At 69.0% G+C, this 114,477-nt stretch carries 106 protein-coding genes, 3 tRNA genes and 3 pseudogenes (1 of these 112 cut by a window edge); 45 read left to right on the top strand and 67 right to left on the bottom strand.

The window, feature by feature from the left end:
* Positions 1-296: the 3' portion of a hypothetical protein gene (locus OG928_RS16065; protein ID WP_406284227.1), read on the top strand. It extends 52 nt beyond the left edge of the window; 296 of the gene's 348 nt are visible here — the last part of the coding sequence; the start codon falls outside the window, past its left edge; the stop codon is at positions 294-296.
* On the top strand, positions 281-1,153 hold the full coding sequence (locus OG928_RS16070) for a hypothetical protein (protein ID WP_406284229.1): 873 nt from the start codon (positions 281-283) through the stop codon (positions 1,151-1,153). Before OG928_RS16065 ends, OG928_RS16070 begins: the two co-directional genes overlap by 16 nt.
* A 75-nt stretch (positions 1,154-1,228) precedes the next feature.
* On the opposite strand, the gene purL is transcribed toward OG928_RS16070, so the two are convergent.
* From purL to purS, 3 genes are read right to left on the bottom strand one after another with little or no spacing between them, the layout of a single operon-like run.
* Positions 1,229-3,478: a phosphoribosylformylglycinamidine synthase subunit PurL gene (gene purL, locus OG928_RS16075; RefSeq protein WP_406284231.1), complete on the bottom strand. Its 2,250-nt coding sequence runs from the start codon at positions 3,476-3,478 to the stop codon at positions 1,229-1,231.
* Positions 3,478-4,155: a phosphoribosylformylglycinamidine synthase subunit PurQ gene (gene purQ, locus OG928_RS16080; RefSeq protein WP_406284233.1), complete on the bottom strand. Its 678-nt coding sequence runs from the start codon at positions 4,153-4,155 to the stop codon at positions 3,478-3,480. The genes purL and purQ overlap by 1 nt, the downstream gene beginning before the upstream one ends.
* Positions 4,152-4,409: a phosphoribosylformylglycinamidine synthase subunit PurS gene (gene purS, locus OG928_RS16085; RefSeq protein WP_020555628.1), complete on the bottom strand. Its 258-nt coding sequence runs from the start codon at positions 4,407-4,409 to the stop codon at positions 4,152-4,154. The genes purQ and purS overlap by 4 nt, the downstream gene beginning before the upstream one ends.
* Before the next feature lie 498 nt (positions 4,410-4,907).
* On the opposite strand from purS, the gene OG928_RS16090 reads away from it, so the two are divergent.
* The 3 genes from OG928_RS16090 to OG928_RS16100 all read left to right on the top strand — a co-directional run bounded on the left by OG928_RS16090 (position 4,908) and on the right by OG928_RS16100 (position 5,674).
* Entirely contained in the window at positions 4,908-5,234 is a 327-nt protein-coding gene (locus OG928_RS16090; RefSeq protein ID WP_406284235.1) for an Lsr2 family protein, read from the top strand.
* Between the two features lie 199 nt (positions 5,235-5,433).
* Positions 5,434-5,505: transfer RNA gene (locus OG928_RS16095), tRNA-Gly, on the top strand.
* A gap of 93 nt (positions 5,506-5,598) precedes the next feature.
* Positions 5,599-5,674 (top strand) — tRNA-Gly (locus OG928_RS16100).
* A 138-nt stretch (positions 5,675-5,812) separates the two neighbouring features.
* On the opposite strand, the gene OG928_RS16105 is transcribed toward OG928_RS16100, so the two are convergent.
* The 7 genes from OG928_RS16105 to OG928_RS16135 all read right to left on the bottom strand — a co-directional run bounded on the left by OG928_RS16105 (position 5,813) and on the right by OG928_RS16135 (position 14,474).
* Complete coding sequence (locus OG928_RS16105; RefSeq protein WP_406284237.1) at positions 5,813-6,715, bottom strand: phosphoribosylaminoimidazolesuccinocarboxamide synthase; 903 nt, start codon at positions 6,713-6,715, stop codon at positions 5,813-5,815.
* Between the two features lie 478 nt (positions 6,716-7,193).
* Positions 7,194-8,579 carry a hypothetical protein gene (locus tag OG928_RS16110; RefSeq protein WP_406284239.1) on the bottom strand — a complete coding sequence of 462 codons (1,386 nt, stop codon included), beginning with the start codon at positions 8,577-8,579 and terminating at the stop codon, positions 7,194-7,196.
* A gap of 183 nt (positions 8,580-8,762) precedes the next feature.
* Positions 8,763-10,031: a phosphoribosylamine--glycine ligase gene (purD, locus tag OG928_RS16115; RefSeq protein WP_406284240.1), complete on the bottom strand. Its 1,269-nt coding sequence runs from the start codon at positions 10,029-10,031 to the stop codon at positions 8,763-8,765.
* A gap of 37 nt (positions 10,032-10,068) precedes the next feature.
* Entirely contained in the window at positions 10,069-10,671 is a 603-nt protein-coding gene (locus OG928_RS16120; protein ID WP_406284241.1) for a hypothetical protein, read from the bottom strand.
* A gap of 74 nt (positions 10,672-10,745) precedes the next feature.
* A complete protein-coding gene (locus tag OG928_RS16125) occupies positions 10,746-11,468 on the bottom strand; it encodes a GntR family transcriptional regulator (protein WP_406284243.1) in 723 nt (240 codons plus the stop codon).
* A gap of 243 nt (positions 11,469-11,711) precedes the next feature.
* A complete protein-coding gene (locus tag OG928_RS16130) occupies positions 11,712-13,064 on the bottom strand; it encodes an aspartate aminotransferase family protein (RefSeq protein ID WP_406284245.1) in 1,353 nt (450 codons plus the stop codon).
* 117 nt (positions 13,065-13,181) lie between these two features.
* Positions 13,182-14,474 (bottom strand): adenylosuccinate synthase, encoded by a 1,293-nt coding sequence (locus OG928_RS16135; protein ID WP_406284247.1) that lies wholly within the window; start codon positions 14,472-14,474, stop codon positions 13,182-13,184.
* A gap of 124 nt (positions 14,475-14,598) precedes the next feature.
* Here OG928_RS16135 and OG928_RS16140 point away from each other — a divergent pair, with 124 nt between their 5' ends.
* A complete protein-coding gene (locus OG928_RS16140) occupies positions 14,599-15,528 on the top strand; it encodes a diacylglycerol kinase family protein (RefSeq protein WP_406284248.1) in 930 nt (309 codons plus the stop codon).
* 116 nt (positions 15,529-15,644) lie between these two features.
* On the opposite strand, the gene OG928_RS16145 is transcribed toward OG928_RS16140, so the two are convergent.
* Positions 15,645-16,061 carry a DUF3151 domain-containing protein gene (locus tag OG928_RS16145; RefSeq protein ID WP_406284250.1) on the bottom strand — a complete coding sequence of 139 codons (417 nt, stop codon included), beginning with the start codon at positions 16,059-16,061 and terminating at the stop codon, positions 15,645-15,647.
* 70 nt (positions 16,062-16,131) lie between these two features.
* The gene (gene fbaA / locus OG928_RS16150; protein ID WP_406284252.1) at positions 16,132-17,154 is read right to left on the bottom strand and encodes a class II fructose-bisphosphate aldolase; all 1,023 of its coding nucleotides are present in this window, start codon (positions 17,152-17,154) and stop codon (positions 16,132-16,134) included.
* Between the two features lie 324 nt (positions 17,155-17,478).
* Between fbaA and OG928_RS16155 the strand changes: the two genes are divergently transcribed.
* The 3 genes from OG928_RS16155 (at position 17,479) to OG928_RS16165 (ending at position 20,092) form a co-directional block, all read left to right on the top strand.
* Positions 17,479-18,447: a hypothetical protein gene (locus OG928_RS16155; protein ID WP_406284254.1), complete on the top strand. Its 969-nt coding sequence runs from the start codon at positions 17,479-17,481 to the stop codon at positions 18,445-18,447.
* Between the two features lie 125 nt (positions 18,448-18,572).
* A complete protein-coding gene (locus tag OG928_RS16160) occupies positions 18,573-19,169 on the top strand; it encodes a SigE family RNA polymerase sigma factor (RefSeq protein ID WP_406284255.1) in 597 nt (198 codons plus the stop codon).
* A complete protein-coding gene (locus tag OG928_RS16165) occupies positions 19,166-20,092 on the top strand; it encodes a hypothetical protein (RefSeq protein ID WP_406284257.1) in 927 nt (308 codons plus the stop codon). Before OG928_RS16160 ends, OG928_RS16165 begins: the two co-directional genes overlap by 4 nt.
* Before the next feature lie 7 nt (positions 20,093-20,099).
* On the opposite strand, the gene OG928_RS16170 is transcribed toward OG928_RS16165, so the two are convergent.
* Entirely contained in the window at positions 20,100-21,422 is a 1,323-nt protein-coding gene (locus OG928_RS16170; protein ID WP_406291013.1) for an FAD-dependent oxidoreductase, read from the bottom strand.
* Positions 21,423-21,653: 231 nt separating this feature from the next.
* Between OG928_RS16170 and OG928_RS16175 the strand changes: the two genes are divergently transcribed.
* Positions 21,654-22,316 carry a DedA family protein gene (locus OG928_RS16175; protein ID WP_406284259.1) on the top strand — a complete coding sequence of 221 codons (663 nt, stop codon included), beginning with the start codon at positions 21,654-21,656 and terminating at the stop codon, positions 22,314-22,316.
* A 520-nt stretch (positions 22,317-22,836) separates the two neighbouring features.
* On the opposite strand, the gene pyrE is transcribed toward OG928_RS16175, so the two are convergent.
* The 3 genes from pyrE to murJ form a co-directional block, all read right to left on the bottom strand.
* Positions 22,837-23,376 (bottom strand): orotate phosphoribosyltransferase, encoded by a 540-nt coding sequence (pyrE, locus tag OG928_RS16180; protein WP_406284261.1) that lies wholly within the window; start codon positions 23,374-23,376, stop codon positions 22,837-22,839.
* An 11-nt stretch (positions 23,377-23,387) separates the two neighbouring features.
* Positions 23,388-24,113, bottom strand: a complete 726-nt coding sequence (locus OG928_RS16185; RefSeq protein WP_406284263.1) for a CoxG family protein — start codon at positions 24,111-24,113, stop codon at positions 23,388-23,390.
* Between the two features lie 97 nt (positions 24,114-24,210).
* Positions 24,211-26,022 (bottom strand): murein biosynthesis integral membrane protein MurJ, encoded by a 1,812-nt coding sequence (gene murJ, locus OG928_RS16190; RefSeq protein WP_406284265.1) that lies wholly within the window; start codon positions 26,020-26,022, stop codon positions 24,211-24,213.
* Positions 26,023-26,195: 173 nt separating this feature from the next.
* On the opposite strand from murJ, the gene OG928_RS16195 reads away from it, so the two are divergent.
* Positions 26,196-27,374 (top strand): lipid II:glycine glycyltransferase FemX, encoded by a 1,179-nt coding sequence (locus tag OG928_RS16195; RefSeq protein WP_406284267.1) that lies wholly within the window; start codon positions 26,196-26,198, stop codon positions 27,372-27,374.
* 59 nt (positions 27,375-27,433) lie between these two features.
* Here OG928_RS16195 and OG928_RS16200 read toward each other — a convergent pair whose 3' ends face one another.
* The 3 genes from OG928_RS16200 to OG928_RS16210 all read right to left on the bottom strand — a co-directional run bounded on the left by OG928_RS16200 (position 27,434) and on the right by OG928_RS16210 (position 30,165).
* Entirely contained in the window at positions 27,434-28,981 is a 1,548-nt protein-coding gene (locus OG928_RS16200) for a polyamine aminopropyltransferase (protein WP_406284269.1), read from the bottom strand.
* Between the two features lie 180 nt (positions 28,982-29,161).
* Complete coding sequence (locus OG928_RS16205) at positions 29,162-29,587, bottom strand: DUF350 domain-containing protein (protein WP_406284271.1); 426 nt, start codon at positions 29,585-29,587, stop codon at positions 29,162-29,164.
* A 71-nt stretch (positions 29,588-29,658) separates the two neighbouring features.
* The gene (locus tag OG928_RS16210; protein WP_406284272.1) at positions 29,659-30,165 is read right to left on the bottom strand and encodes a DUF2617 family protein; all 507 of its coding nucleotides are present in this window, start codon (positions 30,163-30,165) and stop codon (positions 29,659-29,661) included.
* Between the two features lie 232 nt (positions 30,166-30,397).
* Between OG928_RS16210 and OG928_RS16215 the strand changes: the two genes are divergently transcribed.
* Entirely contained in the window at positions 30,398-31,555 is a 1,158-nt protein-coding gene (locus OG928_RS16215; RefSeq protein WP_406284273.1) for a pyridoxal phosphate-dependent aminotransferase, read from the top strand.
* A gap of 63 nt (positions 31,556-31,618) precedes the next feature.
* Here OG928_RS16215 and OG928_RS16220 read toward each other — a convergent pair whose 3' ends face one another.
* Positions 31,619-32,107 (bottom strand): YbjN domain-containing protein, encoded by a 489-nt coding sequence (locus OG928_RS16220; protein ID WP_406284275.1) that lies wholly within the window; start codon positions 32,105-32,107, stop codon positions 31,619-31,621.
* Between the two features lie 81 nt (positions 32,108-32,188).
* Positions 32,189-33,277: an RNA ligase (ATP) gene (locus tag OG928_RS16225; RefSeq protein ID WP_406284276.1), complete on the bottom strand. Its 1,089-nt coding sequence runs from the start codon at positions 33,275-33,277 to the stop codon at positions 32,189-32,191.
* 119 nt (positions 33,278-33,396) lie between these two features.
* On the opposite strand from OG928_RS16225, the gene OG928_RS16230 reads away from it, so the two are divergent.
* Entirely contained in the window at positions 33,397-33,759 is a 363-nt protein-coding gene (locus OG928_RS16230; RefSeq protein ID WP_406284278.1) for a cupin domain-containing protein, read from the top strand.
* Between the two features lie 93 nt (positions 33,760-33,852).
* Here the strand turns inward: OG928_RS16230 and OG928_RS16235 are convergent, their stop codons facing one another.
* From OG928_RS16235 to OG928_RS16250, 4 genes are all read right to left on the bottom strand, one after another.
* A complete protein-coding gene (locus tag OG928_RS16235; RefSeq protein WP_406284280.1) occupies positions 33,853-34,812 on the bottom strand; it encodes a hypothetical protein in 960 nt (319 codons plus the stop codon).
* A gap of 40 nt (positions 34,813-34,852) precedes the next feature.
* A complete protein-coding gene (locus OG928_RS16240) occupies positions 34,853-35,692 on the bottom strand; it encodes a hypothetical protein (protein ID WP_406284281.1) in 840 nt (279 codons plus the stop codon).
* Positions 35,693-35,783: 91 nt separating this feature from the next.
* On the bottom strand, positions 35,784-36,581 hold the full coding sequence (locus tag OG928_RS16245; RefSeq protein WP_406284283.1) for a hypothetical protein: 798 nt from the start codon (positions 36,579-36,581) through the stop codon (positions 35,784-35,786).
* A gap of 194 nt (positions 36,582-36,775) precedes the next feature.
* On the bottom strand, positions 36,776-37,825 hold the full coding sequence (locus OG928_RS16250) for a hypothetical protein (RefSeq protein ID WP_406284284.1): 1,050 nt from the start codon (positions 37,823-37,825) through the stop codon (positions 36,776-36,778).
* A 325-nt stretch (positions 37,826-38,150) separates the two neighbouring features.
* Here OG928_RS16250 and dnaK point away from each other — a divergent pair, with 325 nt between their 5' ends.
* The 5 genes from dnaK (at position 38,151) to OG928_RS16275 (ending at position 44,396) form a co-directional block, all read left to right on the top strand.
* Positions 38,151-40,001: a molecular chaperone DnaK gene (gene dnaK, locus OG928_RS16255; protein WP_406284286.1), complete on the top strand. Its 1,851-nt coding sequence runs from the start codon at positions 38,151-38,153 to the stop codon at positions 39,999-40,001.
* The gene (gene grpE, locus OG928_RS16260) at positions 39,998-40,597 is read left to right on the top strand and encodes a nucleotide exchange factor GrpE (protein ID WP_406284288.1); all 600 of its coding nucleotides are present in this window, start codon (positions 39,998-40,000) and stop codon (positions 40,595-40,597) included. The genes dnaK and grpE overlap by 4 nt, the downstream gene beginning before the upstream one ends.
* A gap of 121 nt (positions 40,598-40,718) precedes the next feature.
* The gene (gene dnaJ / locus OG928_RS16265; RefSeq protein WP_406284290.1) at positions 40,719-41,891 is read left to right on the top strand and encodes a molecular chaperone DnaJ; all 1,173 of its coding nucleotides are present in this window, start codon (positions 40,719-40,721) and stop codon (positions 41,889-41,891) included.
* A gap of 1 nt (position 41,892) precedes the next feature.
* On the top strand, positions 41,893-42,360 hold the full coding sequence (locus OG928_RS16270; protein WP_406284292.1) for a heat shock protein transcriptional repressor HspR: 468 nt from the start codon (positions 41,893-41,895) through the stop codon (positions 42,358-42,360).
* A 194-nt stretch (positions 42,361-42,554) separates the two neighbouring features.
* Entirely contained in the window at positions 42,555-44,396 is a 1,842-nt protein-coding gene (locus tag OG928_RS16275; protein WP_406284294.1) for a TIGR03767 family metallophosphoesterase, read from the top strand.
* A 93-nt stretch (positions 44,397-44,489) separates the two neighbouring features.
* Here the strand turns inward: OG928_RS16275 and OG928_RS16280 are convergent, their stop codons facing one another.
* A complete protein-coding gene (locus tag OG928_RS16280; RefSeq protein ID WP_406284295.1) occupies positions 44,490-45,155 on the bottom strand; it encodes a nucleoside/nucleotide kinase family protein in 666 nt (221 codons plus the stop codon).
* Between the two features lie 165 nt (positions 45,156-45,320).
* On the opposite strand from OG928_RS16280, the gene clpB reads away from it, so the two are divergent.
* The 4 genes from clpB (at position 45,321) to OG928_RS16300 (ending at position 52,613) form a co-directional block, all read left to right on the top strand.
* Positions 45,321-47,939, top strand: coding sequence for an ATP-dependent chaperone ClpB (gene clpB, locus OG928_RS16285; protein ID WP_406284297.1), 2,619 nt, complete (start codon positions 45,321-45,323; stop codon positions 47,937-47,939).
* 379 nt (positions 47,940-48,318) lie between these two features.
* Positions 48,319-50,547: a (Fe-S)-binding protein gene (locus OG928_RS16290; protein WP_406284299.1), complete on the top strand. Its 2,229-nt coding sequence runs from the start codon at positions 48,319-48,321 to the stop codon at positions 50,545-50,547.
* Between the two features lie 230 nt (positions 50,548-50,777).
* Positions 50,778-51,749: a Yip1 family protein gene (locus OG928_RS16295; protein WP_406284301.1), complete on the top strand. Its 972-nt coding sequence runs from the start codon at positions 50,778-50,780 to the stop codon at positions 51,747-51,749.
* A gap of 249 nt (positions 51,750-51,998) precedes the next feature.
* A complete protein-coding gene (locus tag OG928_RS16300; protein WP_406284303.1) occupies positions 51,999-52,613 on the top strand; it encodes a bifunctional DNA primase/polymerase in 615 nt (204 codons plus the stop codon).
* On the opposite strand, the gene OG928_RS16305 is transcribed toward OG928_RS16300, so the two are convergent.
* Both OG928_RS16305 and dcd read right to left on the bottom strand, forming a co-directional pair.
* Positions 52,589-53,086: a phosphoribosyltransferase gene (locus tag OG928_RS16305; protein WP_406284305.1), complete on the bottom strand. Its 498-nt coding sequence runs from the start codon at positions 53,084-53,086 to the stop codon at positions 52,589-52,591. The two genes, OG928_RS16300 and OG928_RS16305, sit on opposite strands and share 25 nt — an antisense overlap.
* A gap of 79 nt (positions 53,087-53,165) precedes the next feature.
* Positions 53,166-53,747, bottom strand: a complete 582-nt coding sequence (dcd, locus tag OG928_RS16310; RefSeq protein WP_406284307.1) for a dCTP deaminase — start codon at positions 53,745-53,747, stop codon at positions 53,166-53,168.
* Between the two features lie 117 nt (positions 53,748-53,864).
* On the opposite strand from dcd, the gene OG928_RS16315 reads away from it, so the two are divergent.
* Positions 53,865-53,938, top strand: a tRNA-Gly gene (locus tag OG928_RS16315).
* A 200-nt stretch (positions 53,939-54,138) separates the two neighbouring features.
* On the opposite strand, the gene OG928_RS16320 is transcribed toward OG928_RS16315, so the two are convergent.
* From OG928_RS16320 to OG928_RS16345, 6 genes and pseudogenes are all read right to left on the bottom strand, one after another.
* Entirely contained in the window at positions 54,139-54,657 is a 519-nt protein-coding gene (locus OG928_RS16320) for a helix-turn-helix domain-containing protein (protein ID WP_406284308.1), read from the bottom strand.
* Positions 54,658-54,723: 66 nt separating this feature from the next.
* A complete protein-coding gene (locus OG928_RS16325; protein ID WP_406284310.1) occupies positions 54,724-55,110 on the bottom strand; it encodes a type II toxin-antitoxin system RelE/ParE family toxin in 387 nt (128 codons plus the stop codon).
* A 37-nt stretch (positions 55,111-55,147) separates the two neighbouring features.
* Positions 55,148-55,255: pseudogene (locus OG928_RS16330) on the bottom strand (excisionase); the annotation flags it as partial.
* A gap of 216 nt (positions 55,256-55,471) precedes the next feature.
* The gene (locus OG928_RS16335; protein ID WP_406284312.1) at positions 55,472-55,777 is read right to left on the bottom strand and encodes a hypothetical protein; all 306 of its coding nucleotides are present in this window, start codon (positions 55,775-55,777) and stop codon (positions 55,472-55,474) included.
* Between the two features lie 14 nt (positions 55,778-55,791).
* On the bottom strand, positions 55,792-56,034 hold the full coding sequence (locus OG928_RS16340; protein WP_406284314.1) for a hypothetical protein: 243 nt from the start codon (positions 56,032-56,034) through the stop codon (positions 55,792-55,794).
* Positions 56,027-56,518 (bottom strand): hypothetical protein, encoded by a 492-nt coding sequence (locus tag OG928_RS16345; RefSeq protein WP_406284316.1) that lies wholly within the window; start codon positions 56,516-56,518, stop codon positions 56,027-56,029. The genes OG928_RS16340 and OG928_RS16345 overlap by 8 nt, the downstream gene beginning before the upstream one ends.
* Before the next feature lie 215 nt (positions 56,519-56,733).
* Between OG928_RS16345 and OG928_RS16350 the strand changes: the two genes are divergently transcribed.
* Complete coding sequence (locus tag OG928_RS16350; RefSeq protein WP_406284318.1) at positions 56,734-58,113, top strand: hypothetical protein; 1,380 nt, start codon at positions 56,734-56,736, stop codon at positions 58,111-58,113.
* A 7-nt stretch (positions 58,114-58,120) separates the two neighbouring features.
* On the opposite strand, the gene OG928_RS16355 is transcribed toward OG928_RS16350, so the two are convergent.
* Complete coding sequence (locus OG928_RS16355) at positions 58,121-59,038, bottom strand: phosphotransferase (RefSeq protein WP_406284320.1); 918 nt, start codon at positions 59,036-59,038, stop codon at positions 58,121-58,123.
* Between the two features lie 404 nt (positions 59,039-59,442).
* On the opposite strand from OG928_RS16355, the gene OG928_RS16360 reads away from it, so the two are divergent.
* Complete coding sequence (locus OG928_RS16360; RefSeq protein WP_406284322.1) at positions 59,443-61,899, top strand: hypothetical protein; 2,457 nt, start codon at positions 59,443-59,445, stop codon at positions 61,897-61,899.
* A 501-nt stretch (positions 61,900-62,400) separates the two neighbouring features.
* Here the strand turns inward: OG928_RS16360 and OG928_RS16365 are convergent.
* The 6 genes and pseudogenes from OG928_RS16365 to OG928_RS16390 all read right to left on the bottom strand — a co-directional run bounded on the left by OG928_RS16365 (position 62,401) and on the right by OG928_RS16390 (position 64,780).
* Entirely contained in the window at positions 62,401-62,919 is a 519-nt protein-coding gene (locus tag OG928_RS16365) for a helix-turn-helix domain-containing protein (RefSeq protein ID WP_406284308.1), read from the bottom strand.
* Between the two features lie 66 nt (positions 62,920-62,985).
* Positions 62,986-63,372: a type II toxin-antitoxin system RelE/ParE family toxin gene (locus OG928_RS16370; RefSeq protein ID WP_406284310.1), complete on the bottom strand. Its 387-nt coding sequence runs from the start codon at positions 63,370-63,372 to the stop codon at positions 62,986-62,988.
* Between the two features lie 37 nt (positions 63,373-63,409).
* Positions 63,410-63,517, bottom strand: a pseudogene (locus OG928_RS16375) (excisionase); the annotation flags it as partial.
* Between the two features lie 216 nt (positions 63,518-63,733).
* Positions 63,734-64,039, bottom strand: a complete 306-nt coding sequence (locus OG928_RS16380; RefSeq protein WP_406284312.1) for a hypothetical protein — start codon at positions 64,037-64,039, stop codon at positions 63,734-63,736.
* Positions 64,040-64,053: 14 nt separating this feature from the next.
* On the bottom strand, positions 64,054-64,296 hold the full coding sequence (locus OG928_RS16385) for a hypothetical protein (protein WP_406284314.1): 243 nt from the start codon (positions 64,294-64,296) through the stop codon (positions 64,054-64,056).
* On the bottom strand, positions 64,289-64,780 hold the full coding sequence (locus OG928_RS16390) for a hypothetical protein (RefSeq protein WP_406284316.1): 492 nt from the start codon (positions 64,778-64,780) through the stop codon (positions 64,289-64,291). The genes OG928_RS16385 and OG928_RS16390 overlap by 8 nt, the downstream gene beginning before the upstream one ends.
* Positions 64,781-64,995: 215 nt before the next feature.
* Between OG928_RS16390 and OG928_RS16395 the strand changes: the two genes are divergently transcribed.
* Entirely contained in the window at positions 64,996-66,375 is a 1,380-nt protein-coding gene (locus OG928_RS16395) for a hypothetical protein (protein WP_406284318.1), read from the top strand.
* 7 nt (positions 66,376-66,382) lie between these two features.
* On the opposite strand, the gene OG928_RS16400 is transcribed toward OG928_RS16395, so the two are convergent.
* Entirely contained in the window at positions 66,383-67,300 is a 918-nt protein-coding gene (locus OG928_RS16400; protein ID WP_406284320.1) for a phosphotransferase, read from the bottom strand.
* A gap of 402 nt (positions 67,301-67,702) precedes the next feature.
* Here OG928_RS16400 and OG928_RS16405 point away from each other — a divergent pair, with 402 nt between their 5' ends.
* Positions 67,703-70,159 (top strand): hypothetical protein, encoded by a 2,457-nt coding sequence (locus tag OG928_RS16405; protein ID WP_406284322.1) that lies wholly within the window; start codon positions 67,703-67,705, stop codon positions 70,157-70,159.
* 501 nt (positions 70,160-70,660) lie between these two features.
* On the opposite strand, the gene OG928_RS16410 is transcribed toward OG928_RS16405, so the two are convergent.
* From OG928_RS16410 to OG928_RS16435, 6 genes and pseudogenes are all read right to left on the bottom strand, one after another.
* Positions 70,661-71,179 (bottom strand): helix-turn-helix domain-containing protein, encoded by a 519-nt coding sequence (locus OG928_RS16410; protein WP_406284308.1) that lies wholly within the window; start codon positions 71,177-71,179, stop codon positions 70,661-70,663.
* A 66-nt stretch (positions 71,180-71,245) separates the two neighbouring features.
* Positions 71,246-71,632, bottom strand: coding sequence for a type II toxin-antitoxin system RelE/ParE family toxin (locus tag OG928_RS16415; RefSeq protein WP_406284310.1), 387 nt, complete (start codon positions 71,630-71,632; stop codon positions 71,246-71,248).
* 37 nt (positions 71,633-71,669) lie between these two features.
* Positions 71,670-71,777: pseudogene (locus OG928_RS16420) on the bottom strand (excisionase); the annotation flags it as partial.
* 216 nt (positions 71,778-71,993) lie between these two features.
* Complete coding sequence (locus OG928_RS16425; RefSeq protein WP_406284312.1) at positions 71,994-72,299, bottom strand: hypothetical protein; 306 nt, start codon at positions 72,297-72,299, stop codon at positions 71,994-71,996.
* Positions 72,300-72,313: 14 nt separating this feature from the next.
* Entirely contained in the window at positions 72,314-72,556 is a 243-nt protein-coding gene (locus tag OG928_RS16430; RefSeq protein WP_406284314.1) for a hypothetical protein, read from the bottom strand.
* Positions 72,549-73,040 carry a hypothetical protein gene (locus tag OG928_RS16435; protein ID WP_406284316.1) on the bottom strand — a complete coding sequence of 164 codons (492 nt, stop codon included), beginning with the start codon at positions 73,038-73,040 and terminating at the stop codon, positions 72,549-72,551. The genes OG928_RS16430 and OG928_RS16435 overlap by 8 nt, the downstream gene beginning before the upstream one ends.
* A 215-nt stretch (positions 73,041-73,255) precedes the next feature.
* Here OG928_RS16435 and OG928_RS16440 point away from each other — a divergent pair, with 215 nt between their 5' ends.
* Positions 73,256-74,635 carry a hypothetical protein gene (locus OG928_RS16440; RefSeq protein WP_406284318.1) on the top strand — a complete coding sequence of 460 codons (1,380 nt, stop codon included), beginning with the start codon at positions 73,256-73,258 and terminating at the stop codon, positions 74,633-74,635.
* 7 nt (positions 74,636-74,642) lie between these two features.
* Here OG928_RS16440 and OG928_RS16445 read toward each other — a convergent pair whose 3' ends face one another.
* Complete coding sequence (locus OG928_RS16445) at positions 74,643-75,560, bottom strand: phosphotransferase (RefSeq protein WP_406284320.1); 918 nt, start codon at positions 75,558-75,560, stop codon at positions 74,643-74,645.
* 404 nt (positions 75,561-75,964) lie between these two features.
* Between OG928_RS16445 and OG928_RS16450 the strand changes: the two genes are divergently transcribed.
* Positions 75,965-78,421 (top strand): hypothetical protein, encoded by a 2,457-nt coding sequence (locus OG928_RS16450; RefSeq protein WP_406284322.1) that lies wholly within the window; start codon positions 75,965-75,967, stop codon positions 78,419-78,421.
* 501 nt (positions 78,422-78,922) lie between these two features.
* Here the strand turns inward: OG928_RS16450 and OG928_RS16455 are convergent.
* Entirely contained in the window at positions 78,923-79,441 is a 519-nt protein-coding gene (locus tag OG928_RS16455) for a helix-turn-helix domain-containing protein (RefSeq protein ID WP_406284308.1), read from the bottom strand.
* A 66-nt stretch (positions 79,442-79,507) separates the two neighbouring features.
* Entirely contained in the window at positions 79,508-79,984 is a 477-nt protein-coding gene (locus tag OG928_RS16460) for a hypothetical protein (protein ID WP_406284324.1), read from the bottom strand.
* Between the two features lie 155 nt (positions 79,985-80,139).
* Here OG928_RS16460 and OG928_RS16465 point away from each other — a divergent pair, with 155 nt between their 5' ends.
* Positions 80,140-81,618, top strand: coding sequence for a metallophosphoesterase (locus OG928_RS16465; protein WP_406284325.1), 1,479 nt, complete (start codon positions 80,140-80,142; stop codon positions 81,616-81,618).
* Positions 81,619-81,801: 183 nt separating this feature from the next.
* Here the strand turns inward: OG928_RS16465 and OG928_RS16470 are convergent, their stop codons facing one another.
* The 5 genes from OG928_RS16470 to OG928_RS16490 form a co-directional block, all read right to left on the bottom strand.
* Complete coding sequence (locus OG928_RS16470; protein ID WP_406284327.1) at positions 81,802-82,248, bottom strand: hypothetical protein; 447 nt, start codon at positions 82,246-82,248, stop codon at positions 81,802-81,804.
* A 69-nt stretch (positions 82,249-82,317) separates the two neighbouring features.
* On the bottom strand, positions 82,318-82,800 hold the full coding sequence (locus tag OG928_RS16475; RefSeq protein ID WP_406291016.1) for an RrF2 family transcriptional regulator: 483 nt from the start codon (positions 82,798-82,800) through the stop codon (positions 82,318-82,320).
* Positions 82,801-82,860: 60 nt separating this feature from the next.
* Entirely contained in the window at positions 82,861-83,649 is a 789-nt protein-coding gene (locus OG928_RS16480; RefSeq protein ID WP_406284329.1) for a hypothetical protein, read from the bottom strand.
* A gap of 510 nt (positions 83,650-84,159) precedes the next feature.
* Positions 84,160-85,437 carry a hypothetical protein gene (locus OG928_RS16485; protein ID WP_406284331.1) on the bottom strand — a complete coding sequence of 426 codons (1,278 nt, stop codon included), beginning with the start codon at positions 85,435-85,437 and terminating at the stop codon, positions 84,160-84,162.
* 237 nt (positions 85,438-85,674) lie between these two features.
* Positions 85,675-86,190, bottom strand: coding sequence for a SigE family RNA polymerase sigma factor (locus OG928_RS16490; RefSeq protein WP_406284333.1), 516 nt, complete (start codon positions 86,188-86,190; stop codon positions 85,675-85,677).
* Between the two features lie 221 nt (positions 86,191-86,411).
* Between OG928_RS16490 and cspC the strand changes: the two genes are divergently transcribed.
* Positions 86,412-86,621, top strand: coding sequence for a cold shock-like protein CspC (cspC, locus tag OG928_RS16495; RefSeq protein WP_406291019.1), 210 nt, complete (start codon positions 86,412-86,414; stop codon positions 86,619-86,621).
* Positions 86,622-86,807: 186 nt separating this feature from the next.
* Here the strand turns inward: cspC and OG928_RS16500 are convergent, their stop codons facing one another.
* From OG928_RS16500 to OG928_RS16510, 3 genes are all read right to left on the bottom strand, one after another.
* The gene (locus tag OG928_RS16500; RefSeq protein ID WP_360323879.1) at positions 86,808-87,098 is read right to left on the bottom strand and encodes an MTH1187 family thiamine-binding protein; all 291 of its coding nucleotides are present in this window, start codon (positions 87,096-87,098) and stop codon (positions 86,808-86,810) included.
* 80 nt (positions 87,099-87,178) lie between these two features.
* On the bottom strand, positions 87,179-88,087 hold the full coding sequence (locus OG928_RS16505; RefSeq protein ID WP_406284335.1) for an alpha/beta hydrolase: 909 nt from the start codon (positions 88,085-88,087) through the stop codon (positions 87,179-87,181).
* A 46-nt stretch (positions 88,088-88,133) separates the two neighbouring features.
* A complete protein-coding gene (locus OG928_RS16510; RefSeq protein WP_406284337.1) occupies positions 88,134-89,615 on the bottom strand; it encodes an ATP-binding protein in 1,482 nt (493 codons plus the stop codon).
* Between the two features lie 118 nt (positions 89,616-89,733).
* Between OG928_RS16510 and OG928_RS16515 the strand changes: the two genes are divergently transcribed.
* Positions 89,734-90,084 carry a hypothetical protein gene (locus tag OG928_RS16515; RefSeq protein ID WP_406284339.1) on the top strand — a complete coding sequence of 117 codons (351 nt, stop codon included), beginning with the start codon at positions 89,734-89,736 and terminating at the stop codon, positions 90,082-90,084.
* Positions 90,085-90,204: 120 nt separating this feature from the next.
* Here the strand turns inward: OG928_RS16515 and OG928_RS16520 are convergent, their stop codons facing one another.
* The gene (locus OG928_RS16520) at positions 90,205-90,729 is read right to left on the bottom strand and encodes a PadR family transcriptional regulator (RefSeq protein WP_406284341.1); all 525 of its coding nucleotides are present in this window, start codon (positions 90,727-90,729) and stop codon (positions 90,205-90,207) included.
* A gap of 169 nt (positions 90,730-90,898) precedes the next feature.
* On the opposite strand from OG928_RS16520, the gene OG928_RS16525 reads away from it, so the two are divergent.
* Positions 90,899-91,441: a hypothetical protein gene (locus OG928_RS16525; protein WP_406284343.1), complete on the top strand. Its 543-nt coding sequence runs from the start codon at positions 90,899-90,901 to the stop codon at positions 91,439-91,441.
* A gap of 76 nt (positions 91,442-91,517) precedes the next feature.
* Here OG928_RS16525 and OG928_RS16530 read toward each other — a convergent pair whose 3' ends face one another.
* From OG928_RS16530 to OG928_RS16555, 6 genes are all read right to left on the bottom strand, one after another.
* Positions 91,518-92,300: an endonuclease/exonuclease/phosphatase family protein gene (locus OG928_RS16530; protein WP_406284345.1), complete on the bottom strand. Its 783-nt coding sequence runs from the start codon at positions 92,298-92,300 to the stop codon at positions 91,518-91,520.
* A 209-nt stretch (positions 92,301-92,509) separates the two neighbouring features.
* Positions 92,510-92,809 carry a hypothetical protein gene (locus OG928_RS16535; protein ID WP_406284346.1) on the bottom strand — a complete coding sequence of 100 codons (300 nt, stop codon included), beginning with the start codon at positions 92,807-92,809 and terminating at the stop codon, positions 92,510-92,512.
* Between the two features lie 95 nt (positions 92,810-92,904).
* Positions 92,905-93,954 (bottom strand): hypothetical protein, encoded by a 1,050-nt coding sequence (locus OG928_RS16540; protein WP_406284348.1) that lies wholly within the window; start codon positions 93,952-93,954, stop codon positions 92,905-92,907.
* Between the two features lie 3 nt (positions 93,955-93,957).
* Positions 93,958-94,230: a hypothetical protein gene (locus OG928_RS16545; RefSeq protein WP_406284349.1), complete on the bottom strand. Its 273-nt coding sequence runs from the start codon at positions 94,228-94,230 to the stop codon at positions 93,958-93,960.
* Positions 94,231-94,739: 509 nt separating this feature from the next.
* Complete coding sequence (locus OG928_RS16550; protein WP_406284351.1) at positions 94,740-95,696, bottom strand: pirin family protein; 957 nt, start codon at positions 95,694-95,696, stop codon at positions 94,740-94,742.
* 273 nt (positions 95,697-95,969) lie between these two features.
* Entirely contained in the window at positions 95,970-97,214 is a 1,245-nt protein-coding gene (locus OG928_RS16555) for an ROK family transcriptional regulator (RefSeq protein WP_406284353.1), read from the bottom strand.
* 174 nt (positions 97,215-97,388) lie between these two features.
* Between OG928_RS16555 and edd the strand changes: the two genes are divergently transcribed.
* From edd to OG928_RS16600, 9 genes are all read left to right on the top strand, one after another.
* Entirely contained in the window at positions 97,389-99,263 is a 1,875-nt protein-coding gene (edd, locus tag OG928_RS16560) for a phosphogluconate dehydratase (protein ID WP_406291022.1), read from the top strand.
* Positions 99,260-100,279, top strand: coding sequence for a glucokinase (gene glk / locus OG928_RS16565; protein WP_406284355.1), 1,020 nt, complete (start codon positions 99,260-99,262; stop codon positions 100,277-100,279). Before edd ends, glk begins: the two co-directional genes overlap by 4 nt.
* Positions 100,276-100,896: a bifunctional 4-hydroxy-2-oxoglutarate aldolase/2-dehydro-3-deoxy-phosphogluconate aldolase gene (gene eda, locus OG928_RS16570; RefSeq protein ID WP_406284357.1), complete on the top strand. Its 621-nt coding sequence runs from the start codon at positions 100,276-100,278 to the stop codon at positions 100,894-100,896. The genes glk and eda overlap by 4 nt, the downstream gene beginning before the upstream one ends.
* A gap of 397 nt (positions 100,897-101,293) precedes the next feature.
* A complete protein-coding gene (locus tag OG928_RS16575; protein ID WP_406284359.1) occupies positions 101,294-102,199 on the top strand; it encodes a metalloregulator ArsR/SmtB family transcription factor in 906 nt (301 codons plus the stop codon).
* A complete protein-coding gene (locus OG928_RS16580) occupies positions 102,196-102,795 on the top strand; it encodes a dihydrofolate reductase family protein (protein ID WP_406284361.1) in 600 nt (199 codons plus the stop codon). The genes OG928_RS16575 and OG928_RS16580 overlap by 4 nt, the downstream gene beginning before the upstream one ends.
* 992 nt (positions 102,796-103,787) lie before the next feature.
* Positions 103,788-104,162 (top strand): tetratricopeptide repeat protein, encoded by a 375-nt coding sequence (locus OG928_RS16585; RefSeq protein WP_406284363.1) that lies wholly within the window; start codon positions 103,788-103,790, stop codon positions 104,160-104,162.
* Positions 104,163-104,297: 135 nt separating this feature from the next.
* Positions 104,298-104,876 (top strand): RNA polymerase sigma factor, encoded by a 579-nt coding sequence (locus tag OG928_RS16590; RefSeq protein WP_406284364.1) that lies wholly within the window; start codon positions 104,298-104,300, stop codon positions 104,874-104,876.
* Complete coding sequence (locus OG928_RS16595; RefSeq protein WP_406284366.1) at positions 104,873-105,457, top strand: hypothetical protein; 585 nt, start codon at positions 104,873-104,875, stop codon at positions 105,455-105,457. The genes OG928_RS16590 and OG928_RS16595 overlap by 4 nt, the downstream gene beginning before the upstream one ends.
* A gap of 204 nt (positions 105,458-105,661) precedes the next feature.
* Complete coding sequence (locus OG928_RS16600; protein WP_406284368.1) at positions 105,662-108,460, top strand: tetratricopeptide repeat protein; 2,799 nt, start codon at positions 105,662-105,664, stop codon at positions 108,458-108,460.
* A 90-nt stretch (positions 108,461-108,550) separates the two neighbouring features.
* Here OG928_RS16600 and OG928_RS16605 read toward each other — a convergent pair whose 3' ends face one another.
* Complete coding sequence (locus OG928_RS16605) at positions 108,551-109,654, bottom strand: PP2C family protein-serine/threonine phosphatase (protein WP_406284370.1); 1,104 nt, start codon at positions 109,652-109,654, stop codon at positions 108,551-108,553.
* Positions 109,655-109,849: 195 nt separating this feature from the next.
* On the opposite strand from OG928_RS16605, the gene OG928_RS16610 reads away from it, so the two are divergent.
* From OG928_RS16610 to OG928_RS16620, 3 genes are all read left to right on the top strand, one after another.
* Entirely contained in the window at positions 109,850-110,476 is a 627-nt protein-coding gene (locus tag OG928_RS16610; RefSeq protein ID WP_406284372.1) for a TetR/AcrR family transcriptional regulator, read from the top strand.
* A 98-nt stretch (positions 110,477-110,574) separates the two neighbouring features.
* Positions 110,575-112,275, top strand: coding sequence for an amidohydrolase family protein (locus OG928_RS16615; RefSeq protein ID WP_406284374.1), 1,701 nt, complete (start codon positions 110,575-110,577; stop codon positions 112,273-112,275).
* A gap of 295 nt (positions 112,276-112,570) precedes the next feature.
* Positions 112,571-114,085, top strand: a complete 1,515-nt coding sequence (locus OG928_RS16620) for a peptidoglycan-binding protein (protein WP_406284376.1) — start codon at positions 112,571-112,573, stop codon at positions 114,083-114,085.
* Positions 114,086-114,477 lie beyond the last annotated feature (392 nt).

Raw genomic sequence — 114,477 nt, forward strand, 5'->3', positions numbered from 1 at the left:
CGGTGGCGGCCGAGCGGGTTCGGCCCGGGTCGGTCGGGGCCGATTGGCGCGGGGGCGCGGCGGAGGGCTTCGCGGCCCGGGCCCAGGCGTGGCGGCGGGAGTGCGCGGTGGCCGAGCAGGCGGTGGACGCGGTGGTGGAGGCGCTTCGGGCGCACGCGGTGGCGATACGGGCCGCGCTCGCCCGGATCGCGGCGAACGAGCGGGCCGCGCGGGCGGCGGGTGGGCCCGACCCGGATGGGCGATTTCCGGCCGGCGGGAGTGCGGCCTGGCTGGACGAGCGGTGGGCGACGCGATGACCGGCGGGTTCGTGGTGGCGCCGGCCGAGCTGGCCGGGTTGGCGATCCGGCTGCGGGCGGGCGCCCGCGAGGTGTGGCTGGTGCGCGAGCGGGTCGCGGCCGTGGACGTGGCGGCGAGTCGGCCGTTGTCGCCGCAGACGTTCGAGGTGGTGCGCACGCGGCTGCGCGAGGCGATGGAGGCGCTGGACCGGGCCGAGCGGAGCGCGGTCGACCTGGCCGATCGGTTGGCCGAGAACGCCCGGTCCTACGAGGCGGTCGACGCGGCCGCCGCGACCCGGCTGCTCGACGTCGCGCCGCCGGTCGCGGATCGCCCGCCGGCCGTCGTGGCCGCCCGGGGCGCCGAGCCGGCGTTCACGCTGCCGACCACCTACGTCGGCACCGTCACGGTCCGCCCCGTCGGCCGGGGCGCACGGATCGCCCCGGTCGCGCCCGTGATCCCGGTCACCCCGGTCCCCCGGGTCACCCGGGACGGGGACGGCATCGTCGCGCGCGCGAAACGCTGGGCCGATCTGCGGCTCGGCTACAGCATGAGCGGGCTCCACGAGGGCTACCGCACGGACTGCTCGGGCCTGGTCTCGATGGCGTGGGGGCTGCCGCCGCCGGGACTGACCACGGTGACCCTGCCGGAGGTGTCCCACCCGATCGCCAAGGACGACCTCCGCCCCGGCGACATCCTGCTGAACACCGCCCCGGGCGCGGCCGGCCACACGCTGATCTTCGCGGGCTGGGCGGACGAGTCGCATACGCGGTACTTCGCGTACGAGGAAAGCGGCTCCAAGGGCGCCCACCACGCCACGGTCCCTTACCCGTACTGGCCCGGTCACGGTACGTTCCGACCGTATCGGCTCGATGGCTAGGGCGTGTCGAGCGGGACGCAGACGTGCCCGTGCGGCGTGCGCGAGGCACGCCGCACGGGCACGGTGTGTCGCCGGTCAGCCGAACAGGCCCTTGAGGGTCTCCTCGGAGGCCGCGCGCAGTTCGGACAGGTTCACCGCGAAGTGGCCCTGGAGGTCCAGGGTGTCGCCGTCGACCACGCCGATCCGGGCGCACGGCAGGCCGCGCACCTTGCACATGTCGCTGAACCGCAGCTCCTCGCTGCGCGGCACCGCCACGATCGCGCGGCCGGCCGACTCGCTGAACAGCGCGACGGTCGGGTCGAGGTCCTCCGACAGCACGACGCGCGCGCCGTTGCCGCCGGCCAGGCACGCCTCGACCAGGGCCTGCGCGAGGCCGCCGTCGGCGAGGTCGTGGGCGGCGTCGATCATGCCGTCCCGCGAGCCCGCGATCAGGATCTCGGCGAGCAGGCGCTCGCGCTCCAGGTCGACCTTCGGCGGCAGGCCGCCGAGGTGGTCGTGGGCCACCTGCGCCCACGCCGAGCCGGACAGCTCCTCGTGCGTGTCGCCCAGGAGCAGGATGATCTGCCCCTCCTCGGCGAAGCCGATCGGCGTGCGCCGCTCGACGTCGTCGATCACGCCGAGCACACCGACGACGGGCGTCGGGTGGATCGCCGTCTCGCCGGTCTGGTTGTAGAACGACACGTTGCCGCCGGTGACCGGGGTACCCAGGATCAGGCACGCGTCGGCCAGCCCGCGCGTGGTCTCCGCGAACTGCCACATGACGGCCGGGTCCTCGGGCGAGCCGAAGTTCAGGCAATCGGTGACGGCGAGCGGCTTGGCGCCGGTGGTGGCCACGTTCCGGTACGCCTCGGCCAGCGCGAGCTGGGCACCCGCGTACGGGTCGAGCTTGCAGAAGCGGCCGTTGCCGTCCGTGGCGAGCGCCACGCCCAGGCCGGTCTCCTCGTCCACGCGGACCATGCCGGAGTCCTCCGGCTGGGCCAGCACGGTGTTGCCGAGCACGTACCGGTCGTACTGGTCGGTGACCCACGACTTGTCGGCGAGGTTCGGCGACGCGACCAGCTTGAGCAGGGTCGCCTTGAGCTCCTCGGCGGTGCCCGGACGGGGCAGCCGCTCGGCGGCGTCCGCCTGCAGCGCGTCCTGCCACGCGGGGCGCGCGAAAGGCCGCTCGTAGACCGGACCCTCGTGCGCGACCGTGCGCGGCGGCACGTCCACGATCTGCTCGCCGTGCCAGTAGATCTCCAGGCGGTCGCCGTCGGTGACCTCGCCGACGACGGTCGCGATGACGTCCCACTTGTCGCAGATCTCCATGAAGCGGGCCACGTGGGCCGGCTCCACGACCGCGCACATGCGCTCCTGCGACTCGCTCATGAGGATTTCCTCGGGCGAGAGCGTGTGGTCGCGCAGCGGAACGGTGTCCAGCTCGACCCGCATGCCGCCGGAACCGGCCGAGGCCAGCTCCGAGGTGGCGCAGGACAGGCCCGCGCCGCCGAGGTCCTGGATGCCCGCGACCAGGTGCTCGCGGAACAGCTCCAGGGTGCACTCGATCAGCAGCTTCTCCTGGAACGGGTCGCCCACCTGGACCGCCGGGCGCTTGGCCGGGCCGTCGGCGTCGAAGGTCTCCGAGGCGAGCACGGACACGCCGCCGATTCCGTCGCCGCCGGTACGGGCGCCGTACAGGATCACCAGGTTGCCGGCCCCGGACGCCTGCGCGAGGTGGATGTCCTCGTGCTTCATCACGCCCACGCACAGCGCGTTGACCAGCGGGTTCCCCTGATAGCAGGGGTCGAAGACGATCTCGCCGCCGATGTTCGGCAGGCCCAGGCAGTTGCCGTAGCCGCCGATGCCCGCGACCACGCCGGGCAGCACGCGCCGGGTGTCGGCGTGCTCGGCCGCGCCGAACCGCAGCGGGTCCATCACGGCGACCGGGCGCGCGCCCATCGCGAGGATGTCGCGCACGATGCCGCCGATGCCGGTCGCGGCGCCCTGGTAGGGCTCCACGTACGACGGGTGGTTGTGCGACTCGACCTTGAAGGTCACCGCGTAGCCCTGGCCGACGTCGACCACGCCCGCGTTCTCGCCGATGCCCACGAGCATCGCGTCGTTCTCGGGCATCTTGTCGCCGAACTGGCGCAGGTGCACCTTGCTCGACTTGTACGAGCAGTGCTCGGACCACATGACCGAGTACATCGCCAGCTCGGACGACGTGGGGCGGCGGCCGAGGATCTCGCGGATGCGCGCGTACTCGTCCGGCTTGAGGCCCAGCTCGGCGAAGGGCTGCTCGACCTCGGGGAAGTCGAGCGCGTTCTTGACGGTGTCGAGGCTCATCAGGCGTTCACCAGGCGCTTCAGGATCGACGTGAAGAAGGGGAGCCCCTCGGTCGTCGGACCGGTCAGCGGCTCGACCGCGTGCTCGGGGTGCGGCATCAGGCCGACGACGTTGCCGGCGGCGTTGCTGATGCCGGCGATGTCGCGGCGCGACCCGTTCGGGTTGACCTCCAGGTAGCGCGCGATCACGCGACCCTCGGCCTCCAGCATGTCCAGGGTGTGCTCGTCGGCGACGAAACCGCCCTCACCGTTCTTCAGCGGAACGGTGATCTCCTGCCCCTGCTCGAAGTCCGACGTCCACGGGGTGGACGTGTTCTCGATGCGCAGCTTTTGATCGCGGCAGATGAAGTGCAGGTGATCGTTGCGGGTGAGCGCACCCGGCAGCAGGTGCGATTCGCAAAGAATTTGGAAACCGTTGCAGATGCCCAATACCGGAAGACCGGCCTTGGCCTGCTCGATCACCGATTCCATGACCGGCGAGAAGCGCGAGATCGCGCCGCAACGCAGGTAGTCGCCGTACGAGAATCCGCCGGGCAGGACGACCGCGTCGACCTGCTGGAGGTTCTTGTCCTTGTGCCACAACGCGACCGGTTCGGCACCGGCGATACGTACCGCCCGCCGGGCGTCGTGGTCGTCGAGCGAGCCGGGAAAGGTGACGACGCCGACGCGGATCGTCACTTCTCCTCCTCCGTCTCGACGCGGACCACGAAGTCCTCGATCACGGTGTTGGCGAGGAACGACTCGGCGGCTTCGCGGATACGGGCGAGCGCGGCCTCGTCGACCGGTCCCTCCAGCTCCAGTTCGAAACGCTTGCCTTGGCGGACGTCGGTGATTCCGTCGAATCCGAGACGCGGCAGCGCACGCTGCACGGCCTGCCCCTGGGGATCGAGGATTTCCGGCTTGAGCATGACGTCGACGACGACGCGTGCCACAGGCACTCCCACTGTGATGGTTCGGGCCGGGCCGTATCCGGGATACGGGGGTTCGGACCCTGCTGCTGGATCGGGTCGGTCGACGCCGGCACCCGATGGATCGGCGGTATCAGGGTACCGGCCGCCTACCGGGCGCCCGCCCGGCGCCGAGTTATCCACAGCTTCGGGGTTGTCCACAGGCGTCTCCGCAAGGTCCTGATGTCAATATATCGCCCTCAAACGGGCATTGTGGCCGCGCGCACGCCCTCCGCCGGGCCGGCTCGACGTCACGTTGTCCACAGCCTGTGGATCGAGCGACGTCCGACATGCGGACACGCCCGTCGAGTCGGAGCGAGAGGAATATCTCCAGTATCGTGAAAACGAATCGACGACCGGTAAATTAGCGCTTACCGAACCGAAGAACAGCGGACGACACCGCGAGGGTTCGCGTTTAGCGCCTAGACTCGACAATGTAGTTTTGTTTTTCGCCTCGGTGCTATCACCCGAGAGGACACCGCCATGGCCCAGCGTGTAGTCGTCAGCCTGCACGACGACATCGACGGAAGCGAGGCCGCGGAAACCATCCGTTTCGGCCTCGACGGCAAGTCGTATGAAATCGACCTTTCGGAAGAGCACGTTCAGCAGATGCGGGATGCCCTGGCTCCTTATCTCGCGGTCGCGCGACGTACCGCGCGGACCGGAAAGCCGTTCCGCCAGACGACCGTCACCTCCGATCCCGCCGCGGTCCGGGCCTGGGCCCGAGCACGCGGCATGGACGTGCCCGCTCGCGGGCGCATCCCGGCGCGCGTATACGCGGAATTCGAGGCTGCCAACGCCGCCAACTGACGGCACCGACGGCTCCCGGCGCCGATTTCGGCCGGGGAGTGGCCCGACTCCGCGGCCCTCGCCCCGATGGGCGGGGGCCGCTCCGCAAGAACTTTCTCTGCCAAATCGGGACAACTGTAACGATCCGACTCCGGAGCGTACTTGACCCCTCCGGACGTCCTATAGAGTTCTCTTGCACCCGGGAAACCGGGGAACACCCGCAGGCGTAGCTCAGTGGTAGAGCGCCCCCTTTCCAAGGGGGAGACGCAGTGTTCGATCCCTGTCGCCTGCTCTGCTCGACTCATCCGAACCGAGGTCGGTGGAAACCACCTCCGGGCATCGGGTAGGGTTGGGAACACAACGCGGGGCCAACGCCCCGAGTCGTGCGGACGTGGCTCAGTTGGTAGAGCATCACCTTGCCAAGGTGAGGGTCGCGAGTTCGAATCTCGTCGTCCGCTCCATAAGAAGGCCGGATCACTCATGTGATCCGGCCTTCTTGCCATGCGTGGGCGCCTCGCGGGAGCACCGCGTCCCCGGGTGGTGGTGGGCCCGGCGGGACCACCACCACCCGGGGACTTTCGTCCGGGGCGGCTCGGGTCTCAGACCCAGCGCCGGCCGGTGAGCCGCTGGTAGGCCTCGGCGTATTTCTCGTGCGTGCGCTGGACCACCGCGTCGGGCAGCGCGGGCGGCGTGGTGTCCGACCTGGGGTCCCAGCCGGACTCGGACGACGCGAGCCAGTCGCGCACGTACTGCTTGTCGAAGGACGGCTGGGCGTGGCCCGGCTCCCATTCGTCGGCGGGCCAGAAGCGCGACGAGTCGGGCGTGAGCACCTCGTCGGCGAGCACGAGCCGGCGCTCGGCGTCGAAGCCGAATTCGAACTTGGTGTCGGCCAGGATGATCCCGCGCTCGCGGGCGATGTCGCGGGCCCGGCCGTACACGTCGAGCGTGGCCCGGCGCAGCGTCGCGGCCAGCTCCGCGCCGTGGTGCTCGGCGATGTACTCGTACGAGACGTTCTCGTCGTGGTCGCCGACCTCGGCCTTGGTGGCCGGCGTGAAGATCGGCGCGGGCAGCTCGGAGCCGTCGGTCAGGCCCTCGGGCAGCGCGACGCCGCACACGGTGCGCGACTGGCGGTACTCGACCAGCCCCGACCCGGCCAGGTAGCCGCGCGCGACGCACTCGACCGGCACCATGTCCAGGCGCCTGCACACGAGGACGCGCCCGGCCCAGTCGGCGGGGGCGCCGGCGGGCATCTCGGTGGAGATCACGTGGTTCGGGTACAGGTCGGCGAGCAGGTCGAACCACCACAGCGACAGGCTGGTGAGGATCCGGCCCTTCTCGGGAATCTCCGGGTCGAGCACCCAGTCGAAGGCGGACATCCGGTTGCTCGCGACCATGACGAGGTTGCCGTCGGCGTCCGTGTACAGGTCGCGGACCTTGCCGGTGTGGATGTGGGTCAGGCCGGGCACCTCGACGGGCTCGGGCTTGGTGACGAATCCGCTCACAGCGCTAACCAGCACTCTCTTGGGTCGTGAATCCCGCGGCTCGCGTCCGCGGCGGCCGGGAGGAGTCTTTCACGGTCCCCACATGTCCTCGGGGCCGGACGGGCCGGGGTCGGGTTTCGTTGCGCGTGACTGTGGCCGTGTTTGTCCTCAAGCGCCGGACGGGCTGGGGTTGGGTCGCCTTCACGGGGACGGGGGGGCCACCGGGCCCCGCGCGGCCCGCGGACAGGGTTGTCCTCAAACGCCGGACGGGCTGGGGTTGGGGCGCTTTCGGCGGGAGACGGGTGGCCGCCGGGGACGCTTCACCGCGCGAGCCCGCGGACGGGGCTTGTCCTCAAACGCCGGACGGGCTGGGGTTGGGTCGCCTTCACGGGGACGGGGGGCCACCGGGCCCCGCGCGGCCCGCGGACAGGCTTGTCCTCAAACGCCGGACGGGCTGGAGTTGGGGTGCCTTCGGGGGGGTCGGGGCGGTTGGGGTTTTCTAGGCTGCCGAGCCGCCCGGGTGGACCGGTTCTCGGGTTGGGATGCCGATGTGGGCGAGCCAGGTGCGCAAAGGGGTGTCGTTGCCCTCGTCTACGGCTCGGGTGATGAGCGTCGCGAGGTCGACCGCGTGGCCGCGGCCGTCGACCAGGACCGGGCCGTCGAGCCAGTCGACCGCCGGGTGCATCCGGCCGGTGTCCAGGGCCGCGCACGCGACCACCGCGAACAGGTGGTCGGCGGCCTCGCGGTGATCGTCGTCGGGGTCGCGACGCAGCACCGCGAGCGCGTCGTCGACGGGGGCCGCGAACGCCGCGGCCCGGGCCCGCCACACCGGCTCGATGACCGCCTCCGGGTAGTCGGTCCACGCGACCGGATCCGGCGTCGGCCCATCCGCGAAGATGCCCGCCGCCAACCGGGAGATCTCGCCGTCCATCGCGACCGCGTCGGCCAGCAGATCGCTCGCGGCCCGCTCGGCGAGCCGGGCGCCGAACGCGTCGGCGAGCTTGTCCCGCCGGGACAGCTCGGTGAGCGCGGACACCACGCCCGTCATGAGCGCGTCGGGTCGCCGCCCGATCGTCCACGCGGGCGCCGCGAGGCGGGTGAGCAGCCGGTCCCAGCCCGCGTAGGCGAGGCCGACCTGTTCGTGCGCGATCGCCCGCAGCTCGGGCTCCAGCGGGATGGCCAGCGCGGCGGCGCCGACGGCGATCTCGCGTTCCATCAGTTCGGCGTGCCCCTGGCACAGGCCGAGCAGCTGGCGCGCGAACGCACGGGAGACCCGACGGGCCGGCCGCAGCGGCACCGGCCCCAGGGAGCGCCGTACGTCCGCCACCGCGTCCAGGCGCCGCACCCAGCGCCGCGCGCCCGCGACGGCCGGTTCGGCGGACGCCTCGGTGCCGGCCACGACCGGGGCAAGGAGGGCGCGCAGCTCGCCGACCCGCAGCCACCACAAAAACGGCGCGCCGATCACGAGCACCGTGCTCCGGGCCCGCCGGGCGCCGGGTTCCAACCAGCTGTCGCATTCGGGGCACAACCGGATGCCGTCGGGCACCGGCACGTCGAGTTCCTCGGCCAGCCCGCGCACCATCTCGTGCAGCTCGCGCGCGTCCGCGGGGCTCAGCGTGATCGCCGGGATGCCGGGCCTGCGCACCAGCGCGAGATCGAGGGCGACCCAGGCCAGGACGACCACGATCGTCGCCGCGAGGCCCGCGAGCAGCGTTCCCGGGACGCTCTCGCCGAGGGTCCGCGACGCCCCGTACAGCAGCAGGCCGGCGGCCGTGAGCGCACCGAGCACCGCGCCGTTGCGCACCCACAGCACCGCGCGCGCCCGCGCGCGCGCTTCGGCCAGCGCCAGTGGTTCGGCCGACTCGCCCACGTGCATCGCCCCCATCCGATCCTGGATCCGGGGATCACTCGTCCGGGTCGTCGGTCACGACCCGCGGTGCTCGCACGATAATGCGACGAGTTCGGGTGTTCAGCCGCTTCGGGCCGAACACCATCCCTGCGAGTGAGATCCGGGGCCGGACGGCTGCGTGTGTTTGAGCCGGCCGACGATGCGACCGAACGGCCGAGTTCAGCCGTTCGCGACCGTGATCTCGCCCTTGATCGCCTTCGCCGCGATGTCGGTGCGGTGGTGCGAACCCGGCAGGCCGATCAGCGCGACGCCCTCGTAGGCACGCTCGCGCGCCTGCTCCAGGGAGTCGCCCGTGGCGGTCACCGAGAGCACTCTGCCGCCGGAGGACAACACGCTGTCGTCCTCGCCGCGCCGGGTGCCACCGTGCAGGACGTACGTACCGGGCACCTTCGCGGCCTCGGCGAGGCCCGCGATCGGGTCGCCGGTGCGCGGGGTCGACGGGTAGTTCTCGGCGGCCACGACCACCGTCACGGCCGCGCCCTCGTGCCACCGCAGCGGTTCCAGCTCGCCCAGTCGCCCGGTCGCGGACGCGTGCAGCACGCCGGCCAGCGGCGTGGCCAGGCTCGCGAGCACGACCTGCGTCTCGGGGTCGCCGAAGCGGCAGTTGAACTCGATCACGCGCGGCCCGCGCGAGGTCAGCGCGAGGCCGATGAACAGCACGCCCGAGAACGGGGTGCCGCGGCGGCGCATCTCGTCCACGGTCGGCTGGGCGACGGTGCGCACGAGGTCTTCGGTCAGGCCCTCGGGTGCCCACGGGAGCGGGGTGTACGCGCCCATGCCGCCGGTGTTGGGGCCGGCGTCGTCGTCGCCGACCCGCTTGAAGTCCTGCGCGGGCTGCAGGGCCACCACGTCGTTGCCGTCGCACAGCACGAACAGCGAGACCTCGGGGCCGTCCAGGAACTCCTCGATGACCACCCGGTCGCACGACGCGGCGTGCTCGCGGGCCGCCTCGAGGTCGTCGGTGACCACGACGCCCTTGCCCGCGGCCAGGCCGTCGTCCTTGACCACGTAGGGCGGGCCGAACGCGTCGAGCGCGCTGTCGGCCTGCTCCGGGGTCGTACACAGGTACGAACGCGCGGTGGGCACTCCCGCGGCGGCCATGACCTCCTTGGCGAACGCCTTGGAGCCTTCCAGGCGCGCCGCGGTGCCGGAGGGGCCGAAGCAGTCGATGCCCCGGGCGCGCACCGCGTCCGCGACCCCGGCGACCAGTGGTGCCTCCGGGCCGACGACGACGAGGTCGGCGTCGAGCTGTTGCGCGAGGTCGGCGACGGCCCCGGCGTTGAGGGCGTCGACCGGACGCAGTTCGGCCACCTGTGCGATGCCGGCGTTGCCGGGCGCGCAGTAGACGGCCGAGACCGCGGAGTCGAGGGAGAGCGAGCGGCACAGCGCGTGCTCACGGGCACCGCTGCCAATCACGAGGACCTTCACACGGGCAGCCTAGTGGTGTGCCCGACGAGGACCGAACTCAGGCGAACACGACCATCGCGCCCAACGCGACGCTTTCCTGCGCGGCGGCGTACAGCGTCGCCCATACGAACCGCTCGCGCGCGAACGGCGCGGCGTCGTAGGTCGGCGTCGGACGGGGCGGATCGAGCAGGTCCACGCCGATGTACGGGGCGAGGTCCTCCAGCTCGCGCAGCATGCCCAGGCTGGAGCCGAGCGGCCCGCCGTCCTCGGGCAGCGGCTCGTCCATCAGCGGCTGCGGGAAGTCGACCGGCAGGTACGCGCCGGCGTGGTCGTAGTGCCACACCAGGTGCGAGTGCTGCGCGGCCGCCTCGAACGTCTCCAGGAGCTTGTCGTAGTCCTCGCCGAGCCGCTCCACCGGCGTGACCGGGAATCCCGTGCGGTGCAGCAGGTAGGCGCGCCGCAGGTAGTGCAGCGACTCGTGGTCGAACGCCCCGGCCAGCCGCACCTCGGCCGTCCCGGACCGCCACTCGCGCACCGGCACGGCGGGCAGTCCGTGGCCGGTGAGCGTGGCGTCGTAGGCCGCCAGCTCGTCGCGGAACGGATTCTCCGGGTTGTGACACAGCGCGTCCACGAGCGGAACGAGCCAGACGTCGCAATCCACGGTGCAGCTCCCGATTTCGTCGATGGCACGGCAGGGTACGGGCGCCACCGTACCGCCCGCGACCGCGGTGATCGTCAGCCCGCGTCCGTGAGTTCGCGCGCGATCCGGCGCCCGGACGAGGTGTAGTCGCGCATCAGCTCCATCGCGCCCTCGGCGTCGCGCAGCGCCACCCGGTCGGCGAGTTCGCGATAGCGCCCCCAGCCGGACGAGGTCTCGGCCGCGTCGCGCAGGTAGGGAACGATGTACATCCAGCCCTGGACCCGCATCACCGCGAGCACGTCGGACAGTCGTCGATTGCCGCTCCAGCGGCCGAGTTCGCCGAAGAACCGGCGATCCAGCAGCGCGACGTCGGACACGTCCCCGTTCCAGCGCGCGCCGTCGAGGCGGTCGCCGAGCAGACGCAGGGTCGGCATCGCCTCGTCCGGCGCGGTGCGCGCGACCCGGCCGATCAGCGGGACGCCGAGCAGCCGCCGGGACTCGACGATCTCGGAGAAGTCGGTCCAGGTGAAGCTGCACACCTGGAAGCCGCGATGGTGGCCGCCGAGCAGCAGGCCGTGCGCGGCTAGTTGGATCAGCGCCTCGCGCACGGGCGTCGCCGACACCCCGAAGCGTTGCGCGGTCTCGTTGACGGTGAGCGAGGTGCCCGCCGGGAGCCGCCCGGTCACCAGGTCGTCGCTGAGCACGTCGGCGATCTCCTGCCGCAGGCTGATCCGCCGCAACGGGGCGTGCTCACCGGTGGGTCCGGCCGCACCGAAGAGCAACTCGCCGTCTAAAACACTGCCTTGTGCCGACTGCACGCGGTCTCTCTTCGCCGGCCGTCGGCACCGTCGCGCCGACGGGCACCCCGTCCGATCAAGTCGATCGAGTCGATCATATGAACGGATATCCGATTTGGGGAGCAACGTGCCCATCCGATTCAGCCCCGCGACGTCGGGAGTCTGCCGACGGATCGACAAAAGCCGTGCCGCGAACGCGAAAAAAGCCGTACCCGCACCAATGAAGGTGCGGGTACGGCTTCTTGACGGCAGGTCAGCCGGCGGTCACGCGCAGAACGCGTCCGCGACGGTCAGCGCCTCGTCCAGGATGGCCAGGCCCTCCTTGACCTCCGCCTCGGTGCTCGTGCACGGCGGGACCACGTGCGTGCGGTTCATGTTGACGAACGGCCACAGGCCCCTCGCCTTGCACGCGGCGGTGAACTCGTTCATCGGCTGCGCGGCCGGACCGGCGGCGTTGTACGCCACCAGCGGCTCGCGGGTCTCCTTGTTCTTCACCAGCTCGATCGCCCAGAAGACGCCGAGGCCGCGGACCTCGCCGATCGACGCGTGCCGCTCGGCCATCGCGCGCAGCTCGGGGCCGATCACCGTCTCGCCGAGCATCTTCGCGTTCTCCACGATGCCCTCGTCGCGCATCGCGGTGATCGTCGCGACGGCGGCGGCGCACGCGAGCGGGTGACCCGAGTAGGTCAGGCCGCCCGGGAAGGGACGCTCGCGGAAGGTCTCGAAGATCCGGTCGGAGATGATCACGCCGCCGAGCGGGACGTAACCGGAGTTGACGCCCTTCGCGAAGGTGATCAGGTCCGGCGTGATGTCCCAGTTGTCCACCGCGAACCACGCGCCGGTGCGGCCGAAGCCGGCCATCACCTCGTCGGCGATGAAGATGATCCCGTACTTGTCGCACAGCGCCCGGACTCCGGCGAGGTAGCCGGCCGGCGGCACCAGGATGCCGGCGGTGCCGACCACGGTCTCGAGCACGATCGCGGCGACGGTCTGGGCGCCCTCGAACACGATCGTGTTCTCCAAGTGCTGGAGCGCGCGCTCGCACTCCTGTGCCTCGCCGTCGGCGTGGAACGCGGAGCGGTAGGCGTACGGGCCCCAGAAGTGCACGATGCCGGACACGCCGGTCTCGTTCGGCCAGCGACGCGGGTCGCCGGTCAGCGCGATCGCGTTGGCGGTGGCGCCGTGGTACGAGCGGTAGGTCGAGAGCACCTTCTGCCGGCCGGTGTGCAGCCGGGCCATCCGGATCGCGTTCTCGTTGGCCTCGGCGCCGCCGTTGGTGAAGAAGACCCGGTTGAGGTCGCCGGGCGCCAGCTCGGTGATCAGCCGCGCCGCCTCGCTGCGGGCGTCGTTGGCGAAGGCCGGCTGGATCATGCACAGCTTGTCGGCCTGCTCCTTGATCGCCGCGACGACCTTGGGGTGCTGGTGCCCGATGTTGGTGTTGACCAGTTGGGACGCGAAGTCCAGGTACCTGTTGCCTTCGTAGTCCCAGAAGTAGGAACCTTCGGCGCCCGCGACCGCCAGCGGGCTGATGAGCCCCTGTGCGGACCAGGAGTGGAAGACATGGGCGCGGTCGGCGTCGTATACGGCCTTCCCGGCCGCCGGGTCCAGAGTGCTCATGCGGCCACCCTAAGGCCGGGCAAACGCCGCCCCACCCGTCAGGTTGTCAACGATCACGGGGCCCGTCCGACAGATTGTCGGCCGGGCCCCGCTGCTGTCGCCTGTCGCCGCGCGCCGCTACTTGCCGCGGAGCAGGCTGTTGATCTCGATGGTCTGCGTGCGGCCGGGGCCGACGCCGATCGCCGAGATCGGGGCGCCGGACATGTCCTCCAGCGCCTTGACGTACCGCTGCGCGTTCTTCGGCAGGTCGTCGAAGGTTTGCGCGCCGGTGATGTCCTCGGTCCAGCCGGGGAACTTCTCGTAGATCGGCTTCGCGTGGTGGAAGTCGGTCTGCGACATCGGCAGTTCGTCGTGCCGCACGCCGTCGATGTCGTACGCGACGCACACCGGGATCTCCTCCCAGCCGGTCAACACGTCCAGCTTCGTGAGGAAGAAGTCCGTGAGGCCGTTGACCCGCGTCGCGTAGCGCGCGATCACCGCGTCGAACCAGCCGCAGCGACGGTCGCGACCGGTGGTCACCCCGCGCTCGTGGCCGATCCGGCGGAGCGCCTCGCCGTCCTCGTCGAACAGCTCGGTCGGGAACGGTCCGGCACCCACACGCGTGGTGTACGCCTTGAGGATGCCGATCACGCCGGTGATCTTGGTCGGGCCGATGCCCGAACCGGCGCACGCGCCGCCCGCCGTCGGGTTGGACGACGTCACGAACGGATACGTCCCGTGGTCCACGTCCAGCAGCGTGCCCTGGCCGCCTTCGAGCAGGACGACCTTGCCCTGGTCGAGGGCCCGGTTCAGGAGCAGCGTGGTGTCGGCCACATACGGCTTGAGCTGCTCGGCGTAGCCGAGGTACTCCTCGACCACCGCCTCGACCGCGAGCTCGCGCCGGTTGTACATCTTGACGAGCATCTGGTTCTTGTCCGAGAGCGCGCTCTCGACCTTCTGGGTCAGGATCCCCGGGTCGAAGAGGTCCTGGACGCGAATCCCGACACGGTTGATCTTGTCGGCGTAGGCCGGGCCGATGCCGCGCCCGGTCGTGCCGATCTTGCGCTTGCCGAGGAACCGTTCCGTCACCTTGTCGAGCGTGCGGTGGTACGGCGTGATCAGGTGCGCGTTGCCCGAAATGACGAGCTTCGAGGTATCGATGCCGCGTTCGACCAGCGTGCCGATCTCGTGGAGCAGCACCCCCGGGTCGACGACGACACCGTTACCGATGACGGGCGTGCACTCGGGCGTGAGGATGCCGGAGGGCAAAAGGTGGAGGGCGTACTTCTGATCGCCGATGACAACGGTATGGCCGGCATTGTTGCCGCCCTGGTACCGGACCACGTAGTCGACGGATCCGCCGAGCAGGTCGGTAGCCTTCCCCTTGCCCTCGTCTCCCCATTGGGCGCCGACGAGTACGAGTGCGGGCATGAGGCGTACACCCCTTCCAGGCGGGGCATGTTTGACAACGGGAGCCCCGGACGGTCCAAGCCCCTTGACGCGGTGCGCGGCAAGGGGCTCTTGCGGGGAGAGGTTACCTGAGGAAGGACGACCGGTGTCGGCCGAGCGCTCGCTGCTCGTGATCACGGACCCTGCGGCTCGCTCGGCGGACGGCGAATCCGTCCGGGTCGCGCTCGATGTTCTGCGGGCTTGCGCCCCCAGCAAGATCGTCATTCCCACGGACACGGCAGACCTGCAACGCGCGCTCGCGCGGCGGGGTCGTCGGCGTGTCGTGGTGATCGGCACGGACGCCGGCGTCCATGCCGTGGCCCGCGCGCTGGATCGACAGGGCGAGCTCGGGGACACCCCCCTCGGGATCGTCCCGGTGGACACCGGAAGCGGGCACGGGCTGGCCGAGGCGCTCGGGCTGCCGGCCGAGCCGGCGAAGGCCGCACGCGTTGCCCTGGGCGAGAACGAACGTTCCTTCGACCTGATGTCGGACGACCTGGGCGGGCTCGCACTGCGGTCGGTGCGGATCGGCCACGGCGTGCGATCGGTGCGCGCGGCGACCGTCGCGGCGGCGTCCGGGCGCGGGTGGCGCGGCCTGGTCGACCTCGCTGCGCGCACGGTCTCGACGACCGTCGGGGCCGCGGTCGGACCGTCGGGGCATCGGCTGCGGATCGAGGCGGACGGCTGTGTCGTGGCCGACATGGATCGGCCGGTGTTGTCCGTGCATCTGGGCTGCGACGGCTCGGCGGCGGCGCGCGTGAAGATGACGGAAGTCACGTCGAACGGGGCGAGTGCGAATGGGGCCGGGACGGCCAGCGTGTTGATCACCGGGCATCCCGGGGCGGCCCGGTTCGGGCTGGGTGGGGTGCCGCAGCCGGCTTCGGGGCGGGATGCGCATGTGCGGTTGCGGGCGCATTCGATCACCGTGTGCGGGCGGGATTTCACCTATGCGGCGGATGGCATGGCCACCGGGCCGGTGCGGCTTCGTACCTGGACGGTGCGGCCGACGGGGTGGCGGTTGTTCGTGCCGGCGTAGGGCTGCGGTTCGATGTGGGCGGGCCTGGGTGGCCTCAAACGCCGGCCGGGCTGAGTCAGGCCCGGCCGGCGTTCGAGGGCACGCCGACCGCCAGGCGAGGTTGTGGAGGGCTGGGGTCAGCCTTCGAGGGCGTTGGCGCCGGTGGGGCTGCTGTCACGGAGGAAGATGGTGCAGCGGGAGTACTCCTCCTCCTCGCCGATCGCGCCCGCGGCACGCGCGAGGGCGTGCAGGGAGCGCAGGAAGCCGCGGTTCGGCTCGTGCTCCCACGGCACGGGGCCGTGGCCGCGCCAGCCCGCGCGCCGCAGCGCGTCGAGGCCGCGGTGGTAGCCGACGCGGGCGTACGCGTACGACTCGATCACGCTGCCCTTGGTGAACGCGGCGTCGGCGAGCTCGGCCCACGCGAGCGAGAACGTCGGGAACTTCGCGGCGACCTCCGCCGGGTCCACGCCGTCGACGAGCAGCGCCAGGGGCTCGGATTCCTCGGGCAGGTAGGTGGGGTCGGGTCCGCCGAAAAGATTCTGATCGATGTTCATGGCCCCATGATTGCCCATCACGACGCGGGGCCCACGACCTCGTGGTCGCGGGCCCCGGATCGAGTCGGTACTACTTCAGCCGGGTGCCCGCGGAGCGCAGGTCCTGGCACGCCACGACGACCCGCTCGGCCATCCCGGTCTCAGCGGCCTTGCCGTACGAACGCGGGTCGTACAGCTTCTTGTTGCCGACCTCGCCGTCGATCTTGAGCACGCCGTCGTAGTTGCGCAGCACGTGGTCGACCACGGGACGGGTGAACGCGTACTGGGTGTCGGTGTCGACGTTCATCTTGACCACGCCGTAGTCGAGGGCCTCGCGGATCTCCTCGAGCAGCGAGCCGGAGCCGCCGTGGAAGACCAGGTCGAACGGCTTCTCGCGGCCGTGCTTCGCGGTGACCGCGTCCTGGATGTCCTTGAGGATGCTCGGCCGCAGCTTGACGTTGCCCGGCTTGTACACGCCGTGCACGTTGCCGAAGGTCGCGGCCAGCATGTAGCGGCCCTTCTCGCCCAGGCCGATCGCCTCGACGGTCGCCAGCGCGTCCTCCGGCGTCGTGTAGAGCTTGTCGTTGATCTCGTTGTCGACGCCGTCCTCCTCGCCGCCCACGACGCCGATCTCCAGCTCCATGACGATCCGCGCGGCGGCGCACTTGGCGATCAGCTCACGGGCGATCTCGAGGTTCTCGTCCAGCGGTACGGCCGAACCGTCCCACATGTGCGACTGGAACAGCGGGTCCTGGCCCTTGGCGACGCGCGCCGCGGAGATGTCGATGAGCGGGCGCATGAACCCGTCGAGCTTGTCCTTGGGACAGTGGTCGGTGTGCAGGGCGATGTTCACCGAGTACTTCTCGGCGACGACCTTCGCGTACTCCGCGAACGCGACCGAGCCGACGACCATGTCCTTGACGGTGGTGCCGGACAGGAACTCCGCGCCGCCCGTGGACACCTGGACGATGCCGTCGCTCTCCGCCTCGGCGAAGCCGCGCAGCGCGGCGTTCAGGGTCTGGGACGAGGTCACGTTGATCGCCGGGTAGGCGAATCGACCGGCCTTCGCCCGGTCGAGCATCTCGGCGTAGACCTCGGGAGTTGCGATGGGCATGCGTCTGCTCCTCGTTGCTCAAGCCAAGCGGTGATATGAGGGTTTCGGACACGGATGGCCGTATCCCCGCTTGCCGCCCATCCTCGCAGACCAGGTCGGACGGCACAGCATCCCGGGCACCTCGTTCGGAGGACGACCATCAGGGCCTGACGCACCGTCAGATGATTTCGGAAAGATTGTTTCGAGCACGCGCAACCCCCTCGACCCCTGGGCGTCGTACAGGTTGAGAGCACGGACCACGGCCACCCGCGCCGGACGGACCGCCTCGTTCACCCGCTCCACTTCTTTCGACTCACCGCACGTTGCCCAGGGGAGAGCTCTGCCATGCGCAAGCCCGTTATGAACATATTCGCGAAGAAGGCCGCCACCGTCGCGTCCGCGGCCCTGCTCATCGGAGTCGGCCTGCCGCTGGCGCCCGGCATGGCGGGGGCGGCCTACGCCTGCGCGGGTCCCGATCCCGTCCCGCCGGCGCCCGCACGCCCGTCGGTCGCATCCGCCGCACCGACCACGCCCGGCGGCAAGGGGGGCACCGGCAAGGCGAGTTCGGCCACCACCGGGTCGACGAAGGTCGGCTCGGGCGAGCCGTCCCCGACGAGCGACAAGGTCGACTGGTCGAAGGTGACCCTCACCATCGGCGGCGTGCCGGGCACGGTCGCGCGGGACCGGGAGGTGCACGCCCGGGTCACCGTCGTCAACGGCTCCGGGAAGCAGCTGGGCCGAATCCCCATCGCCCTGTCGTTCTTCCTGGACGGGGACATGAACCCGCCGCAGGGGAGCACCGGAAGGTGGGCGGCCCAGCCCTCGGATGTGAGCGTGCGCTACTCGTACCCGGGCAACGGAGGGGCGGTACCGCTCAAGCGCCAGTGCCAGGGGATCCTGGGCGGCCGGTTCACGCTCGCCGGCCGCGGCGCGCCGGGCACGCGCACGACCGTCGACGTCGTGTTCACGGTGAAGTCCTCGGCCCCCGCGAAGGCCGTGGACAGCTTCCTCGACGCGAGGATCGACATCAAGGGATCGGGCCACGACGGGCCCAAGTACTTCGTCGTCGCCGACGCCGAGGCCCCGCCTCCCGCCAAGCCCGCGACCACCACCAAGGCCCCGCCCGCGAATGTCGCCGCCGAAACGCCCGCCGCGACGCCCGCCGCGCAGCCCCCGCGGACCGAGCAGCCCACCCTGGCCGTGACCGGCGGCCCGGCGGCCCTGCCGCTGTCGCTCGCCGGCGGCGCGCTGGTCCTCCTCGGTGGCGCCGCGCTGGTGGCCGCGAGGGTCCGCCGCGAAGGCAACCGACCGTAGCCCCAAAAGGATTCGGCACGCGAACAACCATCGCGTGCCTCGCACGTCTCAGAAGTAGGACCGCACCGGGGTGAGGGCGATCCGATGACATCAAGGGGGGCGGCAGCGCCGTGGCACTGCTGAGCATGCCGGCATTCGGAGACGACCGGCCGGCGGGCGCGAACACCGAGGCGGTGAAACCGCGCCGTTCACGCTTTCGCGTGCTGCGCGGCGGGGACGACAACCCCCCGAAGCGCCCGACGCTGACCGAGCTGTACCACGCGCAGCGATTGGGCATGGTTCGGCTGTCGATCCTGCTCGTCGACGACCTCGGTACCGCGGAGGACGTCGTCCAGGACGCGTTCGCGGCCCTCTACTCCAATTTCGGCGAGAACCTCGACGATGTCGACAACGCCATGGCCTATCTGCGCACGTCGGTCGTCAACCTCTCCCGATCGGTCCTGCGCCGCCGGCGTACGGCCCGCGCCTACGTTCCCCCGCACGAACCCGACGCCTCCTCCCCCGAGGAGGCCGCGGTGCTCTCCGATGAGCACATGCGGGTCCTCGCCGCGCTCAAGCGGCTGGCGCCGCGCCAGCGTGAGGTTCTGGTCCTGCGCTACTGGTCCGAGCTGTCGGAGACGCAGATGGCCGACGTGCTCGGGCTCTCCCGCGGCACGATCAAGTCGACCGCCAGCCGTGCCCTCGACGCCCTCGAAAAGATCATGAAGGACGAACAGCCGTGACCGAACGCGATACGCAGAACGCGCCGCTCGAGGAACTGCTGCGCGCTGCCATGGCCGCTCGGGCCGAGCAGGTGACCGTCGGGGCCTTGCGCCCCGCCGATCCGGTATCCGCTCGCGGTGTGAACGGCCGCAGCAGGTGGATGACCGTCGCCGTCCCGCTGTCCGTGATGGCGACGGTCGCCGCGACGTTCGCCGCGGTGTCCCTGATGGGGGCGCCCGACACGAACAGGAGCACACCGCTCCAGTCGCAGACCCCCGTCCCGCTGCCGACCGGGATCGTGCCGACGACGACCACGCCGACGCCGGACATCGTGCCGCCGGGCGAGGCGTCGTCCGGACCGACGGAGTCGAGCGCGTCGTCGACGAGCCGTCCGCCGTCGACGAATCCGGCAGGCGGCGCAGCGAGTTCGACCAAGCCCAAGTCCTCCGACGTGTCGGCGGTGAAGTTCACCAAGCAGTCGTCCTGGAAGGTGGTTCGTGCGAACGCCATGAAAGAGTGCGTCGTCGCCAAGGCGGACTTCGCCGGGGACTGTACGGGCTACGGTGTCGTCGCGGTCAGGGTCAAGCCCGTCCCGGACTCGGCCGGAACGTGGCCCAACGCGGAGCACATCGACAGCGACTCCGACGGCCTCAACCAGCTGACGTGCATGCGCGACGGCAAGCTCGTCATCGAGCTCCCCCCGGACCAAAGGGCCGTGACCAAACTGACCGCCAAGTCCACCGTCACGGTCGCGGGGCACGCCGCGAAGTACCGCTCCTGGGCCGCCACCTGCGAAGGCATCGGGTCCTACACGATCCGGTTGTGGTACCTGACCGAACAGGGCGTGTACGTCACCGCGATCGGGCTCCCGGCCGACGACACCATCGCCGACCGGGTGGTCGCGACCATGGACCTCTCCGGCTTCAAGCCCCTCCCGGACTGACGTCGGGTCAGTGGCCCTCTGCGACCTTTTGCGCCGCCTTTCTCGCCGCGACCAGGATCGGGTCCCACACCGGCGAGAAGGGCGGCGCGTAGCCGAGGTCCAGGGCGGTCATCTCCTCGACCGTCATCCGGTGGGTGAGGGCGACGGCCGCGGTGTCGATCCGCTTCGCGGCGCCGTCGCGGCCGACGATCTGGACACCCAGGAGTCGGCCGGTGCTCCGCTCCGCGATCATCTTGACCTTCATCGAGCGGGCGCCCGGGTAGTAGCCGGCCCGGCCGGTGGACTCGATCGTCGCGGTGGTGAACTCGTAGCCGGCCGCGGCGGCGTCCTTCTCGCGCAGGCCGGTGCGGCCGATCTCCAGGTCGCAGACCTTGCTGACGGCGGTGCCGACGACCCCCGGGAAGGTCGCGTAGTCGCCGCCGATGTTGGTGCCGATCACCCGGCCGTGCTTGTTCGCGTGGGTGCCGAGGGCGACGTGCCGGCGGCGCCCGGAGACCAGGTCGAGCACCTCGACACAGTCGCCACCCGCCCAGACCCCGTCGGGCGTGACCCGCATCCGCAGATCGGTGACCAGGCCGCCGCTGTCGCCGAGCGGCAGGCCCGCCGCGCGGGCGAGTGCGGTGTTGGGGCGGACCCCCAGGCCGAGGACCACTATGTCGGCGGGAAAGCGCCCGTCGGCGGTCAGCACGGCGCTCGCGCGACCGTCGACCACCTCGATCGCCACCACCTCGGTCTCGGTCACCACGTCGATGCCCAGGCCCTCCATGGCCTCGTGCACGAGCGCGCCCATGTCCGGGTCGAGCGTGGACATCGGCTGCGCGGACCGGTCTACGACCGTGACCTCCAAGCCCTTGCGGACCATCGCCTCGGCCATCTCGATGCCGATGTAGCCGCCGCCGATGACGACCGCCTTGCGATGCCGGGGGGCCAGCCAGTCGAGCAGCTCGCGGGCGTCGTCCAGGGTCTGCACGCCGTACACGCCGGGCGCGTCGATCCCGGGCAGCGGCGGCCGGATCGGCACCGCGCCGGTCGCGATCACCAGCTGGTCGAAGCCGACCCGGTCGGCCCGCCCGGTCGCCAGGTCGCGGATCGCGATCTCGCGCCGGTCGAGGTCGATGCCCTCGGCCTCGGTCCCCATCCGCAGGTCGATCCCGCGCTTGCGGTGCTCCTCCGGGCTGCGCGCGATCAGCGCGTCTGGCCCGTCGACATCGCCGGACACCAGGTACGGGATCCCACACGCCGAGTACGACGAGTACCGGCCGCGCTCGACCACCACGATCTCCAGGTCGTCCTCGCCCCGACGCCGCCGGGCCTGGGAGGCCGCGCTCATTCCGGCGGCGTCCCCGCCGATCACAACCAGTCGCTCGTTCCCCACGGACTGCCCCTGACTCTGTGTGCGTACGTGTGCCTGCGTGTGCGTGCGTGTGTGCCCGCCGGCGCCGGAACGGCCCGGCCGCGAGCGCCTCCGGAAACACCGACAACGTCCCGACCTCGTAATGATGCGGGCCGCTGGGAGGGGACGGGGTGACACGGTGCGCCTCGCGCGCACTACCCTCCAGAGGTGGAATTCCAAGCTGTCAACGTCCTCGACGCGACGTCCCTCATCTCGACGTTCGGGCTCATCGGCATCCTCGCCATCATCTTCGCGGAGACCGGGCTGCTGGTCGGGTTCTTCTTCCCCGGCGACTCGATGCTCTTCCTGGCCGGTGTCGCCGCGTCCTCGTCGGCGGAGGAGATCGTCGGCACGTCCATCTCGCTGCCCTGGCTGCTGATCGGCGCACCGCTGTGCGCGATCGCCGGTGCCCAGCTCGGTCACTTCCTGGGGGCCAGGTTCGGCACGAAGATGTTCAGCAAACCGGACTCCAAGCTCTTCAAGGCCGAGTACGTCACCAAGGCCGAGCAGTACTTCGAGAAGTTCGGTCCGGCGAAGGCGGTCGTGCTCGCCCGGTTCATCCCGATCGTCCGCACGTTCCTGAACCCGGTCGCCGGCGTCCTGGAGATGCCGGCGCGCACGTTCTTCCTCTGGAACGTCGTCGGCGGTCTGCTGTGGACCGACGTGATCATCCTGCTCGGCTACAAGCTGGGCGACAGCATCGGCGGAAGCATCGACAAGTACCTGCTGCCCGGGGTGTTCGTCATCGTGCTGATCTCGCTGCTGCCGATCATCATCGAGGTCGTCCGCAGCAAGCGCGAGGCGAAGCGGGAAGCCACGTCCGGTCACTGAGCCGACACGATCCGAGACGAAGCGGCGGCGCGCCCGAGGCGCGTCGCCGCTTTTTCGTGGTCGGAATCGAACCGGAATCGAATCGGATCGGAAAGCCGTACAACCTTTTATCGACGCCGTGCGTCATACCGCTATTCGCCGACACGAAAAACACCCTGTCCCCGGACGGGGACCGAGGACAGGGTGACCTATCGGCCGCTTCGACGGCGGCTATCGGCCGTTCGGCCGAGGGTGCCGCCGGGCCGGACGGGGAACCGACCCGGCGGCTCGAGGGGAATGAGATGTGATGCCACGCCTCGCACGGCACACGGCTCCGCTCGGCCGAACGGCACACAGCGGCGGGCGCGCGAGATCGCGTGCATACGAATTCATACTTCCCCCCCGGGAAGTTCGGTCGGTACAAGGTACCGGCGCAGGAACTGCAAAGACCATATCCGAGACCGCGAAAAAAGCAACGGCCGTTCCGGTGAATGCGCAAGGCATCACAGGCACGGCCGTCGACTCGATACGTATGGGTAACTTAATTCAGGTCGAGGTCTTCCAGTGTGTAAGCGACCCGGTACTCCAGGCCCGCTTCCGCAATCGTCGCGGCGGCTCCGCGCTCGACGATCACCGCGACCGCGACGACCTCCGCGCCGGCCTCGCGCAACGCCTCGACGGCGGTGAGCACCGAGCCACCCGTCGTGGAGGTGTCCTCGACGGCCAGCACCCGACGGCCCTTGACGTCCGGACCCTCGATGCGCCGCTGGAGGCCGTGCGCCTTGCCCGCCTTGCGGACCACGAACGCGTCGAGCTTGCGCCCCTGCGCGGCGGCCGCGTGCAGCATCGCCGCGGCGACCGGGTCGGCGCCCAGGGTCAGCCCGCCCACGGCGTCGTACTCCAGGTCCGCGGTGAGTTCCAGCATGACCCGGCCGACCAGCGGCGCGGCCTCGCTGTCCAGCGTGATCCGGCGCAGGTCGACGTAGTAGTCGGCCTCCCTGCCGGACGAGAGGACGACCCGGCCGTGCACGACGGCCTTGGTCTTGATCTGGTCGAGAAGCGCATCACGGTCGGAACTCATGACAAGTGAGCCTAACCGGCACGACGGCGTCGGACGCGCACCAGGCGCCACACGACCAGCGCGCCGAGAACCGGGACGAACACGCGCAGCGCGCGGCGAGCGGTTCGGCCGGTGCCGCGACCGACCTCGGACCACAGATCCGACTCCGAGCCGGGCTTCGGATCGGGGACCAGAACCGGGCGTACGGGTATGCGCGGCCGGGGTGTCGCGAACGGATCCGAGATCGCCACGACCGGCTCGAACGGGGTGTCCGGCACGGGGGCCAACTCGTCGGTCAGCGCCGCCGCGAACAGGTCGGCGGCCCGCGCGAACGCGCCGTCCAGGCGCGCCGAGCCGAACTCGGAGGTGCGGCCCTCGCCCTCGACCCGCAGCGTGGCGTCGATGACGATCCGGGTCTCGCCGGTGTCGTACTCGGCCGCGTCACCGGCACGTTGGTCGTACAACCGCACCGTGAGTTCGGCGCCGACCCGCGCCGAGCCGCGCACCTCGTCCCCGTCCACCAGCGCGGTCAGCGTGAGCGGGAGATCCGCGTCACGCAGCCGCAGCGTGCCGCGGTAGGTGACGGTGTTGGTGCCCACCCGCAACTTCCAACGGCCGGTCAGTTCGGGCCCGTCGGCGCCGGCCCGGGCCGGCTCGTCGAGCAGCAGGCCGGGGATGCACTGGGCGAGGCGCTCGGCGTCGTGGAAGGTGTCCCATATCGATTGGACCGGGATCGGTACGACGACTTCGTACTGCATCCGCTCTCCGTTTCGCACATCTCGCGGCAGTCGACGGCGCGACTGCCGGCGGCGTGACCGGTCGGCGGGGCCGGCCGGAATGTACCCGCCCACCCCATCACACTCTGCGGTGTCGACCGGTCGGCGCCTCGGGGTCGATCACACCCGGTTTCGCGTCGGGGTCCGGTGGCGGGATCGGCGGCCCCGCGGGCAACCGCAGCCGGCGCGCCCGGGGATACGCGACGGGGGCCACGATCGCGCCGAAGAGCACGACCGCGCCGGCCAGCGAGACGCCCGCGCCGATCGGTCCGGTGCCGAGCGCGTGCGCGCACCACCGCGCGAGCAGCCACGAGCCGGCCGCCGCGCCGGCGGACACGATGCCCAGCCCGACGTGGACGCGGAGCACCCGCTTGGTGTCCAGGCCGCGCAACCGGCGGCGCAGCACGGCGGCGAGCCACAGCAGGCCGACCACCTGCGCGGCGCTGTATCCGGCGGCCATCCCGGTAACCGCCCACTCGGTCGGCAAAGTCCCGTAGGCGAGGAGCGCGAACAGCGCGCCGACCAGCGTCATCGCCACGTTGGCCCAAAACGGCGTGCGGGCGTCCTGCACCGCGTACAGCCCGCGCTGGATCACGTACTGCGCCGAGAACGCGATCAGGCCCGGCGCGAACGCCGTCAGCATGAGTCCCATCGCGCGGGTGTCCGCCTCGGTCGTGATGCCGTGCTGGAACACCACGGCCGTCACCTGCGGGGCGAGCGCGAGGAAGAAGAACGAGACCGGCACGATCACGAGCGCGTTCAGCCGAAGCCCGCGCGAGATCAGGTCGCGCACGACCGGGTGCCGCCCGTCCGCCGCGGCCCGGCTGATCCGGGGCATCAGCATCGTCGCGATCGACACGGTCACCACGCCGTGCGGGACGATCCACAACAACTGCGCGTTGGCGTAGGCGGTATAGCCCACGCCGTGCCCGAGCCCGGACCGCACCGCCCGGTCCGAGACCTCGACCGCGAGTCGGGTCACCAGCCAGTAGCCCACCTGCGAGACGCCGACCAGGGCGACCGCCCAGCCGGCCATCCGCAGCGGCGCGCCGAGCCCGTGGCCGCGCCAGTCGAAGCGCGGCCGCCAGCGCACACCGGCCGCGCGCAGATACGGCACGAGCGCGCACGCCTGCACCGCGATCCCCAGCGTCGTGCCGAGCCCGAGCAGCCGCACCTGCGCGGGCGTGATGCCGTGCGCGTCCCGGACGTCGCGCGCGACCAGCAGGAACGACCCGAAGACCGCGATCACCACGACGTTGTTGAGGATCGGCGTCCAGGCCATCGGCCCGAACCGGCCGCGCGCGTTGAGCACTTCGCCGACGAGCGCGAACACGCCGTAGAAGAGGATCTGCGGTAGGCACATCCGCGCGAGCGCGATGGTCAACTCGCGCTGCGCGCCGTCGTAGTCGGCGTAGGCGGAGACGATCGCGGGTGCCGCGAGCACGCCCGCGACGGTCAGCGCGAGCAGCAGGCAGCCGACCGCGGTGAGCAGCCGGTCGGTGTACCCGGCCCCGCCGTCGGCGTCGCGGCGGGCCGCGCGCACGAGTTGGGGCACCAGGACCGAGTTGAGCGCGCCGCCGATCAGCAGGATGTACAGGATGTTCGGCACCGTGTTGGCGACGTTGTAGCCGTCGGCGAACAGGCCCGTGCCGAGCGCCGCGACCACCATCGCGCTGCGCGCGAATCCGGTCAGTCGCGAGACCACCGAGCCGAGCGCGAGGTTCGCGCCGCCCCGGAGCACCGATCCGCGCCCGGCGCCGACGCCGCCGGTCCCGCGTCGCGCGGGTGCGAGCGCGCCCGTCGGCTCGGTCGCGCGCGCGGCGGGACCGGCGGCGTGGTCCTCGCCGCGCGCGTGCCGGCCGCGCGGCGGAGCCGAGACGACATGGCTCACAAACGACTCCAATCCGGTCTCGATCGGGGTCCGAGACATGCTCCCCCGTTGTCTGAGTCCTCGTCGGGCCACTTTCGTTGCATCCGAATTTCTTGGTGACAAAACCTTTCCTCCACGGGCTCTTAAAGGGGTGCGGGGCTACCCGCACCCCTGCCACCCCCGAGGAGACGTCCGTGGTCACGCTGCTCTCGGCGCCCGCGCGCTCGACCACCCCCGCCACCGGCTCGCCCGCCGTGGTCCCCGACACCACGCTCCGGGTCGCCCGGCTGACCCCCGAGGCGCACCTCGCGCACCTCGACGGGCGCGGCGACGCGGGATTCCTGCAATACCCGTCGTGGGCCGTGGTCAAGGAGGGCTGGCGCAGCGAGGGGATCGGCTGGTTCGACGCGAGCGGTGCCGTCGTCGGGTCGGCGCTCGTGCTCTACCGCAAGATGCCCAAGGTGCCCTACTGGTTCGCGTACCTGCCCGAGGGGCCGGTGATCGACTGGACCGACCCGAACCCCGAGCGGTGGCTCGCGCCGCTGATCGAGCACATGCGCGCGCGCCACGTGTTCACGGTCCGGATGGGTCCCCCGCTCGCGCACCGGCGGTGGCGGGCGCAGACCGTCAAGGACGCGGTCAAGCACGGCCTCAAGCACCTGGACCGGGTCACCCCGGACGAGATCGACCCGCTCGGTGCCACCGTCGCGCTGCGGCTCGGCGACATGGGGTGGCGCGCCTCCGGGGACGGCGCGGACGCGCAGCCGCGGTACACCTTCGAGTTGCCGTTCGAGGGTCGCGCGCTCGACCAGGTCAAGGCGGGCTTCAACCAGGAGTGGAAGCGCGCGATCACCAAGGCCGACAAGTCCGGCGTGGACATCACCGTCGGCGGCTTCGAGGACCTGCCCGCCTTCTTCGAGCTGCTCCAGGTCACCGAGCGCCGCAACGGCTTCCGGCTCGGCCGCGAACTGCCGTACTACGAACGGCAGTACCGGGCGCTCAACGCCGAGGCGGCGGGTCGCATGCGGCTCTACCTCGCGCGCTTCGACGACCGCCTGCTCGCCGCGCACACGCTGATCAGCGCGGGTGCGCGGGTCTGGTACCAGACCGGCGCGTCCACCGACCACGGCCGCGGCGTGCGGCCGAGCCACGCGTTGCAGTGGCGGATGATCCAGGACGTGCACGAGCGCGGGGTCCCGGTCTACGACATGCGCGGGGTGAGCCCGGTGATCGATCCGGACGACCGGCTGTTCGGGGTGCTGCGCTGGAAGCTCGGCACGAACGGGCAGGTCGTGGAGAACATGGGCGAGTGGGAGTACCCGGTGGTCCCCGCGCTGCACAAGGCGTTCCGCGCGTACATGTCGATCCGGTGATCTCGGCCCGTCCGGCGCTTTCCGGTGGTCTCGGCCCGTCCGGTGCGTGAAGACACGTCCTAGCGGGCGTAGTCGGCGATCCGCGGGCGGGCCAGCGTGGACGGCGGCACGTCGACGCGGGACTGGTTCGGGGGGAACCAGGTCGCGAGGGCGAGGCGGTCGGCGGTCAGGAAGGGCACGGCCGCCTGGTCCGGGGCGTCGTCGGCGGCCCGCAGGCCGGGCTCGGGGGCGACGCCGGCGAGCACGTAGCCCCGATCCGCCGGGCCCGGCACGGTGACCCGGTACGGCACCGTGTGCAGGCCCGCGGCGCGCAGGCCCGCGTCCACGCACCAGTACGCGCGGCGCGCGTCCGGCACCGGCGCGTGCACCACGATCCGGCCGGCCGGGCGCAGGACCGCGCGGGTGAGGCCGTAGAACTCCTGCGTGTACAGCCGCGCGGCGGGGCCGGTGGTCGGCGCGGGCAGGTCGGCCACCACCACGTCGAAGCGGTCCCGGGCCGCGCGGACCCAGGCGAAGGCGTCGCCGACCACGACCCGGACCCGCCCGTCGGCGAACGCGTCGCCGGCGAGCGCGCGCAGCGCCGGGTCCACGCGCGCCGGTTCGGTCTCGGCGGCGCGCGCGACCACAACGACCACCTCGCGCACGGCCGCGTACCGCAGCACCTCGCGCAGCGCGAGCCCGTCGCCGCCGCCGAGCACGAGCACCCGCTCGTGTCGCCCGGCCATCGCGGGGTGCACGAGGGCCTGCGCCGACTCGCCGGCGCCGCTCGCCGGGACCCGCCGCTCGCCGTCCACGTACAGCTCGGGGCCCGTGCTCGTGTGGGTGACCACGACGTCGTCCCGCGCGGACACCACGCCGCCGCCGTACAGCGCGTCGCGCGCGGCCCGCTCGAACGCGGGCGTGTACGACCACGTGCCGGCCAGCAGCGCGAGCACCGCGCCCACCGCCGCGTACATCCCGATCCGCACCCGCCCGGACAGGTCGGCGCGGAACAGCCACAGCACGACGAGCGCACCCGCGACGGCGTTCACCACGCCGGTGAGCACGACGGTGCGCAGTTGGCCGAGCCGGGGCAGCAGCAGGAACGGGAACAACAGCCCGCCGATCAGCGCGCCCACATAGTCGGCCGCGAACAGGTCGGCGACCGCGCTGCCGGCCTCCTGCGGGCGGATCCGCTGCACGAGCGTCATCAACAGCGGGATCTCGGCCCCGATCAGCAGCCCGAGCACCGCCGCGACGGCGATCATCGGCCAGCGGTACACGTCGTACCAGGCGAACCCGGCGTACAGCACGGTCACGCACATCCCGCCGCACGCCGCGAGCAGGATCTCCGCCGCGATGAACGCCGCGGCGGCCCGGCGCGCGAGCGGCTTGGCGGCGAGCGCGCCGACGCCCATCGCGAAGACCATGACCGACAGCACGATCGAGGTGGCGACTACGGGGTCTCCGCCGAGGGTGCCGCCGAGCGCCGCGAGCGCGAGTTCGTACACGAGCCCGCAGGCCGCGCACACCAGGACGGCGAGCAACACCACGTACCGCGCGGGCCCCGCGGCGATCGCGGCCGAACTCGCTTGTGGTGCGGGCGCGCGCACCATGGTCGGGTTCACCCACGCACGCTAGGTGGCAACCGGCGACCGATCTCCCGAACGCGCCGACAGTTCACCCGAACCGGCTAACGCCGATCGTCCCCGCCGGACGGACTCGGTCGAGCCCGCCCGGACGTCCGGACGTCCGGACGTCCGGACGTCCGCGAACAGTCGACCGGCGAACCGGTCACGGCACCAGCGCTAGGCGATACAGGCCGACACGATCGCGGCGATCGCGATCTGGGAGGACGCGGTCACCCACACGCACGGGTGCGGTTCGCGTTCGACCACCGTGGCGCCGAGTCGGCCCGGGGTCACGAGGTCGATCACCAGGAAGGCGATGGCCATCAGGATCAGGCCGGAGACGCCGAACAACGCCGTGGAGGCGAGGCCCTTGCCGAACTCGTCATAGGTCGTGGCGATCGCCGTGGTGACGATCATCCCGACGCCCAGCAGCGCGGAGGAGAGCACGAGCGCCGCGTTGCGATTGCGTTCGATCCAGATCTGCCGGCCGAGGTTGCCGGGCGTCAGTACGTCCACGAGCACGAACCCGAGCACCATGAGCACGATGCCCACGCCCCCGTACGCGAACGCGTAGCCGACACCCTCCGCGAGATCCCTGAACATGCCGCCGTGTCCCCCATCGTCGTCGTGTCACCCGATGGGCCGTCATTCTGTCGGATCGTTTCGTCGGATCGTCACATCGCGCGACTTCGAGTACTGACGATTCGACGCTCCTGCGGATACGTGTGCCACGTGGACCACGTCGCACCGGCCCCGGCGCGCTCGACCACCATCGCGGTGACCGCGTACGGCAGGCCCGGATACTCGCCGATCAGCCCGTGCTCGTGCGCGGACGCCAGGGCGACGATCTCGCGCACCCGCGCCACGAAGGCCGTGTCGCCGAACGACTGGGTCAGCGCGGTGAACTCGTACTCCCAGCGCCCGAGCCTGGTGGCTGCCCGGGCGGGCAGCGGCGTGGCGGCCCCCGACACGCACGCGACCGTCTCCGACACGGGCTCCACACCCCCCGGCCCGGCGTCGATCAGCATCTGATGCGACGCGCCCAACAGGCGCAGCTCCAGCTTGAGCCCTCCGAACTCGACGTTGCGCACGGCCAACGCGGGAAGCCGCGGCAGGCCCAGGCACCAACCGAGGCCGTCCGCGCGGGTGTCGCTGTACGTGGTGGTGAGTGTGGCGTGCATTCTCGCGCTCATCTGTCCGGGCAACGGGGAAGACCCACGGGAGGCTCCCGGGGGCGACAATCGGCTGCAAACCAGGGGACTTGACTCACCGTAGGTGCCCGAAGCCACAGCGTCGTCACCCGCGAAGGTGAAAGCCACTGACACAAACGGGTGAAGGGCGCCCTGTGGGGTGCCCTCCCCGGCGCGCGAGGATGGGCCCGCAGAGCCGACCCATCGCGAAGGAGCCGTACGGATGACCCGACCCCTGTTGGCCCGACACCTGGACGGCCTGGGCACGACGATCTTCGCCGAGATGTCCGCGCTCGCGCGCACGACCGGCGCGATCAACCTCGGCCAGGGCTTCCCCGACACCGACGGCCCCGCGGAGGTGATCGAGGTCGCGGTCGCGGCGATGCGCGACGGGGTGAACCAGTATCCGCCGGGCGACGGCATCCCCGATCTGCGCCTGGCCGTGGCCGAGCACCGGCAGCGCTTCTACGGGCAGACCTTCGACCCCGACACCGAGGTGCTCGTCACCACCGGCGCGACCGAGGCGATCGCCGCGTCGCTGCTGGCGCTGCTCGAACCGGGCGACGAGGTGATCGCGCTCGAACCGTTCTACGACTCGTACGCGGCGTGCATCGCGATGGCCGGCGCGCGCCGGGTCGGCGTCACCCTGCGCCCGCCGCACTTTCGTCCCGACCTCGACGAGCTGCGCGCGGCCGTCACCGACCGCACGCGCGTGATCATGCTCAACAGCCCGCACAACCCGACCGGCACCGTGCTCACCCGGGCCGAGCTGGAGGCGGTGGCCGCCGTCGCGATCGAGCACGACCTGATCGTGATCACCGACGAGGTCTACGAGCACCTGGTCTACACGGGCGAGCACATCCCGCTCTCGACCCTGCCCGGGATGCGCGAGCGCACGGTGACGATCTCGTCGGCGGGCAAGACGTTCTCGTTCACCGGCTGGAAGATCGGCTGGGTGTGCGCGCCGAAGGAGCTGATCGCGGCGGTGCGCACGACGAAGCAGTTCCTGACCTACACCTCGGGAGCGCCGTTCCAGCCCGCGATCGCGCACGCGCTGCGGCTGCCGGACACCTACTTCACCGGCCTGCGGGACGACCTGCGGGACAAGCGCGACCTGCTGAGCGGCGGCCTGCGCGCGGCCGGGCTGACCGTGTACGAACCGCAGGGGACGTACTTCACCACCACCGACATCACACCGCTCGGCTACGCCGACGGGCTCGACTTCTGCCGTCGGCTGCCCGAGCTGTGCGGCGTGGTGGCCGTACCGGAGGTGGTGTTCTTCGACGACGCCGCGGTCGGCCTGCCGCTCGTGCGGTTCGCCTTCTGCAAGCGCGTCGAGGTACTGGAGGAGGCCGTGAAGCGGCTGGCCACGCTGGCCTGAGCCGACCACGAACCCCGGCATGCGTGTGGGGGCCGGTTCGGCCCCCACACACGCGTGTACCGCCTACGCCTCGCCGTCCGCCGGCTTGTCCTCGGGGCCGTACTGCTCGGTGATCCAGTTGCCGAACGAGATGCACGTGCTGATCCACGCACGCGTGGTGAACACGAACAGCTCGCGGTTGATGCCGGGCTCGCAGTCGAGCTGGGCCTCGCCGATCAGGCGCAGCTTGCCCTCGTGCTCGTGCGTGTAGACCTTGGGCCAGAAGAACTGGCGGTGCCACTCGTCGAGCAGCTCCAGGATGCGCGGGCGGTCGGCGGGGGCGAACTCACGGTCCAGGAACATCCGGACCGTGAAGATCTCGTGCTTGTCGCCGCGCAGCATGAAGTAGACGCGGAAACCATCCCAGGGCGCGCAGATGTCGCCTTCGTCGTCGGTGAAATGGTTCACCTGAAGCTCGTCGAGGACCTGGTTGATCAGGTCCGCCGACGGCTTGACGACCGGGGCGGCCGGAACGAAGGTCGACCTCGGAAGCGAGGACGGGTCGATGCTCATGAAGGATCCTCTCCAGACGTATCGACGCCATCCTCTCTCATTCGGCCCAGGGCGCGAGGCCGCGACGGCGCACGGTCACCGTCACTCGTACTCGGTGCCGCCCTTGCGGGTGAGATAGGCCCCGGACACGATCTTGCCGATCGCCCGCCCGCCGACGACGTCGCTGCGGCGCTCGCGGGCCGGGCGGACCACGATTCCCTCCCGCAGGTGCGCGGCGGTGCCGGAGACGGTCTCGCGGCCCTCGGCGAGCGCGAGCAGCGCGGCCTCGTCGTAGGGGCCCCGGTACAGCGTGGGCACCACCGGCAGGACCGTGTCGAGCCCGCCCAGCACGTCGGCGAACTCCTCGGCGTCCAGCCACCGCACCGCGCCGCTGTCGTCCGCGAGCACGACGTCGAACGCGGCGTAGCCCGGCAGCTCCGACCGGCCCTGCGCGCCGTACCCCAGGTCCTGTACGCCCTGCCCGAACACCTCGCCGAACACCCCGACCCGCGCCGCGCCGTGGCGCGCGGCCAGCTCGGCGGCGGCCGCCTCGACCCGGTGCGCGAGCACGCTCCGCCAGTACAGGTTCTTCTCGTCGCGGACCAGCCCGAACGACTTCGCCCCGAAGCCCTTCGAGGACACCAGGCTCGCGCCGGTCGCGGCCACGTAGGTGTACAGGCACGCGGTCCCGTGGATCTTCTCGGTCGCCACCACCGGCTCGCCCGGGGTGAACAGCTCCGGGAAGCGCCGCACGTTCTCGATGTCGACCCACGGCAACAGGTCGGCGGCGGCCACGATCTCGCCGCTCATGTGCACGGGGATCGGCGGCACCCACTTGACGATGCCGAGCGTGTCCGCGAAGTCCTTCCCGTCGGCGAGCGCGGCCTCCAGGTCCAGGCCGGCCAGCGCGGCCGGCCGGCACACGATGCCCTGCGAGAGCTCGCCGCGCAGCCGGATCGCCCGGACCCGGTTGCGCGCGCTCCCGGCGAGCCGTCCGGTGAGCCCGAGCTCCTCGATCAGCGGGTCCGGCAGCACCGCCTGCTCCGGGATGTACACGGCGATGTCGCCGGTGGCGTAGGCGCCCTTCGCGACGACGGCCCGGTACAGCCCGACCTGCGCGAGCTCCAGCGCGTCGGCGTTGGGATGTGTGTGGACGACAAGCCGCTCGACGGTGACCCTGAGTGTGGACATGGGTCGACCCCTTCCCCCGTGGACAGGAACCGGGGTGGACTCCCCGACCGCTCCAAGGTCCCAAAGGCTCGGGCCGGGCCGCCAACGGTTTTCGAACGGTCTGGGACAGGATGGGACGCATGCCGAACTTCATCGAGAAGCCGACGGTCGTCGAGGCCGCCGGCAACATCCCCAAGACCATCCGTGAGTACGTCGGCCGGGTCAATTCCGGCGACCAGGCGCTCAGCATCGCGCACATGACCAGCCCGGGCGGCTGGGAGGAGCCGGGCCAGCGTCCGGAGTTCGACGAGTACACGGTCGTCCTGCGCGGCGTGCTGACCGTCGAGTTCGAGGGCGGTGTCCAAGAGGTCGCGGCCGGCCAGGGCATCCACACCGCCGCGGGCGAATGGGTCCGCTACAGCACCAAGGGCGCCGACGGCGCCGACTACATCGCGGTCTGTCTCCCGGGCTTCGCCCCGGACACCGTCCACCGCGACGCGTAGGCGGGCGCGACACGCCGAAGCCGAGCCGCCCGGGAACGTGGGTCGGCTCGGCTTCGGCGTGTCGCGGCGGCGGGACCTGTGCCCGGTCCGCCGTCAGATCTTGGGGGCGATCCCCGGGATGGCCTTCGGGAGGGCCTCCGGGATCCAGTCGTCCGACTTCAGGAACTTCCCGGACGGCTCCACGCCGGTGCCGCCCTTCATCTTCTCGACCTGGATGTAGAAACCGCCCTTGTACGCCTTCACGTAACCGCCGTTGTAGAAGGCGCCGTCCATGCCGAGCGTCTTGCCGTAGTCCTTGAACTGCATGAGCGTCGAGCCGGCGGACGACCTCTTCGCGCTCGCCAGGTCCTTCTCGTAGCGGTCCTTGGTCCACGTCGCGGTGTCCACGCCAAGGATGCGCACGTGGATCTCAAGCGGGTTGATCTGGTCCTTCAGCTCGGGGAGCTCGACGGTGTAGACGCACAAGGTGCTGCGGATGGGCTCGGGACCCTCCGCGATCGAGCTGCGCGCGGTGATCGTGCCGAGGCTGTCGATCTTGCCGGCCTTGGGCACGGCGAGCCGGATCTGCGCCTCGGTGACCAGGTCGCACACGTCGGGCCAGGTGCTCGCGTCCTTGGGGGTCGGGGCGTACTTCTCCCCGTTCTTGGGCGCGGGCGGCGCGGCGGGACGCGTTTCGCCGGCCTTGGGCGCCACGCTCGGGGTGTTCCCGACCGCGTTCGGGTCGAAGCTCTGCAACTGCCGGCCGGATTCGGTGACCAGCGCCGTGGGCGGCTCGTGCTTCTTGCCGTCCGTACCGTTGATCAGCAGCGCCGCGATCACCGTCGTGGCGATACCGCCCGCGAGGACGGCCACCCAGCTGACGATCTGCTTCGTGCGATTGCGACGCGGCGGCTCCGGCGGCGGATATCCCGGCGGGCCGTACTGGCCGGGCGGACCGTACTGCCCCGGAGGGCCGTACTGCCCCGACTGCTGCTGTCCGTAGCCGGGCGGCTGGTAGCCCGGCCCCTGGCCGGAGTATTGGCCGGAGCCCGGGCTGTCGTACTGGCCGGTCATCGAATGCTCCCGTGGTGACGAACCGTCGAAGGACGGCGAATCAGTCGTCCGACATCTTGATGTTGAGGACGCGCACGAGTGCCGGCCCGACCTCCTTGGTCCACGCCTCGGACGGCTTCAGCGCGCCCGTCGTGTCCTTGATCTTGGCGTCGACGTCGAGGATCACGTAGTAGCCGGGCGAGTCCGGCTTCGCACCCTGCTTGAACAGGTGCAGCTTCGTGTTCTGGCGGAAGGAGCTGTTGACGAACAGCTTGTCGGCGAGGTCCTCGTAGCCGCTGTACGGAGCCGCGGCCGCCTTGGCCTTCTCGTACTCGTCCTTGACCGGCCCGGCGTCGCCGAGGGCCTCGATGGTCATGGTGAGCTTGCCGAGACTCGACGGGTTCTCCAGGTTGGGCAGCTTGATCTGCGCCGAGCACGTGTAGTTCTTGGGCAACTTGCCCCTCTGCCCCTGGCGCGGGCCGGTGATGGCGGCACCGGGAACGGCGTTCTGGATCTCCGCGTCGGACAACATCGTGCACGCGTCGGGCCAGGTCTTCGTGTCCCCGGACGCCCGGAACTTGGCGCCGTCGGAGAAAGCCACGCCAGGCGGCGGCGTGTACCCCTCGGGGAACGCCACTCCGTTCTCGGAGACGTACTTCTTGGGCTTCTCGTTGCGCTTGTTGATCTCGTCGACGATGTACGCGCCGGCGACCACCGCCAGCACGCCACCGACCACGGCGCTGATCCAGCCCAGGACGGGCTTGAGCTTGCTGCGCGGCGGGCGCGGCGGCATCGGACCGCCGGGATACGGCTGCTGGTACATGCCGGGCTGCCCGTACGGCTGCTGCTGCTGAGGCGGCCCGCCGTATTGATTCCCCCCCGAGTTCCCGATTCGTACCATCCCCGTACCCCTCCTGATGCCTGTTCGCATGCGCTGTCGCGTCGCGTTGTCGCCGATGTGCCGTACTGCGGGAACCGCGAGGACCGCGGTGTTACATCCGTGCCACGAGGTAGCCGATCAGCGTCGGCCCGACCTGCTTGGCGAAGTCGTCGTACGGCAACCTCGCCCCGCCCGGCCCGCTCGCACTGGACGAGAGGTAGACCTGTACGAAGTACGGGCCCTTGTAGAAGTAGATGTACGCGTCGTCCCGGAACGCGTCATCGGTGCCCAGCTTGGTGCCCAGATCCTCGAAGACGCCGAACGGCTTGCGCGTCCGGTCGCGCTTGGTCTCGGAGTAGTGCCCCTTGGCCGTCGCGGGCGTGCCGACCTCGTTGAGCGTGAGTTCGATCCTGGCGGACGACGGATACTTCGCCTCACCCGGGTCCGGTACCTCGAGGCTGAACGTGCACTGGTTGTCGACGGCTCCGGGGTAGTCGTACTTGACCGAGACGGTCGTGTCCGGCTTCTTGGACTTGACCTTCGCGCCCTTGACGACCTTCCCGATCTGGGTGTCCGTCAGCATCTCGCATGCCTTCGGCCAGGTCTTGCCATCGTTGGTCGCGTTGAATTTTGGCCCGGCGTCGGCCGGCGGCGCTGCGGGGAAAACCATCGGCCTGTCCACGGGGGCCGCGCTCGCGCCGCCCTTGGAGTCGCCGCCCTTGGCGTCGCCGCCCTTGGTCCCGGTGCCGCCTCCGCTCGCACCGGGCTTCCCGCTCTCGCTCGCGCCCGCGTTCGCGGTGTTCGAGTCGTCGTCCTTGTTCAGCAGCAGGAAGCCGCCGAGGCCGGCCGCGACCAGGACCACCACGACGGCGATCCACAGCACGAGCCGGTTGCCGCGCCGCGGCGGCACCGGCTGACCGTAGGGGGGACCGGGGTGACCGTAGGGTCCCTGTCCCGGTGGCGGAAAGCCCGGCGCCTGCGGCGGGAAGCCGGGCTGCGGCGGCGGGAATCCGGGCTGCTGGGGATACGGGCCGGGTTGGCCGTGGCCCCCGCCGTACGGTCCCGGCTGCTGCTGGGGTCCGGGCGGCCCCTGCCAACCACCGCTCACAGCTTCTGCCCGACGACAGCGGCCAGGGACGGGCCGTACTGACGGGTGATGGTGTTGCCCTTGAGCGGGGTGCCCTGCGAGTCCTCGATCTGCCCGGACACGGTGACCCACACCCGGAAGCCGTTCTTGTAGAACTCGATCCTGGTGTTGTCGCGGAACGCGCCGTCCACCCCGATCTTGTCGGCCGGGATGTCGTCGTACTGCGTCGGGAACGACTTCGCGCTCGTCTCCTGCTGAGTCTTCTCCTTGTCGAAGGAGGTCTTCTGCTCGGCCGGCGTCTTGTACCCGTAGGTGGTGATGTTGATCTTGGCCGGGTAGTCGTAGGACTGCAGGTTCGGCAGGTCGATCATGATGTCGCACTCGTTGTCGTTGACGCTGGTGCCGAACATGTTCGAGTACCGGCCCATGAAGCTCTTGCGCTCGCGCACCGAGGACTCGGGCACGACCGACTTGATCTCCTCGTCCGTCAGCAGGTCGCAGGCCTTGGGCCAGGTCTTCGGGTCGACGGTGATGCCGGTGACCTTCGGGCCGGTGATCGGCGGCAGCGTGGCCGGGATCTTCAGCTCGTTGGTGATGTCGACCTTCTTGGGGCCCGTGGCGGCCGTGTTGGTCGGGTTCGCGACCTTGCCCGTCGCGACCGGCGCGGGCACCTGGCTCTTGTCGGCGGCCGGGTCCTTCTTCTCGGTCGGGTCCTTGAAGCCGAGCACCGCGACCAGGATCGACGCGACGATCCCGGCCGAGACGACGGCGACCCAGGTGCCGATCACCTTCTTGCGATTGCGCCCCGGCTCCGGCGGCCCGCCGTACGGGCCCGACGCCTGATCCGGGTTCTGCGCGTACTGCTGGTAGTGCCCGTACTGGCTGTACTGCGGGTACGGCGAATGACCGGGCTCCTGGTAGCCGCCCGGCTGCTGATAGCCGCCCTGCTGCTGATAGCCACCGGGCGGCGGGCCCTGCGGCGGGGCGGGCTGACCCGGTTGCCCCGGCTGTCCCGGCGGGCCGGGCGGCATCGGCGGTACAGGCGGGTAGCCCTGACCATCGGTCATCGGGAGATCCCCCTCGGATCTTGGATTTCGCCTGGCGTTCGCTTGGCAGGCATCAGGCGCAGACATGCTGCCACGGGTGTGCCGGGGGCGCAGGGGTCCAGGGTGACGTTTGTGGCGACATTCACCTAAATAAGTCTCCGCTTGCGCACAACGTTTCGATGACGCCATGCGTCCGCGACCGAGGATCAACCTGCGCGTACCCGCCCCTCACAGGGGAAGAGGCACTAAAGTTGAGTCAGGAATACTCAAGCGATTTGACCGGTTGGATCGGACGGCTCATCCTTGAGCCACAAGCACTCAACTCTCCCCGTGGAGGAACCGAATCATGGCACGTGCGGTCGGTATCGACCTCGGTACGACGAACTCCGTCGTCAGCGTTCTGGAAGGCGGCGAGTCGACCGTCATCACCAACGCGGAGGGGTCGCGGACCACACCGTCCGTGGTTGCCTTCGCGAAGAACGGTGAAGTCCTGGTCGGCGAGGTGGCGAAGCGTCAGGCCGTCACCAACGTCGACCGGACCATCCGGTCCGTCAAGCGCCACGTCGGGACCACCTGGTCCGTGGCCATCGACGACAAGAAGTACACCGCGCAGGAGATCAGCTCCCGCATCCTGATGAAGCTCAAGCGCGACGCCGAGGCCTACCTCGGCGAGAAGGTCACCGACGCGGTCATCACCGTACCGGCGTACTTCAACGACGCGGAGCGGCAGGCCACGAAGGAGGCCGGCGAGATCGCCGGTCTGAAGGTGCTGCGCATCGTCAACGAGCCCACCGCGGCCGCGCTGGCGTACGGCCTGGACAAGGCCGACGAGCAGACCATCCTCGTCTTCGACCTCGGTGGCGGCACGTTCGACGTGTCGCTCCTGGAGATCGGCGACGGCGTCGTCGAGGTCAAGGCCACCAACGGTGACAACCACCTCGGCGGCGACGACTGGGACCAGCGGGTCATGGACCACCTGGTCAAGCAGTTCCAGAACGCCCACGGCGTGGACCTGTCCAAGGACAAGATGGCCCTCCAGCGCCTGCGCGAGGCGGCCGAGAAGGCGAAGATCGAGCTGTCCTCCTCGATGGAGACCTCGATCAACCTGCCCTACATCACGGCCTCCGCCGAGGGTCCGCTGCACCTGGACGAGAAGCTCACCCGGGCGCAGTTCCAGCAGCTCACGCAGGACCTGCTCGACCGCACCAAGGTGCCGTTCCAGAAGGTCATCGAGGACGCGGGCATCCCGCTGTCGGCGATCGACCACATCGTGCTCGTCGGCGGTTCGACCCGGATGCCGGCCGTCGCCGACGTCGTGCGCGAGCTGACCGGCGGCAAGGAGCCGAACAAGGGCGTCAACCCGGACGAGGTCGTGGCCGTCGGTGCCGCGCTTCAGGCGGGTGTGCTCAAGGGTGAGGTCAAGGACGTCCTGCTGCTGGACGTGACGCCGCTGTCGCTTGGTATCGAGACCAAGGGCGGCATCATGACCAAGCTGATCGAGCGCAACACCACGATCCCCACCAAGCGTTCCGAGATCTTCACGACGGCCGAGGACAATCAGCCGTCGGTGCAGATCCAGGTGTTCCAGGGTGAGCGCGAGATCGCCGCGTACAACAAGAAGCTCGGCATGTTCGAGCTGACCGGCCTGCCGCCCGCCCCCCGCGGACTGCCCCAGGTCGAGGTCACCTTCGACATCGACGCGAACGGCATCGTGCACGTGTCGGCGAAGGACCTGGGCACGGGCAAGGAGCAGTCGATGACGATCACCGGCGGCTCGGGCCTGCCGAAGGACGACATCGACCGGATGATGCGCGAGGCGGAGGCGCACGCGGAGGAGGACCACCAGCGTCGCGAGGCCGCGGAGACCCGCAACCAGGCCGAGCAGCTGGTGTACACCACCGAGAAGTTCATCAAGGACAACAGCGACAAGGTCCCGGCCGACATCAAGGCCGAGGTCGAGACCTCGGTCACCGAGCTCAAGGACGCCCTCAAGGGCGAGGACCTGGCCGCCATCCGCGACGCCGCGGAGAAGGTCAGCACCACGAGCCAGAAGCTCGGCACCGCGATGTACGCCAACGCCCAGCCGGGCGCCGAGGCCGGCCCCGACGGGTCCGGTGACGCCTCGGGCGGCACCGCCGACGACGACGTCGTGGACGCCGAGATCGTCGACGAGGACCGCAAGGGGGGTGCTGCGTGACCGAAGGGACCGGCTCGAACCAGGGCGCAGTCCCGGGCGACGCCCACGAGGCCGAGCCGAAGCCGGAAACCGGGACCGCCGCTTCGGCGGCGGCCCCGGCCCCCGGGGCGGCCGAACTGGCCGAGCTGCGCAACCAGCTCGGCGAGCGCACGGCCGACCTGCAGCGGCTTCAGGCCGAGTACGCGAACTACCGCAAGCGCGTCGAGCGGGACCGCAACGTGGCGGGCGAACTGGCCGCCATCAAGGTCCTGAGCGAGCTGCTTCCGGTACTCGACGACATCGGTCGGGCCCGCGATCACGGCGAACTGGCGGGCGGCTTCAAGTCGGTCGCCGAGTCGCTGGAGTCGATCGTCGCCAAGATGGGGCTGCAGAGCTTCGGATCCAAGGGCGACGTGTTCGACCCGACGGTGCACGAGGCGCTGCTGCACTCGTACGCGACCGACGTCACCGAGCCCACGTGCGTGGAGATCCTGCAGCCCGGCTACCAGGTCGGCGAGCGGATCATCCGTCCGGCGCGGGTGGCGGTCGCGGAGCCCACCGCGGAGGCCGACGACGACGGCGGTCCGGAGGAGTCGGGCGAAACGGCCGACAGCTGAACCGTCGCCGAGAACCAGACAACGAGAAGCGGAGAGGAGGGACGCCGATGCGCGGGTGGTATGAATCCGGAAACGGGCGCTCGGAGTTCGAGGGCACCCCGGACCGATCGGCGAGGGGCGCATGAGTACGAAGGACTACCTGGAGAAGGACTACTACAAGGTGCTCGGCGTCCCCAAGGACGCGGGCACGGCCGAGATCAAGAAGGCCTACCGCAAGCTCGCCGTCGAGTTTCACCCGGACAAGAACAAGGGTGACGCGAAGGCGGAGGAGCGGTTCAAGGAGATCTCCGAGGCCTACGACGTGCTCGCCGACGACAAGCGGCGCAAGGAGTACGACGAGGCGCGGGCCCTGTTCGGCAGCGGGGGCGGCTTCCGCGGCCCCGGCGGCGGGCAGACCGGCGCCGGTGGCTTTCCGTTCGACCTCGGCGACATCTTCGGTGGCCAGCAGGGCGGCGCGGGCAACACGGGCGGCCTGGGCGACATCTTCGGCGGCCTGTTCGGCGGCGGCCGGCAGACCGGGCGGCAGCAGCCGCGACGCGGCACCGACGTGGAGTCCGAGGTCACCCTCGACTTCGCGGACGCCGTGGACGGCGCGACCGTCCCGATCCGGCTGACCAGCTCCGAGCCGTGTCGGCACTGCAACGGCACGGGCGCGGCCGCGGGCACCACCCCGCGGATGTGCCCGACCTGCGCGGGCTCGGGCAACGTCAGCCGGCCCCAGGGCGGCTTCGGCTTCTCCGATCCGTGCCGGGACTGCAAGGGTCGCGGCCTGCTCGTGGACGACCCGTGCATCGTGTGCAACGGCAGTGGTCGGGCCAAGAGTTCGCGCACGATGCAGGTGCGGATCCCGGCGGGGGTCCAGGACGGGCAGCGGATCCGACTCAAGGGCAAGGGCGCTCCCGGCGAGCGCGGCGGCCCGTCGGGCGACCTGTACGTCGTGGTCCACGTCAAGGCGCACTCCGTCTTCGGACGCAAGAGCGACAACCTCACGGTCACCGTTCCGGTCACCTTCCCGGAGGCCGCGCTCGGGGCCGAGATCACCGTGCCCACCCTGGGCGGCGTACCGGTCACGCTCAAGCTCCCCGCGGGCACGGGCAACGGCCGCACGCTGCGGGTTCGCGGGCGCGGAGCGGCACGCAAGGACGGCACTCGGGGCGACCTCCTGGTCACCATCGAGGTGACGGTGCCTCAACAGCTGAACGACAAGGCGCGCGAGGCGCTGGAGGCGTTCCGCGAGGCGACCGTCGCGCACGATCCCCGAGCCGATCTGTTGGACGCGGCGAAGGGAGCATGACATGCGACCGGGCGGTTTGGGCGGCATCGGCGGGCCGGGGCGCGGCTTCGAGATCGACGAGACCTCCCCGGTCTACGTGATCTCGGTGGCCGCGCAGCTCTCCGGCCTGCATCCGCAGACGCTGCGACAGTACGACCGGCTCGGGCTGGTCTCACCGGACCGCACGGCCGGTCGCGGGCGGCGCTATTCGGCCCGCGACATCGTCCAGTTGCGCGAGGTGCAGCGGCTCTCCCAGGAGGCGGGCATCAACCTCGCCGGGATCAAGCGGATCCTGGAACTGGAGAACCAGGTGCTCGCGTTGCGCATGCGGGTCGCCGAGATGGAGCACGCGCTGCACGAGGCGACCGACGCGAGCGCTCAGCGCGAGGCGGCCGTGCACGCGTCCTACCGACGCGACCTGGTGCCGGTCCGGCCGCAGGCGGGCACCGCGCTCGTGGTGTGGAAGCCACGGCGCGGACGGGCCGACTGACGACCGACCGACTACCGGCGGGCCGTCGACGGGCATGGAGGGGCGTGGCTTCGGCCGCGCCCCTCTTTCGCGTGTGGCGACCTCCCCGCGCGCTCTCCCCACGCACTCTCCCCGTGCGCCCTCGACGCACTCCCCCGCACGCTCCCGGCAAGAGTTCCTTGATGCGGCTCAATACGCGTCAGTAGGGTCACCGCATGAAGCCGAATCGTCGGGATCTTTTGAAGTACTCGGCCGCCGGTGCGGCACTGGTCGGAGTGGCCGCGTGCACCGACGATGCCAAGGCCAAGCCGGACAAGAAGCAGACCGACGCCCCGAAGTCCGGTGATCCGGCCAGGAAGAGCGACGCCGCCGCCCCGGCCGGCACCACGCTGGAGCGCACGCTCGTGCTCGGCCCTCCCGGCGCGGGCGGCTACCGCAAGATCGTGGCCGGCCCCGGCGAGCCGCACATGGTGCGCGCCGAGCTCTCCCCCGGTGCCCCGGCGGCCGACAAGGGCACCCGCAAGTCGCTGGTCGCCTTCACCCAGCTGACGGACATCCACATACAGGACTCGCAGTCGACGGCGCGCGTGGACTTCCTGGACCGGCACAGCGACGCCGACCAGCCGCTCGCCAAGCTGCTGCCCTTCCAGTCGTCGCACCGCCCGCAGGAGGCGCTGACCGCGCAGATCGCCGAGGCGATGGTGCAGTCGCTGAACCGGATAGGCAAGGGTCCGGCCCTGGGCCAACCGCTCGCCTTCACCATCTGCACCGGCGACAACACCGACAACATCCAGTTCAACGAGTTGCGCTGGTACATAGACGTGCTCGACGGCGGCAAGAAGGTCACCCCCGACTCGGGGGACAAGAACAAGTACGAGGGCCCGATGGACGCGGTCGCGTACAACGAGCGCTACTGGCATCCCGAGGGCACGCCCGCCGGGCAGAAGGACGACCTCCCGCGCGGGAAGTTCGGCTACCCGACCGTGCCGGGCCTGCTCGACGCGTGCCGCCGCCCGTTCGACGCGACCGGCCTGAAGACCCCGTGGTACACCGCGTACGGCAACCACGACGGGCTCGTCCAGGGCAACCTGCCGGTGAGCGAGTTGCTGAGCAGGATCGCGGTCGGCGACGAGAAGGTGCTCGACCTCGCGCTCCCGACCGGCCAGACCATCGCCACGCTCGGCCTGGGCCTCCAGGAGGGCAAGCCCGACGCGCTCGCGCTGCTCCTCGCGGGCCCCAAGCGCAAGGTGACCGCCGACCCCGACCGGCGCCTGGTCGATCGCGCGGAGACGATCAAGGAGCACTTCAACACCACCGGCCTGCCCAAGGGCCACGGCTTCACCCAGCAGAACATCGACCAGACCACCGCGTACTACACGTTCGACCAGGGCTCGGTGCGCTGTCTGGTGCTGGACACGGTGAACCAGTACGGCAAGGACTCCGGCTGCCTGGACCCGACCCAGTTCGCGTGGCTCCAGGATCAGCTCGTCAAGGGCAGCTCCAGCTACCTCGACGAGGCCGGCAAGGTGGTCCAGGGCACCGGCCAGGACAAGCTGTTCGTGCTGTTCAGCCACCACACCATCGGCACGCTGACCAACAAGACCGTGCCCAAGGGGCAGCCCGCGCGCATCCTCGGGCCGCAGGTGCTCGCGCTGCTGCTGCGCTTCCCGAACGTGATCCTGTGGGTCAACGGCCACACCCACGACAACAACGTGAAGCCCTACCCGCGCCCGGCCGGCAGCGCCGTGCCCGGCGGCTTCTGGGAGATCAACACCGCGTCGCACATCGACTGGCCGTCGCAGGCGCGGATCGTGGAGATCGCCGACAACAGGAACGGGACGGTCTCGATCTTCGGCACGATCGTCGACTCGGCCGGGCCCGAGTCGCACGGCGGCAAGGTCGACAACCCGCTCGCCCTGGCCGCGCTGGCCCGCGAGCTCGCGGGCAACGACTGGCAGGAGCGCGAACGCCCGGACCCGAAGGTCGACGGGCGCCGGGGCCGGGTGGAGGACCGCAACGTCGAGCTGTTGGTCCCGGCGCCGGGTTGGCTCAAGTAACTCGACGGGCGGGGGCGGGGGCGCAAGACGGCACGGCTCGGACCACTCGGCCCGCTCGGGCGGCTCGGGCGGCTCGGGCGGGCGATCGCGCCGCTACCAGGCCACCGTCACGATCCGAGCGCAGCGCGACTTCGAGCGCTTGACCAGTTCGCCGTTGGGCCGGTCACTGCCCGCGACCCAGGCCATCGCCTCGCCGGGGCTGCGACCGCCCCGACGCTGGCGCCTGGTCAGCCGCTCGTCGCGGACCCGGTCGGAGGCGTGCACGTACCAGACCTCGGCCATCAGGCCGAAGGCGTCGGTCCAGCCGGGGGCGTCGAGCGCCAGGTAGTTGCCCTCGGTCACCACGATCCGGGTGCCGGGCCGCACCACGTGCCGGGCCGCGACCGGCTCGTGCAGCGTGCGGTCGTAGTCGGGCACGAACACGTCCCGGTCGACCTCGTCGACCACGCGCGCCAGCGTGTTCGCGTAGCCCCACACGTCGAAGGTGTCCACCGCGCCCTTGCGGTGCAGTCGGCCGATCCGCTTGAGCTGCGCGTTGGACAGGTGAAAGCCGTCGAGCGGTACGTAGGCGGCGACACCGGGCCCGACCCGCTGCTCGATCGCGCGCACCAGGCGGCTCGCGAGCGTGGACTTCCCGGCCCCGGGCGGACCGGCGAGGCCGAGCACGACACGCGGAGCCCCGGGCGTGTCCGGAATGAGCAGTACGGCCGCATCCGCGAGCGCGTCGAGTGTTTCGAGGGCACCGGACACATCTGGCATGTCCGCAGTCTAGGCAACCGGGGCCACGCACGGTTGAGTGGAATAGACTCAACTTAGTTGTGGTTGTCACAGTCAAAGAGCCGTTCGGGTGCGATACAGACGCGACACCGACGGAATGATGGCCGTGCCAACGCGTGCCCGAAGCGAAGGAGTCGCACACCTCCCATGGATGCACAGAAGCTCACCACCAAGGCCCAAGAGGCCCTTTCGGTCGCCATCCGCAAGGCCTCCGCCGCGGGACACCCCCAGGTGGAGCCCGCGCATCTGTTGCTCGCCCTGCTCGAACAGCCGGAGGGGATCGCGGTCCCGCTGCTCGGCGCGGCCGGCGTCGACGTACCGCTGCTCAAGGTCGCCACCGCCCAGATTTCGGATCGCCTCCCGAGCGCGTCCGGCTCAACGGTGGCCGCTCCGCAACTCGCCCGCGAGACGATGCTCGCGCTCGACGAGGCGGAGAAACAGGCCGACAAGCTCGGCGACACGTTCGTGTCCACCGAGCACGTCCTCGTCGGCCTCGCGTCCGGCCGGACCGGCCCGATCGCCGACGCGCTGCGCGACGCGGGGGCGACCGCGCAGGCACTGCTGGACTCCTTCAAGGCGGTGCGCGGCAGCGCGCGGGTCACCTCGCAGGACCCGGAGAGCACCTACCAGGCCCTGGAGAAGTACGGCCGCGACCTGACCGAGGAGGCCCGCGACGGCAAACTCGACCCGGTCATCGGCCGCGACTCGGAGATCCGCCGGGTGGTCCAGGTGCTGTCCCGCCGGACCAAGAACAACCCCGTCCTGATCGGCGAGCCCGGCGTCGGCAAGACCGCCGTGGTCGAGGGCCTCGCGCGCCGCATCGTCGCGGGCGACGTACCCGAGTCGCTGCGCGACAAGCGGCTGATCGCGCTGGACCTGGGCGCGATGGTCGCGGGCGCGAAGTACCGCGGCGAGTTCGAGGAGCGGCTGAAGGCGGTCCTGAACGAGATCAAGTCGAGCGACGGCCAGGTCGTCACCTTCATCGACGAGCTGCACACGGTCGTGGGCGCCGGCGCGACCGGCGACGGCTCGATGGACGCGGGCAACATGCTCAAGCCGATGCTCGCGCGCGGCGAACTGCGCCTGGTCGGCGCGACCACGCTGGACGAGTACCGCAAGCACATCGAGAAGGACCCCGCCCTGGAGCGCCGCTTCCAGCAGGTCTTCGTGGGCGAGCCCAGCGTCGAGGACACGATCGCGATCCTGCGCGGGCTCAAGAGCCGGTACGAGGCACACCACAAGGTGCAGATCGCCGACTCGGCGCTGGTCGCCGCGGCGACCCTGTCCGACCGCTACATCACCGCGCGCTTCCTGCCCGACAAGGCGATCGACCTGGTCGACGAGGCGGCGTCGCGGCTGCGCATGGAGATCGACTCGTCCCCGGTCGAGATCGACGAGCTGCAGCGCGCCGTCGACCGGCTGCGGATGGAGGAGATGGCGCTCGACAAGGAGACCGACGCGGCCAGCCGGGACCGCCTGGAGCGGCTGCGCAAGGATCTCGCGGACAAGCAGGAGCAGCTCAGCGGCCTGACCGCGCGGTGGCAGCAGGAGAAGGCCGGCCTCAACCGGGTCGGCGAGCTCAAGGAGCGTCTGGACGCCGCCCGCGGCGAGGCCGAGCGGGCCCAGCGCGACGGCGATTTCGAGACGGCCTCGAAGCTGATGTACGGGCAGATCCCGACCCTGGAGCGCGAGCTGGCCGAGGCCGCCGCGACCGAGGGCGACCGGGGCACGCACGGCACCGCGATGGTCAAGGAGGAGGTCGGCCCGGACGACGTGGCCGACGTGGTCTCGTCCTGGACCGGCATCCCGGCGGGGCGGCTGCTGGAGGGCGAGCGCGGCAAGCTGCTGCGGATGGAGGAGGAGCTGGGCCGTCGACTGATCGGCCAGAAGGCCGCGGTGGCGACCGTGTCCGACGCGGTCCGCCGGGCCCGCTCGGGGATCGCCGATCCGGACCGCCCGACCGGCTCGTTCCTGTTCCTGGGCCCGACGGGCGTGGGCAAGACCGAGCTGGCCAAGTCGCTCGCCGACTTCCTCTTCGACGACGAGCGCGCGATGGTGCGGATCGACATGTCGGAGTACGCGGAGAAGCACTCGGTCGCGCGGCTGGTCGGCGCGCCGCCCGGCTATGTGGGCTACGAGGAGGGCGGCCAGCTGACCGAGGCGGTGCGCCGTCGGCCGTACTCGGTCGTGCTGCTCGACGAGGTGGAGAAGGCCCACCCCGAGGTCTTCGACGTGCTGCTCCAAGTGCTCGACGACGGCCGGCTGACCGACGGCCAGGGGCGCACGGTGGACTTCCGCAACGTCGTCCTGATCCTGACCTCGAACCTGGGTTCGCAGTACCTGGTGGATCCGGCGCTGACGTCGGAGCAGCAGCGGCAGATGGTCATGGACGTGGTGCGGACCTCGTTCAAGCCGGAGTTCCTCAACCGGCTCGACGACATCGTGCTGTTCGACGCGCTGGGCACCGCCGAGCTGGCGCACATCGTCGGGCTCCAGGTCGAGCGGCTCGGCGCCCGGCTCAAGGACCGCCGGATCACCCTCACGGTGACCGACGCGGCCCGCGAGTGGCTCGCGCTGACCGGGTACGACCCGGCGTACGGCGCGCGTCCGTTGCGCCGGTTGATCCAGACCGCGATCGGCGACAAGCTCGCGCGCGAACTGCTCGCGGGCGAGGTGGCCGACGGTGACACGGTCCTGGTCGACCTGGACGGGGCGAGCGACACGCTGGTCGTGACGCCGCGAAGGGCGAGCGCCAAGACGCTGTGAGGGTGCTCCGCGGGACGCGGTGAAGGCGCGCGCCGGGACGCCGCGATCGGGCGGATCGCGGCGTACGGCAGGATGCGAAGACCGATGGTGACCACGGCGCCGGGACCTCTTGAAGGTTCCGGCGCCGTGGCATGGCAGCATGCATGACTACAGATCTGACGGTGCGTCACACAAATGGCGGTCGAGTCGGATCCAGGACACGACAAGATCGCTCAGCCTCGGACGAAGCGGGCAAAACCCGCCAAGCCGGTAGCGTCGGCGTGACAGATATCATCGAGTCAGTGATTAAGTTACCAGTGGGTAAGATACCCGCACGGCCGTACGCTGTCGGCCGATACACGCCCCGGAAGGGACGTCCCACCGGAGGAGCCGAACGCCCATGCAGCTCGCAGCGATCGTGATCTCGCTGGTCATCAGCGTGGTCGGGTTCGCCCTACTCGGGCGCACCGCCGCATACATCTTCTCGTTCGTCAGACTCGGGCAGCCCGTCCGCGGCCGGACCAGTCAGGCCGGCAAGCGTCTGGGCACGATGCTCACCGAGACGGTCGGCCACACCCGCATGCTCCGCTGGGGCATCATCGGCGCCGCCCACTGGTTCGTCATGGTCGGCTTCGGCGCCCTCATCCTGACCCTGGTCAACGCGTACGGGCAGCTCTTCTCGCCCGAGTTCGCGCTGTGGGGACTCGGGCACTGGGACGTGTTCGAGGCCTTTACCGAGTTCATGGGCCTGATGACCATCGTCGGCATCCTCGTGCTGATCGTGATCCGTCAGCTGACCCACCCGCGCCGGGCCGGGCGCAAGAGCCGGTTCACCGGATCCAACTTCGGCCAGGCGTACTTCGTCGAGTTCGTCGTCGGCTCGGTCGGCGTCTGCATCATGCTGCTGCGCGGCCTCGAGGGCGCGCTCTCGGGAGTCGACGCGTACGAGCCCGGCTACTGGGTCAGCTACCCGCTGGTCTCCGCGTTCGGCGGGCTTTCCGAGGGCTCGCTGGAAAACCTGATCTACCTCGTCGCGATGATCAAGATCGTCATCTCGATGACGTGGGCGGCCACCATCGGCCTGAACCCGTCCATGGGTGTCGCCTGGCACCGGTTCCTGGCGTTCTTCAACATCTACTTCAAGCGCAACGCCGACGGCGCGGTCGCGCTCGGCGCGCTCCAGCCGATGACGTCCGGCGGCGAGGTCATCGACTTCGAGGACCCGGCCGACGACGCGGTCTTCGGCGTCAGCCAGATCGAGCACTTCTCCTGGAAGGGCCTGCTCGACTTCTCCACCTGCACCGAGTGCGGCCGCTGCCAGTCGCAGTGCCCCGCGTGGAACACCGGCAAGCCGCTGTCCCCGAAGCTGCTGATCATGTCGCTGCGCGAGCACGCCTTCGCCAAGGCGCCGTACCTGCTCGCGGGCGGCGGCAAGGACGAAGAGGGCAACGAGAAGGCCACCCCGGAGCAGCTCGCCAAGGTCCCGGCCGCGGCACTCGCCGAGGCCGAGCGGCCGCTGATCGGCACCGCCGAGGAGAACGGCGTCATCGACCCGGACGTGCTGTGGTCGTGCACGACCTGCGGCGCGTGTGTCGAGCAGTGCCCGGTGGACATCGAGCACGTCGACCACATCGTCGACATGCGCCGCTACCAGGTGTTGATCGAGAGCGCGTTCCCGTCCGAGGCGGCGACGATGCTCAAGGGCCTGGAGAACAAGGGCAACCCGTGGGGCGTGGCCACCAAGGCCCGGCTCGACTGGGTCAAGGAGCTCAAGAAGTCCACCGGCATCGAGGTCCCGATCGTCGGCCAGGACATCGAGCCCGCCGAGCTGGAGTACCTGTACTGGGTCGGCTGCGCGGGCGCGCTCGCCGACGGCCCGAAGAAGACCACGAAGGCGTTCGCCGAGCTGCTCGATATCGCCGGGGTCAAGTACGGGATCCTCGGCAAGGAGGAGTCCTGCACCGGTGACTCCGCGCGCCGGCTCGGCTCCGAGGTCGTCTTCCAGATGCTCGCGGCGCAGAACGTCGAGACGCTCAACGCCGCGTTGGAGGACGCGCCGAAGAAGCGCATCGTCACCACGTGCCCGCACTGCTTCAACACGCTGGCCAACGAGTACCCGCAGTTGGACGGCCACTTCGAGGTCATCCACCACACCCAGCTGCTCCAGCACCTGCTCGACGAGGGCAAGCTGATCGCGGTCGGTCCGGTCGACGGCCTGGTGACCTACCACGACCCCTGCTACCTCGGTCGGCACAACAAGGTCTACACGCCGCCGCGCGAGATCATCGCGCGGGTGCCGGGCCTGCGGAACGAGGAGATGCACCGGCACAAGGAGCGCGGCTTCTGCTGTGGCGCCGGCGGTGCGCGGATGTGGATGGAAGAGCGGATCGGCAAGCGGATCAACAACGAGCGGATGGACGAGGCGCTGTCCCTCAAGCCGGACATCGTCTCCACCGCGTGCCCGTTCTGCCTGGTGATGTTCACCGACTCGATCAACGCCAAGAAGCAGGCGGGCGAGGCGAAGGAAGAGCTCCAGGTCGTGGACGTGGCGCAGCTGCTGCTCCAGTCGGTCAAGGTGCCGGAGCCGCCTGCGGCCGAGGACGTGCTCGAGGACGCCGAGGCCAAGTAGGTCGCTGCGCGTCGTTCGGCGATCGCCGTCGTTCCCCTGGGTGGGGGGGGCGGCGGCGATCGTGGTTCGGGGCGGCCCCGGCGCGGGGGTCCGGGGCGGGGTTCGAGGCAGGGGTTCGGAGCGGGGGTTCGGAGCGCGATTCCGGGCTGGGCTCGGGCTCGGGTTTTGTGCCCGAATTACGACCATCCCGGTACGACACCACAGGTCGAACTGCCGGTACCGTCATTGGTGTGACTGGCAATGGACCCTACGACCCGTACCGGCAACAGCCCCCGCCTGCCGGCCAGGGTTACCCACCTCAGCACGGCGGGGCTTACGGCGATCAGTATGGCCAGTACAACGGCCAATATGGGCAGGGGCAGCAGGTTCCGCCGCCTCCGCCGCCTTCGGGTGGTCAGGGGGGGTACGGCGGGCAGGGCGGGTATGGCGGCCAGGGCGGCTCCGGCGGCTCGGGTCAGGGTGGTTCCGGCGGGCAGGGCCGTTCCGGTCAGGGCGGCTCCGGGGATCCGAACTACGGTCCGCTGTCCCTGCCGGACGAGACCAGCCTGTACATCTACGGCGCGCCGCCCGAGGAGTACACGTCGGTCGTGCCGTCGGTCGCGCCCCAGCACCAGCAGCACTACCCGCAGCCGCCGCAGCAGTTCAGCGGCCCGCCGCCGCGGTACCTGCACTGGAAAGAGGCCCTGAGCGGCCTCGTGCTGCGCCCGCTGCGCACCATGCACGACGTCCGCGACCAGGCGCTGTGGTGGCCGGCGCTGATCCTGTCCGCGCTCGGCGGCGTGCTCGCGGTGCTGGCGAACGACTCGTCCCGCAAGGAACTGGTCGACTCGACGCTGAGCACGAGCGTGCCCGCGCTCGGCATGGTCGTCCTGGTGGTGCCGGCGTTCTGCGCGCTGCTCGGGCTCGTATCGCACGCGCTCGCCACCCAGTTCGGCGGCAACGGCGCGCCCGGGCCGTTCATCACGCTGTCGATGATGGTGGTGTGGATCACGGACGCCCCGCGCCTGGCGGTCGCGCTGTTCGCGCCCGACGACAACGCGATCGTGACCGGCATCGGCGTCGCGTCGTTCGCGCTGACCGCGTGGATGCTGACCGTGCTGATGATGCGGGTACACGAACTGCCGTGGCCGCGTGCGCTGGGCTGTGTGGCGGTCGAACTGGTCGCGCTGCTGCTGGTGCTCAAGCTCCCGCTGATGTCGTGAGCCCCGCTGACGTCGTGAGTCGAGGTCGGGGCGAGGCCCGGCGCCGAAGCCCGGCGTCGACCTGCTTCTGACGCCGAGTCAGCCCGCGGGCGAACCGTGCCGGAAGTGGACCACGCGGACCACAAACGGCACGGTGAACCCGCGTTGCGGATCTGTTCGGCAACCGTTCCGGGCGGTGTACTCGTAGCAGTACATCCAAACCGCGCGCGATTTCCCTTCGTCGCCGCGGGTGCGAGGATCGGAACGGACATGCTTGTGCGGCAACGCACCCGGGCTGCGCTCCAGGCCGCCGCCCTCTTCTACGTCGTGGATCGGGGTTGGCCCGTCCTGCCCGGTGCCTACGTCGAGGACGGCCGCTGCTCGTGCGGGGACGTCGACTGTCCGGACCCGGGCGCGCACCCGGCCGCCGAGGCGGGACTGACCCGGGCCACCCGGTCGACCGACGACGTGTGGGAGTGGTGGAGCGGCAAGCCGTACACGGTCCTGCTCGCGAGCGGCCTGGAATTCGACGTGCTGGACGCCCCGGCGAACGTGGGCTACGCGGCGATCCGCCAGCTCGAACTGGTCGGCTTGGCCCCGGGACCGGTCCTGCATCTGCCCAGCGAGCGGTTGTTGTTCCTGGTCGACCCGGGTGCGCGGAACCTGTACTGGTACACGGTCGACCACAACGACGCGGCCCGGTTCGACGTCCGCCACCACGCGGTGGGCCACTTCGTACCGGCCCCGCCCTCGTCCACCGCGTGCGGCGAGCGGACCCGCTGGGCGGTCCCGCCGGACCCGATCGAGCGCGGGCTGCCGGGCGCGGTGGACGTGCTGGGCGCGTTGACCCGGTTCAGCACTCAGGCGTCGAGGATCTGGCCCTGACGGGTGACGACGGGAGGCTGCACGGACCACGGGAAGTTGATCCAGTCGTCGGTGTGCTTCCACACGTACTCGCACTTCACGAGCGACTGCGGCTTCTCGTAGACGACGGCGCAGCGCACCTCGGCGACGTTGCCCTCGCAGAAGTCCCGAACCAGCAGCAGCGTCTTGCCGGTGTCGGCGACGTCGTCCGCGATCAGCACCTTCTTGTTCGAGAAGTCGACGACGTCCGGCACGGGCGCGAGCATGACCGGCATGTCGAGCGTCGTACCGATGCCGGTGTAGAACTCGACGTTGACCAGGTGCAGGTTCTTCACGTCGAGCGCGTACGCGAGCGCGCCGGCCGCGAACACCCCGCCCCGGGCGATCGACAGGATGATGTCGGGCTCGTACCCGTCGTCCGCGACCTGCATGGCCAGCTCACGCGTGGCCTGGCCGAAGAGCGGCCAGGTCAGGTTTTCGCGCACGTCACTCATGTCCGGGTATGCCTATCTTCTGTTCGCGGCGGGGCTGGGCGGGGCTGGGGCGAAGGAGCGGGACGGGCGCGGACGCGTCCTAGTCGCGCACGTTCGTCCGGTGGAAGTTCTGGTACGAGCGGGACGGGGTGGGCCCGCGCTGTCCCTGGTAGCGCGACCCGTACACCGAGGACCCGTACGGGAACTCGGCCGGCGACGACAGCCGGAACATGCACAGCTGGCCGATCTTCATGCCCGGCCACAGCTTGATGGGCAGCGTCGCGGCGTTCGAGAGCTCGAGCGTGACGTGGCCGGAGAAGCCCGGGTCGATGAACCCGGCGGTGGAGTGCGTCAGCAGCCCGAGCCGCCCGAGCGAACTCTTCCCCTCGAGCCGCGACGCGACGTCGTCCGGCAACGAGATGACCTCGTAGGTCGAGCCGAGCGCGAACTCACCGGGGTGCAGGATGAACGGCTCGCCCTCGGGCGGCTCGATCATGCGCGTCAGGTCCGGCTGCTCGATGGCCGGATCGATGTGCGGATACTTGTGGTTTTCGAAGACCCGAAAGAACCGGTCAAGCCGGACGTCCACACTCGACGGCTGAACCATGGCCGGCTCGTAGGGATCGATCCGAACCCGACCGGAGTCGATCTCCGCGCGAATGTCCTTGTCCGATAGAAGCACGCGAGAAAGGGTAATCGCAGGTCCCCGGATCCACCCAAACGGTCCCGCGAATCGATGCTGCGACCACGCACGACCATCCGGTAGAGTGACGACAGGTCGCCTCCAGAGGCGTCTGTTGCGGGCGTAGTTTAATGGTAGAACATGAGCTTCCCAAGCTTAGAACGCGAGTTCGATTCTCGTCGCCCGCTCCACGCGTTGAGGCCCAGTTCACGGACATGATCCGTGAACTGGGCCTCCGTCGTTTCCGGGCTCGCTACGCCTCGCGTACGGGGTTTGTACCGGATGCGGGTCGATGTCGGCCCTGAACTTCTTGACCCGCTTCGCAATGACGTCGGCAACGGGCTTGGCCGCGCGACTGCCACCTCGTGGAAGCAACGTCCGGCCCTACCCGTTACACATCCACCCTGAGCCGATGCACCGTATTCCCGGCAGTGGTGGCGCTGCGAGACTTGCGGGGGAGCCCGGCAAGCAGGGATTGGCCTCCTCGCGTCGTTGAAGTCGCGGGGGCGCGACAAGCCGACCGAGTCGTCGACCGCGTTGCCCGTCGGGCGGCCGGCTTGAAGGTCACCACTGGGTTGTCACTGAGCAACGCGACTATGAAGTGTCCTCCCAGAGCCCGTCCCAGGCGGAGCAGTGTCGGTGTGGTCACCGGTCGGCCGCCGTCCTCAAGGCGGCGGATGACCCGCTCGTTCATCCCCGCGCGGCGGGCAAGCTCCGCCTTCGTCCAGCCGAGTGCAATGCGGCGGTCGTAAACGGCTTGGGCCATCGCGTCACCGAGCGCGGCCTCCGCATACGCCTGGTCGAACTCCTCGACCTCGCCCGTGGTCATCGCGTCCGCGTGGGACGTCTCAGGGACGGGCTCGGCGGCGGCCTTCGCGGCCCTGCGACGCATTGCCTCACGCGCATTCATCGTCCTGCCTCCGTCATTCGTCTCGTCCGTCGCCGTCGGTCTTCCCGGTTTGCCACCAACCGCTCGTCACCAGCCGCCCAGTTCCAGCGGCTCCCCGGCGAAGATGATCGCGACCGGCGCACCGGAGTGGTCGTTCTGGCATGTCTTCATCACCTGTCTGGCACGCTCGACCTGCACGTGCTCGTTCATCCTCTGCTTGCGAAACACCGTCAAGAGCACCGCGGTCGCGTCGGTGCGGATCCAGTAGGTGATCCGCATCGCCCGGTTCGCCAAATCGAACCGCAGCTCGAACAGCCCTTGGCCGAGCGGCTTGGACCGGGGCATACCCATACGTTCGCCCTCGTTGGCCAGCCGTTCGACAAAACGCTTGACAGTGCCCCGCTGAGCTGCGGACAGCCCTTCAAGCCATGCCCGCACCTCGGGCTCCATCTCGATCGCGAACACACCACTCATCCTACCGGACAATTTTGTCCGCCCTCGGGTTCGTATCCACGAAGGTGATGCATCGCTCTGCAATGAGGCGACGGACGAAGCGCTCGCCGACTTTGCGCCGTTCGGCGGCCTGGGGGACGGTCAGGAGCCGTCCGGTCTTGTCGATCACGGAATCAGGTCCCTCGCAGGTCAGGACGGTCAGGTCGCTTCCTGGCGGCGCCCGTATGCGAGAGGATCTCGGCGTCTTGTCCCGACACCGTTGGGTGTTTGGTCGGTGCGAGGCGGCCTGTTGCGGCCGTTGCCGAATGACGGCCGGGTGGTGCGTTGGGTCCGACTGGGTGGACGAGGAGCCGTTTCGTTCACTTGGCCGGAGCGTGTGCGGTCAAGCCGCTTCGTATCGCGCGGCGAGGTAATCGAGCTTGGCGCAGAGGCCGTTGGTGAGGAGCGAGGCCAAGCGGTGGACTGCGTCGGCGGGGACGGGGCCGAGGTTGACCAGACCGTCACTGTGGACGTTCGCTTCCGCCTTGAGCGCCCCGAAAAAATCGTCCAGGCCGGCAGTCGTCAGCCGTGCGGCGAGTTCGAGCGTGGCGTTGTTGGCTGTGCACCAGCCACGGACGTAGAGGATGCCGGCGCGCAGTTCTTCGGCCGGAGGTGCGCAGGCGCGGGCGTTGTCGGCTGCGGAGCGCATGGCGGTTCCTCCTGTCAGATGGGGTCGGCCGTTGCCGCGGCGAGGAGTTCGGCGAGGTGGTGCGCGGCTTCCGGTGTCGTGCGGCCGAGTTCGACGAAGCCCTGCCCGAAGGCGTTGACGTCCGCGCGCAGGTACGGGAAGTGCTCGGCGATGCCGGTGGCGAGCAGGACGTCTCGCAGGGTTGCGACGGCAGACCGCGCTTCGTGCCAGGCCGTGGTGTCGATGGGCGACCAGGAGGCCGCGTCCGGATCACTCATCGTCCGTTCCCTCGGCTGCGGCAGACAGGTTGCGCGAGGCGATCAGGAGATGACCGGCGAGAAGCGCGACCGCGTCCCGGTCGAGAGTGGATTCCTCGGTGGGCTTGCTGAGCCACTGGTAGCGGCCTCCGGTTTCGACGCCCGGTCCGGGGACGAGGAGGTACCCGCCGACCGAGAGGTACCGGTACGGCACGTCCCCACGCAGAACCGTCAACGCGCCCGCGAAGAAGGGCTCCCCGACCGGCGCGATAAGGAACGCAGCCTTCCGTGCCCGATGGTCGATGGCCGACGGCGGAGCCTGGGAGCCAAGCCACCGGTACCAGTCGACGGCTTCGAGCCCCAACCGATCCGCCACGACGACCGCGTCGAAGACGTGGCCGGTCACCCACAAACGAGGCCCCCGAGGGTGCTCGGTTCCGTCCGAGTCGCCCATGGCTGCGAGCAGCCAAGCGCCGGCGGATTCACTCGCCTGACGAAGCGTCATGTTCATCTCCCGAAGCCCGCCGGTCGCTCCGACCGGGCACCACCAAGGTGCGCCGGCGGCACCGGTCCGAGGCAGACGGCAAGGGATGACAAGGGGTGACACGCCTTGTCACCTCAGTGTGCGCTCAGCAGATCAACTCACTGCGACTCTTTGACGACGCTTCGTGTGCGTGAGCATGATGGCTGAATCTGGCTCCGCTTCAGGGGAGGCGATTCGTGGTGTCGACCACCACGCCGTACCGAGCCGCTCTTCTGCGCGCGGCTCGTGATCGCCTCGGCTGGAAGAAGCCCCGTCTCGTCTACGCCCTCCGCCAGGCCGCCGCGCAGGAGGGGCGCTCCCTGCCGACCGACACATCGCTGTTGCGGAGCATTGCCCGGTGGGAGAACGGCCAGACGCACCCGACCGACTATGTCGAGTTGCTGGTGAAGGTCTACGGCGAACCGGCCCACCGTCTCGGGTTGGCCGATGTCCCGGCCACGCAGGAAACCCCCGGGACGGCCTACCCCACCACCCCCACCGACGGAATCGAGTCCCTCGCGGCGTTGTGGCGCGCCGATCTCGCGCCCGGTAGCGACGTGCAGGCGCTGTCTCCCGACCCGGCCGCCTGGAACGCGGCACCACTCGTGTGGCTGGTCTCCGGCGGGCAAGAGCAGTTGCCGAATTCCCGAACACGCACGCAAGTAGGCGCATGCGACGTCGAAACCGTCCGCGCGACCGTCGACGTGTACGCCGACCTGGACAACCGCTTCGGAGGCGGACACGGCCGCCGAGCCTTGATCCAATACCTGGACGGCGACGTTGCCGAATTGCTGACCGCCCGCAGCACGGAGCCCGTGGGCCGAGCCCTGTTCGCCACCGTCGCCGAAGCCACCCTCCTCGCGGCATGGATGAGCTACGACAGCGGCCACCACGGCTTGGCCCAGCGCTACTTCATCCAAGCGTTACGCCTGGCCCAGACCGCCGAGGACCGTCGCCTTGCCGGAAGCATCCTGTCCGCGATGAGCCACCAGGCCACCTACCTCGGCCGCTTCATCGAGGCGGCCAACCTTGCCCGCGCCGCGCAGCTCGGCACCACGGGCCACGCGACCCCGACCCTGACCGCCCAGTTCCTCGCGATGGAGGCCCGAGCCCTCTCCCGCCTCGGTGACCACGCAGCCTGCAACGCCGCCCTGACCCGAGCCACCACGATCTTCGAGCGCAACAATCCCGGCGAAGACCCGGAGTGGATCGGCTACTTCGACCAGGCGGAGCTATCCGTCGAACTCGGCCACTGCTTCCGCGACATGCGCCAGGCCCGCCAAGCCACCACCTACGCGGAACAGTGTCTCGGCGGCACCGACGGCCACTACATCCGCAGCGACTTCTTCGCGACCATGGTCCTAGCCGAAGCCCACCTGGCGGCCGGCGAACTCGAACGCGCGTGCCGAACGGCGTTGGACGCCCTAACGATCGGCCGCCAACTCAAGTCCGCCCGTTGTGTCTCCTACCTGGCCGCATTCCGCAAGAAGGTGGACTCCCGCAGCGACTCAACCGCAGTTGCCGAATTCCTGGAAGAGGCCGCCGGTTACCGCATGTGGCAGCAAGCCGCAGGCTGACCCACCCTCAGAACGGCTTCCAGCCGTGCCGGTCCCCACCGGACCGCAGATCCGAGATGCGCCGCTCAACCTCCGCCGCGACCTCGGCGTCACCGGCCATGTTCTGCGTCAGCCACACGGTCATCATCAACTCACGCATGTCCGCCAGTACCGGGTATCCGTACCAGTTCATGACATCGAACCCGTACGCATTCACGAACGCCTCGTACTCGGCCCGGGTGTGCCACCCGTACCGCTCGTAGTACATCGCGGTCAGCACCAGGTCCCACTCACGCGGCCCAAGCGCGAACCCATCCAGGTCGATTAGGACCGCCCGCCCCGCCTCGTCAACGAGCGCGTTCCCGACGCTCGCGTCCCCGTGCACCAGTCCGAACGGAAGCACGAACTCCAGAGCGTCATACCGCTTCCGCAGTTCCTCGGCCCGCTGCCGAAGAAACCCACGGTCGTCATCACCCAACGCCACCGCGGCGTCGATCCGCCCCCAGGTCGCCGCCAACGGCTCCAGATACGGCAGACCCAACGACGCCGGTTCCTCCAGCCAATGCAACCGCCGCAGCAACTCGGCCAACGCGACCACACCGGCGAACCGCTCCTCCTCAGCCACCAGCTCCCAGAACGTCACCACCCGCCCGTCAACCACGAGCGGTTGCCGAATCCGCGACGTAACCCGCACCGCCGGGAACCCCACCTCGGCAAGCCACCGAGCCGCAGCCACAGTCCGCTCATGCTCATCAACCCGGTCCGCCGACCGAGCCACCCGCACCACATCAGGATCGCTTAACCGAAAGACAGCGTTCTCCCCAAGCCGCAACAGAGACGCCCCCTCAGCGCTCAGCCCAGCCACAGCACACGCCGAGCCCAACACCTCCCGAGCATGCTCCGCAGTAAACGCCCCACCGGCCCCAGCCACCCCGCCATCCGCCATACCGCGAAGCTACCCGCATCCCGTGCCCTGTCGACCCACCAACGGCGCCCAATCGACCACTGCCGAATTTGGCTCTACTAGATCAAGTGGCGTGCCCGGACGGGCACGCCACCGTCCGGACAGTCCAGGCCCCGCCGCGCGTGCGGCGTGGCCGCCGGTCCCGGCGACCCCATCGCCCGGCCCGCTTTGAGCAGGTGTCATCTTTCTCGCAACAAACTCGCTCTCCCGACTCGGCCCTGGGATTGAGAGCCGGGACCAACGTCCCACGCTCCTGCCGGGAGTGGTCTCCACGACGTCTGGTCGGGGCCATCCAGCGTGTGATTTTCGTGCTTGTTCGGGTCAACGCGCGCAGCCGATACTGTTGCCTTGCCAGCATCCAGCGTCCAGCCAGGGGTCGGTCAGCTTTGTCGAGCATCTACGACCAGGGAAAAGCCGCGCTTGACGAACTTATCGAGTGGGCTGAGGAATACGCGTCTGGCGAAAGTCGAAATGAGGCGACAACCCGCCTCCATCTGATCGACACGCTGCTGACCGATGTTCTGAAGTGGCCTAAGTCAAGTATTCGCGCCGAAGAGCCTGCGGACTCCGGTCGCATCGACTATGCGCTCGGCTCGCCCGGCACCCAGTTCATCATCGAGGCAAAGCGCGAAGGCATTTATTTCGATCTCCCGGCTGGTATGTCCAGCGGAGTGTACAACATTGAGAACATCAGTTCCGGAGAAAAGGGGCGCCCTCTGCGCGATGCCCTCAAGCAAGCTGCCGGGTACGCCGCGAGTAATGGCGTCGCCCCTGCAGGTGTCACCAACGGGCATCAGTTTGTTTTCTTCATTGCAGCTCGAACAGATGGAGTACCGCCCCTGAAGGGCAAAGCGCTAGCTTTCCCGAGTTTGACTGATATGCGAACCGAGTTCAGGCTTCTATGGGATAATGCATCGCAATATGGAGTCGACAAAAAAAATCTTCATCGAACCGTTAATCTGCGCGAAGCCCCTCCACCCGAGTCGCTATCCATTCACCTTTCGAACTACCCTGGATCGAAACGCCGGAACAGCCTGCAATCAGGCCTGGACATCTTGGGAGAACTCTTTCTTGTTGATGTGACTCGCTTGGAAGAGCTTCGCAAGGATTTTCTTCGAGAATGCTACTCCGCCAGCGGCGCACTTTCACAGTACGCGCAGGTCAGTAAAGAGATTCTGCGTACGCGCTACGCCTTGCTAAGCGAAGAAAATGGCCCCGTCGTATTGCCTGTCGAAGACAAGAAAGGGATCAGTCCGAGCCTTACGCAAGACATGCTAGCCGCAGCCATGTCTCGGCGTCCGATTGTCCTTTTGGGCGACGTGGGGGTTGGCAAAACAACATTTATCCAACGCCTCGTTTATGTCGAAGCCGAAGAACTATTCGAGCAGGCATTCTGCCTGTACATCGACTTTGGGTCTACCACGACGCTGAGTCGACTTGACAGCTTCGTCGTAGAGGAGTCAATCCGACAACTGCGCGACAACTATAACAAGGACATCGAGGACGCCGACTTCGTCGAAGCCGTTTACCACGGGGCCCTAAATCGATTTGACAAGCAAGTCATGGGCCGGTTGAAGGATATTGACCCCGTTGCCTACCACAAAGAGAGAATTAATTTTCTACGAGCGAAGGTCGAAGAGCGCGCGAACCATTTGAAAGCAAGCCTTGAGCACCTACGGTCCAATCAGCGCAAGCAGGTCGTAATTTTCCTGGACAACATTGACCAACGAAGCAGCAATGACCAGGAGCAAGTATTTCTCATTTCGAATGAGCTCGCGCAGAATTGGCCCGCCACGGTGTTCGTAACTCTTAGACCCGAGACGTTCTACAGATCGAGCCAACGTGGCACGCTCTCTGGATACCAGGCTCGGGTATTTACTATCTCACCGCCTCGCGCAGATGTGATGCTGCAGAAGCGAATCGACTTTGCCTTGTCCCAGCTTTCCCAGACCGGTAGATTGGACTCCTTTCCTTCTGGGGTGACGCTCGACAGCGAGAGTCTCGTCTCCTTCCTCGAAATCCTTGCCGATAACTTTAGGAACAACGATGACCTGTTGGCCTTGATCGACAATTTGGCCGGCGGTAATATGCGGCTAGCTCTGGGTTTCGTCACGGAATTCATTGGAAGCGGCCATATTGACACCGCCAAAATGCTGCGCATCTGGGCGGAATATGGTCAGTATAAAATCCCGCTTCACGAGTTCCTGCGCGCACTGCTATTCGGAGACGGCGTCTACTACAGTCCCGACGCATCACCGATCGCAAACCTTTTTGGTATCTCGCAGCCCGATGGGCGCGAACATTTCCTACTACCACTGTTGCTCAGCCAAGCCCAGGCCCTCGGCGAGCGCGCTAGCGAAGAGGGTTACGTACAGTCTGAGGTGCTCTTTGATTTCGCACAGCATTTGGGATTTGACGTTGAGCAAATCACTGCCTCACTTGACCATGCAGTGAACAAAAGATTGATGGACACTGCCCCACGTCATTCTCATGACGGACCGCGACTTCACTATCGCATCACGACCGTCGGCGCGTATACGGTGCGAATCCTGTTGGCGTACTTTGCATACGTTGATGCGGTTCTAATCGATACACCGATTGTCGATCAGCAGTATCGGCGACTAATCGAAGATGTGCATAACCTTCCCGAGCGAGTAAATCGCACAGAGTACTTCCGGTTGTATCTGGATCGCCAGTGGTCGAAGGTCAACAGCGAGGGACTTCCTTGGCGTTGGTCCGACACGAGCGAAGTGCTTTCAAAGGACATCCGCCGGGTGGGTCGGCGTGCTGACCCGGAAACCTGGGGCTGGGACTCTGACAACCGCGACGCAGAGCATTCCTGATGACTTGACGCTCGCAGCCCGGTTCCCAGCACCAGAGATTAATGTGCAACATTCACGGAGTGCTTCTGCGCCATGGGCCGCACACTTCGGCTCGTGTGCAGGTCGAGCCACCTCAAAGCCGTGTGACTCAAGGCGTCTTTATGCCCGGGGTAAGTGTTGGAGCTGCTGCTGGCACTAGCGGAGTCTCGGGCCGGTGCCACCGGCGCGAATTCGGGGCTAGTCAGGGGGTGTTTGAGGCCCCGTATTCGAACGGCGCTTCCCAAGTTTAGAACGCGAGTTCGATTCTCGTCGCCCGCTCGTGTGGTGAAGGCCCAGGTCACGGAGGATTTCCGTAGACTGGGCCTTCGCAGTTTCCCGCATCGCCGCGCCTCGCATGCGGGGTCCGTGCCGGATGCGGGTCGATGTCGGCGCTGAAACTTCTTGACCCGCTTCGCAATGACGCCGGCAATGGGCTTGGCCGCGCGACTGCCACCTCGTGGAAGCAACGTCCGGCCCTACCCGTTACACATCCACCCTGAGCCGATGCACCGTATTCCCGGCAGTGGTGGCGCTGCGAGACTTGCGGGGGAGCCCGGCAAGCAGGGATTGGCCTCCTCGCGTCGTTGAAGTCGCGGGGGCGCGACAAGCCGACCGAGTCGTCGACCGCGTTGCCCGTCGGGCGGCCGGCTTGAAGGTCACCACTGGGTTGTCACTGAGCAACGCGACTATGAAGTGTCCTCCCAGGGCCCGTCCCAGGCGGAGCAGTGTCGGTGTGGTCACCGGTCGGCCGCCGTCCTCAAGGCGGCGGATGACCCGCTCGTTCATCCCCGCGCGGCGGGCAAGCTCCGCCTTCGTCCAGCCGAGTGCAATGCGGCGGTCGTAAACGGCTTGGGCCATCGCGTCACCGAGCGCGGCCTCCGCATACGCCTGGTCGAACTCCTCGACCTCGCCCGTGGTCATCGCGTCCGCGTGGGACGTCTCAGGGACGGGCTCGGCGGCGGCCTTCGCGGCCCTGCGACGCATTGCCTCACGCGCATTCATCGTCCTGCCTCCGTCATTCGTCTCGTCCGTCGCCGTCGGTCTTCCCGGTTTGCCACCAACCGCTCGTCACCAGCCGCCCAGTTCCAGCGGCTCCCCGGCGAAGATAATCGCGACCGGCGCACCGGAGTGGTCGTTCTGGCATGTCTTCATCACCTGTCTGGCACGCTCGACCTGCACGTGCTCGTTCATCCTCTGCTTGCGAAACACCGTCAAGAGCACCGCGGTCGCGTCGGTGCGGATCCAGTAGGTGATCCGCATCGCCCGGTTCGCCAAATCGAACCGCAGCTCGAACAGCCCTTGGCCGAGCGGCTTGGACCGGGGCATACCCATACGTTCGCCCTCGTTGGCCAGCCGTTCGACAAAACGCTTGACAGTGCCCCGCTGAGCTGCGGACAGCCCTTCAAGCCATGCCCGCACCTCGGGCTCCATCTCGATCGCGAACACACCACTCATCCTACCGGACAATTTTGTCCGCCCTCGGGTTCGTATCCACGAAGGTGATGCATCGCTCTGCAATGAGGCGACGGACGAAGCGCTCGCCGACTTTGCGCCGTTCGGCGGCCTGGGGGACGGTCAGGAGCCGTCCGGTCTTGTCGATCACGGAATCAGGTCCCTCGCAGGTCAGGACGGTCAGGTCGCTTCCTGGCGGCGCCCGTATGCGAGAGGATCTCGGCGTCTTGTCCCGACACCGTTGGGTGTTTGGTCGGTGCGAGGCGGCCTGTTGCGGCCGTTGCCGAATGACGGCCGGGTGGTGCGTTGGGTCCGACTGGGTGGACGAGGAGCCGTTTCGTTCACTTGGCCGGAGCGTGTGCGGTCAAGCCGCTTCGTATCGCGCGGCGAGGTAATCGAGCTTGGCGCAGAGGCCGTTGGTGAGGAGCGAGGCCAAGCGGTGGACTGCGTCGGCGGGGACGGGGCCGAGGTTGACCAGACCGTCACTGTGGACGTTCGCTTCCGCCTTGAGCGCCCCGAAAAAATCGTCCAGGCCGGCAGTCGTCAGCCGTGCGGCGAGTTCGAGCGTGGCGTTGTTGGCTGTGCACCAGCCACGGACGTAGAGGATGCCGGCGCGCAGTTCTTCGGCCGGAGGTGCGCAGGCGCGGGCGTTGTCGGCTGCGGAGCGCATGGCGGTTCCTCCTGTCAGATGGGGTCGGCCGTTGCCGCGGCGAGGAGTTCGGCGAGGTGGTGCGCGGCTTCCGGTGTCGTGCGGCCGAGTTCGACGAAGCCCTGCCCGAAGGCGTTGACGTCCGCGCGCAGGTACGGGAAGTGCTCGGCGATGCCGGTGGCGAGCAGGACGTCTCGCAGGGTTGCGACGGCAGACCGCGCTTCGTGCCAGGCCGTGGTGTCGATGGGCGACCAGGAGGCCGCGTCCGGATCACTCATCGTCCGTTCCCTCGGCTGCGGCAGACAGGTTGCGCGAGGCGATCAGGAGATGACCGGCGAGAAGCGCGACCGCGTCCCGGTCGAGAGTGGATTCCTCGGTGGGCTTGCTGAGCCACTGGTAGCGGCCTCCGGTTTCGACGCCCGGTCCGGGGACGAGGAGGTACCCGCCGACCGAGAGGTACCGGTACGGCACGTCCCCACGCAGAACCGTCAACGCGCCCGCGAAGAAGGGCTCCCCGACCGGCGCGATAAGGAACGCAGCCTTCCGTGCCCGATGGTCGATGGCCGACGGCGGAGCCTGGGAGCCAAGCCACCGGTACCAGTCGACGGCTTCGAGCCCCAACCGATCCGCCACGACGACCGCGTCGAAGACGTGGCCGGTCACCCACAAACGAGGCCCCCGAGGGTGCTCGGTTCCGTCCGAGTCGCCCATGGCTGCGAGCAGCCAAGCGCCGGCGGATTCACTCGCCTGACGAAGCGTCATGTTCATCTCCCGAAGCCCGCCGGTCGCTCCGACCGGGCACCACCAAGGTGCGCCGGCGGCACCGGTCCGAGGCAGACGGCAAGGGATGACAAGGGGTGACACGCCTTGTCACCTCAGTGTGCGCTCAGCAGATCAACTCACTGCGACTCTTTGACGACGCTTCGTGTGCGTGAGCATGATGGCTGAATCTGGCTCCGCTTCAGGGGAGGCGATTCGTGGTGTCGACCACCACGCCGTACCGAGCCGCTCTTCTGCGCGCGGCTCGTGATCGCCTCGGCTGGAAGAAGCCCCGTCTCGTCTACGCCCTCCGCCAGGCCGCCGCGCAGGAGGGGCGCTCCCTGCCGACCGACACATCGCTGTTGCGGAGCATTGCCCGGTGGGAGAACGGCCAGACGCACCCGACCGACTATGTCGAGTTGCTGGTGAAGGTCTACGGCGAACCGGCCCACCGTCTCGGGTTGGCCGATGTCCCGGCCACGCAGGAAACCCCCGGGACGGCCTACCCCACCACCCCCACCGACGGAATCGAGTCCCTCGCGGCGTTGTGGCGCGCCGATCTCGCGCCCGGTAGCGACGTGCAGGCGCTGTCTCCCGACCCGGCCGCCTGGAACGCGGCACCACTCGTGTGGCTGGTCTCCGGCGGGCAAGAGCAGTTGCCGAATTCCCGAACACGCACGCAAGTAGGCGCATGCGACGTCGAAACCGTCCGCGCGACCGTCGACGTGTACGCCGACCTGGACAACCGCTTCGGAGGCGGACACGGCCGCCGAGCCTTGATCCAATACCTGGACGGCGACGTTGCCGAATTGCTGACCGCCCGCAGCACGGAGCCCGTGGGCCGAGCCCTGTTCGCCACCGTCGCCGAAGCCACCCTCCTCGCGGCATGGATGAGCTACGACAGCGGCCACCACGGCTTGGCCCAGCGCTACTTCATCCAAGCGTTACGCCTGGCCCAGACCGCCGAGGACCGTCGCCTTGCCGGAAGCATCCTGTCCGCGATGAGCCACCAGGCCACCTACCTCGGCCGCTTCATCGAGGCGGCCAACCTTGCCCGCGCCGCGCAGCTCGGCACCACGGGCCACGCGACCCCGACCCTGACCGCCCAGTTCCTCGCGATGGAGGCCCGAGCCCTCTCCCGCCTCGGTGACCACGCAGCCTGCAACGCCGCCCTGACCCGAGCCACCACGATCTTCGAGCGCAACAATCCCGGCGAAGACCCGGAGTGGATCGGCTACTTCGACCAGGCGGAGCTATCCGTCGAACTCGGCCACTGCTTCCGCGACATGCGCCAGGCCCGCCAAGCCACCACCTACGCGGAACAGTGTCTCGGCGGCACCGACGGCCACTACATCCGCAGCGACTTCTTCGCGACCATGGTCCTAGCCGAAGCCCACCTGGCGGCCGGCGAACTCGAACGCGCGTGCCGAACGGCGTTGGACGCCCTAACGATCGGCCGCCAACTCAAGTCCGCCCGTTGTGTCTCCTACCTGGCCGCATTCCGCAAGAAGGTGGACTCCCGCAGCGACTCAACCGCAGTTGCCGAATTCCTGGAAGAGGCCGCCGGTTACCGCATGTGGCAGCAAGCCGCAGGCTGACCCACCCTCAGAACGGCTTCCAGCCGTGCCGGTCCCCACCGGACCGCAGATCCGAGATGCGCCGCTCAACCTCCGCCGCGACCTCGGCGTCACCGGCCATGTTCTGCGTCAGCCACACGGTCATCATCAACTCACGCATGTCCGCCAGTACCGGGTATCCGTACCAGTTCATGACATCGAACCCGTACGCATTCACGAACGCCTCGTACTCGGCCCGGGTGTGCCACCCGTACCGCTCGTAGTACATCGCGGTCAGCACCAGGTCCCACTCACGCGGCCCAAGCGCGAACCCATCCAGGTCGATTAGGACCGCCCGCCCCGCCTCGTCAACGAGCGCGTTCCCGACGCTCGCGTCCCCGTGCACCAGTCCGAACGGAAGCACGAACTCCAGAGCGTCATACCGCTTCCGCAGTTCCTCGGCCCGCTGCCGAAGAAACCCACGGTCGTCATCACCCAACGCCACCGCGGCGTCGATCCGCCCCCAGGTCGCCGCCAACGGCTCCAGATACGGCAGACCCAACGACGCCGGTTCCTCCAGCCAATGCAACCGCCGCAGCAACTCGGCCAACGCGACCACACCGGCGAACCGCTCCTCCTCAGCCACCAGCTCCCAGAACGTCACCACCCGCCCGTCAACCACGAGCGGTTGCCGAATCCGCGACGTAACCCGCACCGCCGGGAACCCCACCTCGGCAAGCCACCGAGCCGCAGCCACAGTCCGCTCATGCTCATCAACCCGGTCCGCCGACCGAGCCACCCGCACCACATCAGGATCGCTTAACCGAAAGACAGCGTTCTCCCCAAGCCGCAACAGAGACGCCCCCTCAGCGCTCAGCCCAGCCACAGCACACGCCGAGCCCAACACCTCCCGAGCATGCTCCGCAGTAAACGCCCCACCGGCCCCAGCCACCCCGCCATCCGCCATACCGCGAAGCTACCCGCATCCCGTGCCCTGTCGACCCACCAACGGCGCCCAATCGACCACTGCCGAATTTGGCTCTACTAGATCAAGTGGCGTGCCCGGACGGGCACCACCGTCCGGACAGTCCAGGCCCCGCCGCGCGTGCGGCGTGGCCGCCGGTCCCGGCGACCCCATCGCCCGGCCCGCTTTGAGCAGGTGTCATCTTTCTCGCAACAAACTCGCTCTCCCGACTCGGCCCTGGGATTGAGAGCCGGGACCAACGTCCCACGCTCCTGCCGGGAGTGGTCTCCACGACGTCTGGTCGGGGCCATCCAGCGTGTGATTTTCGTGCTTGTTCGGGTCAACGCGCGCAGCCGATACTGTTGCCTTGCCAGCATCCAGCGTCCAGCCAGGGGTCGGTCAGCTTTGTCGAGCATCTACGACCAGGGAAAAGCCGCGCTTGACGAACTTATCGAGTGGGCTGAGGAATACGCGTCTGGCGAAAGTCGAAATGAGGCGACAACCCGCCTCCATCTGATCGACACGCTGCTGACCGATGTTCTGAAGTGGCCTAAGTCAAGTATTCGCGCCGAAGAGCCTGCGGACTCCGGTCGCATCGACTATGCGCTCGGCTCGCCCGGCACCCAGTTCATCATCGAGGCAAAGCGCGAAGGCATTTATTTCGATCTCCCGGCTGGTATGTCCAGCGGAGTGTACAACATTGAGAACATCAGTTCCGGAGAAAAGGGGCGCCCTCTGCGCGATGCCCTCAAGCAAGCTGCCGGGTACGCCGCGAGTAATGGCGTCGCCCCTGCAGGTGTCACCAACGGGCATCAGTTTGTTTTCTTCATTGCAGCTCGAACAGATGGAGTACCGCCCCTGAAGGGCAAAGCGCTAGCTTTCCCGAGTTTGACTGATATGCGAACCGAGTTCAGGCTTCTATGGGATAATGCATCGCAATATGGAGTCGACAAAAAAAATCTTCATCGAACCGTTAATCTGCGCGAAGCCCCTCCACCCGAGTCGCTATCCATTCACCTTTCGAACTACCCTGGATCGAAACGCCGGAACAGCCTGCAATCAGGCCTGGACATCTTGGGAGAACTCTTTCTTGTTGATGTGACTCGCTTGGAAGAGCTTCGCAAGGATTTTCTTCGAGAATGCTACTCCGCCAGCGGCGCACTTTCACAGTACGCGCAGGTCAGTAAAGAGATTCTGCGTACGCGCTACGCCTTGCTAAGCGAAGAAAATGGCCCCGTCGTATTGCCTGTCGAAGACAAGAAAGGGATCAGTCCGAGCCTTACGCAAGACATGCTAGCCGCAGCCATGTCTCGGCGTCCGATTGTCCTTTTGGGCGACGTGGGGGTTGGCAAAACAACATTTATCCAACGCCTCGTTTATGTCGAAGCCGAAGAACTATTCGAGCAGGCATTCTGCCTGTACATCGACTTTGGGTCTACCACGACGCTGAGTCGACTTGACAGCTTCGTCGTAGAGGAGTCAATCCGACAACTGCGCGACAACTATAACAAGGACATCGAGGACGCCGACTTCGTCGAAGCCGTTTACCACGGGGCCCTAAATCGATTTGACAAGCAAGTCATGGGCCGGTTGAAGGATATTGACCCCGTTGCCTACCACAAAGAGAGAATTAATTTTCTACGAGCGAAGGTCGAAGAGCGCGCGAACCATTTGAAAGCAAGCCTTGAGCACCTACGGTCCAATCAGCGCAAGCAGGTCGTAATTTTCCTGGACAACATTGACCAACGAAGCAGCAATGACCAGGAGCAAGTATTTCTCATTTCGAATGAGCTCGCGCAGAATTGGCCCGCCACGGTGTTCGTAACTCTTAGACCCGAGACGTTCTACAGATCGAGCCAACGTGGCACGCTCTCTGGATACCAGGCTCGGGTATTTACTATCTCACCGCCTCGCGCAGATGTGATGCTGCAGAAGCGAATCGACTTTGCCTTGTCCCAGCTTTCCCAGACCGGTAGATTGGACTCCTTTCCTTCTGGGGTGACGCTCGACAGCGAGAGTCTCGTCTCCTTCCTCGAAATCCTTGCCGATAACTTTAGGAACAACGATGACCTGTTGGCCTTGATCGACAATTTGGCCGGCGGTAATATGCGGCTAGCTCTGGGTTTCGTCACGGAATTCATTGGAAGCGGCCATATTGACACCGCCAAAATGCTGCGCATCTGGGCGGAATATGGTCAGTATAAAATCCCGCTTCACGAGTTCCTGCGCGCACTGCTATTCGGAGACGGCGTCTACTACAGTCCCGACGCATCACCGATCGCAAACCTTTTTGGTATCTCGCAGCCCGATGGGCGCGAACATTTCCTACTACCACTGTTGCTCAGCCAAGCCCAGGCCCTCGGCGAGCGCGCTAGCGAAGAGGGTTACGTACAGTCTGAGGTGCTCTTTGATTTCGCACAGCATTTGGGATTTGACGTTGAGCAAATCACTGCCTCACTTGACCATGCAGTGAACAAAAGATTGATGGACACTGCCCCACGTCATTCTCATGACGGACCGCGACTTCACTATCGCATCACGACCGTCGGCGCGTATACGGTGCGAATCCTGTTGGCGTACTTTGCATACGTTGATGCGGTTCTAATCGATACACCGATTGTCGATCAGCAGTATCGGCGACTAATCGAAGATGTGCATAACCTTCCCGAGCGAGTAAATCGCACAGAGTACTTCCGGTTGTATCTGGATCGCCAGTGGTCGAAGGTCAACAGCGAGGGACTTCCTTGGCGTTGGTCCGACACGAGCGAAGTGCTTTCAAAGGACATCCGCCGGGTGGGTCGGCGTGCTGACCCGGAAACCTGGGGCTGGGACTCTGACAACCGCGACGCAGAGCATTCCTGATGACTTGACGCTCGCAGCCCGGTTCCCAGCACCAGAGATTAATGTGCAACATTCACGGAGTGCTTCTGCGCCATGGGCCGCACACTTCGGCTCGTGTGCAGGTCGAGCCACCTCAAAGCCGTGTGACTCAAGGCGTCTTTATGCCCGGGGTAAGTGTTGGAGCTGCTGCTGGCACTAGCGGAGTCTCGGGCCGGTGCCACCGGCGCGAATTCGGGGCTAGTCAGGGGGTGTTTGAGGCCCCGTATTCGAACGGCGCTTCCCAAGTTTAGAACGCGAGTTCGATTCTCGTCGCCCGCTCGTGTGGTGAAGGCCCAGGTCACGGAGGATTTCCGTAGACTGGGCCTTCGCAGTTTCCCGCATCGCCGCGCCTCGCATGCGGGGTCCGTGCCGGATGCGGGTCGATGTCGGCGCTGAAACTTCTTGACCCGCTTCGCAATGACGCCGGCAATGGGCTTGGCCGCGCGACTGCCACCTCGTGGAAGCAACGTCCGGCCCTACCCGTTACACATCCACCCTGAGCCGATGCACCGTATTCCCGGCAGTGGTGGCGCTGCGAGACTTGCGGGGGAGCCCGGCAAGCAGGGATTGGCCTCCTCGCGTCGTTGAAGTCGCGGGGGCGCGACAAGCCGACCGAGTCGTCGACCGCGTTGCCCGTCGGGCGGCCGGCTTGAAGGTCACCACTGGGTTGTCACTGAGCAACGCGACTATGAAGTGTCCTCCCAGGGCCCGTCCCAGGCGGAGCAGTGTCGGTGTGGTCACCGGTCGGCCGCCGTCCTCAAGGCGGCGGATGACCCGCTCGTTCATCCCCGCGCGGCGGGCAAGCTCCGCCTTCGTCCAGCCGAGTGCAATGCGGCGGTCGTAAACGGCTTGGGCCATCGCGTCACCGAGCGCGGCCTCCGCATACGCCTGGTCGAACTCCTCGACCTCGCCCGTGGTCATCGCGTCCGCGTGGGACGTCTCAGGGACGGGCTCGGCGGCGGCCTTCGCGGCCCTGCGACGCATTGCCTCACGCGCATTCATCGTCCTGCCTCCGTCATTCGTCTCGTCCGTCGCCGTCGGTCTTCCCGGTTTGCCACCAACCGCTCGTCACCAGCCGCCCAGTTCCAGCGGCTCCCCGGCGAAGATAATCGCGACCGGCGCACCGGAGTGGTCGTTCTGGCATGTCTTCATCACCTGTCTGGCACGCTCGACCTGCACGTGCTCGTTCATCCTCTGCTTGCGAAACACCGTCAAGAGCACCGCGGTCGCGTCGGTGCGGATCCAGTAGGTGATCCGCATCGCCCGGTTCGCCAAATCGAACCGCAGCTCGAACAGCCCTTGGCCGAGCGGCTTGGACCGGGGCATACCCATACGTTCGCCCTCGTTGGCCAGCCGTTCGACAAAACGCTTGACAGTGCCCCGCTGAGCTGCGGACAGCCCTTCAAGCCATGCCCGCACCTCGGGCTCCATCTCGATCGCGAACACACCACTCATCCTACCGGACAATTTTGTCCGCCCTCGGGTTCGTATCCACGAAGGTGATGCATCGCTCTGCAATGAGGCGACGGACGAAGCGCTCGCCGACTTTGCGCCGTTCGGCGGCCTGGGGGACGGTCAGGAGCCGTCCGGTCTTGTCGATCACGGAATCAGGTCCCTCGCAGGTCAGGACGGTCAGGTCGCTTCCTGGCGGCGCCCGTATGCGAGAGGATCTCGGCGTCTTGTCCCGACACCGTTGGGTGTTTGGTCGGTGCGAGGCGGCCTGTTGCGGCCGTTGCCGAATGACGGCCGGGTGGTGCGTTGGGTCCGACTGGGTGGACGAGGAGCCGTTTCGTTCACTTGGCCGGAGCGTGTGCGGTCAAGCCGCTTCGTATCGCGCGGCGAGGTAATCGAGCTTGGCGCAGAGGCCGTTGGTGAGGAGCGAGGCCAAGCGGTGGACTGCGTCGGCGGGGACGGGGCCGAGGTTGACCAGACCGTCACTGTGGACGTTCGCTTCCGCCTTGAGCGCCCCGAAAAAATCGTCCAGGCCGGCAGTCGTCAGCCGTGCGGCGAGTTCGAGCGTGGCGTTGTTGGCTGTGCACCAGCCACGGACGTAGAGGATGCCGGCGCGCAGTTCTTCGGCCGGAGGTGCGCAGGCGCGGGCGTTGTCGGCTGCGGAGCGCATGGCGGTTCCTCCTGTCAGATGGGGTCGGCCGTTGCCGCGGCGAGGAGTTCGGCGAGGTGGTGCGCGGCTTCCGGTGTCGTGCGGCCGAGTTCGACGAAGCCCTGCCCGAAGGCGTTGACGTCCGCGCGCAGGTACGGGAAGTGCTCGGCGATGCCGGTGGCGAGCAGGACGTCTCGCAGGGTTGCGACGGCAGACCGCGCTTCGTGCCAGGCCGTGGTGTCGATGGGCGACCAGGAGGCCGCGTCCGGATCACTCATCGTCCGTTCCCTCGGCTGCGGCAGACAGGTTGCGCGAGGCGATCAGGAGATGACCGGCGAGAAGCGCGACCGCGTCCCGGTCGAGAGTGGATTCCTCGGTGGGCTTGCTGAGCCACTGGTAGCGGCCTCCGGTTTCGACGCCCGGTCCGGGGACGAGGAGGTACCCGCCGACCGAGAGGTACCGGTACGGCACGTCCCCACGCAGAACCGTCAACGCGCCCGCGAAGAAGGGCTCCCCGACCGGCGCGATAAGGAACGCAGCCTTCCGTGCCCGATGGTCGATGGCCGACGGCGGAGCCTGGGAGCCAAGCCACCGGTACCAGTCGACGGCTTCGAGCCCCAACCGATCCGCCACGACGACCGCGTCGAAGACGTGGCCGGTCACCCACAAACGAGGCCCCCGAGGGTGCTCGGTTCCGTCCGAGTCGCCCATGGCTGCGAGCAGCCAAGCGCCGGCGGATTCACTCGCCTGACGAAGCGTCATGTTCATCTCCCGAAGCCCGCCGGTCGCTCCGACCGGGCACCACCAAGGTGCGCCGGCGGCACCGGTCCGAGGCAGACGGCAAGGGATGACAAGGGGTGACACGCCTTGTCACCTCAGTGTGCGCTCAGCAGATCAACTCACTGCGACTCTTTGACGACGCTTCGTGTGCGTGAGCATGATGGCTGAATCTGGCTCCGCTTCAGGGGAGGCGATTCGTGGTGTCGACCACCACGCCGTACCGAGCCGCTCTTCTGCGCGCGGCTCGTGATCGCCTCGGCTGGAAGAAGCCCCGTCTCGTCTACGCCCTCCGCCAGGCCGCCGCGCAGGAGGGGCGCTCCCTGCCGACCGACACATCGCTGTTGCGGAGCATTGCCCGGTGGGAGAACGGCCAGACGCACCCGACCGACTATGTCGAGTTGCTGGTGAAGGTCTACGGCGAACCGGCCCACCGTCTCGGGTTGGCCGATGTCCCGGCCACGCAGGAAACCCCCGGGACGGCCTACCCCACCACCCCCACCGACGGAATCGAGTCCCTCGCGGCGTTGTGGCGCGCCGATCTCGCGCCCGGTAGCGACGTGCAGGCGCTGTCTCCCGACCCGGCCGCCTGGAACGCGGCACCACTCGTGTGGCTGGTCTCCGGCGGGCAAGAGCAGTTGCCGAATTCCCGAACACGCACGCAAGTAGGCGCATGCGACGTCGAAACCGTCCGCGCGACCGTCGACGTGTACGCCGACCTGGACAACCGCTTCGGAGGCGGACACGGCCGCCGAGCCTTGATCCAATACCTGGACGGCGACGTTGCCGAATTGCTGACCGCCCGCAGCACGGAGCCCGTGGGCCGAGCCCTGTTCGCCACCGTCGCCGAAGCCACCCTCCTCGCGGCATGGATGAGCTACGACAGCGGCCACCACGGCTTGGCCCAGCGCTACTTCATCCAAGCGTTACGCCTGGCCCAGACCGCCGAGGACCGTCGCCTTGCCGGAAGCATCCTGTCCGCGATGAGCCACCAGGCCACCTACCTCGGCCGCTTCATCGAGGCGGCCAACCTTGCCCGCGCCGCGCAGCTCGGCACCACGGGCCACGCGACCCCGACCCTGACCGCCCAGTTCCTCGCGATGGAGGCCCGAGCCCTCTCCCGCCTCGGTGACCACGCAGCCTGCAACGCCGCCCTGACCCGAGCCACCACGATCTTCGAGCGCAACAATCCCGGCGAAGACCCGGAGTGGATCGGCTACTTCGACCAGGCGGAGCTATCCGTCGAACTCGGCCACTGCTTCCGCGACATGCGCCAGGCCCGCCAAGCCACCACCTACGCGGAACAGTGTCTCGGCGGCACCGACGGCCACTACATCCGCAGCGACTTCTTCGCGACCATGGTCCTAGCCGAAGCCCACCTGGCGGCCGGCGAACTCGAACGCGCGTGCCGAACGGCGTTGGACGCCCTAACGATCGGCCGCCAACTCAAGTCCGCCCGTTGTGTCTCCTACCTGGCCGCATTCCGCAAGAAGGTGGACTCCCGCAGCGACTCAACCGCAGTTGCCGAATTCCTGGAAGAGGCCGCCGGTTACCGCATGTGGCAGCAAGCCGCAGGCTGACCCACCCTCAGAACGGCTTCCAGCCGTGCCGGTCCCCACCGGACCGCAGATCCGAGATGCGCCGCTCAACCTCCGCCGCGACCTCGGCGTCACCGGCCATGTTCTGCGTCAGCCACACGGTCATCATCAACTCACGCATGTCCGCCAGTACCGGGTATCCGTACCAGTTCATGACATCGAACCCGTACGCATTCACGAACGCCTCGTACTCGGCCCGGGTGTGCCACCCGTACCGCTCGTAGTACATCGCGGTCAGCACCAGGTCCCACTCACGCGGCCCAAGCGCGAACCCATCCAGGTCGATTAGGACCGCCCGCCCCGCCTCGTCAACGAGCGCGTTCCCGACGCTCGCGTCCCCGTGCACCAGTCCGAACGGAAGCACGAACTCCAGAGCGTCATACCGCTTCCGCAGTTCCTCGGCCCGCTGCCGAAGAAACCCACGGTCGTCATCACCCAACGCCACCGCGGCGTCGATCCGCCCCCAGGTCGCCGCCAACGGCTCCAGATACGGCAGACCCAACGACGCCGGTTCCTCCAGCCAATGCAACCGCCGCAGCAACTCGGCCAACGCGACCACACCGGCGAACCGCTCCTCCTCAGCCACCAGCTCCCAGAACGTCACCACCCGCCCGTCAACCACGAGCGGTTGCCGAATCCGCGACGTAACCCGCACCGCCGGGAACCCCACCTCGGCAAGCCACCGAGCCGCAGCCACAGTCCGCTCATGCTCATCAACCCGGTCCGCCGACCGAGCCACCCGCACCACATCAGGATCGCTTAACCGAAAGACAGCGTTCTCCCCAAGCCGCAACAGAGACGCCCCCTCAGCGCTCAGCCCAGCCACAGCACACGCCGAGCCCAACACCTCCCGAGCATGCTCCGCAGTAAACGCCCCACCGGCCCCAGCCACCCCGCCATCCGCCATACCGCGAAGCTACCCGCATCCCGTGCCCTGTCGACCCACCAACGGCGCCCAATCGACCACTGCCGAATTTGGCTCTACTAGATCAAGTGGCGTGCCCGGACGGGCACGCCACCGTCCGGACAGTCCAGGCCCCGCCGCGCGTGCGGCGTGGCCGCCGGTCCCGGCGACCCCATCGCCCGGCCCGCTTTGAGCAGGTGTCATCTTTCTCGCAACAAACTCGCTCTCCCGACTCGGCCCTGGGATTGAGAGCCGGGACCAACGTCCCACGCTCCTGCCGGGAGTGGTCTCCACGACGTCTGGTCGGGGCCATCCAGCGTGTGATTTTCGTGCTTGTTCGGGTCAACGCGCGCAGCCGATACTGTTGCCTTGCCAGCATCCAGCGTCCAGCCAGGGGTCGGTCAGCTTTGTCGAGCATCTACGACCAGGGAAAAGCCGCGCTTGACGAACTTATCGAGTGGGCTGAGGAATACGCGTCTGGCGAAAGTCGAAATGAGGCGACAACCCGCCTCCATCTGATCGACACGCTGCTGACCGATGTTCTGAAGTGGCCTAAGTCAAGTATTCGCGCCGAAGAGCCTGCGGACTCCGGTCGCATCGACTATGCGCTCGGCTCGCCCGGCACCCAGTTCATCATCGAGGCAAAGCGCGAAGGCATTTATTTCGATCTCCCGGCTGGTATGTCCAGCGGAGTGTACAACATTGAGAACATCAGTTCCGGAGAAAAGGGGCGCCCTCTGCGCGATGCCCTCAAGCAAGCTGCCGGGTACGCCGCGAGTAATGGCGTCGCCCCTGCAGGTGTCACCAACGGGCATCAGTTTGTTTTCTTCATTGCAGCTCGAACAGATGGAGTACCGCCCCTGAAGGGCAAAGCGCTAGCTTTCCCGAGTTTGACTGATATGCGAACCGAGTTCAGGCTTCTATGGGATAATGCATCGCAATATGGAGTCGACAAAAAAAATCTTCATCGAACCGTTAATCTGCGCGAAGCCCCTCCACCCGAGTCGCTATCCATTCACCTTTCGAACTACCCTGGATCGAAACGCCGGAACAGCCTGCAATCAGGCCTGGACATCTTGGGAGAACTCTTTCTTGTTGATGTGACTCGCTTGGAAGAGCTTCGCAAGGATTTTCTTCGAGAATGCTACTCCGCCAGCGGCGCACTTTCACAGTACGCGCAGGTCAGTAAAGAGATTCTGCGTACGCGCTACGCCTTGCTAAGCGAAGAAAATGGCCCCGTCGTATTGCCTGTCGAAGACAAGAAAGGGATCAGTCCGAGCCTTACGCAAGACATGCTAGCCGCAGCCATGTCTCGGCGTCCGATTGTCCTTTTGGGCGACGTGGGGGTTGGCAAAACAACATTTATCCAACGCCTCGTTTATGTCGAAGCCGAAGAACTATTCGAGCAGGCATTCTGCCTGTACATCGACTTTGGGTCTACCACGACGCTGAGTCGACTTGACAGCTTCGTCGTAGAGGAGTCAATCCGACAACTGCGCGACAACTATAACAAGGACATCGAGGACGCCGACTTCGTCGAAGCCGTTTACCACGGGGCCCTAAATCGATTTGACAAGCAAGTCATGGGCCGGTTGAAGGATATTGACCCCGTTGCCTACCACAAAGAGAGAATTAATTTTCTACGAGCGAAGGTCGAAGAGCGCGCGAACCATTTGAAAGCAAGCCTTGAGCACCTACGGTCCAATCAGCGCAAGCAGGTCGTAATTTTCCTGGACAACATTGACCAACGAAGCAGCAATGACCAGGAGCAAGTATTTCTCATTTCGAATGAGCTCGCGCAGAATTGGCCCGCCACGGTGTTCGTAACTCTTAGACCCGAGACGTTCTACAGATCGAGCCAACGTGGCACGCTCTCTGGATACCAGGCTCGGGTATTTACTATCTCACCGCCTCGCGCAGATGTGATGCTGCAGAAGCGAATCGACTTTGCCTTGTCCCAGCTTTCCCAGACCGGTAGATTGGACTCCTTTCCTTCTGGGGTGACGCTCGACAGCGAGAGTCTCGTCTCCTTCCTCGAAATCCTTGCCGATAACTTTAGGAACAACGATGACCTGTTGGCCTTGATCGACAATTTGGCCGGCGGTAATATGCGGCTAGCTCTGGGTTTCGTCACGGAATTCATTGGAAGCGGCCATATTGACACCGCCAAAATGCTGCGCATCTGGGCGGAATATGGTCAGTATAAAATCCCGCTTCACGAGTTCCTGCGCGCACTGCTATTCGGAGACGGCGTCTACTACAGTCCCGACGCATCACCGATCGCAAACCTTTTTGGTATCTCGCAGCCCGATGGGCGCGAACATTTCCTACTACCACTGTTGCTCAGCCAAGCCCAGGCCCTCGGCGAGCGCGCTAGCGAAGAGGGTTACGTACAGTCTGAGGTGCTCTTTGATTTCGCACAGCATTTGGGATTTGACGTTGAGCAAATCACTGCCTCACTTGACCATGCAGTGAACAAAAGATTGATGGACACTGCCCCACGTCATTCTCATGACGGACCGCGACTTCACTATCGCATCACGACCGTCGGCGCGTATACGGTGCGAATCCTGTTGGCGTACTTTGCATACGTTGATGCGGTTCTAATCGATACACCGATTGTCGATCAGCAGTATCGGCGACTAATCGAAGATGTGCATAACCTTCCCGAGCGAGTAAATCGCACAGAGTACTTCCGGTTGTATCTGGATCGCCAGTGGTCGAAGGTCAACAGCGAGGGACTTCCTTGGCGTTGGTCCGACACGAGCGAAGTGCTTTCAAAGGACATCCGCCGGGTGGGTCGGCGTGCTGACCCGGAAACCTGGGGCTGGGACTCTGACAACCGCGACGCAGAGCATTCCTGATGACTTGACGCTCGCAGCCCGGTTCCCAGCACCAGAGATTAATGTGCAACATTCACGGAGTGCTTCTGCGCCATGGGCCGCACACTTCGGCTCGTGTGCAGGTCGAGCCACCTCAAAGCCGTGTGACTCAAGGCGTCTTTATGCCCGGGGTAAGTGTTGGAGCTGCTGCTGGCACTAGCGGAGTCTCGGGCCGGTGCCACCGGCGCGAATTCGGGGCTAGTCAGGGGGTGTTTGAGGCCCCGTATTCGAACGGCGCTTCCCAAGTTTAGAACGCGAGTTCGATTCTCGTCGCCCGCTCGTGTGGTGAAGGCCCAGGTCACGGAGGATTTCCGTAGACTGGGCCTTCGCAGTTTCCCGCATCGCCGCGCCTCGCATGCGGGGTCCGTGCCGGATGCGGGTCGATGTCGGCGCTGAAACTTCTTGACCCGCTTCGCAATGACGCCGGCAATGGGCTTGGCCGCGCGACTGCCACCTCGTGGAAGCAACGTCCGGCCCTACCCGTTACACATCCACCCTGAGCCGATGCACCGTATTCCCGGCAGTGGTGGCGCTGCGAGACTTGCGGGGGAGCCCGGCAAGCAGGGATTGGCCTCCTCGCGTCGTTGAAGTCGCGGGGGCGCGACAAGCCGACCGAGTCGTCGACCGCGTTGCCCGTCGGGCGGCCGGCTTGAAGGTCACCACTGGGTTGTCACTGAGCAACGCGACTATGAAGTGTCCTCCCAGGGCCCGTCCCAGGCGGAGCAGTGTCGGTGTGGTCACCGGTCGGCCGCCGTCCTCAAGGCGGCGGATGACCCGCTCGTTCATCCCCGCGCGGCGGGCAAGCTCCGCCTTCGTCCAGCCGAGTGCAATGCGGCGGTCGTAAACGGCTTGGGCCATCGCGTCACCGAGCGCGGCCTCCGCATACGCCTGGTCGAACTCCTCGACCTCGCCCGTGGTCATCGCGTCCGCGTGGGACGTCTCAGGGACGGGCTCGGCGGCGGCCTTCGCGGCCCTGCGACGCATTGCCTCACGCGCATTCATCGTCCTGCCTCCGTCATTCGTCTCGTCCGTCGCCGTCGGTCTTCCCGGTTTGCCACCAGCCGCTCGTCACCAGCCGCCCAGTTCCAGCGGCTCCCCGGCGAAGATAATCGCGACCGGCGCACCGGAGTGGTCGTTCTGGCATGTCTTCATCACCTGTCTGGCACGCTCGACCTGCAAGTGCTCGTTCATCCTCTGTTTGCCGAACACCGTCAAGAGCACCGCGGTCGCGTCACCGCCCGGTTCGCCACGTAGAACGCGAGTTCGATTCTCGTCGCCCGCTCGTGGGGTCCCTCCGGGCGAGCACCACGCTCGTGGGCGTGGTCGAGTTTGGCGCCGTGGCGCGTCGATCTTGTTGCCGGCAGCGGCACACGGACGCCGGCTCCGGACTCCGCCAAAGGGGCGAGTCGTTGCCGAGGTCTCAGGCACGCACGCACGCACGTGGGCTTGCCGGATGTCGAGACGGATCTCGGCGATTGCCGGCGGCACCACGTGTACGCCGTTCGTGTCCGTCGCGATGCGTGGATCGAAGTCGTAGGTAAGCATTCCAGTTATGGCCATCGGCCTTGGGATGTGTCGGTGTCCGGGGATCGAACTCGGCTTCCGCCGACCTTGACGGCTTATGAGGCGGCGTCCCCCCGTAGAGGCATGCCGCCATCTCCTCGCATGGATACGACACTCGAACAGAGGGATGTCAGACGATGCATCGGATCACCGTCTTTGCCGTGGTGGGCGTGCTGACCGCAGCGCTCTCGGCCTGTGGGACGCCCGTACAGACCGTGCCCAGTGGTGGCTCACCGCCCAGCTCTGCCGCTCCGCCCGGGGCCGTGCCCAATGAAGCTTGGGCGTGGACCCAACTGACCAGCCGTGGCACCCAGATCCGTTACGTGACCACCGACACCACGCAAACCTGCCCCAGCGTGCGGTACTCCCTGGCAGGGAGCAGCAACCTAGTCCAATTGCACCGTGTGAGCGTCCCCATGGGGGCGCAGTTCCCGACCACCGTGTGCGAGTTGGGTCTGGCCCTCGGGGCCTCCAACGCGGTGCTCGATCAGTCGACGATCCAGGCGGCCACGGTGCACCCCGCGAACCGTCAACTCCCCTTGCCGAACTGGACTGCGACCACGCGTCCCCGCACCATCGGGGTCATCGGCGACACCGGATGCCGAGTCCCGACGGCAGGTGCCGCGCAGGACTGCGCGAATCATCAAAGCGGTTGGCCCTTCCCGCAGATCGCGAACAGTGCCGCCACCGTGTCGCGGCCGGATCTCGTGATCCATGTCGGTGACTACCTCTACCGTGACGACCCCGGCAAGGAAAACGACATGGCAGCCAATCCGGGTTGCGTGAGGTACGAGGACAGGGCCAGTTGGTCCTGTGTTGTCGCCGACTTCTTCAGGCCGGCGGAAACGCTGCTGGCCGCGGCGCCGATCGCGTTGACCCGGGGCAACCACGAAGACTGCAATGCCTCGCAAATGGGCGGCGCGGGTGGTGCGTGGTTCCGCTACCTCGCCGACGACCTTCGCATGAACGGATCGTGCAGCGAATACACCAATCCGCCGGCCGCGATTCGCGCGGGCATCCTGAACCTGGTCTCGGTGGACTCCTCGTTTGCCGACCCGAGCGACGACGGAACCGTAACGACGGCGCAGAAGGACCAATACACCGCGCAATTCGCGGCCGTGAACCAGGATGCGCAACAGCACCCCACCCACGATTACTTCGTATTCACGCACAAGCCGCTGTGGATGGTGAAGGGCGCAGGCTCAACGACAGGGGCGGTGGACTGGGCAACCCACGTCCTCGACGCAGCCGTCACCAATACCAGCCTGGGTCGCCTGGCCGACAACATTCGACTGGTGCTGTCAGGCCACATCCACCTCTACCAGATGGTCGCCTTCAACACCCTCCGTCCACCCCAGGTGACCGTGGGCTCCTCGGGCGGAGCCCCACTGGCCAACGGCCCGGACGACAGCAAGGTCATCGGACAACCGGTCGGCTCGCGTCCGCAGGTTGTCACTCAGTCGATCACCCACGGAGGGACCTTCGGGTACGCGGTCCTGCGCGACAACGGCGGGACCTGGGACCTCACCTCTCATGACAGGACCGGTGCCGTCCGGGGTCCAACCTGCACGTTGGACCGAAGCCTCACGAACAAGAAGTTCACCTGCCACACCTGAGGTCCCGTGAACCGTGAGCGGGTCCGAAGGACAGATCGCGGGCTTCCTCGCGGAAGGGGGACTGCCGCCCGGGCGGGGGCCGCCGGTCACGGCGGTCCCCCACCGGCCGGCGGCCCACGCATTGGGGCGAGAGGCAGAACGTTCTGCGAGAGGCCAGTGCCGCGCCCGACAGCGGGCGCGGCACTAGTCAGTGGCAAACCGCGGTCGTGGGTCCGCGTGTTTGACCCATTTCTCGGTGCTTCGACAGATCCCCAGCCCGAGGTGGTCGAACTCATCCCTGCCGCCCGGCGGACTCGCGACGCCGATACGGCGCAATGCACGGGAGATCGCCCCCGAACCGTCCGTCGCCTCGTCGAAGATCACCTCGCCGTTCAGCCATACCTTGGCGTCTTGTCCTCCAACGCCGGCGAAGATCTCCGCATTGATGTAGGCAACGTGGCCAAACCTGGACCACTCGGCCAGAACGCCACCGACGTTCCTCCGATTCGTCCCGAGACTGACCAGTACCTCCTTGGTCAGCGGCACCAGGCCAAACCCTTGTTCCCTCGTAACGACTGGAACCCCCGGGTCCTGGACAACGTGGTCCAGGACCCCCAAGTGGGCGACCACAGCAGTGATGTCGTACGCCATACCAGCCTCCCTTTCGTAGGCAGCGGACCAACGTAATCCATCGACCGTGTGAGACCCGGCCTACTTTTTTCAGGGGCGGCGGAGGTTGGTGAGGCGGTGGCGGGTGGATTCGGGGGTGCGGGGGAAGCGGGACTCGACGGTGTCTCTGATGTCGGCGAGGGTTTGGGCGGCGAGTTCGCGGCGCCAGGCCAGTTCGGCGCGGGCCATGGCCTGGGAGACGACGCAGGTCTTGAGGTAGTCGGTTTCCGGGTCGCCGCCGGGGGCCGCGCGCAGGATGCCCTGGCAGCGGAAGGCGTCCTGCGGGCCCTCGATCGCGGCCACCACGTCCATCAGGGTGATCTGCTTCAGGTCGCGCGCCAGCCGGAAGCCGCCGCGCGGGCCGGACGTCGAGGTCAGGATCTCCGCCCGCACGAGCGCCTGGAGCTGCTTGTTCAGGTAGGCCGCGGGGAGGTCGTAGAAGGCCGCCAGTTTCGTCGCCGTCACGGCCTGCCCCGGCTCGGCCCACGACAGGGTCAGGCAACTGTGCAGCGCCCACTCCACACCCTCGCTCATCTGCATTTACTGGACGTTACACATCCAGAATAGTGCCTGCAACCCCGTGCGCCACGCGGATCACAGCGCCCGTTCCGCGAGTTGCTCCAGCCGCCTCGCGCGGGCGATGGCGTCGAGCGGTTCCGGCTCGGTGCCGGTGCGGCAGTGCCGGCAGAGGTCGCCGGGGGCGAGGCCGGGCCCGGGCCGACCGCAGTCGTCGCACTCCACGAGGCGGACACGGGGATGGCCGGACCGGCGCTGGGACGGAACGGCCACGGCGACGGCGCCGCCGGGGTCGGCGGGCGCGGGAGCCCTGGTGAGGCGGTGGTGCAGCAGGCCGGTCTTGATGGTTCGCCCCTCGGGAGGCAGGTCCTCGGTGAGGTCGCGGACCACGTCGGCCTCCGTGTCTCCGGCCGCCAGGCGCGCCAGGACGAAGGGCACGAGGGTGCGCAACTCCCGGCTCTTGAAGGCCAATCGATCGTCGATGTCCGCGAGGGAGTGGAGCAGTTCGAGGGCCCGAACAGCAGGGTCCGGGTCCTCGGGCGGCGCGTCGGGAGCGTCGCCCGCAGATCGCGAGCCGGACCACTCCGTGTGGCGCCCGAGCAGCCGGCCGGTCGCGGCATCGCGCACGCGTCGCGCGCCCGCGACGCCCGCTTCGGTGAGTTCACGCAGCACGCGGGCGGCGATATGGGCGCCCACGCCGATGAGTTCGCGAATGGTGGCGATGCTTAGCGGGGTGCCCGGGGGCGCGACGTGATACCGCAGGGCGGCTTCCAAGGCGCAGCCTTGGAGAAAGCCGTAGCGGTCCAACACGGCGGCGACGGGGTCCTCGACAGCGGTGGGTGCATCGATACTCTGGGCCATAGCCATGGCGAGGGGTCTCTTCCTCGTTCGGTGGTCAGGCCCTCGGCTGGTGTTACCGACACCATCGGGGGCCGACTTACGTTTCGGATACGACCCAGCACACAGTGCGACCACACGTGGCGTCAATCACCCTCTCGGGTGACGCTCGCCCACCAGGGCCGGCCGCCGCCCCGCAGGGGCAGCCGGCCTAGTGGTTCCTAGAAGGCGCCGGCATCCGTACAACGGAAAACCGCGTCCACGGCCCGACCTCGGCAAACGTCGCGCCGCCCGCAACGCCCTTCCGTACAACGGGTTTCCCCCACATCGGACGACCCGTACGACAGGCGATTCCGCGCTGTCGTCCGAGAGCGGAGAGAGCGGAGAGACCGGAGAAAGCGGAGAGGAAAAGCGTCACCCCCGGAGCGGGCGGAGGAAGCACCAGGGGTGACGTCTGCGGGGGTGGCGTCCACGCCGATGACCCCTTCGGGGTGAGGCCCGCGTGGCTCGACCCCCGCGGTCAGGCGGTCGAGTAATCGCTCACTCGGTCCAGCGCGGGCTGGTGGCGATCGCCTCCAGTTGATCGAGGGTCAGCACCGGCTCGGCCCGAGACGGCTTGTTGTCTCCGTCCGTCAGCGTGAGTCCACCGAGGGGGTCCTCGTCATCGGACAGGATCAGTCCGTCGCCGGCCTCGTTCCCCGAGTGGATCCAGACCGTGAGCCCGTCGGCGTATCGCACGCTCACCGTCCAGTAGACGAATTCGGGCGGCCCGTTGCGGACCGACTGCCGGGACGCGACCAGCGTGGCGCCGTCGGCCAGGGGCTTGGTGCTGCAGTCGGCAATCTCGGCACAGGTCCAGAGCGGCTCGCCGGTGCGCCGTACCCCCGCCGAAACCGTCGACAGCCCCTTCGCGTCGCTGACGACCACCGTGGGACCCGTCTCCCGCTCGCCCTTACGCGTTACCTTCGTCCCGGCCGGAAGCAGGCTCTCCAGGATGGCAAGGCTCCGGCTCTCCGGCGTCGGGAGCGCGGAGACGGCCCCCTTCCAGCGCGAATCCGTCACGATCCCGATGAGCTGGTCGACCGTCAGCCGCGGATCCTCCGTCACGCCGATCACGCCCTTGTCGGAACCGATGTGCTGGTCCCGCACGCCACCGCTGTACGTGTCGAGCGCGACCCGGCCGCCGTCGGGTCGATCCAGGATGACGCGCCAGCGCCGCTGCCGGGGCTCCCCCCACGGATCGGTGAGCGTCTTGGCGACCGTCAGCATCGAGCCGTCCGAGCGCTTGCTCGTGTTGCAGTCGTCGTACTGACGCCGCCCATCGGCGGCAACGCACTTCGCGATCTCGAAGTCCGGGGTCCCGGGCGCCGGGCGCGAGACCGTCACCCGAACGCCGGACACGCCTCCGGCATCGCGGTACACGAGCTGCGCGTAGGGATTCATGCCGGCCAACGGCGGGTCCGTGGGGTTGGGCTGCGAGCCCTGCCCGGAGACGTCGCTCACCTTCCCCTTGGCCGGCATCAGGCTCTTGAGTACGGAGATCATCTGATCTCCCGTCACGGGCCAACTCGTGGGCAGCTCCGAGTCCGGCAGCGTGCGCCGGGAGGCCGCCGAACCGTCGGCGTCCATGGTGCGATCGAGCGCGACCACACCACCCGCCACCGCGACCGCCACCGCGCACGCGGCGGCCGAGAGGCGAATGCGCCTGGCCCGCCGGATCTGCTTGCCGCGCACGAGCGCACGCGGAATCGCGTCGGGGCCGTGCGCCGGGAACGATTCCACGGCAGTGCGCAGGGCGCCCGGCAGCAGATTTCCCAACTCCTCCCCATGGTCCGGTACTTGCCCGGGCGAATTCGAATCGGAACGGTCGGGCCCAGCCGGGTCCCGCGGGGGTGATCCAAAGCCGGAGGCGGCCACGGAACGATCACCGATCCTTTCGGTTGAGATGCGGAGTCACGTCGAGGTACCGAGTCATGGCAGCCACGTGTGCCGGGTCGCGGACGCACGCCGAGTCGCGGCCGTACCGCGCCCCGGCCACCTGCCGCCGCCGAGCGGTCACGACCGATCGAGGGCAAGGCCGACCAGCTGATCGCCGAGCACCGCGCGGAGCCGATCGAGCGCCCGCTTCGAGCACACGCGTACCGCCCCGGCGGACAGGTTCAACACGTGGGCGGTCTCCTCCACCGACCGGTCCTCCCAGTACCGAAGGACCAGCACGGCCCGATCGCGCGGCGAGAGCCCGGCCAGACCGTCGAGCAGCGTGAGCCGCAACTCGGGATCCCCGTGCCGGCGTTCGGCGCGTTCCGGTACGGCATCGGTGGTGCGCTCGGCGGAGCACATGCGTCGCTGCTGCGCGAGGTACGTCCGGATCAACGTGGTGTTCGCGTAGGCGAACGGCCAGTCCATCCGGCCGATCCTGCGCCACTTGGGGTACAGCTTTCCGAGCGTCTCCTGCAGCAGATCCTCGGCGTAGTGCCAGTCGCCGGAGGTAAGCAGGCACGCGGTGCGGAACAGCCTGCCACTGTGCGTGGCGGCGAAATCCTGGAACTCCGCGTCGCTCCCGCTTGCCATTCGTGCTCCCCGTTCGTCGACGTCACCAGGGGAATGTGATGGGCCCGGCAATCCGTTACAGCGCCCTCGGCGAGCGCGCGGCGAAGGGGATCGAGGCGGGAGCCGGCCGGGCCCCGGCGCGGACGCGCGGCGCCTCTTGGTTTCCGGTACAGGTCGCGCTGGGCAGGCTCGAAGCGCGCGCGTACCCGCGCGGCATCGCGGAGTTGGGGAGAGGCGTCCACATGGCCAAGATCAAGGGCAGCGTGAAGTGGTTCAACGAGGCCAAGGGCTTCGGCTTCATCAGCCCGGCGGACGGCACCAAGGACGTCTTCGTGCACTTCAGCGCGATCCAGGGGAACGGCTTCAAAACGCTTGCCGAGGGCCAGAACGTCGAGTTCGAGGTTCAGGACGGCCAGAAGGGCCCCAGCGCCGTGAACGTCACCGCCATCTGACGGTCGCCGAACCGAACGCATGACGGTGGCCACGAGATCGAACGCCGCGCTCGTGGCCACAGTCGCGGCCGGATCCGGCCCCGGCCTTTGGCCTTGATGCTCGGGCCTCGGGCCTCGGGCCTTTGCCTCAGGCCTCGGGCCCTTTGCCTCGGGCCTTTGGGTCCGGTCCCTCGGGCCCCGCCCGGGCTACGCCAGATACCGCTCGATCGTCTCGACCTTGGCGGTCAGCCCGTCGACGACACCGTCGCGAATGTCCGCCTTGAGCACGAGGCTCACCCGGTTCGACCGTGCCTTGACCGCCTCGACGGCCGCCTTCACCACGGCCATCACCTCGTCCCACTCCCCCTCGATGGAGGTGAACATGGCGTCGGTGCGATTCGGCAGGCCACTGGCTCGGACCACTCGAACGGCCTCCGCCACCGCCTCCCCGACATCTTCACCGACACCGAGCGGGGACACCGAAAACGCGACGATCACGACAGAACCCTTCGCAGCCCGAACCAAGAGACCGCCCCAGCCTAGGCGCGGCGCCTAGGCACGGCGCCCAAGCGCGGCGCCTAAGCGACCTCGAACGCCGCTCGCAGCGCCCTGCGCATGTCCGCGGCCGCTCGGCGGGAGACATCCGCGGCCGGGATGGCGTTGGAGCCGTGGAAGGTGCCCGGGCGGTGGTGCAGTTCGACGCGTACGCCCGCGCGGATCAGGCGGGTCGCGTACTCGATGGCCTCGTCGCGCAGCGGGTCGAGTTCGTTGGCGGTGATGTACGCCGGCGGCAGGTTCGAGACGTCCTCGGCGCGGGCCGGGGCGGCGTACGCGGTGGGTTCCGCGCCGGCCAGGTAGTACTGCCAACTCAGGGCCGCCTGCGGGCGGTTCCACAGCGGTGTCGCGTCGAACTCGCGCATCGACGGGGTGTCGAGGCGGTCGTCCAGGACCGCTGTGTCGAGCAGCTGGTACACGATCGCCGGCCCGCCCTCGGCCCGCGCCCGCAGGCACAACGCCGCCGCCAACCCGCCGCCCGCGCTCACCCCGCCCACCGCGATCCGAGCCGGATCCGCGCCGAACGAGGCCGCATTGTCCGCGACCCAGCGCAACGCCGCCCACGCGTCCTCGAAGCCGGCCGGGAACGGGTGTTCGGGCGCGAGGCGATACTCCACGCTCACCACGACGCAGCCGACCTCGATCGCGGTCGCCACGCAGCTGCCGTCCGAGCTGTCCACGTCCCCGAACACGAACCCGCCGCCGTGGAACCAGACCAGGACCCCGAGCGGCCTGTCGGCGTCCTTGGGCGTATAGATCCGCACCGGCACGTCCGCGGCCACGACCCGGTCCTCGACGAGGATCCCGTCCGGCCGCTGCACCGGCTGCGTCCGGGCCCGCTGCGCGGCTCGGAAGGCGGCGGGGTCGGCGATGTCGACGGTCGGCAGGTACGGGAGGACCGCGAGCAGCTCGGGGTCGATGCGGTGTTCCATGCCGCGGAAGCTAGCAGCGCCCGCCCCCAACTTCTATGACGGTCCGTCAGATCCGCCCTGATCGGCGGTAGAGATCCGCCACATCGACGAGAACGACGTCGTCGTCCTCCTCGGCTGCGGCACGAAGCTGGTTGCTGAAGCCGGCCCCGCCGAAACATACGAGCCGGGCGGCGGCGGCATCGAGATCGGCCCTTCCTCGCACAATCGTGCGGATCCGGCGCAGCCGGTCCAGATGCCCGACCCCCATCCGTTCGCCCCATTTGGCCTCGCCGATGGCGAGTAGCGGCCGGCACTCACCGGGGGTGGAGCCGATCACCGCGACATCCACCACATGGCTCCGGCGCTGCTCGGAGTCGTTGACCACGCCGCGCCCGACCCGTGAGGGAGCGGCTCCGAACACCTCCGGAGCCGCGTGCAGTTGAGCCCACTCCCGACACAGGAACTCGAAGTGCGGGCCCACGACCCGGCCATGGAACCGCTCGGTGCTTTCGGTCCACACCCGAGCCGCCTGCCCCGCACGATCGAGCCGCGACCATTCCGGGCGCATGATCGCGTGATAGAAGGTCACCAACGGTTCGGCGATCGTGTAGGTGGCGCGGGCGGCACGAAACACGTCCTCCTCACGGTTGACCAGGCCCGAATCCTCCAGAACGGTCAATGGGTGCGCGAGGTCGGAGACCTTGCGGCCGATGCACGACGCGATTCCGCTGCGCGTGTTGTTTCCGCCGGCGATGGCGCCCAGAACCGAGTGGTAGAGGCCCTGATCCCTTATGTTCGGCTCCTCCGCGAGCAGGTGCCTGGCCTCACGAAACAGCGGGCTGTCCCGATCCAGCACATTGCGCACGACCCACGCGTCGAAGTCGGTGGGGCCTGCCGGGCTGTCCCCGTGCGCGAACTCGGTCCGATATGCGGGTGTGCCGCCGACGATGCAATGCATGCGCGCGGCCAGTCGCGGATCCTCGATCTCCCAGAATCGGGCGGCGGAGCGGTAGTCGAGGGTCGGCACGACCATCTCCAGGCCCGCCCGACCGCGCAACGGGGCGGTTCCCGTGAGCAGCCCGCCCATGAAGGACATCGCCGAGCCGCACAACAACAAGCGCGCGCGGGATCCCGTGCGCTCGGCCCGATTGGGCGCGTAGGCCCGCTGAATGATCGACGGCAACGCGGGTGACGCCTGCACGAGGTAGGGAAACTCGTCGATCACGACGGGGATCGGGCGCTCCCTGCCCAGGGCGAGCAACCAGTCCACCGCCTGGTACCAATCGGTCAACCCCACGGCCGAAGGCAGCCCCAGAAACTGCGCGAGCTCGGCCCCCAGACGCGACAGGGTCTCGGCCTCGGTCGCCTCGGTCGCGGCGAAGAAGAACCCACCGGTGGCCGTACACACGGCGTCGAGCAGGAACGTCTTGCCCTGACGCCGGCGTCCGTAGACGACGCCGAGGGTGGCGCCGGGAGCCTCGTTGCCGACGAAGCGCGCGAGTGCGGCCCATTCGCGATCCCGGTCGAACATGTACGAAGGCTTGTCCACGCTCAGCTCCCGGCAATAGGTAACCGTACTTACCATAAGTATAGTTACCTATTGCCGCACCCTCGCGACCTGCGAAATCCGTTTCCGGTTCGGGTTGTGGTGGACGCACCATGTGGCCATGAACGCCATTCCCACCACGACGCTGTGGCGGCCGACCGGGCCGGCCGAGTTGGAGCTGGTTCGCGAGTCCGGGTGGACCGCGTGGCCGCCTCGGCTGCCGGATCAGCCGATCTTCTATCCCGTGCTCGACGAGGACTACGCGATCAAGATCGCGCGGGACTGGAACGTGCCGGCCTCCGGGGTCGGCTACGTGACCCGATTCCGGATCGAGACCGAATTCGTGATCCGCTACCCCGTTCGGCAGGCCGGGGGCCGGACCATCCTGGAACTGTGGGTGCCCGCCGAGGAGTTGGCCGAGTTCAATCGGCACATCGTCGGGAGCATCGAGGTCGTGCACGAGTTCCGGTGATCGCCTCGTACGCCTGACCCCGACGCGCTCCCGACCCCGACGGCCGACCCACCCCGACCCACCGCGACAACACACGCCGCGGGCCGGCACGGATCATCCGTGCCGGCCCGTCGCGTGTGCTCAGTCGGTCGGCGCGGCCACCTGGTCCGCCGCCCACTCCGCCCACTCGCGCTGCATCTGCGACATCCGCAGGCCGTACTCCAGCGCGACGCGCCCGTACACCGAGAGCGGGCTGTCGTCCCACTCGACGTTCGCCTCGACCTCCCGCAGGCCCGCGTGCATGCCGGAGGCGGCCCGCGCCTGGGCGCCCAGGTATGCCTGGGCCTCCTCGGGCGCGAGCGTGTCGAGGAAGAACACCCGCAGCAACATGCTGCTGCGCCGGACCCGCTCGGGTTCGACCTCGATCAGCCAATGGCGCAGCTCGGCGCGCCCCGCCTCGGTGATCGAGTACTCCTTCCGCCCGCGCGGCCCCTCGGCCGTCACGTCGAGCAGGCCGTCGGCGGAGAGCTTGCCCAGCTCCCCGTACACCTGGCTCTGGGTGGCGGGCCACGCGTTGGCCAGCGACGTTTCGAAGGCCTTCAACAGGTCGTAGCCGCTGGCCGACCGATTGGCGAGGAGTCCGAGGAGTGCGTGACGGAGGCTCATGACTCGAACTTTACCACTCAACATTGACATGTCAAAGATGGAAGGTCCACGATTGACCTGTCAGTGATGCAGTGTCGAGCGGTCGTCCAGCCGTCCACCAGTCGTGCATTCACGCATTCGTGCAGTCGTGCAGTCGTGCAGTCCGCAGGGTCGAGCAGAGGGAAACCCCATGAACTACGTCCGCAACTTCGCCCCGTGGATCGTCTTCGCCGCCATCCCCTCGACGAACTGGCAGTGGGGTGCCCTGGCGGCGCTGGTCGTCACCGTCGCGATGGCGGCCCAGGACCACAGGGCCGGCCGCGGCGTCGACCTGCCCGCCTACAGCACCGCGGCCTTCTTCCTGGTGCTGGCGCCGATCGCGTTCGCCGTGCCCGACTCCGGCTTCCACCGCTACGTCGGCGCCGCGTCCTTCGGCTGGCTCGCGGTCACCGCGTGGGCCTCGCTCGCCATGCGCAACCCCTTCACCCTGGTGATCGCCCGCCGCACCACCCCGCGGGAGATCTGGGAGCTGCCCGCGTTCCTGCGGGTCAACGTCGTCATCACCGTCGCGTGGGCCGCGAGCTTCACCGTGACCGCGATCGCGCTCTACCTCGTCAAGGCGAACGACCTCTCCTCGGCCCTCGCGATCGCCGTACAGGCCGGCGGATTCGTGCTCCCCGCGATGTTCACCGCCCGCTACCCCGCGATCGTCCAGGCCCGGCACGCCGCCTGACCACGCCCGGCTCGCCCCCCCGGAATCGTGCACGGGGAGCAACTGGACGACCGCGCGGGTGAGTTCCCCCGCGCCGTCAGCCGCCGGCCGGGCTCGATCGGGTCAGCCAGGCCTGGACCGGCCAGTGGTCGGAGGGGCAGCGGCCGTTGTCGGTCCAGGTGAGCGTGCGCGCGTCCTGTACCTCGAAGTCGCCGGTCGCAAGGATCCAGTCGATCCGCTCGCCGTCCACCGGCGGCGCCCAGTCGTTGTACGTGCGGGTGGTCGTCGCGGCGCCCGCGTCGCGCAGCAGCCCGCCGGCCGTCATCGTCGCGAACGGAGCGCTGTCGGTGCCGACGTTGAAGTCGCCGACCACGACCGCCGGGACCCCGGCGAACCGGCGGACGAGCAGCGAGCGGATCGCCTGCGCGCTCTTGCGCCGGGCGTTGGCCGACACGTGGTCCCAGTGCGTGTTCACGAACACGAACTCGATCGCGGTGGCCAGGTCCCGGAACCGGACCCACGTCATCATCCGCGGATGCCGCCAGTTGCCCCACGTCCGCGACCCGATCAGCCGCGGGAGCCCCGACAACCAGCGGAAGTCGAACTCCAGCGGCTCCAGGCGCCCGACGTCGTAGAACACCGCGCCGAACTCCGACGCGCTGCCGCCCTCCCGGCCGATCCCGATCCAGTCGTAGTCGGACCGCAGCTCGCGGGCGAGGGCCCGGATCTGGTGGTAGCGCCCCTCCTGGGTCCCGAGGACGTGCGGATGCTCGCGGCGCACCAGCTCGGCCACGATCGGCTCGCGCTCGGCCCACGAGTTCGGCGCCGGGTTCTCCGGGCCGCGCACATTGAAGGTCATGACGTGCAGGGGGTCGCTCATGTCCAGGGGACTACCACCGGAACGACACCCGCACGCCGGACACGCCCTAGGGCCTGTCTTCAATCCCACGCCGAGCACCGCGGCGTCCGGCACCGCACCTCGCCGCCCCGGTGAACCGCCCGAATAGAACCACTATGCGAGCGTTTCCCCGGCACGCCGATGCACGGCACCGGACGCCGCGGAGCCCGACGCGGGATTGAAGACAGGCCCTAGCTGAACACGTCGCTGACCGCGTTGACGCCGGCGGTGACCAGGTGGTCGACCAGCTCGGAGAGCGAGGACGCGACCTGGGTGCCGGACAGCATCACGCCCGCCACGAACGCCAGGATCAGGCCACCGATCTTGTAGTTCTTGTGTGTGACCAGGTAAAAGAGGATGAAGATGATGAGGATCGGGACGCCGACGGTCACCCCACGACCGACACTGCTCGTCTCGGTGGTCACCGCCGAATTCATCTCGACGAAAGCATCGGGCGCGGCAGCGGCTACGGCGCTCAGCGACATGTGCATGATTCCCCTCCGGTCCTGCGGTCGTCCGCCGGTCCCTGCTTGCCTTGCCGTACCCATGTCATGACGGTTCGTAAGCTATTCACGCCGACGCACCGTCATCCGCCGCCGATGGGGATGGACGCCGCCGCCATCAGGCCGGCGAGCACCCAGGCCCAGCGCATGAGCCGCAGGAGCGGCCACTTCGCGCTGACGATCACGATCCAGAATCCCATCATGAGCCACAGGAAGAAGGCCGCCCGGCCACCCGCCTCCTCGGCGCAGGTCACGAAGAGCCCCGCACCGTAGTAGGCGGCGGCACCGGCGGGAATCAACATGATCAGGTCTATGCCGCTGAACGGACCGCGGCTGGGCCCCACATCGCCACCGAAGTCGCCGCCCGGATACGGCGGCTGCACCCTGGGTATGCCCGAACCACTGCCCCGCGTACCGGAATCGGCGATTTGGCCGGCATCGTCACCGGTCGACGCGGAGCGTCCGAACCGGCCGAACCGGGAGGAGCCGGACGAGCCCGCCGAGCCGCTTCCGCCGGCGGCACCCGCGGTGGCTCCACCGGCGCCTGCCCCGGCGGCTCCGGCGGCACCCGCGGCACCTGCGGCCTTGGCCGACTTGCGCCACGGCAGCTTGCGCCCGGTGTCGGCGGGAGCCGCGGGCGTCGCGGGGACGTTGTGCCGGCCCGGGTCGCGGGGCTTCATGACGTGTCGGACCGTCGGGCGCGCGGGGCGCCCGGTGTCGCCCTTGCCGTCCGCCCCGGTCTCGTCGCCGCGTTCGGAGCGCTGTTCGCCCGTGCGCCGGGAGCGCTCGGATCGGTCGGCGCGTTCCGCGTCCTCGCCACGCCCGGGGCGCGCGTTTGCCGCGTCCGACGCGCTCTTGCGCTCGGTCGTACGCCGGGAGCCGTTCGTCGACCCGGAGTTGTCGTCGCGCTTCCGACGCTCCCGCAATTCCCGTCGCCAGGACGGCTCGTCGTCGTCACCGGACGCGCCCGACCCGCGCGAGGCGCCGCGCTCGGACCCGCTCGCGCGCTCGTCGCGCTGCGCGGGGAAGGCCGGCTCCTCGTCCTCGGGATCCGAGAGCGGGCGCCGGCGCACGATGTCGCTCAGTCGAAGCCCCCGCGCCTCGGGGGGTGGTGGCGGCTCGTAGGCGCTCACGGCCTATCCACCTCCCGACTGGCGTGGGCACGGCTTGCAGGTGCGGCTGTGCCGGTAGGCAGCCAGTATCCACGGCGCCGCGATCGCGAGGGCGAACAACTCACCATCGCGTGCGCGCCCCTTGATGTGCAGGACGACCGCGAACACCGCGGCGGTGCCGAGGACGAGCATCGTGAGCACGTTCGAGTGAACGATCTTCTGCGCGAGCCATGTCGAGGACGAGGCCCGGGTCTTGACCGTGCTCTCCACGAACTTCTTCCGCCAGTCGGTGGCCATCACGGCTCCCCGGGCGCGCTCGTACGGCGGCCCGCGCGCCGGCTGGGGGCGCACTCGGCGGACCCGTCGCGAGAGGGCGCGCAGGAGGCGTCCGCGGCGCGCGAAGCGGTCCGCGAATTGGCGAAATATGAAGCATGGGGCGGCAGTCGGTCACCGTCTCCGATGCCGTGTGCCACCCGGGAGGGCCTGGACATCCGCGGACTCCTCTCGTCCGGTGTCGCATCGCGCCCGTCGACCGGGGTCACCTCGACCCGGCGGCGGAACTCACGGTGGTGAGGTGACGGCTCCACTCCTCTTTCCGCAGGCCGCGCTCATAGCGCGGCAAACCGGTACGTTCCAGTTGACCTTGTTCAGTGTGGCCAGTGGGCGGGACAGCGTCAAGGGGCGACCAGTCGGCTGCGTTCCGTAGCCCATCCGATCGCCCCTTGGGGGCATTCCCTTGCACTCTAAGGGCTCTGACGTCGTGTCAGATTCCCGGCCGATGATCTTCGGCCACTATTGATAGCCCGTCAGATTCGGTCCGCCGGGATCCGTCCCATCCGTCCGGTCTTGAAGTCGTCGAACGCCTGAGCCAGTTCGGCGTGCGTGTTCATCACGAACGGGCCATACCAGGCGACTTCCTCACCGATCGGTTGTCCGCCGAGCACGATCAGTTCAAGATTCGGCTTGTTCGAGTCCTGCTTCTCGTCGGCCCGGAGATCGATCGTGTCGCCGACGCCGAACACCGCGAGCTGACCGGTTTTGAGCGGTCGCCGATCCGCGCCGACGGTGCCGGAGCCGGACAGTACGTAGACGAGCGCGTTGTATTCCTTGCGCCACGGCAGCGACAGTCGGGCGCCCGGGTTGACCGAGGCGTGCAGCAACGTGATCGGGGTGTGCGTGATGCCGGGGCCGTCGAAGCCGCCGACCGAGCCGGCGATCAGACGCACGAGCGCGCCGCCGTCGTCCGAGCCGAGCAGCTTGACGTCGCCCGCGCGGATGTCCTGGTAGCGCGGGTCGGTCATCTTCCGCGCCGACGGCAGGTTGACCCACAGCTGAATGCCGTGGAACAGGCCGCCGCTCGCCACGAGCGCCTCCGGGGGCGCCTCGATGTGCAACAGACCGGATCCGGCCGTCATCCACTGGGTATCGCCGTCGGTGATCACGCCGCCGCCACCGGCCGAGTCCTGGTGGACGAACTCGCCGTCGATCAGGTAGGTGACGGTCTCGAAGCCGCGGTGCGGGTGCCACGGGGTGCCCTTGGGCTCGCCCGGCGCGTAATCCACCTCGCCCATCTGATCCATCATGATGAACGGGTCGAGGTAGGTCTGATTGACGCCCGCGAACGCGCGCTTGACCGGAAAGCCCTCACCCTCGACGCCGCTGGGGGCGTTCGTGACGGCGAGCACCGGCCGCGGCCGCGCGTCGAGACCGGGTTCCGGCAGGCGCGGCAGGGCCAGCGGGTTGGAGACGGTGACGGCGGGCATGGCCTGCTCCTCTATGACGGATCCGCCCCGGCTTTCCCGGGCTGCTTGCCACCTCCAACACTAGTTGCTTCTTCAACATTCCCCGCTCGGAGGAGTTCGTGGGCATGTCGAGGGGCCTCGGGTCGGGTGTGGATCGGGCCGACCTGGATCGGGTGCGGTCGGGCGCGGTCGGGCGCGGTCGGGGGCGGTTCAAGCCCGGATCGAGCCCGGATCCGGCGGGGATCCAGCCGGGATCGAGCCCGGATCCGGTGCCGGCCGCTCAGGCGGGCCCGATCAGGCGGGCAGTGCCTGGGTCACGCTCGGCAGCGAGCGGCGGCTCGCGAGCCGGGCCAACGTGGTGTCGACCGCGTCCGGCGACAGCACCTGGTCCAGCGCCATGAACGCGCAGCCGATCAGGCCGGCGGCCTCACCCAGCACGCTGGGGACGATCCGCAGTTCGCGGGTGGCCACCGCCGTGGAGCGTTTGTAGACGACCTCGCGCACCCCGGCGAGCAGCGGGTCGCCCGCGTCGGCCAGGTCGCCGCCGAGCACGACCACGGCCGGGTTCAGCACGTTGACCACGCTCGCGAGCACCTCGCCGAGCATCCGCCCCGACTCGCGCACGAGCCGCACCGCCTCGGGCTGGCCGGCCGCCGCGAGCGCCACCACGTCGCGCACGCTGGAGACCTCGCGCCCGTCCGGGAAGCGCGCGCCGTGCGCGGCCAGCGTCTCGATCAAGTGCCGGCCGCTGGCCAGGACTTCGAGGCAGTCCACGTTGCCGCACCAACAGCGCATGCCGGTGCCGCCGGCGACCGGGATGTGCCCGATCTCACCCGCCGCGCCGAGTGCGCCCCGGTACACCTTCCCGTCGGCGACTATCCCGGCGCCGATACCGGTCGAGGCCTTCACGAAGACCAGGTCGCCCGCGTCCGCGCGGGCCCGGTACTCGCCGAGCGCCATCACGTTCACGTCGTTGTCCACGTACACCGGCACCGGCAGCCGGCGTTGCAGGGCCGGGGCTATCGCCACGCCGTCCCACCCGGGCAGCGTCGGGGCGCCGGCCGCGCGGCCCGTACCGAGCTCGACCGGACCCGGCAGCGCGACGCCGACCCCGCGCACGCGGCCGGGGTCGTACCCCTCCTCCGCGAGCATCGTGTCGATCCAGTCGGGCAGCCCGCTGAGCACCGCGTCGGGGCCGCCCTGGGCGGCCATTTGGGTCTCCCGGCTGGCGAGCACACGCCCGGTCAGGTCGCACACCGCGAGCTGGCCGCGGCTGCTGCCGAGCGAGGCGGCAAGCACGATGCCGCCGTCGGGATTGAGTTCGAGCCGGATCGGCGGGCGACCCCCCGTGGACACACCGTCGGCGCGCTCGGCGAGCAGCCCCGCGTCGACCAACTCGTCGATCCGGGCCGCGACGGCGGATCGGGACAGCCCGGTGAGCCGGGCGACGTCAGCCCGGGTCTCGGCATCCCCCTCGCGCACGAGGCGAAGGACCTCGCCTGCACTGCTGTGCGGAATGGGGTTCGCGCGTCGGGCCATGCCGTCCAGTGAACCAGGGCGCCTTTCCCTCGGTCAAAGCCCTAAGTTCACTACTTCGACACCCGAGCGTCACTCTTTTGCTTGCCAAGAGGCAAAAGTGCCCCTAGTTTGGTACCCGAACCGGCAGAGCAAGCCGCCGACAGCAGGGGCACCAAGATCGTGAGCGAGACGAAGATCCACCCGACGGTGGCCGCAGTGACGGCGCGCATCGCGCGCCGCAGTGCCGCCACTCGTTCGGCCTACCTGGAGCGGATCCGGGCGGCGGCCTCCGAGGCCCCCGCGCGTGGTCAGCTCGGTTGCGCGAACTTCGCCCACGGCATCGCGGCCTGCTCGCCGAGCGAGAAGCTCGGTCTGCGCGGCGCCGGCCCCCAGGGCCCGGTCAAGCCGAACGTCGCGATCGTCTCCTCCTATAACGACATGCTCTCCGCGCACCAGCCGCTGCGGACCTACCCCGAGCAGCTCAAGGAAGCGGTCGCCGGCGCGGGCGGCGTCGCCCAGTTCGCCGGTGGCGTGCCCGCGATGTGCGACGGCATCACCCAGGGCCGCGCGGGCATGGAGCTCTCGCTCTTCAGCCGCGACGTGGTCGCGATGGCGACCGCCGTGGCACTCGCGCACGACATGTTCGACGGCGCGCTGATGCTCGGCGTGTGCGACAAGATCGTTCCCGGCCTGGTGATCGGCGCGTTGTCCTTCGGCCACCTGCCGACGATCTTCGTGCCGGCCGGGCCGATGTCCTCGGGCCTGCCCAACAAGGAGAAGGCGCGGGTCCGCCAGCGCTTCGCCGAGGGCAAGGTGACGCGCGAAGAACTGCTCGACGCCGAGGCCGGCGCCTACCACGGCGTCGGGACCTGCACGTTCTACGGCACGGCGAACACGAACCAGCTCGTGATGGAGGTGCTCGGCCTGCACCTGCCGGGCGCCAGCTTCATCCACCCGGACCAGCCGCTGCGCAAGGCGCTCACCGACGAGGCGGGCCGCCGGGTCGCGGCCACCACGTCGCTCGGCGACCCCGTGTCGCTCAAGCGCGAGTACACCCCGATCGGCGAGGTCCTCGACGAGAAGGCCTTCGTCAACTCGGTCGTCGCGCTGCTCGCGACCGGTGGCTCGACGAACCACACGCTGCACCTGGTCGCGATGGCCGCGGCGGCGGGCATCATCCTCACCTGGGACGACTTCGCCGAACTGTCCACGGCGGTCCCGCTGTTGACCCGGATGTACCCGAACGGTCCGGCGGACATCAACCACTTCCACGCCGCGGGCGGCACCGCGTTCCTGATCGGCACGCTGCTCGACGGCGGGCTGCTCAACGAGGACGTGCGCACCGTCGCCGGCGACGGGCTCGACCTGTACCGCCGCGAGCCGCAGCTCACCGAGGACGGCACGATCGTCTGGGTGGACGGCCCGACCGAGAGCCTGGACCTGGCGGTGCTGCGGCCGTTCGACAAGCCGTTCGCGCCCGACGGCGGTCTGCGGATGCTGCACGGCGATCTCGGTCGCGCGGTGATCAAGGTGTCGGCGGTCGACCCGTCGCACCACGTCGTCACCGCGCCCGCCCGGGTGTTCGACGGACAGGCCGAGTTCCTGGCCGCGTTCGAGAACAACGAGCTGAACCACGACCTCGTCGCGGTGCTGCGCTACCAGGGCCCGCGCGCGAACGGCATGCCCGAGCTGCACAAGCTCATCCCCTCGCTCGGCGTCCTGCAGGACCGCGGCCACCACGTGGCGCTGGTCACGGACGGTCGGCTCTCCGGCGCGTCCGGCAAGATCCCGGCGGCGATCCACTGCACGCCCGAGGCGGCGGCCGGCGGCCCGATCGGCAGGGTGCGCGACGGCGACGTCGTCACCGTGGACGCGGTCGCGGGGACGCTGACCATAGACGCCGACCTGACGGAACGTCAGAGCACCGGCGCGGCTCCCACCGATGCCGAGTGGGTCGGTACGGGCCGCGAATTGTTCACCGCGCTGCGCGCCGGAGTCGGCCCGGCCGACTTGGGCGCCGGCGTGTTCGGCGCGGTCGCGACCGTGAATTTCGATGGAGCGGGCGCGTGACCGGGACCGTGGAACAGCCGACGCAGGAGCGACCCTGGCTGGTCGCCGACATCGGCGGCACCAACGCACGCTTCGCCGTGGTGACCGAGCCCGGCGGGCAGCCGCAGCACGTGCTCGGTCTGCGCAGCGAGGACCACGTGGACCTCGCCGCCGCGATCGAGGACTACCTGGACCGCTCCGGCGCGGCCCGACCGAGCGCGATCTGCGCGGCGGTCGCGGGGCCCGTACACGGCGACCGGTTCCGGCTGACCAACGGCGCGTGGGTGCTGTCGATCGCCGAGACCCGGGCTCGGCTGGGCGTACCGGATCTGCACCTGATCAACGACTTCGAGGCGCTGGCGCTGTCGCTGCCGCACCTCGCGGGCGAGGACCTGATCGTGGTCGGCGACCGGCTGCCCGATCCGCGACTGCCGATGGCCGTGCTCGGCCCCGGCACCGGACTCGGCGTGGCCGGCTTGGTGCCGATCCCGGGCGGCGGCTGGGTGCCGCTGCCGGGCGAGGGCGGCCACGTGCTGCTGCGCCCGGCGCACGGTCCGGACGCCGAGGCCCTGGAGGTGCTGCGCGACGAGCGCGGCGGCCTGGGCACGGTGACGGCCGAACACGTCCTCTCCGGCCCGGGTCTGTGCCGACTGCACCGCTGTACCGCGGCGGTGCACGGCGTCCCGGCCGAGGCGCTCAGCCCGGCGGACATCTCCGCCCGCGCACTCGCGGGCACCGACGCGGTGTGCGTCGCGACGGTCGAGACGTTCTGCCGACTGCTCGGCACCTTCGCCGGCGGGGTGGCTCTGACGATGGGCGCGCGCGGCGGCGTCTTCCTGGCCGGCGGCATCCTGCCGCGGATCACGGAGATGCTGCTCAAGAGCGAGTTCCGGATGGGCTTCGAGACCAACCCGACGATGGCGGCCTACCTGCACCGCATCTCCACCGCACTCGTGGTGGCCCCGCATCCGGCCCTGCGCGGCGCGTCCGCGTGGCTGGACGCGCGCAGCACTCGACTCGTGGAGGTGGCGGCGTGAGCACGTCCGCTCTGGACCTGGCACCGGTGATCCCGGTCGTGATCGTGGACGACGTCGAGTCGGCCGTACCGCTGGCGCGTGCGCTGGTGGCGGGCGGGCTCCCGGCCGTCGAGGTCACGCTGCGGACGCCGGCGGCGCTCGGCGCGATCGAGCGGATCGCGGCCGAGGTCGAGGGCGCTTTCGTGGGCGCCGGCACGGTGCTGACGCCGGATCAGGCGCAGGCGGCGGCGAAGGCCGGCGCGCGCTTCCTGGTCACGCCCGGCTGCACCGAGACGCTGTACGGGGCGCTGGTCGAGACCGGGCTGTCGTTCCTGCCCGGCACGTCGACCGTGTCCGAGGTGCTGCGGCTGCGCGAACTCGGCGTGCGGGAGATGAAGTTCTTCCCGGCCGAGGCTTCGGGCGGCGCGCCGTACCTGAAGTCGCTGGCCTCGCCGGTACCGGACGTGCGGTTCTGCCCGACGGGCGGAATCACCCCGGTCTCGGCGCCGACCTACCTGACGCTGCCGAACGTGGCGTGCGTCGGCGGGTCCTGGATGCTTCCCGCGGACGCGGTCGCCTCGCGCGACTGGGCGCGGGTGGAAAAGCTGGCTCGCACGGCCTCCGGGCTGCGCGGGTAATAAATCGTCCCCTGGCGCGCTCTGCCCTGAGGTGCGCCAGGGGCACGGACCGCGGATGTTGGGTCGTATGAGGGTTCGACCCACGAACGAGCAGGTCGTATGAGGGTTCGACCTGCGAAGACCGCGAATAGGGACCCGCTCTTCGGCGAGGAGAGCGGGTCTCTTCTTTTTTGCGCGGATTCGCCGCTGCTTGAAGTCGTCTTGAAGTCGTCGCTCACGGCCCCGGACTGTTCGTCTGCGGGGGCCTGCTGATCCTCGCGGCCTGGGGCCGCTGTTCTGCGACGACTGGGAGAGCTCCCGACCGGACCCGGACGGCGCGGCCCGAGCCTGGCCGATCCCGGCGCGACTCGTGAGCTATTCCTTGACACGAATATTCTCTGTCGAGAATACTAGTGCCATGGACGAACTCCTCGCCGCACTGGCCGATCCGGCCCGTTGGCGGCTCGTGGCCCTGCTGGCCGAACGGCCCCGTTCGGTCGGCGTGCTCGCGCAGCTCGCCGAGGCGCGGCAGCCGCAGACGACCAAGCACCTGCAGACCCTCGAGCGCGCCGGCGTCGTCAGCTCCCAGCGCACCGGACAGCGCCGCGTCTACGCGCTCCGGCCCGGCCCCCTGCGGGACCTGGCGGCTGCGCTGGGCCGGCTCGCCGACACCGCCGACCAGGCCGGCGGCCCGGGCGAGACCTACGACCGGTACGGGCTCAGCCTCCAGGCCGAGCGGCTCGCCGCGGCGGAGCCGGGGTGGGCCGACGGCCGCTCGTTCCGGTTCCTCCGGTCCCTGCCGGGGCAGCCGGACCTGGTCTGGCGCCACCTGACCGAGGCCGCCCTGCTCGCCCGGTGGTGGGCGCCCGACGACCTCCGCGTCGCCGAACTCGTCTTCGAGGCGCGACCGGGCGGGCGGGTCGTCCTGGAGTACCGCGACGCCGAGGACGCCGACGGCTCCGACCCGGTCGCCGGACGCGCGGAGGGGGTCGTCGACGACGTACGCCCCGGCGAGCGCCTCGCCTACCGGCTCTCCCCGCTGCTTCCGGACGGCGGCCTCGCGTTCACCGCGCACGTCGACCTCGGCCTCCGGCCCACCGGCACGGGCACCGGCACGGGCACCGGCACGGACCTCGACGTCCACTGGCGGATCGCCGACAGCACCGTCGACTCCGCGGACTTCATCGCCGGCATCGAGATCGGCTTCCGCCAGAGCCTCGACAAGCTCGCGGCGACCCTTGCCCCGGCCGCGCACGGCGCCGACGACGAGTCCGGCACACCACCAACTGAGCCCACCCCCACGGGAAAGCGAGTACAGCCATGACCAACCCGACCGCACGCAGGGTGACCGCCAACATCGCCATCACCCTCGACGGGCGCTACCACGGCCCCGGCGGGCCCGCCGACATGGGCGCGATCGTCGGTTACGCCACCACCGAGGTCGCGCGGGATCACCTCACCCGCATCTGGGAAGGCGCGACGACGGCGCTGCTCGGCCGGGTCCACGCCGAGGGGTTCCTGGGGTACTGGCCGACGGTCGCCGCGGACGAGAACGCCGACCCGCGTGACCGCGGCTACGCGAAGTGGCTGGTCGACACGGAAAAGGTGGTCCTGTCGACCACCTTGACCGAAGCGCCGTGGGAACGCGCCCGCGTCGTCGACGCCCCGGTCGCCGACGTCGTCGCCGAGCTCAAGGCCACCGGCGAGGGCGACATCCTCGCCAACACCAGCCCGACCGTCATCAAGGCGCTCCTGGCGGCGGACCTGGTCGATCGGCTGTACCTCCTGATCTGCCCCGAGATCGCCGGCGGCGGACAGCGGCTGTTCGACGACGGCCTGCCCGGCTCGCGATGGAAGGTCGCACACCAGGAGATCGGCGAACTGGGCGAGATCGCCGTGATCTACGACCGCATCCGCTGACCCCGCTCGCCTCGGCGCACGCGGCCGACGACGCGGCCCGAACTCCGCTCCGGAGCCGCCGCGTTGCTGCCGCTGCCGCCCGCGCATGGTCCGACACGTTCGCCGCGAACCGCGAACCCGCGAACCGCGCCGTGCTCCTCGCTCGCCGCCGCCCTGGTCGCCGAGTGGTTGTTCAGCCGGGGCTCGGGCGGGCACTTGGGGCTGCGGGAGGGTTGTGCGGGTGTGCGCGGGCCACTTCGGGAACCGGTGAGTGGGGCGGGGGTGTTCCGTTCGAGCCGGGGTTTTGGGTGTCGATGTCCGGCGGTTTGTGGGTTTGATCATGGGCGGCGGGTCGATGATGGCGGGGTGACGGGGTGGCAGCGGGTCTTGTGGTGGGTGTTGGCGGTCGTGGGGGCGGGGGCCGCCGTTGCTTCGGTGGTGTGGGGGATCGGCGATGAGTTGGAGAAGGCCGATCAGGTCGCGAGTGTGGTCGGGGCGATCGCGGGGGTCGCGGCCTTGGCGTTGTCGCTGTATCAGGTGACCCGGCCTTCGCCACCCGGGCCGCAACCCGGGACGGGGACACCATCGCCTCCGGCGCCGGCCCCGACGGGCCCCGTCACGGCGGGGGATCGGTCGATCGTCGCGGGGCGAGACGTCATCGGGTCGTCGACAGGCGACCACGGTCCGGCGGGTTCGGCGGGGCCGGGCGTGCAGGCGTCGCCGCCTTCACCGGCTCCGTCACCTCCACCGGCCTCGCCTCCGCCGCCTGCGGGTCCCACCACCGCCGGGAATCGCTCGATCGTCGCCGGTCGCGACGTGCGTAATTCCTCGACCGGGGACGGACCTACGCCCGGCACGCCATGAACGGGCCGCGCGATCGTGCGACCGAAAGTCCTCCACCGCCCCCGTCGGCATCCGCCGGTGAGCGATCGATCATCGGAGGCCGGGACGCGATCGGCTCCTCCACCGGGGACAACTCCCCCATCCTGAACGTACATGGGCCCGTCACGGTCGTGCCCGCGGTGCCGTTTCGGGTGGCGGCGTCGGTGCCGGCCCCGGCGGGGTTGTGCAATGTGCCGCAGGTGGGGCGGTTCGTCGGCCGCGACGACGCGCTCCGGGCCTTTGGCTCCGCCGGGAACCAGGCCCGCGCGATACCGCTGTACGCGGACACCCTCGCCGACTACGTGCGGGTGTTGGGCGAAGACCACCCGGACACGCCGGCCACCCGCAACAACCTCGCCGGCGCCTACAAGTCGGCCGGGGACCCGCAGCGCGCGATCCCGCTCTACGAGAGCACCCTCGCCGACTACGTGCGGGTCCTGGGCGAGGAGCACCCGATGACGGGGATCGTGCGTGCGAACCTGGCGAACGCGCGCGGATCCACGTGATTCTCGACCGCGATGCATAGTCGCCGGCGGATCCGTTCCGCCCTGCGGGGCTCGCCCCCGCCCCCGTGCCGTCCGCCCTTGTAACGTTCCGCGCGCCTCGGGCCAAGAAGGGAAACGGACGAAGGGATGTAGCGCATGGGTGAGTCCGACCTGGTTCGGATCGGGCGGGATCCGACAGCCTTCGAGGCGTTCTATCGGAGGCACTTCGAGGCGGTGACGCGGTTTGTCGCGCGGCGGGTCGATGATCCGCATACCGTCGCCGACCTGACGGCGGAATCGTTTCTGGCCGCCATCGGGTCCGTGCGTACCTACCGCGCGGATCGGGGCAGCGAGGTCGCCTGGTTGTTCGGGGTGGCTCGGCATGTCGTGCAGGCCGAGAACCGTAGGGCGGCGCGTGAACGGCGGGCCGCCCATCGCAGCGCCGGGCGGCGGCAGCTCGACGACGACGACATGGCCCGCATGGAAGAGCGGATCGACGCCGAGAGTTCGGCCCGCCGGGTGTACGCCACTCTCGCCGGCTTGCCCGAGGGTGAGCGGGCCCTGATCGAGTTGATGTCGGTCGACGGGTTGTCCGTGACCGAGGCCGCCGCCGCCCTCGGGATACGGCCGGTCACCGCACGGGTGCGTCTGCACCGTGCCCGCAAGGCACTCAGCATTCCGATCGCCCCGCCGACCGCGTCGGTCGCGGTGGCACAACCAATCGAGGTTCGATGAACGCCAAGAGCGAATTCCAGGAGCAGTTGCTCACCGAGTTGCAGGCCGTCGTCGCCGAGCGGGCGGCCGCGCCGGTCCCGCCCACTCGGCGCAGCGCCCGACGGATCGGGGCGCTCGTCGCGGTCGTCGCCGCGGCGGCCGTCTCGGCCGTGGTGGTACCGACGTTCTTCGACGGCACGGCCACACCGGCCTATGCGGCGGAACGCGACGACGACGGCACGATCAAGATCCGCGTGCGGGAGTTCACCGACTCGTCGGGGCTCCAGGGGCGGCTTCGGGACCTGGGTGTGAACGCCGTCGTGGACTTCGTGCCCGTGGACCGGCAGTGTGCGGAGCCACGAGCGGACTTCGCCCCGTACGACCCGCTCCTGCTGACCAGCGAGGCACCGACCGAGGAGACCGAGGGGTACCTGCGGCTGCACCCGGATCGGATCGCGCCCGGAAAGGCGCTCGTACTCGAGGTCTACTACCGGAACGACACCGGCGGCCACGTAAGCAGCGACCGCGCCCGGATCGCGACCGGTCCGGTGGCACCCTGCCGGCTCCTGCCCGGAAAGGTCGTCGTCGGTCCCGGAAACTGACCCCGACTGCTCGGGGATCACGGGGCCGAGTCTCCGTCGTGAGGCGGGGCGCCGGGGTCGGACGTGTTCGATCCGACCCCGGCGCCCCCATGTGTGCGCTTCCACGGTGGTCCCGACCTCGACCTCGATCCCGACCTCGGCGCCCCTACCGGCTTTTGGCTGGTTTGTGGGTTTGATCATGAACAGCGGGTCGATGATGTCGTCGTGAATCGGCAGGACAACGCGGCCCCGGACGAGAACGCGGCAACGGCTGGGGACACGCCTGCCGGCGAACGCTCGATCGCGGGTGGCCGGGATGTGGTCGGCTCAACGACCGGGGACAACTCCCCTGTCCTGAACGTGAATGTGAGCGTGGACGGACCGGTCACGGTCGTGCGCGCGGTGCCGATCCGGCCGGTGGCGTCGGTGGAGGCCCCGACGGGGTTGTGCAATGTGCCGCGGGTGGGGTTGTTCGTCGGGCGGGACGACGCGCTCCGGGCGTTGGACATCGCGCTCACGAATCCGGGCGGCGTAATCGTGCAGGCCGTCAACGGCTTAGGCGGGATCGGCAAGTCGGCGTTGGCGGCGCACTGGGCCCGCACCCGGTCCGGCGCGACACCACGCTGGTGGATCACCGCCGAGGACCCGGCCGCCGTGAACGCCGGCCTGGCCGAGCTCGGCCGCGTCCTGCAACCGGCCCTGGCCGAACAGCCGACCGACGTGTTGCGCGAGCAGGCGCTGCAATGGCTCGCGTCCCACGACGACTGGTTGATCGTCCTGGACAACGTCGACGACCCGGAGGATGTCAAACCCCTGCTCTCTCGGGTGAATTCGGGCCGCTTCCTGATCACCACCCGCCGGGCGACCGGCTGGTACGGCCTCGCCACCCCACTGGCGTTGAACGTCCTCGCCGAAGGCGAGGCCGTCGACCTGTTCATCCGCATCCTGACGCACGCCCGGCCCGGCGGCAGCGACGGCGTCGGCGTCGGCGTCGGCGTCGGCGCGGTTTGCGCGGAACTCGGCCACCTACCCCTGGCGGTCGAACAAGCCGCCGCGTTCTGCGCCGAGACCGGCACCACACCCCACGCCTACCTCGACATGCTCGCCCGCTGGCCGGTGGAGACGTTCGCGGCCACCGCCGAAGGCGGCGACGCCTCCCGCAGCATCGCCCGGATCTGGCGGATCACCCTGGACCGCCTCACCGACACCCCTCTCCCGGGCGACATCCTGCGGATCCTCGCCTGGTACGCCCCCAACGACATCCCCCGAGTACTCCTGACCGACCTCGCCCCACCCCCCATACTCGCCAAGGCCATCGGCCGCCTGACCGCCTACAGCCTGATCACCGACAACGCCGACGGCACCCTCAGCGTCCACCGCCTCGTCCAGACCCTCGCCCGCACCCCCGACCCCGACGACCCCCACCGCCGGGCCGCCGACATCGACCGGGCACGAGAGCACGCCACCGCCCTGCTCAACGAAGCCTTCCCCGGCAACGTCAAGAACCCCACGGCATGGCCCGAGTGCCGCACACTCCTGCTCCACATCGACGCACTCGCCCAACACACACCCCACAACAAGGACACCCACACCACCGCGACCCTTCTCGACCAAGCCGCAGGCTTCCTCCTTGGTCAGGGCGCGGTCGGCGGCGCCATCAGCCACTACGAACGCGCGCTCGCCGGCCGCGTGCGGGTATTGGGTGAGGAGGACCTCGACACCTTGGGCTCCCGCAACAACCTCGCCTACACCTATGAATCGGTTGGGGATCTGGGTCGGGCGATCCCGATGCTCGAAGCGGTCTCGGCCGACTCCGTGCGGGTGTTGGGTGAAGACCACCCGAACTCCCTGACCTCCCTCAACAACCTCGCCGGCGCCTATGAATCGGCCGGGGATCTCGCTCGGGCCATTCCGATGTTCGAGGCGGTCCTGGCCGGCCGCACGCGAGTGCTGGGTGAAGACCACCCCGACACCCTGGAGTCCCGCAGCAACGTCGCCTACACCTATGAATCGGCCGGGGATCCGGGTCGGGCGATTCCGATGTTCGAGGCGGTCCTGGCCGGCCGCACGCGAGTACTGGGTGAAGACCACCCCGACACCCTGCGCTCCCGCAACAACCTCGCCTTCGCCTACGAATCGACCGGGGACCCGAGGGCGATCTCGATGCTCGCGGCGGTCTCGATCGACTGCGTACGGGTGTTGGGTGAGGAGCACCCCGACACCCTGATCGCGTGCAACAACCTCGCCGCCGCCTACAAATCGGTGGGGGATCCGAGTCGGGCGATTCCGATGTTCGAGGCGGTCCTGGCCGGCCGCACGCGAGTGCTGGGTGAAGACCACCCCGACACCCTGGGCTCCCGCAACAACCTCGCCTGCGTCTACTTGTCGGCAGGAGACCTCGGCCGGGCGATTCCGATGCTCAAAGCGATCTCGGCCGACCGCGTGCGAGTCTTGGGCGAAGACCACCCCGACACCCTGACGACCCGCAACAACCTCGCCTATGCCTACCACTCGGCCGGCAATCTGGGGCGCGCGATCTCGATGTACGAGGCGACCCTCGCCGACCGGGTGCGGATCCTCGGCCGCGACCATCCGGACACCCTGGTCTCCCACAACAACCTCGCCTGCGTCTACCAGGAGGCGGGCGAACCACGCCGCGCGGTCTCGATGTACGAGGCGACCCTCGCCGACCGGGTGCGAATCCTCGGGCAAAACCACCCGGACACCCTGATGACCCGCAACAACCTCGCCGGTGCCTACCAGGCGGCCGGCGACTTCGGCCGGGCGATCCCGCTGCGCGAGGCGGTCTTGGCCGACCACGTGCGGGTGTCGGGTAAAGACCACCCGGACACCCTGACCAGCCGCAACAACCTTGCCGGCGCCTACTGGGAGAGTGGGGATCGCCGGCAGGCGGTACAGCTGCTCAAGGGCGTACTCGCCGACTGCGTCCGGGTTTTCGGGAAAGAGCATCCGACGACGAAATTGGTGCGGGCGAATCTGGCGGGTGTGCGTGGCGGCATGTGATTCGTGCGCCGTGGCCGTCGCGCCGGCCGGTGCTTCGGCGGTGGACCCGGTCGCCGATCGCGAACGTCGGCGCCGGGTGCCGCGAATCCCCTACGGCCGCACGGCCGGGAGCAGGGTCCGAGCCGGCTTGACCACCTTCATCAGCGGTCCGGGCAGCGTCACCGCCAGCATCGCCGCGTCGTCCTCCAGCTTCCCGCCCACGTGCGCCAGCAGGCCCTGCTCCACCGCGTCCAGCATCGCGGAGGCGTCGTTGTGGGCGTGCGTGGCCAGGTGGTCGGTCAGCGCGTAGAACCGGCCGGTGGTGTCCCTGGCCTCGGTGACGCCGTCGGTGTGCAGGAGCAGGACGTCGCCGGGGCGGAAGCGGACCCGGTCCACCACGCGCGTCGTGGGTTCCGACAGGTCCATGCCCAGCGGCAGGCCCGCCTCCGCGATCACCTCGCCGACGGTGCCGCTGCGCACCAGCAGGGGGGACGGGTGACCGCACGCCAGGACCTGCATCGCGCCTTCCTCGGGGGACAGTTCCACCATCACGGCGGTCACGAAGTCCTCGCCGTCGAGCTGCCGGCCCAGGCTCCGGTCGACCCGGTTGCCCACCTCCGCGAGCGTCGGCGCGTCGTACGCGGCCTCGCGGAACGCGCCCAACGTACGCGCGGCCACGTCGACCGCCCCCAGGCCCTTGCCACGCACGTCGCCGAGCAGCACCCGCACCCCGTACGGCGTCTCCAGGACCTCGTACAGGTCACCGCCGATCGACGCCTCCTCGGCCGCCGCGCGATAGCGGACCGCGAAGCCGAAGCGGCCGATCATCCTGGGCACCGGCCGCAGCAGCGCGCGCTGGGCCACCTCGGCCACCGACTGCACCCTGCTCAGCCGGGCGTCCTGCCGCCGCCGCTCCCAACCGACCCAGCAACCGAACAGGGTCACGATCAGGATGGCCGCCGAGGTGCCGGTCGAGTTCGTGTACTCGCCGGTGCGCGTCTCCGGGTGCAGCAGCACGCGCGTCGCCAGCGCCACCACCCCGGCCGACGCGGTCAGCCACGGCCGGTACGCCATCGCCACGACCGCCGGAACAGCGATCAGCACCGCGTGCATGTCCAGGTACGCCGGTGCGAACACGCTGGTCAGCAACACCGCCACGTACAGACCCACTGCCACCGAAACAGCACGTCCGGCGGGAAGGGTCATGGTGGGCATGTGTCGGGACCTTTCGTTGACGCACGTTGACGCACAGGAGACGGACCGTCGACCAACTGCATCCATCGTGACCGGGCATGAGGCACGTGGACAGGGGCGAAGGTCCCATTAGGTCCAAAACGTACATAAAACTGTCCAAACAGGCACTTGACATTGCCGCCATACGTGTTCGATCCCAGGCCATATGCTGCGCCCATGCCCCGTGACTCCGGCCCCACCAGGCGCCGCATCGTCGAGGCCGCCGAGATTCTCTTCGCGCGGCAGGGCCTCGATGTCCCGTTGCAGGACATCACCCGTGCGGCGGGTCAGCGCAACGCCGGAGCCATCCACTACCACTTCGGCGGCCGCGAGGGACTGCTGCGCGCGATCGTCGAACAGCACGTGCCCCTCGTGTACGCGCGACGGCAGGCGCTGCTCGCCACCGCCCGCGAGTGCCCCGAGGACCTGTCCGGGTACGCGCGGGCGATCGTGCTGCCGATCACCGAGCTGCTCAACGGCTCGCCCGCCGACCGGGCCTATCTCCAGATCTCGGTCGAACTGCTCCGGGACGCGACGTCGCCGGTGACTCCGCTGCTCGGCGGCGAGGACGTCCAGGAGGTCGTGGACGCGGTCGCCGCCGCGCGCCCCGCGCTGACCGCGACCGCGCTGCAGACCCGGGCCTTCCTCGTGACGCAGATGGTCGGCATGCTGTGCGCGGCCCGAGCAGCGCGGCACAGCCGGCCGCCCCGGCCCGACGGGATCGTCTCGACGGGGCTGCTGGACCCGGAGGCGTTCGACCAACACCTGACGGCGATCGTCGCGGGCGCACTCGCGGGCGGCTGAGCGGCGCGGGCACCCCCGGTACGGAATCTATTGACTCCTTCGGAGGCCGGTATTAAACACTCTCTTTAATTAGAGGTTTCGGCTGAGGAAGGGACGTCATGGCGAACTACGACGTGGTCATCAAGGGCGGGATCGTCGTCGACGGCTCCGGCAACCCGCGGTTCCGGGGCGACATCGCGATCACGGACGGCGTGATCAGCCGGATCGGTCGGATCCCCGCGGCGGACGCGGACCGGGTCATCGACGCGACCGGCCTGATCGTCGCGCCCGGCTTCATCGACCTGCACACGCACTACGACGGCCAGGTGTTCTGGGACCCGTACCTGACCATGTCCGGCCCGCACGGCGTGACCTCGGTGGTCACCGGCAACTGCGGCTTCGGGTTCGCACCGGTGCGCGAGGACATGCGCGAGCGGGCGATGCTGTCCATGACCGCCGTCGAGGACATCCCGACCGAGACGCTGCGCGAGGGCATGCCGTGGAACTGGGTCACCTTCCCCGACTACCTGGACAGCGTCGAGCGGGCACCGAAGGCGCTGAACATCCTTCCGTACGTGCCGGTGAACCCGCTGCTGATCTGGGTCCTGGGCCTGGAGCGGGCCAAGGCCGGCGCACAGCCGACGGACGCGGAGCACGCGGAACTCGCCCGCCTGCTCGAAGAGGCGATGGAGGCCGGCGCGTGCGGCTGGTCCGCGCAGTGCCTGGGGGAGCCCGGCAACCCCGGCGGGCGGCTGATGCAGGGCGACTTCGACGGCACGCCGATGCCGACCGACATCATGTGGCCACAGACCCGGCTCGCGCTCGCCGAGGCGCTGGCCCGCCAGGGGCGCGGCTTCATGCAGGTCTCGGGCACGCAGATCACCGAGGAGGAGTACGAGAACCTCGTCGAGGTCAGCGGCCGACCGCTGATCTGGAACGCGGTGATCGCCAATTCGCGCAGCGGCGGCCTGTACAAGCGCAAGATCGAGTGGCTGCGGCGCTGTCAGGAGCGCGGCATCCCGATCTACGGCCAGGCGATGACCACCGACGTGCCGGTGCCGTTCAGCTTCCTGTACGGCGGCGTGTCCACCCGGCCGCCGGTCGCCACGATCTTCGAGGCCGAGACGGTCGAGGAGAAGATCGCGATGCTGAACGACCCCGCGGTGCGGGCCGAGCTGCGCGAGTTCGACCCGCTGTTCTACCACCTGTACCCGGACATGAAGCTGCACCGCACCTTCACCGACGAGTACAAGCAGTACGAGGGCCTGACCTTCAAGGAGATCGGCGCCAAGCTCGACCGGCACCCGGTCGACGTGCTGTGCGACGTCACGATCGCCGACGGGCTGACGACCGAGGTGCACACCGGCCAGTTCAACGCGACGTTGGAGGGGCTCAAGGAACTCGTCGACTACGAGTACCTGCTCCCCGGCCTGTCGGACGGCGGCGCGCACCTCAAGACGCTGAGTGCGGGCATGTACGGCACCGAGTACATCGTCGAGTACGTCCGCAAGCACGCGTGGACCTCGCTGGAGCAGGCGCACTGGCGGCTGTCCGGCCTGCCGGCGCGCTGCGCGGGCTTCACCGACCGGGGCGTGCTCAGCGAGGGCGCCGCGGCCGACATCATCGTCTACGACTACGACGAACTCGGCTACGGCGAACCGGTGTTCGTCCACGACCTGCCGGCAGGTCAGCTCCGGACCGTGATCGACGCCAAGGGCTACCGGTACATCCTGGTCAACGGCCGGGTGACCATCGAGAACGACGCGCCCACCGGCGTCCACAGCGGCGAACTCCTGCGCCACGGACGCCGCGCGCGCTGAACCGCATCGCGGTCGCCCAACCGGCGCCGACGATCGCGTGCCGGGCCCGGGGCTCCTCCTTCGGCGCGCGGCACTCGATCGTCGGCGCCTTCTACTGCTCCCGGGCAACGCCCCGGCGCCGTGGCCGGGAACGTTCACCGGTTCTCGGCGTGGTTGACGAATTCGGCACGCAACGCCGCCCGCGTGCTCGCCGGGAGGTGACCGACTTCCCCGGCCAAAACGCACTTCCCGTGCGGGGTACACCTTCGCGTTGGCAGTGTTGTCTCCGGTTGCCTGGTCGGCGGCCCTTGTCGGTGTGATCGAAGCGAGGATTCTCATCGGAACGACCCCTGGTCCCGAACTCGGCCCCGGCGAACCGGAGTTCGCCCCCGGGCCCACGCCCGAGGCCCGACGGCGGCGGATCCTCATCGGGCTGGTCGTGACCGCCCTGGTGCTGTCCGGCGGAGGACGGGTGGCCGCACGGTTCGTCAAGTCGCCCGGCGAGAAGGCCGCAGCGGCCAAGGCGCCCGCATCGTCGGTGATCTCGGCGGTGGTGGAGCGGCGGGTGCTCACCGACACGGTGGTGTTGCGGGGGACGGTGACGGCGGGACAGACGGTCACGGTGGCACCGCAGGTGTCCGTCGGCGGGGGCAAGGACGGTGGCGGGGCGACGAAGCCGGTGGTGACCGGGGTTCGGGTCAAAGCCGGGGACGTGCTGAAGGCCGGGCAGGTGCTGCTGGAGGTGTCCGGGCGGCCGGTCTTCGTGTTGCCTGGGGAGTTGCCGGTGTATCGGGATCTGCGGCCGGGTGGCGAGGGACGCGATGTCGAGCAGTTGCAGGTCGCGCTGAAAGGGCTCGGGTACAAGGTCGGTACGGACAAGGCGGGGACCTACGGGGCCGGGACGAAGGCGGCCGTGGCGGCGTTCTACAAGGCGACCGGGTACGACGCGCCGGCGGCGGGTGGGGACGACGCGATCAAGGCCGCCGAGGAGCGGGTCACGGGCGCGGAACGGGCGTTGGCCCAGGCCCGGGACGGGGCCAAGGCGGGCGGTGCGACGTCGCCACCCGCCTCCGGTGCGGCGGACGCATCGAAGGCCGCGGCCCAGCAGGTGCGCTACGCGAGCGAGGACCTGACCAAGGCGAAGAACGCGCTCACCGAGCTCAAGGCGAAGTCGGGCGCGATGTTGCCCGCCGCCGAGGTGGTGTTCCTGAGCCGCTTCCCGGCCAGAGTCGACGCGGTCCAGGCGGTCGTGGGCGGTGAGGTCAAGGACAAGGCCCTGACGGTGTCGGCCGGGGACCTGGTCGTGAAGGGGTGGTTGGCGCCGCACGAGAAGGGCCTGGTGCGGCCCGGCCTGAAGGTGAAGATCCTGTCGGAGCTGTCCGGGATCGAGGCCGCCGGCGAGGTCCGGTCGATCGCGGACGCCCCGGCCGCCGCGAACGAGGAGGGCGCCGCCCAGGGCGCCGGTGGCGCGTCGGCGCCGATGTCGGCCGGCGGCCGGGGCTACGCGATGATCGTCGTGCCCGCCGCGGCGTTGGATCCCAAACTGGCCGGTCAGGACGTCCGCTTGACCGTCGAGGCGGCCTCGTCGGGCGGTCCCGTCCTGGTCGTGCCGGTGTCGGCGGTCTCCGCCGGCGCGGACGGCCGGACCGTGGTGACAGTGCTCGACCAGGGCGGCGCGCAGCGGCGGGTGGAGATCCGTCCGGGTACCTCCGGCGACGGGTATGTGGAGGTGGCACCGGTCGGCGGCGGCGCGCTCGACGCGGCCGACCGCGTCGTGGTCGGCGCGGCCCGCAAGGACGCCGCCCCCGGCGCCGTGGGCGCGCGCCCGTGACGGGCGGGGAGGCGTCCCCCGATGAGCCTGGACGACCTCCTCGGCCCCCGACGCAAAGCCGCCACCCCGAAGAACGGCATCACTACGCCACAACCCGCTTCCGAGCATGGACGGGGTCCGCCCTCGGGTAACCATGCGGCACGACGAACAAGGGGGCGCGATGTCGAAAAAGACCCGCAAGCGCAAGTCCCGCCGCAAGCACAGAGCCAACCACGGCCACCGCCCGGCCTGATCCGACCACCGCATCCGACCTCGGACACCGAGCCGGCGAAGCCGCGAACTCCCGGTCCGCGGAGGCCACTCGGTGCCTGTCGGATTCTGCTCGGCACTTCCGACGTGGCGACCGCACCCCGCCTGCCGAAAGCGGGCGCGGGTGCGGGGGCGGGCCCGCT

This window comes from Embleya sp. NBC_00896, from assembly GCF_045207785.1.
Lineage (GTDB): Bacteria > Actinomycetota > Actinomycetes > Streptomycetales > Streptomycetaceae > Embleya.

Coding starts and splice junctions, on each gene's coding strand:
- OG928_RS16610 (WP_406284372.1), top strand. CDS start 109,850: ATGCCCCGTGACTCCGGCCCCACCAGGCGCCGCATCGTCGAGGCCGCC.
- OG928_RS16555 (WP_406284353.1), bottom strand. CDS start 97,214: ATGGCCCGACGCGCGAACCCCATTCCGCACAGCAGTGCAGGCGAGGTC.
- OG928_RS16370 (WP_406284310.1), bottom strand. CDS start 63,372: ATGAGTGGTGTGTTCGCGATCGAGATGGAGCCCGAGGTGCGGGCATGG.
- OG928_RS16590 (WP_406284364.1), top strand. CDS start 104,298: ATGGGTGAGTCCGACCTGGTTCGGATCGGGCGGGATCCGACAGCCTTC.
- OG928_RS16455 (WP_406284308.1), bottom strand. CDS start 79,441: ATGAATGCGCGTGAGGCAATGCGTCGCAGGGCCGCGAAGGCCGCCGCC.
- OG928_RS16235 (WP_406284280.1), bottom strand. CDS start 34,812: ATGACCGGCCAGTACGACAGCCCGGGCTCCGGCCAATACTCCGGCCAG.
- OG928_RS16575 (WP_406284359.1), top strand. CDS start 101,294: ATGGACGAACTCCTCGCCGCACTGGCCGATCCGGCCCGTTGGCGGCTC.
- OG928_RS16460 (WP_406284324.1), bottom strand. CDS start 79,984: ATGCTTACCTACGACTTCGATCCACGCATCGCGACGGACACGAACGGC.
- OG928_RS16525 (WP_406284343.1), top strand. CDS start 90,899: ATGAACTACGTCCGCAACTTCGCCCCGTGGATCGTCTTCGCCGCCATC.
- OG928_RS16160 (WP_406284255.1), top strand. CDS start 18,573: ATGCCGGCATTCGGAGACGACCGGCCGGCGGGCGCGAACACCGAGGCG.
- OG928_RS16290 (WP_406284299.1), top strand. CDS start 48,319: ATGCAGCTCGCAGCGATCGTGATCTCGCTGGTCATCAGCGTGGTCGGG.
- OG928_RS16415 (WP_406284310.1), bottom strand. CDS start 71,632: ATGAGTGGTGTGTTCGCGATCGAGATGGAGCCCGAGGTGCGGGCATGG.
- OG928_RS16110 (WP_406284239.1), bottom strand. CDS start 8,579: ATGGGGGCGATGCACGTGGGCGAGTCGGCCGAACCACTGGCGCTGGCC.
- OG928_RS16240 (WP_406284281.1), bottom strand. CDS start 35,692: ATGGTACGAATCGGGAACTCGGGGGGGAATCAATACGGCGGGCCGCCT.
- OG928_RS16545 (WP_406284349.1), bottom strand. CDS start 94,230: ATGGCCACCGACTGGCGGAAGAAGTTCGTGGAGAGCACGGTCAAGACC.
- OG928_RS16410 (WP_406284308.1), bottom strand. CDS start 71,179: ATGAATGCGCGTGAGGCAATGCGTCGCAGGGCCGCGAAGGCCGCCGCC.
- OG928_RS16400 (WP_406284320.1), bottom strand. CDS start 67,300: ATGGCGGATGGCGGGGTGGCTGGGGCCGGTGGGGCGTTTACTGCGGAG.
- OG928_RS16090 (WP_406284235.1), top strand. CDS start 4,908: ATGGCCCAGCGTGTAGTCGTCAGCCTGCACGACGACATCGACGGAAGC.
- OG928_RS16130 (WP_406284245.1), bottom strand. CDS start 13,064: ATGAGCACTCTGGACCCGGCGGCCGGGAAGGCCGTATACGACGCCGAC.
- OG928_RS16580 (WP_406284361.1), top strand. CDS start 102,196: ATGACCAACCCGACCGCACGCAGGGTGACCGCCAACATCGCCATCACC.
- OG928_RS16185 (WP_406284263.1), bottom strand. CDS start 24,113: ATGCAGTACGAAGTCGTCGTACCGATCCCGGTCCAATCGATATGGGAC.
- OG928_RS16275 (WP_406284294.1), top strand. CDS start 42,555: ATGAAGCCGAATCGTCGGGATCTTTTGAAGTACTCGGCCGCCGGTGCG.
- OG928_RS16520 (WP_406284341.1), bottom strand. CDS start 90,729: ATGAGCCTCCGTCACGCACTCCTCGGACTCCTCGCCAATCGGTCGGCC.
- dnaJ (WP_406284290.1), top strand. CDS start 40,719: ATGAGTACGAAGGACTACCTGGAGAAGGACTACTACAAGGTGCTCGGC.
- OG928_RS16550 (WP_406284351.1), bottom strand. CDS start 95,696: ATGCCCGCCGTCACCGTCTCCAACCCGCTGGCCCTGCCGCGCCTGCCG.
- OG928_RS16425 (WP_406284312.1), bottom strand. CDS start 72,299: ATGCGCTCCGCAGCCGACAACGCCCGCGCCTGCGCACCTCCGGCCGAA.
- OG928_RS16270 (WP_406284292.1), top strand. CDS start 41,893: ATGCGACCGGGCGGTTTGGGCGGCATCGGCGGGCCGGGGCGCGGCTTC.
- OG928_RS16470 (WP_406284327.1), bottom strand. CDS start 82,248: ATGGCGTACGACATCACTGCTGTGGTCGCCCACTTGGGGGTCCTGGAC.
- OG928_RS16155 (WP_406284254.1), top strand. CDS start 17,479: ATGCGCAAGCCCGTTATGAACATATTCGCGAAGAAGGCCGCCACCGTC.
- purL (WP_406284231.1), bottom strand. CDS start 3,478: ATGAGCCTCGACACCGTCAAGAACGCGCTCGACTTCCCCGAGGTCGAG.
- OG928_RS16230 (WP_406284278.1), top strand. CDS start 33,397: ATGCCGAACTTCATCGAGAAGCCGACGGTCGTCGAGGCCGCCGGCAAC.
- dnaK (WP_406284286.1), top strand. CDS start 38,151: ATGGCACGTGCGGTCGGTATCGACCTCGGTACGACGAACTCCGTCGTC.
- OG928_RS16215 (WP_406284273.1), top strand. CDS start 30,398: ATGACCCGACCCCTGTTGGCCCGACACCTGGACGGCCTGGGCACGACG.
- OG928_RS16335 (WP_406284312.1), bottom strand. CDS start 55,777: ATGCGCTCCGCAGCCGACAACGCCCGCGCCTGCGCACCTCCGGCCGAA.
- OG928_RS16480 (WP_406284329.1), bottom strand. CDS start 83,649: ATGGCTATGGCCCAGAGTATCGATGCACCCACCGCTGTCGAGGACCCC.
- OG928_RS16305 (WP_406284305.1), bottom strand. CDS start 53,086: ATGAGTGACGTGCGCGAAAACCTGACCTGGCCGCTCTTCGGCCAGGCC.
- OG928_RS16145 (WP_406284250.1), bottom strand. CDS start 16,061: ATGAACATCGATCAGAATCTTTTCGGCGGACCCGACCCCACCTACCTG.
- cspC (WP_406291019.1), top strand. CDS start 86,412: ATGGCCAAGATCAAGGGCAGCGTGAAGTGGTTCAACGAGGCCAAGGGC.
- OG928_RS16530 (WP_406284345.1), bottom strand. CDS start 92,300: ATGAGCGACCCCCTGCACGTCATGACCTTCAATGTGCGCGGCCCGGAG.
- OG928_RS16250 (WP_406284284.1), bottom strand. CDS start 37,825: ATGACCGATGGTCAGGGCTACCCGCCTGTACCGCCGATGCCGCCCGGC.
- OG928_RS16340 (WP_406284314.1), bottom strand. CDS start 56,034: ATGAGTGATCCGGACGCGGCCTCCTGGTCGCCCATCGACACCACGGCC.
- OG928_RS16475 (WP_406291016.1), bottom strand. CDS start 82,800: ATGAGCGAGGGTGTGGAGTGGGCGCTGCACAGTTGCCTGACCCTGTCG.
- OG928_RS16490 (WP_406284333.1), bottom strand. CDS start 86,190: ATGGCAAGCGGGAGCGACGCGGAGTTCCAGGATTTCGCCGCCACGCAC.
- OG928_RS16430 (WP_406284314.1), bottom strand. CDS start 72,556: ATGAGTGATCCGGACGCGGCCTCCTGGTCGCCCATCGACACCACGGCC.
- OG928_RS16225 (WP_406284276.1), bottom strand. CDS start 33,277: ATGTCCACACTCAGGGTCACCGTCGAGCGGCTTGTCGTCCACACACAT.
- OG928_RS16300 (WP_406284303.1), top strand. CDS start 51,999: ATGCTTGTGCGGCAACGCACCCGGGCTGCGCTCCAGGCCGCCGCCCTC.
- OG928_RS16355 (WP_406284320.1), bottom strand. CDS start 59,038: ATGGCGGATGGCGGGGTGGCTGGGGCCGGTGGGGCGTTTACTGCGGAG.
- OG928_RS16325 (WP_406284310.1), bottom strand. CDS start 55,110: ATGAGTGGTGTGTTCGCGATCGAGATGGAGCCCGAGGTGCGGGCATGG.
- OG928_RS16595 (WP_406284366.1), top strand. CDS start 104,873: ATGAACGCCAAGAGCGAATTCCAGGAGCAGTTGCTCACCGAGTTGCAG.
- OG928_RS16385 (WP_406284314.1), bottom strand. CDS start 64,296: ATGAGTGATCCGGACGCGGCCTCCTGGTCGCCCATCGACACCACGGCC.
- OG928_RS16220 (WP_406284275.1), bottom strand. CDS start 32,107: ATGAGCATCGACCCGTCCTCGCTTCCGAGGTCGACCTTCGTTCCGGCC.
- OG928_RS16280 (WP_406284295.1), bottom strand. CDS start 45,155: ATGCCAGATGTGTCCGGTGCCCTCGAAACACTCGACGCGCTCGCGGAT.
- fbaA (WP_406284252.1), bottom strand. CDS start 17,154: ATGCCCATCGCAACTCCCGAGGTCTACGCCGAGATGCTCGACCGGGCG.
- OG928_RS16465 (WP_406284325.1), top strand. CDS start 80,140: ATGCATCGGATCACCGTCTTTGCCGTGGTGGGCGTGCTGACCGCAGCG.
- OG928_RS16345 (WP_406284316.1), bottom strand. CDS start 56,518: ATGACGCTTCGTCAGGCGAGTGAATCCGCCGGCGCTTGGCTGCTCGCA.
- OG928_RS16365 (WP_406284308.1), bottom strand. CDS start 62,919: ATGAATGCGCGTGAGGCAATGCGTCGCAGGGCCGCGAAGGCCGCCGCC.
- OG928_RS16515 (WP_406284339.1), top strand. CDS start 89,734: ATGAACGCCATTCCCACCACGACGCTGTGGCGGCCGACCGGGCCGGCC.
- OG928_RS16605 (WP_406284370.1), bottom strand. CDS start 109,654: ATGCCCACCATGACCCTTCCCGCCGGACGTGCTGTTTCGGTGGCAGTG.
- OG928_RS16390 (WP_406284316.1), bottom strand. CDS start 64,780: ATGACGCTTCGTCAGGCGAGTGAATCCGCCGGCGCTTGGCTGCTCGCA.
- OG928_RS16205 (WP_406284271.1), bottom strand. CDS start 29,587: ATGTTCAGGGATCTCGCGGAGGGTGTCGGCTACGCGTTCGCGTACGGG.
- OG928_RS16170 (WP_406291013.1), bottom strand. CDS start 21,422: ATGAGCGCGGCCTCCCAGGCCCGGCGGCGTCGGGGCGAGGACGACCTG.
- OG928_RS16505 (WP_406284335.1), bottom strand. CDS start 88,087: ATGGAACACCGCATCGACCCCGAGCTGCTCGCGGTCCTCCCGTACCTG.
- OG928_RS16320 (WP_406284308.1), bottom strand. CDS start 54,657: ATGAATGCGCGTGAGGCAATGCGTCGCAGGGCCGCGAAGGCCGCCGCC.
- OG928_RS16445 (WP_406284320.1), bottom strand. CDS start 75,560: ATGGCGGATGGCGGGGTGGCTGGGGCCGGTGGGGCGTTTACTGCGGAG.
- OG928_RS16210 (WP_406284272.1), bottom strand. CDS start 30,165: ATGCACGCCACACTCACCACCACGTACAGCGACACCCGCGCGGACGGC.
- pyrE (WP_406284261.1), bottom strand. CDS start 23,376: ATGAGTTCCGACCGTGATGCGCTTCTCGACCAGATCAAGACCAAGGCC.
- OG928_RS16435 (WP_406284316.1), bottom strand. CDS start 73,040: ATGACGCTTCGTCAGGCGAGTGAATCCGCCGGCGCTTGGCTGCTCGCA.
- OG928_RS16615 (WP_406284374.1), top strand. CDS start 110,575: ATGGCGAACTACGACGTGGTCATCAAGGGCGGGATCGTCGTCGACGGC.
- OG928_RS16135 (WP_406284247.1), bottom strand. CDS start 14,474: ATGCCCGCACTCGTACTCGTCGGCGCCCAATGGGGAGACGAGGGCAAG.
- OG928_RS16380 (WP_406284312.1), bottom strand. CDS start 64,039: ATGCGCTCCGCAGCCGACAACGCCCGCGCCTGCGCACCTCCGGCCGAA.
- OG928_RS16535 (WP_406284346.1), bottom strand. CDS start 92,809: ATGCACATGTCGCTGAGCGCCGTAGCCGCTGCCGCGCCCGATGCTTTC.
- clpB (WP_406284297.1), top strand. CDS start 45,321: ATGGATGCACAGAAGCTCACCACCAAGGCCCAAGAGGCCCTTTCGGTC.